This window comes from Myxococcota bacterium (assembly GCA_039030075.1).
Taxonomy (GTDB): Bacteria; Myxococcota_A; UBA9160; order UBA9160; family SMWR01; genus JAHEJV01.
The window spans coordinates 1-115,343 of record JBCCEW010000007.1; the positions used below are offsets into that span (position 1 = coordinate 1).

General features: G+C 66.7%; 85 protein-coding genes, 3 tRNA genes and 1 pseudogene (1 of these 89 running past the window's edge). 31 read left to right on the forward strand and 58 right to left on the reverse strand.

Annotation, left to right across the window (positions count from 1 at the left end; genetic code table 11):
- Nucleotides 1-724 precede the first annotated feature (724 nt).
- Both AAF430_09285 and AAF430_09290 read right to left on the reverse strand, forming a co-directional pair.
- A complete protein-coding gene (locus AAF430_09285; GenBank protein MEM7410413.1) occupies nt 725-1,303 on the reverse strand; it encodes a hypothetical protein in 579 nt (192 codons plus the stop codon).
- A 142-nt stretch (nt 1,304-1,445) separates the two neighbouring features.
- Nucleotides 1,446-2,003: a hypothetical protein gene (locus AAF430_09290; GenBank protein MEM7410414.1), complete on the reverse strand. Its 558-nt coding sequence runs from the start codon at nt 2,001-2,003 to the stop codon at nt 1,446-1,448.
- A 238-nt stretch (nt 2,004-2,241) separates the two neighbouring features.
- Here AAF430_09290 and AAF430_09295 point away from each other — a divergent pair, with 238 nt between their 5' ends.
- Nucleotides 2,242-3,210, forward strand: a complete 969-nt coding sequence (locus tag AAF430_09295; protein ID MEM7410415.1) for an integron integrase — start codon at nt 2,242-2,244, stop codon at nt 3,208-3,210.
- 166 nt (nt 3,211-3,376) lie between these two features.
- On the opposite strand, the gene AAF430_09300 is transcribed toward AAF430_09295, so the two are convergent.
- Nucleotides 3,377-4,918, reverse strand: coding sequence for an amidohydrolase family protein (locus AAF430_09300; protein MEM7410416.1), 1,542 nt, complete (start codon nt 4,916-4,918; stop codon nt 3,377-3,379).
- Between the two features lie 342 nt (nt 4,919-5,260).
- Here AAF430_09300 and AAF430_09305 point away from each other — a divergent pair, with 342 nt between their 5' ends.
- Both AAF430_09305 and AAF430_09310 read left to right on the forward strand, forming a co-directional pair.
- Nucleotides 5,261-5,830 (forward strand): TetR/AcrR family transcriptional regulator, encoded by a 570-nt coding sequence (locus AAF430_09305; protein ID MEM7410417.1) that lies wholly within the window; start codon nt 5,261-5,263, stop codon nt 5,828-5,830.
- A gap of 76 nt (nt 5,831-5,906) precedes the next feature.
- Nucleotides 5,907-6,485, forward strand: a complete 579-nt coding sequence (locus AAF430_09310; protein MEM7410418.1) for a hypothetical protein — start codon at nt 5,907-5,909, stop codon at nt 6,483-6,485.
- Nucleotides 6,486-8,166: 1,681 nt separating this feature from the next.
- Here AAF430_09310 and AAF430_09315 read toward each other — a convergent pair.
- The 6 genes from AAF430_09315 to AAF430_09340 all read right to left on the reverse strand — a co-directional run bounded on the left by AAF430_09315 (nt 8,167) and on the right by AAF430_09340 (nt 17,839).
- Nucleotides 8,167-10,359: a Z1 domain-containing protein gene (locus AAF430_09315; protein MEM7410419.1), complete on the reverse strand. Its 2,193-nt coding sequence runs from the start codon at nt 10,357-10,359 to the stop codon at nt 8,167-8,169.
- A 9-nt stretch (nt 10,360-10,368) separates the two neighbouring features.
- Nucleotides 10,369-11,919 (reverse strand): ATP-binding protein, encoded by a 1,551-nt coding sequence (locus AAF430_09320; protein ID MEM7410420.1) that lies wholly within the window; start codon nt 11,917-11,919, stop codon nt 10,369-10,371.
- Nucleotides 11,920-14,397: 2,478 nt separating this feature from the next.
- Nucleotides 14,398-15,180, reverse strand: a complete 783-nt coding sequence (locus AAF430_09325; GenBank protein ID MEM7410421.1) for a hypothetical protein — start codon at nt 15,178-15,180, stop codon at nt 14,398-14,400.
- A gap of 22 nt (nt 15,181-15,202) precedes the next feature.
- Nucleotides 15,203-15,279: transfer RNA gene (locus AAF430_09330), tRNA-Arg, on the reverse strand.
- A gap of 117 nt (nt 15,280-15,396) precedes the next feature.
- Complete coding sequence (locus AAF430_09335; GenBank protein ID MEM7410422.1) at nt 15,397-17,112, reverse strand: ATP-binding protein; 1,716 nt, start codon at nt 17,110-17,112, stop codon at nt 15,397-15,399.
- Nucleotides 17,113-17,266: 154 nt separating this feature from the next.
- Entirely contained in the window at nt 17,267-17,839 is a 573-nt protein-coding gene (locus AAF430_09340) for a pyridoxamine 5'-phosphate oxidase family protein (GenBank protein ID MEM7410423.1), read from the reverse strand.
- Between the two features lie 94 nt (nt 17,840-17,933).
- Between AAF430_09340 and AAF430_09345 the strand changes: the two genes are divergently transcribed.
- From AAF430_09345 to AAF430_09360, 4 genes are all read left to right on the forward strand, one after another.
- Entirely contained in the window at nt 17,934-18,986 is a 1,053-nt protein-coding gene (locus AAF430_09345) for a DUF3080 family protein (GenBank protein ID MEM7410424.1), read from the forward strand.
- Nucleotides 18,987-18,988: 2 nt separating this feature from the next.
- A complete protein-coding gene (locus AAF430_09350; GenBank protein MEM7410425.1) occupies nt 18,989-19,573 on the forward strand; it encodes a shikimate kinase in 585 nt (194 codons plus the stop codon).
- 697 nt (nt 19,574-20,270) lie between these two features.
- The gene (locus AAF430_09355) at nt 20,271-21,062 is read left to right on the forward strand and encodes a hypothetical protein (GenBank protein ID MEM7410426.1); all 792 of its coding nucleotides are present in this window, start codon (nt 20,271-20,273) and stop codon (nt 21,060-21,062) included.
- Nucleotides 21,063-21,150: 88 nt separating this feature from the next.
- Entirely contained in the window at nt 21,151-22,464 is a 1,314-nt protein-coding gene (locus AAF430_09360) for a C69 family dipeptidase (GenBank protein ID MEM7410427.1), read from the forward strand.
- 7 nt (nt 22,465-22,471) lie between these two features.
- Here AAF430_09360 and AAF430_09365 read toward each other — a convergent pair whose 3' ends face one another.
- The 12 genes from AAF430_09365 to AAF430_09420 all read right to left on the reverse strand — a co-directional run bounded on the left by AAF430_09365 (nt 22,472) and on the right by AAF430_09420 (nt 32,686).
- Nucleotides 22,472-22,711 (reverse strand): helix-turn-helix transcriptional regulator, encoded by a 240-nt coding sequence (locus AAF430_09365; GenBank protein ID MEM7410428.1) that lies wholly within the window; start codon nt 22,709-22,711, stop codon nt 22,472-22,474.
- 297 nt (nt 22,712-23,008) lie between these two features.
- Nucleotides 23,009-25,939, reverse strand: a complete 2,931-nt coding sequence (locus tag AAF430_09370) for an autotransporter domain-containing protein (protein MEM7410429.1) — start codon at nt 25,937-25,939, stop codon at nt 23,009-23,011.
- Between the two features lie 159 nt (nt 25,940-26,098).
- Nucleotides 26,099-26,353 carry a hypothetical protein gene (locus tag AAF430_09375; protein ID MEM7410430.1) on the reverse strand — a complete coding sequence of 85 codons (255 nt, stop codon included), beginning with the start codon at nt 26,351-26,353 and terminating at the stop codon, nt 26,099-26,101.
- Nucleotides 26,353-26,943, reverse strand: a complete 591-nt coding sequence (locus AAF430_09380; protein ID MEM7410431.1) for a cytochrome c oxidase subunit 3 — start codon at nt 26,941-26,943, stop codon at nt 26,353-26,355. Before AAF430_09380 ends, AAF430_09375 begins: the two co-directional genes overlap by 1 nt.
- Before the next feature lie 75 nt (nt 26,944-27,018).
- Nucleotides 27,019-27,354: a cytochrome C oxidase subunit IV family protein gene (locus AAF430_09385; protein ID MEM7410432.1), complete on the reverse strand. Its 336-nt coding sequence runs from the start codon at nt 27,352-27,354 to the stop codon at nt 27,019-27,021.
- A gap of 17 nt (nt 27,355-27,371) precedes the next feature.
- Nucleotides 27,372-27,941: a cytochrome c oxidase subunit 3 gene (locus AAF430_09390; GenBank protein ID MEM7410433.1), complete on the reverse strand. Its 570-nt coding sequence runs from the start codon at nt 27,939-27,941 to the stop codon at nt 27,372-27,374.
- A 15-nt stretch (nt 27,942-27,956) separates the two neighbouring features.
- Nucleotides 27,957-29,666: a cbb3-type cytochrome c oxidase subunit I gene (locus tag AAF430_09395; GenBank protein ID MEM7410434.1), complete on the reverse strand. Its 1,710-nt coding sequence runs from the start codon at nt 29,664-29,666 to the stop codon at nt 27,957-27,959.
- Between the two features lie 28 nt (nt 29,667-29,694).
- Complete coding sequence (locus AAF430_09400; GenBank protein ID MEM7410435.1) at nt 29,695-30,384, reverse strand: cytochrome C oxidase subunit II; 690 nt, start codon at nt 30,382-30,384, stop codon at nt 29,695-29,697.
- Between the two features lie 161 nt (nt 30,385-30,545).
- On the reverse strand, nt 30,546-31,256 hold the full coding sequence (locus AAF430_09405; GenBank protein MEM7410436.1) for a c-type cytochrome: 711 nt from the start codon (nt 31,254-31,256) through the stop codon (nt 30,546-30,548).
- A gap of 381 nt (nt 31,257-31,637) precedes the next feature.
- Nucleotides 31,638-32,069 carry a DUF420 domain-containing protein gene (locus AAF430_09410; protein ID MEM7410437.1) on the reverse strand — a complete coding sequence of 144 codons (432 nt, stop codon included), beginning with the start codon at nt 32,067-32,069 and terminating at the stop codon, nt 31,638-31,640.
- Between the two features lie 18 nt (nt 32,070-32,087).
- Entirely contained in the window at nt 32,088-32,519 is a 432-nt protein-coding gene (locus AAF430_09415) for a DUF1330 domain-containing protein (GenBank protein ID MEM7410438.1), read from the reverse strand.
- Nucleotides 32,520-32,609: 90 nt separating this feature from the next.
- Nucleotides 32,610-32,686, reverse strand: a tRNA-His gene (locus AAF430_09420).
- A 251-nt stretch (nt 32,687-32,937) separates the two neighbouring features.
- On the opposite strand from AAF430_09420, the gene AAF430_09425 reads away from it, so the two are divergent.
- Nucleotides 32,938-33,014, forward strand: a tRNA-Arg gene (locus AAF430_09425).
- 272 nt (nt 33,015-33,286) lie between these two features.
- On the opposite strand, the gene AAF430_09430 is transcribed toward AAF430_09425, so the two are convergent.
- Both AAF430_09430 and AAF430_09435 read right to left on the reverse strand, forming a co-directional pair.
- The gene (locus tag AAF430_09430; protein MEM7410439.1) at nt 33,287-35,341 is read right to left on the reverse strand and encodes a DUF3604 domain-containing protein; all 2,055 of its coding nucleotides are present in this window, start codon (nt 35,339-35,341) and stop codon (nt 33,287-33,289) included.
- Nucleotides 35,342-35,783: 442 nt separating this feature from the next.
- On the reverse strand, nt 35,784-36,686 hold the full coding sequence (locus AAF430_09435; GenBank protein ID MEM7410440.1) for a hypothetical protein: 903 nt from the start codon (nt 36,684-36,686) through the stop codon (nt 35,784-35,786).
- A 1,182-nt stretch (nt 36,687-37,868) separates the two neighbouring features.
- Here AAF430_09435 and AAF430_09440 point away from each other — a divergent pair.
- The 7 genes from AAF430_09440 to AAF430_09470 all read left to right on the forward strand — a co-directional run bounded on the left by AAF430_09440 (nt 37,869) and on the right by AAF430_09470 (nt 46,541).
- Nucleotides 37,869-38,711 (forward strand): AraC family transcriptional regulator, encoded by an 843-nt coding sequence (locus AAF430_09440; protein MEM7410441.1) that lies wholly within the window; start codon nt 37,869-37,871, stop codon nt 38,709-38,711.
- A 371-nt stretch (nt 38,712-39,082) separates the two neighbouring features.
- Complete coding sequence (locus AAF430_09445; GenBank protein MEM7410442.1) at nt 39,083-40,993, forward strand: PKD domain-containing protein; 1,911 nt, start codon at nt 39,083-39,085, stop codon at nt 40,991-40,993.
- Nucleotides 40,994-41,166: 173 nt separating this feature from the next.
- Nucleotides 41,167-41,796, forward strand: a complete 630-nt coding sequence (locus AAF430_09450) for a TetR family transcriptional regulator (GenBank protein ID MEM7410443.1) — start codon at nt 41,167-41,169, stop codon at nt 41,794-41,796.
- 67 nt (nt 41,797-41,863) lie between these two features.
- Nucleotides 41,864-44,077, forward strand: coding sequence for an arylsulfatase (locus AAF430_09455; protein ID MEM7410444.1), 2,214 nt, complete (start codon nt 41,864-41,866; stop codon nt 44,075-44,077).
- A 169-nt stretch (nt 44,078-44,246) separates the two neighbouring features.
- Nucleotides 44,247-45,020, forward strand: a complete 774-nt coding sequence (locus AAF430_09460; GenBank protein ID MEM7410445.1) for an enoyl-CoA hydratase/isomerase family protein — start codon at nt 44,247-44,249, stop codon at nt 45,018-45,020.
- Nucleotides 45,017-45,769, forward strand: a complete 753-nt coding sequence (locus AAF430_09465) for an SDR family oxidoreductase (GenBank protein ID MEM7410446.1) — start codon at nt 45,017-45,019, stop codon at nt 45,767-45,769. The genes AAF430_09460 and AAF430_09465 overlap by 4 nt, the downstream gene beginning before the upstream one ends.
- Before the next feature lie 16 nt (nt 45,770-45,785).
- Complete coding sequence (locus AAF430_09470; protein ID MEM7410447.1) at nt 45,786-46,541, forward strand: glucose 1-dehydrogenase; 756 nt, start codon at nt 45,786-45,788, stop codon at nt 46,539-46,541.
- 138 nt (nt 46,542-46,679) lie between these two features.
- Here AAF430_09470 and AAF430_09475 read toward each other — a convergent pair whose 3' ends face one another.
- Nucleotides 46,680-47,927 (reverse strand): hypothetical protein, encoded by a 1,248-nt coding sequence (locus AAF430_09475; GenBank protein ID MEM7410448.1) that lies wholly within the window; start codon nt 47,925-47,927, stop codon nt 46,680-46,682.
- Between the two features lie 156 nt (nt 47,928-48,083).
- Here AAF430_09475 and AAF430_09480 point away from each other — a divergent pair, with 156 nt between their 5' ends.
- The 3 genes from AAF430_09480 (at nt 48,084) to AAF430_09490 (ending at nt 52,057) form a co-directional block, all read left to right on the forward strand.
- A complete protein-coding gene (locus tag AAF430_09480; protein ID MEM7410449.1) occupies nt 48,084-48,713 on the forward strand; it encodes a TetR/AcrR family transcriptional regulator in 630 nt (209 codons plus the stop codon).
- Nucleotides 48,714-48,970: 257 nt separating this feature from the next.
- Nucleotides 48,971-49,630 carry a hypothetical protein gene (locus AAF430_09485; GenBank protein ID MEM7410450.1) on the forward strand — a complete coding sequence of 220 codons (660 nt, stop codon included), beginning with the start codon at nt 48,971-48,973 and terminating at the stop codon, nt 49,628-49,630.
- A 66-nt stretch (nt 49,631-49,696) separates the two neighbouring features.
- Nucleotides 49,697-52,057 (forward strand): arylsulfatase, encoded by a 2,361-nt coding sequence (locus AAF430_09490; GenBank protein ID MEM7410451.1) that lies wholly within the window; start codon nt 49,697-49,699, stop codon nt 52,055-52,057.
- A 99-nt stretch (nt 52,058-52,156) separates the two neighbouring features.
- Here AAF430_09490 and AAF430_09495 read toward each other — a convergent pair whose 3' ends face one another.
- The 4 genes from AAF430_09495 to AAF430_09510 form a co-directional block, all read right to left on the reverse strand.
- Entirely contained in the window at nt 52,157-52,636 is a 480-nt protein-coding gene (locus AAF430_09495) for a YHS domain-containing (seleno)protein (protein MEM7410452.1), read from the reverse strand.
- 288 nt (nt 52,637-52,924) lie between these two features.
- Nucleotides 52,925-53,167 (reverse strand): hypothetical protein, encoded by a 243-nt coding sequence (locus AAF430_09500; protein ID MEM7410453.1) that lies wholly within the window; start codon nt 53,165-53,167, stop codon nt 52,925-52,927.
- Nucleotides 53,168-53,321: 154 nt separating this feature from the next.
- Nucleotides 53,322-54,260, reverse strand: coding sequence for a hypothetical protein (locus tag AAF430_09505; protein MEM7410454.1), 939 nt, complete (start codon nt 54,258-54,260; stop codon nt 53,322-53,324).
- The gene (locus tag AAF430_09510; protein MEM7410455.1) at nt 54,244-57,657 is read right to left on the reverse strand and encodes a hypothetical protein; all 3,414 of its coding nucleotides are present in this window, start codon (nt 57,655-57,657) and stop codon (nt 54,244-54,246) included. Before AAF430_09510 ends, AAF430_09505 begins: the two co-directional genes overlap by 17 nt.
- Nucleotides 57,658-58,427: 770 nt before the next feature.
- Between AAF430_09510 and AAF430_09515 the strand changes: the two genes are divergently transcribed.
- On the forward strand, nt 58,428-59,246 hold the full coding sequence (locus tag AAF430_09515) for a hypothetical protein (protein MEM7410456.1): 819 nt from the start codon (nt 58,428-58,430) through the stop codon (nt 59,244-59,246).
- A gap of 25 nt (nt 59,247-59,271) precedes the next feature.
- On the opposite strand, the gene AAF430_09520 is transcribed toward AAF430_09515, so the two are convergent.
- Nucleotides 59,272-59,445 carry a hypothetical protein gene (locus tag AAF430_09520; protein MEM7410457.1) on the reverse strand — a complete coding sequence of 58 codons (174 nt, stop codon included), beginning with the start codon at nt 59,443-59,445 and terminating at the stop codon, nt 59,272-59,274.
- A 79-nt stretch (nt 59,446-59,524) separates the two neighbouring features.
- A complete protein-coding gene (locus AAF430_09525; protein MEM7410458.1) occupies nt 59,525-60,850 on the reverse strand; it encodes a right-handed parallel beta-helix repeat-containing protein in 1,326 nt (441 codons plus the stop codon).
- Nucleotides 60,851-61,451: 601 nt separating this feature from the next.
- Between AAF430_09525 and AAF430_09530 the strand changes: the two genes are divergently transcribed.
- From AAF430_09530 to AAF430_09540, 3 genes are all read left to right on the forward strand, one after another.
- Nucleotides 61,452-62,240 carry a helix-turn-helix transcriptional regulator gene (locus tag AAF430_09530; protein ID MEM7410459.1) on the forward strand — a complete coding sequence of 263 codons (789 nt, stop codon included), beginning with the start codon at nt 61,452-61,454 and terminating at the stop codon, nt 62,238-62,240.
- 93 nt (nt 62,241-62,333) lie between these two features.
- Nucleotides 62,334-63,116 carry an enoyl-CoA hydratase/isomerase family protein gene (locus tag AAF430_09535; GenBank protein ID MEM7410460.1) on the forward strand — a complete coding sequence of 261 codons (783 nt, stop codon included), beginning with the start codon at nt 62,334-62,336 and terminating at the stop codon, nt 63,114-63,116.
- Nucleotides 63,117-63,318: 202 nt separating this feature from the next.
- Nucleotides 63,319-65,604, forward strand: coding sequence for an acyl-CoA dehydrogenase family protein (locus tag AAF430_09540; protein MEM7410461.1), 2,286 nt, complete (start codon nt 63,319-63,321; stop codon nt 65,602-65,604).
- Between the two features lie 10 nt (nt 65,605-65,614).
- On the opposite strand, the gene AAF430_09545 is transcribed toward AAF430_09540, so the two are convergent.
- The 3 genes from AAF430_09545 to AAF430_09555 are packed head-to-tail and all read right to left on the reverse strand — an operon-like array spanning nt 65,615 to nt 68,361.
- Nucleotides 65,615-66,868, reverse strand: coding sequence for an MFS transporter (locus AAF430_09545; GenBank protein ID MEM7410462.1), 1,254 nt, complete (start codon nt 66,866-66,868; stop codon nt 65,615-65,617).
- 46 nt (nt 66,869-66,914) lie between these two features.
- Nucleotides 66,915-67,769 carry an amidohydrolase family protein gene (locus AAF430_09550; protein ID MEM7410463.1) on the reverse strand — a complete coding sequence of 285 codons (855 nt, stop codon included), beginning with the start codon at nt 67,767-67,769 and terminating at the stop codon, nt 66,915-66,917.
- A 25-nt stretch (nt 67,770-67,794) separates the two neighbouring features.
- Nucleotides 67,795-68,361: a MarR family transcriptional regulator gene (locus AAF430_09555; GenBank protein MEM7410464.1), complete on the reverse strand. Its 567-nt coding sequence runs from the start codon at nt 68,359-68,361 to the stop codon at nt 67,795-67,797.
- Between the two features lie 126 nt (nt 68,362-68,487).
- Between AAF430_09555 and AAF430_09560 the strand changes: the two genes are divergently transcribed.
- A complete protein-coding gene (locus AAF430_09560; GenBank protein MEM7410465.1) occupies nt 68,488-69,840 on the forward strand; it encodes an MFS transporter in 1,353 nt (450 codons plus the stop codon).
- 114 nt (nt 69,841-69,954) lie between these two features.
- Complete coding sequence (locus AAF430_09565) at nt 69,955-71,598, forward strand: hypothetical protein (protein MEM7410466.1); 1,644 nt, start codon at nt 69,955-69,957, stop codon at nt 71,596-71,598.
- A gap of 301 nt (nt 71,599-71,899) precedes the next feature.
- Here the strand turns inward: AAF430_09565 and AAF430_09570 are convergent, their stop codons facing one another.
- A complete protein-coding gene (locus AAF430_09570) occupies nt 71,900-72,334 on the reverse strand; it encodes a plastocyanin/azurin family copper-binding protein (protein ID MEM7410467.1) in 435 nt (144 codons plus the stop codon).
- A 319-nt stretch (nt 72,335-72,653) separates the two neighbouring features.
- On the opposite strand from AAF430_09570, the gene AAF430_09575 reads away from it, so the two are divergent.
- Nucleotides 72,654-75,050 carry an insulinase family protein gene (locus AAF430_09575; protein MEM7410468.1) on the forward strand — a complete coding sequence of 799 codons (2,397 nt, stop codon included), beginning with the start codon at nt 72,654-72,656 and terminating at the stop codon, nt 75,048-75,050.
- A gap of 58 nt (nt 75,051-75,108) precedes the next feature.
- On the opposite strand, the gene AAF430_09580 is transcribed toward AAF430_09575, so the two are convergent.
- Both AAF430_09580 and AAF430_09585 read right to left on the reverse strand, forming a co-directional pair.
- A complete protein-coding gene (locus AAF430_09580; protein ID MEM7410469.1) occupies nt 75,109-76,635 on the reverse strand; it encodes a BCCT family transporter in 1,527 nt (508 codons plus the stop codon).
- A gap of 167 nt (nt 76,636-76,802) precedes the next feature.
- On the reverse strand, nt 76,803-77,228 hold the full coding sequence (locus AAF430_09585; GenBank protein ID MEM7410470.1) for a hypothetical protein: 426 nt from the start codon (nt 77,226-77,228) through the stop codon (nt 76,803-76,805).
- Nucleotides 77,229-77,269: 41 nt separating this feature from the next.
- Between AAF430_09585 and AAF430_09590 the strand changes: the two genes are divergently transcribed.
- Nucleotides 77,270-78,493 (forward strand): alpha/beta fold hydrolase, encoded by a 1,224-nt coding sequence (locus AAF430_09590; GenBank protein MEM7410471.1) that lies wholly within the window; start codon nt 77,270-77,272, stop codon nt 78,491-78,493.
- 4 nt (nt 78,494-78,497) lie between these two features.
- Here the strand turns inward: AAF430_09590 and AAF430_09595 are convergent, their stop codons facing one another.
- From AAF430_09595 to AAF430_09620, 6 genes are all read right to left on the reverse strand, one after another.
- Nucleotides 78,498-80,432, reverse strand: a complete 1,935-nt coding sequence (locus AAF430_09595; protein MEM7410472.1) for a prolyl oligopeptidase family serine peptidase — start codon at nt 80,430-80,432, stop codon at nt 78,498-78,500.
- The gene (locus AAF430_09600) at nt 80,429-80,923 is read right to left on the reverse strand and encodes a hypothetical protein (protein MEM7410473.1); all 495 of its coding nucleotides are present in this window, start codon (nt 80,921-80,923) and stop codon (nt 80,429-80,431) included. Before AAF430_09600 ends, AAF430_09595 begins: the two co-directional genes overlap by 4 nt.
- A gap of 179 nt (nt 80,924-81,102) precedes the next feature.
- The gene (locus AAF430_09605; protein ID MEM7410474.1) at nt 81,103-83,097 is read right to left on the reverse strand and encodes an ATP-binding protein; all 1,995 of its coding nucleotides are present in this window, start codon (nt 83,095-83,097) and stop codon (nt 81,103-81,105) included.
- Nucleotides 83,098-83,477: 380 nt separating this feature from the next.
- A complete protein-coding gene (locus tag AAF430_09610) occupies nt 83,478-84,191 on the reverse strand; it encodes a TlpA disulfide reductase family protein (protein MEM7410475.1) in 714 nt (237 codons plus the stop codon).
- Nucleotides 84,192-84,223: 32 nt separating this feature from the next.
- Complete coding sequence (locus AAF430_09615) at nt 84,224-84,778, reverse strand: metal-dependent hydrolase (protein MEM7410476.1); 555 nt, start codon at nt 84,776-84,778, stop codon at nt 84,224-84,226.
- The gene (locus AAF430_09620) at nt 84,775-85,350 is read right to left on the reverse strand and encodes a hypothetical protein (protein MEM7410477.1); all 576 of its coding nucleotides are present in this window, start codon (nt 85,348-85,350) and stop codon (nt 84,775-84,777) included. Before AAF430_09620 ends, AAF430_09615 begins: the two co-directional genes overlap by 4 nt.
- 177 nt (nt 85,351-85,527) lie before the next feature.
- Here AAF430_09620 and AAF430_09625 point away from each other — a divergent pair, with 177 nt between their 5' ends.
- On the forward strand, nt 85,528-85,806 hold the full coding sequence (locus tag AAF430_09625) for a hypothetical protein (GenBank protein ID MEM7410478.1): 279 nt from the start codon (nt 85,528-85,530) through the stop codon (nt 85,804-85,806).
- Nucleotides 85,807-85,824: 18 nt separating this feature from the next.
- Here the strand turns inward: AAF430_09625 and AAF430_09630 are convergent, their stop codons facing one another.
- The 12 genes and pseudogenes from AAF430_09630 to AAF430_09685 form a co-directional block, all read right to left on the reverse strand.
- Complete coding sequence (locus AAF430_09630; protein MEM7410479.1) at nt 85,825-88,041, reverse strand: nitrate reductase; 2,217 nt, start codon at nt 88,039-88,041, stop codon at nt 85,825-85,827.
- Nucleotides 88,042-88,060: 19 nt separating this feature from the next.
- On the reverse strand, nt 88,061-89,698 hold the full coding sequence (locus tag AAF430_09635; GenBank protein MEM7410480.1) for a DmsC/YnfH family molybdoenzyme membrane anchor subunit: 1,638 nt from the start codon (nt 89,696-89,698) through the stop codon (nt 88,061-88,063).
- 21 nt (nt 89,699-89,719) lie between these two features.
- Nucleotides 89,720-91,117 (reverse strand): alginate export family protein, encoded by a 1,398-nt coding sequence (locus tag AAF430_09640; protein ID MEM7410481.1) that lies wholly within the window; start codon nt 91,115-91,117, stop codon nt 89,720-89,722.
- A gap of 18 nt (nt 91,118-91,135) precedes the next feature.
- A complete protein-coding gene (nirB, locus tag AAF430_09645) occupies nt 91,136-94,045 on the reverse strand; it encodes a nitrite reductase large subunit NirB (GenBank protein ID MEM7410482.1) in 2,910 nt (969 codons plus the stop codon).
- 3 nt (nt 94,046-94,048) lie between these two features.
- Nucleotides 94,049-95,714: pseudogene (locus AAF430_09650) on the reverse strand (ABC transporter ATP-binding protein).
- Nucleotides 95,714-96,733, reverse strand: a complete 1,020-nt coding sequence (locus AAF430_09655) for an ABC transporter permease (GenBank protein MEM7410483.1) — start codon at nt 96,731-96,733, stop codon at nt 95,714-95,716. The pseudogene AAF430_09650 and the gene AAF430_09655 overlap by 1 nt, the downstream one beginning before the upstream one ends.
- Nucleotides 96,734-96,790: 57 nt before the next feature.
- Nucleotides 96,791-98,161: a CmpA/NrtA family ABC transporter substrate-binding protein gene (locus tag AAF430_09660; protein ID MEM7410484.1), complete on the reverse strand. Its 1,371-nt coding sequence runs from the start codon at nt 98,159-98,161 to the stop codon at nt 96,791-96,793.
- Nucleotides 98,162-98,468: 307 nt separating this feature from the next.
- Nucleotides 98,469-99,764 (reverse strand): CmpA/NrtA family ABC transporter substrate-binding protein, encoded by a 1,296-nt coding sequence (locus tag AAF430_09665; GenBank protein ID MEM7410485.1) that lies wholly within the window; start codon nt 99,762-99,764, stop codon nt 98,469-98,471.
- Nucleotides 99,761-100,387 carry an ANTAR domain-containing protein gene (locus tag AAF430_09670; GenBank protein ID MEM7410486.1) on the reverse strand — a complete coding sequence of 209 codons (627 nt, stop codon included), beginning with the start codon at nt 100,385-100,387 and terminating at the stop codon, nt 99,761-99,763. The genes AAF430_09665 and AAF430_09670 overlap by 4 nt, the downstream gene beginning before the upstream one ends.
- Nucleotides 100,388-100,535: 148 nt before the next feature.
- Entirely contained in the window at nt 100,536-101,411 is an 876-nt protein-coding gene (locus tag AAF430_09675) for a transglutaminase family protein (GenBank protein MEM7410487.1), read from the reverse strand.
- On the reverse strand, nt 101,408-102,394 hold the full coding sequence (locus AAF430_09680; protein ID MEM7410488.1) for an alpha-E domain-containing protein: 987 nt from the start codon (nt 102,392-102,394) through the stop codon (nt 101,408-101,410). The genes AAF430_09675 and AAF430_09680 overlap by 4 nt, the downstream gene beginning before the upstream one ends.
- A complete protein-coding gene (locus AAF430_09685) occupies nt 102,391-103,893 on the reverse strand; it encodes a circularly permuted type 2 ATP-grasp protein (GenBank protein ID MEM7410489.1) in 1,503 nt (500 codons plus the stop codon). Before AAF430_09685 ends, AAF430_09680 begins: the two co-directional genes overlap by 4 nt.
- A gap of 353 nt (nt 103,894-104,246) precedes the next feature.
- Here AAF430_09685 and AAF430_09690 point away from each other — a divergent pair, with 353 nt between their 5' ends.
- Nucleotides 104,247-105,842, forward strand: coding sequence for a wax ester/triacylglycerol synthase family O-acyltransferase (locus AAF430_09690; GenBank protein MEM7410490.1), 1,596 nt, complete (start codon nt 104,247-104,249; stop codon nt 105,840-105,842).
- A 10-nt stretch (nt 105,843-105,852) separates the two neighbouring features.
- Here the strand turns inward: AAF430_09690 and AAF430_09695 are convergent, their stop codons facing one another.
- The 4 genes from AAF430_09695 to AAF430_09710 form a co-directional block, all read right to left on the reverse strand.
- On the reverse strand, nt 105,853-108,144 hold the full coding sequence (locus AAF430_09695; GenBank protein ID MEM7410491.1) for an MMPL family transporter: 2,292 nt from the start codon (nt 108,142-108,144) through the stop codon (nt 105,853-105,855).
- Between the two features lie 225 nt (nt 108,145-108,369).
- Nucleotides 108,370-109,602: a sulfotransferase gene (locus AAF430_09700; GenBank protein ID MEM7410492.1), complete on the reverse strand. Its 1,233-nt coding sequence runs from the start codon at nt 109,600-109,602 to the stop codon at nt 108,370-108,372.
- Nucleotides 109,603-109,624: 22 nt separating this feature from the next.
- Complete coding sequence (locus AAF430_09705) at nt 109,625-110,335, reverse strand: HAD-IA family hydrolase (protein MEM7410493.1); 711 nt, start codon at nt 110,333-110,335, stop codon at nt 109,625-109,627.
- Between the two features lie 10 nt (nt 110,336-110,345).
- The gene (locus AAF430_09710; GenBank protein MEM7410494.1) at nt 110,346-111,380 is read right to left on the reverse strand and encodes a TIGR03857 family LLM class F420-dependent oxidoreductase; all 1,035 of its coding nucleotides are present in this window, start codon (nt 111,378-111,380) and stop codon (nt 110,346-110,348) included.
- A gap of 130 nt (nt 111,381-111,510) precedes the next feature.
- Between AAF430_09710 and AAF430_09715 the strand changes: the two genes are divergently transcribed.
- From AAF430_09715 to AAF430_09725, 3 genes are all read left to right on the forward strand, one after another.
- Complete coding sequence (locus AAF430_09715) at nt 111,511-112,593, forward strand: alkene reductase (protein MEM7410495.1); 1,083 nt, start codon at nt 111,511-111,513, stop codon at nt 112,591-112,593.
- A gap of 129 nt (nt 112,594-112,722) precedes the next feature.
- On the forward strand, nt 112,723-113,712 hold the full coding sequence (locus AAF430_09720; protein MEM7410496.1) for an SDR family NAD(P)-dependent oxidoreductase: 990 nt from the start codon (nt 112,723-112,725) through the stop codon (nt 113,710-113,712).
- 99 nt (nt 113,713-113,811) lie between these two features.
- Nucleotides 113,812-115,343, forward strand: partial view of a GMC family oxidoreductase gene (locus tag AAF430_09725; protein ID MEM7410497.1) — the 5' portion only. The gene runs 85 nt beyond the window's last position; the window shows 1,532 of its 1,617 coding nt (coding positions 1-1,532); the start codon lies at nt 113,812-113,814; the stop codon falls past the right edge of the window.

Genomic DNA, 115,343 nt, shown 5'->3' on the forward strand with positions numbered 1-115,343 from the left:
CGAACGCATCCGGCCAGAAGATGACCTCGGCCGTCTCTTCGAGGACTAGCACCCCGTCAGGCGATCCGAAGCGGGCGACAGCGGCGAAGAAGCCATCGTGGCTGGGCGGCGCACTCAGCGTCCAGCTCGGCGAATCCATCCGCCTGGTCATCTCCTGGGTTGCGTTCGCCGTCTAACGGATATGGCGTTCAGCTGCTGGGGCACCTTGCCGCCGTGGGCTGAGCGCGCCGGCCCAGTATGCCAGAGCCGGGTTGAACGCGGCGGGCCCCGGTCAGCTGCAACGCCTTGTTAGGCAGCGATGCCCGAGACCAGTATGGCTACCGCCGTTTGGCTGACCACCAACTCCCGACGCGCAAGGCTCCTAGGAGGAGTAGCACCAGGGTCACGGCAGCAACGACGAAGGGCAGGACGACGCCAAGTACCAGCTGACCCAGTACAGTGAGCAGCTGGGCGACGCCCGAAGCGCCTCCGAAGAGCGCGCTAAGCCCGAGCGAAATGGCCAGAAGGATGACCAAGCCCTTTCCCACGATTCGGGCTAGCGAATCCCCGAGCTCCCCACTCTCTTCCCATTCCCCCACGGTCGCTGCCTAACGGCTCAGGTGTTCAGCTGCACCCAGCCGCCGCCGGGGTCGCTGAACCGCCATTGTTTGAAGCCACAGTCTACTCGGGATTGGGGCCTCGCTGCAGGGTGTCAGCTGCAACGCCTTGTTGGGCTGCGTGCGCGCTAGAGGCAACGGACATCGAAAGCCGCCTCGTTGGGGGCATCGGTAGCTGTGAGCCTCACGCGCTCCTGCCCGCTGAGCCTGAGCTGAATCTCGGTCGTGCTGCCTGGAATCGCATGCCGCACCGGCAGGGCTTCGTAGTGCGCCAGCACGGCGTTTGCTCTAGCCGATCCATCGAAAGAGAAGGTGGCGACGAAGTCACAATGATCACCGTTGCCTGTGAGGACTCCTACATCGGACCGCAGCAACAGTACGGATGTGCCGGGCGGTGGAGAGGCCAGGAACTGCCCAGCGAAGGTCGAGAGGCGCCAGGTGTTGATCGCGAAAGAGCTCAGGCCCGCAGCGACCCAGAGGAAGGGAAGGAACGACACCGTCAGACCCAGCGCCGCAGCGATGAGAGTCGCCGGGCTCTGCAGCCGGGAAGCGAGTGGCGCCGCCAGCCATCCCGCAACGAGGAACAGGGCACCTGTCGTGAGTGAGATTGCCGGGACGGAAAGGCGCAGGCGAACCGCGGCGAATGCCAGGAGGAAAACAAGCCCAGCTAGGCCAAGCGCTACGAATACGCGACGCCAAGCGGTCATTCACGCAGCCCAACGGATCAGGCGTTCAGCTGGCGGGGCACCTTGCCGCCGCGGGCTGAGCGCACCCGCTGAGTATGCCAGAAGCCGAGATTGGCGCGCGCGGACCCCGGTCAGCTGCAACGCCTTGTTAGACGGCGACAGGCTACCAGAACCGCCACCAAGGCTTGCGTAGGTCGTGGAACGCTCTAGGACAGAATGATTCGGGTGGCTCCTCGTCGTGCTTGAATGCAGTGACGGCCTTGGCCATCTCTAGCGGTACTTCGAAGATGAAGTCCACCTCGGCCGCATGTGATTGTTCGTGATCCTGTTCTCGAATGTGCGATCGCTCGATTTCCTGATAGAAGGCGGGGAGCTCCCCAAGCGCTTCGAGGTGGTAGAGATCTAGTTCGCTCTGGTGCTTGACGGACCAGGTCAACTTTCCTTCGTTCCAGTAGTAAGCCTCGGTCGCCATGACGTGCTCTTCGATCGAACAAGCTACCACCGGATACGAGGCCGACAGCGACCGGAGGATCTGCGGCTCAACGAGGCGGCTGCACGAGCGGCCGGCGATGACCAGATACCAACCGTCTCGCCAGATGCCGCCGCAGAGCGGGCTCTCCCAACGCGGGTCAGCGACCTCTGTGGGCTCCATGGGGACGGCCGCGCACAGCTCGTCTAGGTCCAGGGTCTTGGCGGCAAACCACGACAAGGAGTAGCCCACGATCGTCGCGCAACTCCCGAACGGTCTGGCGCCGTCTAACAGGTAATCAACGCAGTCGCGGCGTCGGTCAGGCCATCACCCGGAACTCAGGCGAAGCGTCTGCAAGCCACCGCGGCTGCTACCGAAACCTACCATCACGCCGTCATATTGCGATACGGGGGCTTCGGCGTGTCCTGGATATGGGTGATATGGCAGCGTGGGTTACGCTGAGGTCCTCCCGGTCCCGGGGAGTCTCGCCTTGGCGAATCCGCCTCCTCGGCTTCTCGACCAGGTGCGTCGCGAGCTTCGGGTCAGACACTACTCGCCGCGGACCGAGTCCGCCTACGTCCATTGGATCGTTCGGTACATCCGCTTCCACGGTGTTCGGCATCCGAACGAGATGGGCGTGGCCGAGGTGTCCGCGTTCCTGAGCCACCTGGCCGTGGAGGCGAACGTGGCGCCGTCGACGCAGAACCAGGCGCTGAACGGGCTCGTCTTCCTGTACGGGCCCGTCCTCGGCCGACCGCTCGGGGAGCTCGCCGGTGTGGTCCGCGCACGCAAGGCCCGAAAGCTCCCCGTGGTGCTCAGTCGCGAGGAGGTGGAACGCCTGCTGATGCGTTTGGAGGGAAGCCCGCGCCTGGTGGCTTCCCTTCTCTATGGATCCGGTCTGCGACTCCGCGAGGCGCTTCAACTGCGCGTGAAGGATCTCGACTTTGCACGCGGCGAGCTGACGATTCGCGAAGCCAAGGGCGGCCGCGACCGCGTGAGCGTCCTCCCGGAGACGCTACACGAGCCGCTGAAGGCACAGATTCGCAGGGTGCGCGAACAGCATGCGCTGGACCTGTCGGCCAACCGGGGCTGGGTCCCGATGCCGGGTGCCCTGGTGCGGAAGTACCCGAACGCGCCTCTCCAACTGCGATGGCAGTTCTTGTTCCCCTCCGCCCGCACCGCCCTCGATCGGCGCACGGGCCGCATCGGCCGCTGGCATTTGGCGGAGAGTTCGGTGCAGAGGCGGGTGAAGACGGGGGGGGAGGAGGCCGGGATCGCCAAGCGGGCGACCTGTCACTCGCTGCGCCACAGCTTTGCGACGCACTTGCTCGAGCGGGGTCAGGACATCCGAACCGTCCAGGAGCTTTTGGGCCACCGCAGCGTGACCACGACGATGATCTATACGCACGTACTCAATCGCGGTGGCCTCGGCGTGCGTAGCCCACTCGACGCGCAATAGCGCACGTCGCGAGGGGCTCACTTCGAGCACGGGAGGCGCAGCCGACCGCGCGACCTACGGAGCACTCCCGGTGGTCGAGCCCACGCGGAGCGTGGGCGATGGCACGCCGGGAGGGATTCGAACCCCCGACCCTCAGGTTCGAAGAATCACCGGAGGATGAGGAAGATCAATGAGTTACGCCGTCGGGCCGGCACAGAGCGGCACACGGCGGCACGGAGCGGCAGGAATCGCGGCCCCACGGCCCTATGCGGCCCCTTTTTCCCCGAGACGTCTGATGAACCGGCTCCCTTCGCACAGGCGTTCCATCGACGATCACTTCGACGATGTCCTGAAGCCGCCGGATATCGTCAGTGGGGTCGCCTCGAACGAGCAGCAGGTCGGCTTGGAGACCGACCCGGACGGCACCGAAATCGATTGGCGCCCCGTCGGCGATCCACCGCGCGCTGTCGAGGGTGGCCGATCGAATCGCTTCGGCTGGGGTCATCCCGGCGTCGACGAAATGCGCCAGCTCACGATGGAGCGCCGCGCCCGGAAACACGCCGGCACCTTGAGGGTCGGTGCCGGCGAGGATGGTCACCCCGGCCCGATGAAGCTTCATCATGTTGCGCTGGCCGATTCCGAGCACGTCGAGATCCCCTTCCCGGGGACCGCCGATCGATCGGAACTCCCGGAGGGCATCGACGAACTCTGCCGGCGGCGGATAGAACGACTCGATGACGGCGCGCGGAACCGTTTCGATCTCCATCGGGATCGGATCGATCGGTCGGCTCACCACGCTGACGACCCTATGCATCACTTCGATCGTGACGACCATCGGGATTTCGAACGCGGCCAGGCGCTGGACGTCAGCGTCCGATAGCGGCTCCCGGGAAACGCCATGAACCCAGAGGTCGGTCCCGGCCTCGCCAGCATCGAGCGCGTCCTGCAGGCTGCCGATATGGGACACCCAACGAAGGCCGAGCTCGTTCGTCCGCTCGTCGATCGCCGCCATCGTCTCGAGCGAGATTCGGGGCGCGCGCGGCGGAATTCGATCGACGGCGACCTTGATCGCGTCGACGCCAGCGGAATGGAGATCATCGATCGCGGATCTCGCTTCGGACCGCGTCTGGACCTCGTGCGCGATGCCTGAAGTCAGCAGCCACGAGATCCACCAGGGTGCGAACAGCTCGCGGACCGCGACCGGATGGCCACCGGGGCAGGTCACCATCTGTCCGGTCGTCAAGATGGCGGGGCCGACGAGTTCGCCGCGCCGGACGGCCTCGCGGCGTGCGACCGCCGCCTTGGTGTCGACGTCGGCGGGATCGAACACGGTCGTGACGCCCGCGTAGAGATAGCTCTGCATGTTGGCGAGCGGATCCGCGCCCTCGAGTTCCCAGAACGGCGACCGCGAGAGACTCACGTGGCCGTGCATGTCGATGAGGCCGGGTAGAAGGGTCGCCCCGCTTCCGTCGATCACGAGGAGACCGTCCGAAGGTATCGTGCCCCCCTTCTCGATGGCCGCGATTCGGCCCCGCCGGACGACCACGTCGAGCGAGGTTTCGACAACGCCGCGCTCGACCTCGAGGACATCGACGTCTCGAATCAGGAGCTCGTTCACGGGCCGCGCGGGGTAGCTCACGGACGCTGTCTCCACGTTCGTGGCGCAGGAGAGCAGCGAAGCGGCCAGGGCGAGAATCTGGAACGCAAGGACCGGTGAAATCGGTCGCATGTTCTGGTCCTCGGTCGATGGAGAGGGATTTTTGATTGACAGATCGTCATTTTAATATTGTTTTACATTTCGTCAATAAAAATTGCAGTGCGACCCGCCGATTCGTCGCTGACCGCCCGAGAACCCCTCTGGATGGAACCGCTCGGGCGCGATGGATCCGCCCGCCCCTTCGCCTCCCTGGTGGGATCACGCGCCACCGCATATGCCCTTCGCGATCCCGGGCGAACGCCGTTCGTCGACAAGCGTGAGGTTTCGAGACAGCCCCCGCGCAGCCGACTACGCTGCTGTCGATAGTGACCTCGACGGCCACGGCCTCGAGCGGATCAACGGAGATTGCGCGGCATGGGACGCCCGAGCCTCGCCGAACAGCGGCAAGCGGAAATACTCGAGGGATTCGAACGGTGCGTACTTCGCGACGGAATCGCGCACACGACGATGACCGCCATCGCGAAGGAGATCGGCTGCCAGCGGACGCTCATCAACCACTACTTCGGTGGCACGGACGAGCTGGTTCGTGCCCTCGTCGAGAAACTCACGGAGGACCAGCGGAGGGAGTTTCGTGAGTTCTCGTCCGCTTCGAAGAAGACCGGCGCTGCGCTGATGGTCGACTACCTGTTCCGACGACTGCCGAAGGGAGGCAACGCGCTCGTTCGTGCGCTGCGTGCGGACGGAGGAAGTTCGGCGAACGAGAGCCTCGCGAAGATGTACCAGGATTCTGCGAGGCTGCTCGGCACGTTCCTGCAGAGAGAGATCCCAGGAGCGACTCCGGCGCGATGCCGAGCGACCGCGACGTCGATCGTCTGTCTGGCGATGAGTCGATTCCAGCTCTCGGCCCTCGGCGTACGCGACCGCGAGCTCGCGGGCCTCCGAGCGTCGGCAGAGACGCTGATCGACGCGCTCGAAAGCGGGTGAGCCAGGTTCCTCGCCGCGCGAGCGGTGCCCCGAGCCAGGCCCGGGCAAGACCGAATGTGACCAGATTCAATAAGGTGTGCTTCAGCGAGGTCGGCTCGCAAATACTTCGAACTGGCATTTCGCGCTCACCGCCGGGTTGATGCCCGTCCTCGCGCCCAGTGCGCGCGTCGTGGCGTTGAGCTCCGCGGCGCACCTGCGCGGCTCGGTCGACCTCGACGACCTCAACTGGAAGACGCGCGACTACGATCCCAACCTCGCCTACGCACAGTCGAAGACCGCAAATATTTGGTTCGCATCTGAGCTGCAGCGCCGACACCCGAAGCGCCTGCTATCGCTGTCGGTGCATCCCGGCGTGATCCAGACCGACCTCGCGCGGCATCTACCCGCCGCCATCGCCGAAGGGATGCGCGAGGGATTCGAGAGCGCGGGCGTGCAGATCAAGAATGTCCCTCAGGGCGCCGCCACCTCCGTCTGGGCGGCCACGGCCGCCGAGTTCGCCGATCACGGCGGCGCCTATCCACTCGACTGTCAGATCGCGACCCCCACCAGCGAAGAGAACCCGAGGGTCGGCTACGCGCCCTGGGCGTACGATCGCGAAGGCGCGGAGCGTCTCTGGGCCGAATCCGAGGCGCTCACCGGCGTGCGCTTCGACTAGCGCGATTGGCGGTGCCGCGTCCCTGGGGGAGCAGGACGCCGCGGTAGAGCGGGTTGGCGAGCTCGCGCTCGCGGCGGGACGACGCTGTTCACCGAGGCGGGCGAGCTCATCGCCCTCGCGAGTCTCTGAGCAGTTCGACCGCGCAACTCCCGAACAGCCTAGCAGGCCTCGAGCCACGATCCGGTCAACGCGGAACCAGCGTCAAGTGGCCGAGGTGGTCGACTTCAAACAGTGGGGCCGCTCTACGTCGGCGCCCGGCCGTCGCGATCGATCGCGGCCGTGCGGGGCCGTCGATACACGGCCCCGACGACACCGCAAGCTGTCGTCTTTCTTCAGACGTTGAGCCCGCCAACTCGCTGCATCGGTTAGCGAATCGCGATGGAGAGAGCTTTACGAGCCGGAGGCGAGCCTCAGGTTCCCACTTTCAGGCTCAGCTCCGGGAATCGCGCAAGTACTGGCACGCCGGGAGGGATTCGAACCCCCGACCCTCAGGTTCGAAGAATCACGCGACCTCAAGAAGAAACGGTGACTTGCGCTCTCGGGCCGGCACAGCGCGGCACACGGCGGCACCGAGCGGCAGGAATCACGGCCCCACGGCCCTGGGCGGCCCCTGCCCAGGACCCGTGTTGGCCCGGTGGTAGCTTGGGGCCTGCGGACGATCTCCACCAGCGCCGGCACCTCAGCCGCCGGCTAGAGGCAACCGAAGAGCCCGCCTCGCTCACGGACTTCTTGCAGAGAGAGGGGCTTCGCCAGCGAGAAGTCCGAGGAAAACTTGACGCTTGTCACGCCTTTGGGCGGCACACCCGTGATGCGCGGTACCGAAGACGCATCGAAGAATTCCAGTGACTGGCGAGCGAACTCGATACTGAAGGCAGTCGACTGCAACGAGCGATAGTCGCGCCCGAGCGATGCAAGGAACACCGAATCGAGGCGCGTAGTCAGTTCCGGATCTCCAGAGGCGTGGGCCGCAAGCGACCCCCACAAATCGCGAAGACTGAGCCCTCCGACAGCTCGCCTCAGCCGAATCGAAGCGAAAACTACGCTCTCGCCCTGTACAGGGCTCGTCTGCTCGTGGCTTACAACGTGACGTCGGCCCGAGCCTTGGGTGCTCTTCACCTCAATGCACGACCACCCTCGCGAGAAGTCGTACCTCTCATCAGTGTCAGAGTGCCACGCGCGAAGCAACTCGCGTGGATCCGCCGACTCGGCGATGAGGAACATCTCAGCCCAAAGCCCAGAAGCGGACCGGCTTCCACCCGCTGTCGCAGTGCGAAACAGTTCGACCAACCGCGAGAAGCTCTCGGCAAGTTCGCCTCCAGTGGGCCGGGCAGGGAGCGGCGAGAGCGTCGACGCAATCACCCGGAAGAAGACGTCGACGACGGGAGAGCTTGGCTCCAAGCAGGTAACGAGAGAAAACCGTCCAGTCCTCGACGACTCGCTCGAGGAATTGATCGAGCACCGCCTTGAGTGAACGATCGATAGATTCGGAAGAGAGACCGATAGCTGCGGATGAGACGAACTCGAGGATGGGACCAGGAGAACAGCGTTCCCGCAAGCGTCTCTAGCGACGTGCCAGTCTTCGCGGTCAGCCAGCTCGTTGCCAACCATGTCGCCGTCGCCCGCATCTGGCGGGAGAGCAGTGAAACAGTCGACCAGCGAACCCGGTTGACCAAGCGACGGGTTACTGGTCTTGGACGAGGACATCCGCGACCACTTCGTCCGAAAGCCAGAAAACGGGAGCCAGCACGTCCTCGCAAACTATGGTGGATGCATCATCTCTCACCGGTCCATCTGTCAGAGTCAAGAGATGAAGCTGCAACGTAACGTTCGTGTCCCGCATGCTCCGGTCGCCACCGTAGACTGCGCTATCCCTATGGGCGCCCTGGAGTAGGCGAACGATCTTGTCATTCCGAACCTGCCGTCGAGCCCGAAAATTCGGCCTCATCCGATAGATTGCGCACATCTCTCCTTCATGCTCGCTGAGCCATCGGTCCAGCATGACCAACGCGGCTGTGTACTTCCTGCTGTCTTCCGCATCGGACACACGAATGTCAACGAGAAGATCGCTATAGACCTCGGCAAGTCGCATATAGGCGACGTCGTGAAGGTGATCATCCCTACGACCCGGGTGCCCTTCGACCTGCTCGAACCTATCGGCGTTCGACAGCATGAAGCTACGAGCCGATTCTCTATTCGCGTCGACCTCTCCCCGATGCGGGCTATTCAAAATGCACCACCCGTCTCGGAACAAGGGCCGCGCATAGTCAACGTCGATAACGTTCGCGCGGGTCGGCTGTAGCCGCCTGTCCAGCAGAAACGCTCGGCGCAAATCCCTTAGCGACTGACCACTTTCGACATGCGCCGCAAGCCGGCCACGCACGTCGTCCTCGTGCACGACATACCGCTGGTACGCCCGAATGACATCAGTGTCCAGGAATACGCGACAGAATCCCAAGTACGGGCGCTTGTAGCCGAAGAACCGTGCTCTCTGTTGGATCGTATCAGCGTTCCAGACTCCGGGCCCGCGCGGCATGTAGGTGACGGTAAGACCCTCGATCGTAAAACCCCGGTCGAGCACTTGGCCCCCGACCAGAATCCACGAGTACTCACGATTCCATTTGATCTCGCGATTGGCCTGGCGGAGGGAGTTGACCAGTCTGAGTTCAGTGTTCGAAATCGCAGAAAGCAAGTGAACTTGAAGCTCTTCGAACGTCTCGAGGTCTTCGACGGTCCGCGACAACTCTGCGTGCGCCCGGCGAAACTCCTCCTCGAGTTCCGCACGAGCCGAGTCACCAGGTGGCAGATCGAGGATATCGGCCCAGAGACGCGTGATCGCCTGCACCCATCCATAGAACTGCGTGTGGTCGCCAGTGTCCTTGGACGGGTGGATCATCATGGAGCGGTTCTTCGGCTTTTCGTCTCGGCGGAGCCGGCCGGAAGCGACCCCCAGAAAAAACACCTGCATGGCTCGTTCAAGCGAATCCGGCGGGTCGACAAGGGGGTTGGCTGCGCTGGGGATGTCGGCGGGGGGGATTCCTGCGACTAGTGGAGAACCGTCCGCAAAGAACTCTGGACCGCCCACGTAATCTGAGCCGGGTTCCAACAGGTGCGCGAATTCCGGAGAAAGCACGTCAATCAGGTTGATCAGAAGCACCGCTTGTGGCGTCGCCGTGTATTGAAGGAACGTGTGTCGAGGAAGGAGGGCTCGAACTAGGTTGATGTTCAGATACGTTGTGCTGAGTTCGCCGCGTCTCACCAGTGTGTTAAGGCTAGCTTGGTCGGCCTCGTCGTCGATGATCAACGACGGCACTTGACCGATCGCGGCTTCAAGCCGCTCAAGTACCAAGAAGAGATTCTCGAGCCGCCTGTGGTTCTTGAGTACCGTGACCAAAACGGTCCGGCGGTCCTGCTTTGGCACCGATTCCATTTTCCACTGAGCGAGAACATCCCGTATCCGGGTTGCATCTTCCGGCTCGGGATTGTGTATGTGGTACCAGCTCGGAAAAGTCGATTCCTCGATTCCGAGATCTTGCGTGAGACGCTCCTGCGATTGGTCCGCGAGCTTCGTCGTCGTTCCTGCAATGACGATGACCAGCTGAAAGTCATTGTCGGCGGCCATCGCGGCGACGGTCGTGAACGACAGCGTTTTCCCGCTTTGGACGTAACCCACGACCAGGCCAGTAGCACCCTCGGAGTCCGCACTTGGGGAGTTGCACTGGCTGAGAATCTCTTGCGCTGCGACCAGGGTGGCGTTCTGGGCGCCGGGATCATCTCCGAGCTTTCGCCTGACGACGCCGTGGGACAGCGGTCCAGCGCTTGGCTCCCATGAACGCTCACCGGCCGCAACAACGCGAATGACCTCGTCTTGAGACATCCTGCCCCCTCAGCTCTTGGATAGTGCGAGTTCGAGAATCCGACTTAGCTTGATGCGTACAGCCGGGGCGCGTTTCGCTCCACCGTCCCGAGCAACCTTTTCTGCAAGTCCCAACCCTGCGGCGATCCTCACGAGGGGCTCGAGCTTTACGGCATCGGAGGCTCCGAAGCGCTCTGTAAATGGGTGCGTCAATGCCATTCGCAGGTGCAACGCCTCGCGCCCGTCTGATGATTCTGCATCGCTCACTTCGAGCCAGCTTCCAACAGCGGGATCATCAACGAGTTCGAGCGTCACCTTCCATCGGCGCTCTTCGAAGTCGATATCGAAATCCCTTGATGTCGAGAACTCGGCCGGCTGCAAAGCCTCAGGAGGTGACGCCTCGTCGGGTGCTTCCTCCGATGCAGCAAGCAGAGCTTCTTCTCCGTGCTGCTTGAGCGCCTCCTCGGTCTTCGAGACTGACGTGGCGGCCGCTCTCTGACGGTCTTTGCGGGTGGGGCGGACTCGATAGTTTCGTGCCTGGGAGAGTAGGTCAAGCGCGTCGGTCGAGATTGCCTCGCGCAGAAGCTCAAGAAACGGCTCTTCGTTGTCGTCCCATTGAAAGCCATCCTTCGTGTGAGAGACGTCAAACCCTTCTAGGTGCAGCTCGCCGAAGATTCGCTGGTACTCAAAGTCGTTGGCGTTCCCGAAGATCTGCTTCGGTCGATACTTTTCGTCCCCGCTCCCGACAATCAATCTATTCCGGCGAAACAGTGAGAACCCGGCGTATCTCGTGCTTCCTGTCTTTCGGAGGGCTACGAAACCTCGGGCGCTAAGACCATCGCCGAAATCAAACTCCTCAAGGTTGTAGCGCCATTCCAGCGCTTCTCCGGATGCTTCATGCGCTGGCGAGAACTTTGGTGCCACCAAGACTTCCGGCTCCTCGTACTGGATGTCTTCGCCTCGAACGACCAGCTTAAGAGTTCCTGCTCTGAGAAAAACACGGTAGATGTCCGCTAGGTGCTCCTTGATTTTCGAAACTGTCTTGCCGACCGGTGTGTAATTGAGGTCGAGGAGCTCGATCTCAGTGAAGTGGGAATCCGGATCGCATGGTGTGGCTTCGACTTCGAGCTCTTCCAGCCGGTCATTCACGATCTTGTCGATCTCGAACTCGACGCGACGAGCGAACGGCTCACCGAGCGCGCTGGTTCGCACCGACCATCGCGCCGCGAACCAGCACGCGGCGCTCTTCATTCCCATCCCGAACTCAGACAAACCCTCTCTATCGAGAGGAACCTCTGCCGGGCGAAACGCCCTCGGGAAATCTGCCAGTGGTATTCCCGCTGCGTTGTCACGAATCACGATACGTCCTGGCTCGCTCGCCTCTATGTCGATCTCAACTCGGGTCTTGTACAACGGACCCTCGAGGGCCTGGAGCTTCTTGTCGGAGGCGATTGCGCTCTGGAGGGAGTTGTCGACGAACTCGGCCAGCGCGAACCAAGGCTTGTAGTTGAGGTGCTGGAGCACCGAGAGCACCGCGACTCCCGGTCGAATGTTCACGCTGCTTGATTCAGAGACGTCCATGATCGCTTTCGAGGTCCTAGCGGACCGCTGTAGAACAATTTTCACCTTGGCGTATCTGCGTCGCTCACCGATCCCAGTCAACGGGCCAGGGATCGGTTCTGCTACCCTGCTCCTGGGTGAGCTAGTTACGATCATAATTCATGGTGGCGCAGAATTGGGTAAGCGGTCGACACCGCGGGTCGAACCCCAGCTAGGTGTCTTGTCGGTCTTTTCTGGGATAGGCGGCCTGGACCTCGGATTGGAAAAAGCCGGGTTCAGAACGCTCGCGTGTATCGAGAACGGGGAGTTCGCGCGGCGGTCGATTCTCCAAAGCCCGCTAAAGCTCCCGTTGCTCGACCAGGGCGACGTCACGAAGGTGGTGGAATCCATTTCTCCACATCATTTTGGGCTTCGGGAAAGGGAACTCGCTGTGTTGGCTGGCGGCCCGCCTTGCCAGCCCTTCTCCAAGGCCGCTCAGTGGACGTCGACGGGTCGACAAGGCGCGGATGACCAGCGCGCCGCTTGCTTCGAGAGCTTTCTTGACCTGGCAGAGACATTCTTGCCACGCGCGGTTCTCATCGAGAACGTGCAAGGATTCGTTCAGGGCCGAGAGTCCGCGCTTCCCCAGCTTGCATCTCGTTTGAGACGCATCAACGAGGCGCACGGAACGCGCTATGAGCCTCACTGCCGAATTGTCAATGCGGCCGACTTCGGTGTTCCTCAACGAAGGTATCGAGCAATCGTCGTGGCATTCAGAGATGGAGAGGCCTGGAAGTGGCCGAAGCCCACCCACGCGACCAATCCTGTTCGTGCGTGGGATGCGATTGGGCACCTGCGGCTGAAGGACGACGAGTACCTTCCACTACGGGGCAAGTACAAAACCTTGCTGCCATCAATTCCAGAGGGTGCCAACTACTTGCACTTCACCGAACGGGGACGGGGCAGGTACAACCTATTTGGCTACCGAACCAGGTACTGGTCCTTCTTGCTAAAGCTTGCGAAGAACCAACCAGCCTGGACCATTGCCGCAAGCCCGGGCCCCGCAACGGGCCCCTTCCACTGGGACAATCGACCCCTATCGTTGCCGGAGCTGCTGAGGCTGCAGAGCTTTCCGGCGGAGTGGCCTGTTGAGGGGCCGAGGCGTGAGAGGATCAGGCAGATCGGAAACGCGACGCCGCCTTTGCTTGCTGAAGTTCTTGGACGTTCCATTGCGCAACAAGCCTTTGGGTTGAGCTGCGCACGGGGTCCGGCGCTGCGAATCTCGCGCAGGAGAAACATTCCCGCTGCACGCCGAGCTCGGCCACTTCCGACCGAGTGGGTGGCTCGACACGGGAAATACAAGGCGCATGCGGGCGAAGGGGCTGGGCCGATGCCGCGGACCAGCTAGTTCACACCGGATGCACCTTACGGTGCAAGGCGTAACCCCGCTCCACTGATAGGAAACGTGCGTAGTGCGGGCAAGTTACGTTCGAGCCTCCCAACACGCCAAGTGATCGATATCTCTCCGCTATCGGCGTCTTACATGGAGACGGCGAGACACATATCGGCGTATGAGTTGTCGCGGAACAGCTTGACGCCACACTTTTCGTCGATACGTTGATGACATGCGCAAGAGCAACCAGCTCCGAGAAGACGGCATCCGGGGCCCACCGGAGTTCGCCCGTCCCAACCCCCTCGACTCGCGGGAATCGAGTCGATCGAGACGCCAGAGCTGCGAGAGGCGTCTTGGGGGGAGGGGCGAATCTCACGGACAACAGAATTGGGGCCGGACCGGCACCCCGGTCGAGTTTCAAGAACGAAGCTCGTTTTCCTAACTCTAGCCATGGGCGTCCTGAACCCCAGACGACCTCTCGCTCCTAAAAATCCGATTCGCGATATCGCGAGACGACAGACATCAACCTTTCGCCCGGAGGAGTGCCGGCGAGAAGTGGAACCAGAAGGTCGACCACTCCCCGCTCGGCACTCCCGGATAGCGAACTCGCCGACGCAGCGACTGCAGACCGCGTCTTGTCGGAGCGAACGCCCCGAACAACTCGCCGCACCCGCGAATCGCCGGCCCCCTCGGACTCGGTTGGCTTGGCATGCCAACTCTGCGCACAAGGCCCCTTGCCTCGACAGCGTGAACTAGTCGTCGCTGCCGAAGTAAGAACGACACCGCCCGTGTTGGGCTGCGCCAAGGTGCTCTTCGCGCGCAGTCCCGAATGGGCGGTGGAGTTCGCGACCCTACGACTTGTCAGCGCGTTGACCTACGTCAACGCGCTGCAAAACCCTCGCTGTCGTCTCTCTTCTCGACTACCACGAAGATTCATACCGATCAACGGATTCCCCGCCGGACGCTAGGCGCTCCGCCACTTGCGTCTTATTGGCAAGGTGCGCAACTGTACAGGCGCCGGTCCGCGAGATTCTACGTCTGTGGGAGCCTCGAGCGCTTCACGTCGTGAACACAAGATTCCCGCTCGACTACCCGCTCAGACCCCACCCCAGATGATTGCGTTGCTCTCACTCTCGGCGGGTATCGCGGCGGGAGGCGACCGCTACTACGCCGACCTTGCTCGCGAGGACTACTACTTCGAAGGCGGCGAGCCACTTGGCGAGTGGCACGGGAAGGGCGCTCAGAAACTCGGCCTCTTCGGAACCGTCCAGAAGGGCGAACTCCGCGACGCTTTCCTCGGCTTCGCCTACGGCACCCCCCTGAATCAGAAGGCCGGCCGAAACGAACCAGACTCTCGCGGGTACAAGCCGATCCGCGCCTGGGACGGGACGTTCAATGCGCCGAAATCGGTATCTATCGTTCGCTTCGTAGCGGACGAGGATATCGGGACAAAGGTCCAGCAGGCTCACAAGGAAGCTGTTCGAGCCACGCCGATGACCGAAGGCCTCACCGAAGAGCTCTTCGATCTTTTGGCCGAGCGCCGCAAGGAAGGGCTCGCCCGAGGCTGGTCTGAGACTCCCGAGTGGGTCTTCTGCACGGAGACGGGAACCCAACCTCAGCCGAGAAACGTCGAGCGCGTCTGGTACCGCTTGAGGCGGCGCGCCCAGAAGCTCGGCGTTCGGCCTCTGAAGCTCCACTCCACGCGCCACACGTGGGCGTCCATGGCGCTCCAGGCGGGCAAGAGCATCCGGTGGGTTGCCGAAGTTCTCGGTCACTCCGACCCGGCTCTCACGCTCCGCGTCTACGCCCATGCGATGCGCGACGAAGAGCGCGACCTCTCGTTCGCTGACTTCTCGCGAGACCCCGAACGGCCCTATACGGCCCCGGCGCGTTTCGCTGATGACGAGCAACTCGCTAAGTCTGCGGAAAGACTGGCACGCCGGGAGGGATTCGAACCCCCGACCCTCAGGTTCGAAGCCTGATGCTCTATCCAGCTGAGCTACCGGCGCGCACTAGTCCCCAAGGGCGCCGGGAGATTATCGCCTCGGCCATCCGGATGCTCGTGCGAGCCCCCCTGCCCTGCGTGCGGATTCACGGAGGGCCGGTGATCGCTGTCCGACGGCCCCCTACCGCACTGCCCGGAAACCCCGGCGATCGGGGTCGTCGTCGGATCGGCCCGACTTCATCGCTTCGAGCTTGCGGGCCAGGGCCTGGGTGTCGAAGGGCTTCGGAAGGAAGCCGGCGAGCTCGTCGCCCGCAAAGGAGCCGGTGGCTTCGTCCTCGTCGTACCCACTCATCAGCACGACACGCGCCCGGCCGCCGATCGCCCGGATCTCGCGGAATACCTCACGCCCACTCATCCCGGGCATCGTCATGTCGAGGAGTACCAGGTCGAGGTCAGCGCTCCGCGCGCGGTACACCTCGAGCCCGCGCGGCCCGTCTTCCGCCACGGTCACCACGCAACCCAGGTGCTTCAGCATGCGTGCGGTGGCGTCGCGTACGGTGACGTCGTCGTCGATCACCAGCACGCGCAGGCCCTGGCTATCGCGCGGCGGTGCGGGCTTCGGCAGGTCGGCCACCTCACCGCGCCGTCCGGCGGGCAACTGAAACCGGAAGGTCGTGCCGCGGCCGGGTTCGCTCTCCATCGTGAGCACCCCTTCGTGGCCGCTGACGATGCCCTGCACCGCCGCCAGGCCCAGCCCGCGCCCGTGCGGCTTGTCGGTGTAGAAGGGGTCGAAGATCCTCTGCTGCACTTCCGGCCGGATTCCGCGGCCCGAGTCGGAGACGTCGAGGCTCACGTACTCCCCGGCCGGCCGCTCGCGCCCGACCATGGCACCGTCGATCGTGTCGCGATCGAGACGGGCCACCCCGGTCGATACGGTGATCGTCCCGCCCGGCTTGTCGATCGCCTCGGCCGCGTTGAGCACCAGGTTCATCAACAGCTGACGGATCTGGGTGACGTCCACCCGCACCAGCGGCAGGTTCAACGCGAGGTCGAAGCGCACCCGCGCGGTGCGCGCGATCGACACGTCCAGCAGCTGCATCATCTCTTCGACGACCGCATTCAGATCGACCTCGGTCACCAGGAAATGCCCCTTCCCGGAGTACGCGAGCATCTGCTTCGCGAGCTCGGCCGCGCGCGCGGCCGTCGTGTCGATCTCCTCGAGGTAGCGACGCACCGGCGAGCCCAGCGGCGCTTCGAGGAGCGCGAGGCTCGCGTTGCCCGTGATCCCCACGAGCAGGTTGTTGAAGTCGTGGGCGATGCCTCCCGCCAGGAGTCCGAGGCTCTCGAGCCGGTGCCCTTCGAGCATGCGCCGCTCTGCGGCCACCCGCTGGTTCTCGGCGTCGCGCGCCTTCATCTCCGCGCCCACCAGCGCCGCAAACAGGCGAAACAGCGAGCGACGCTCGATGCCTTCTTCGATCGGGCGATCGTGGACGACGCCGAGGTGCCCGATCGTCGCTCCCGCTGCGTTCGCAAAGCAGATTCCGAGGTACGACTCGGCACCCACCTCGACCAACCAAGGGTCTTTCGGATAGGCCGCCTGCACGCCGGACCGCACGATGCAGATCTCGTTCTGGTAGACGTGCTCGCAAGGCGTGCCAGCGAGTTCGTAGGTGAAGTTCGACTGGAACGCGCCGGCCTGCCAGAAGACCAACGTGCGTGCGCGTCCCGGGTCGTCCGGTTCGATTTCGGCGGCGAAAGCGCAGCTCATCCCCAGGGTTTCGGTGAGCCCCTGGATGGCCGCCTGCAAGCTCGGGAGGCCGGGCGGTGCGTCGCTGACATCGAGCAGCCGCTCGAGCACCGTGGGGTGGAGTTCTCGCTCGTTCCGGGAGTGCGGCATGGGTGCGTTCCGCGAAGAAGGAAGTGCGAGTCGGCAGGGGACACTCGAAGACTAACCCGACCACGCGGTCGAACCAGCGCCCCTTTTGGAGGGGAGCAAGTGGGCTTGCCCGTCGGTGTGACGCCGCGTCAGTTCCTGTGACCGGAACGCGCGATCAATCCGTGCGGCGTCGTGCGAGCTCGCGCGTGAGCCGCTCCTCGTCGGCGGAGAGCGCAGGCCCGCGCTCGGACGCGTCGAGCTTTCCCGCCGCGTCCCGCGCCATCTTCACACCGTCGTAGGTGATCCACTTCTCGGGCACCACCTCGAGCACGACGCGCAGCGGTGAATCGAGACGCTCCTCGAAAGCGCTCGCGCGGCGCTCGTTGTCCTCGAGGTGGCGCGAGAACCGCGGGTAGAACCACGCTTTCGTCTCCGCGTCCTCGTGGAGGATGCAGCGACCCTTGACCGTGATGCTCTTGCCGGGGCCGAGGGAGGTGCCGGTGCTCGTCACGGTGATGCACACGCGCGGGTCGCGCCGCACGGCCGAGATGCGGTGGCGGTGCCCTCCCGCCGTCAACCAGAAGCGCTCTTCGTGCCAGACGTAGGACATGATCACCGCGACGGGCCAGCCGTCACGCGTGGTCCAGGCGAAGGAGCACTCCTTGTGCTCGGTGAGCAGTGCCTCGCGCGTCGTCGGGTCCAACGGATAGATGGATACGCGCTCGTAGTTGTCGATCGCTTCCGCCATGCGCAGGCCTCCCGCGGAAAGCGAAGCGAACCCACCCGATGGGGGCAAGGTGCACACCGACGGCCCCTGCCCGGCCCGCGGCTATGCTCGGCGCTTGTCGCCCCGCCCTACCCTTCTAGGCCCTGGCCTCGCACGCCCGGCCCGGCTCGCCCTGGTGGCGCTCGGCGTCGGGCTCGCGGCCGCGTGTAGCCCCGGCCTCGACGAACACCTGCGCAGCTACCACGCCGAGGTCTGCCGTTGGACCGACGGTCCGTGCGATCCCGGCGACCCGGTCCTCACGACAGCGCTGCCCGGGCGCCGAAATCGTGTGGTCGAGGTGCCCGCGTCCGAGGTGCGCTTCTTCGACTTTCTGTCGCTCCAGGGTTGCCGGCTGGGCGAACTGGCGGGCTACCGCAACAGCCCGCTGGGACGCGTGATGCCGGCGACGCGCCGCTACCGCTACGAAGCAGAGGTGCACGCTGCGGGTCGCACGTGCCTCGACTCCCTGGAAGACGGCACCCGCGACCGGCTGGCGTCCCTGATCGCGGACAAGGAAGCCGCCCTGCCCCTGCACCGCTGGAACGCAGTGTGGACCAGCGAGGAGTTCGAAGCCTACTGGTCGCTCGCGTCGCCGGTCGGAAGAAGGGCCCCCGCCGACCGCGCCGCGCCACTCCTCGCGCGCGTGACCGTGTTGGCGACCCAACCGCACCACCCGCCCGAGGCGGCCGTGGAGCTCGAAGACCTTGTGGCGCAGCTCGCCCGCACGGCCCCGGTCGGCCCGCGACTGCGGGCGCTCGACGAGGCGCGACACCACTTGTCGCGCGTGGCCCAGCGGCTGGAGGGCTTCCCCGGCGAGGGCTGCCCGGTGCCGGCCGTGCGCCTCGTGCGCACGTTCCAGGGTGCGTACCTCCAGGGCGTGCAGCCCGCGCTCTCGCGCGTCGATCGCGAGGTCGCCGGGTTGGCCGAGCCGCTCGCCGCCCTCGCCGTGGCCCTACCGCCCCCGACTTCGCTTCCCGATGCCATGACGGACTACCTTCGCGAGACGCTGGGTCCGGGCGAGAGCAGTCTGTGGCATCGCTACCGCGAAGCGCTTCGTGTACATGCACGAGCCTGGCAACCCCTGCTGCAGGAATGCGGCGTGCTGCCGGACGCGACGGATCGAGGCTGAACATGGACGACTACTACGCACCGCACCCGCGCCTGCTGCTGGGAGAACCGCTCGTGCTGGCGGGCCACGTCGGGGCGGGCACGGCCGCCACCGCGCGGGCGATGGCGGCGCGCACCGGCTTGCCCTTCTGTGAGGTCGATCGCATGGCGGAGAACGCCGCCGGGCGCTCGCTCGGCCAGGTGCTTTCCGGCGAAGGGCTGGCCGCACTCGCGCGCTATGGATCGCAGGCACTCGACCGCGCGCTCGATCGGCGACCGTGTGCGGTGATCGCGCTCGGGCATACGGCCCTCTCCGACGAAGGACGGGTGCGGCTGCGCGACGAAGCACGGCTCGTCTACCTGCGGCGCCCGACCTCCGTGCTGCTCACGCGCATCCAGGAGCGACTGCGAGTGTCTCCGGGCAGCCTCTTCCAGTTCAGTCTCGGAACGCCCACGTCGGTCGAAGAGCTGGTGCCCTTCTTCGAACCGCGTGAGGAGGTGTTGCGCGAGGCGGACACCGTGGTCGAAGCGGGCGATCGCCATCCCCACGAGATCGCGAGCCAGCTTCTCGACGCCCTCGATCGGATCAGCGCCGTCGACCGGCTCTGAGCGAATCGCGCTCCTGGCAGGGGCAAGGGCGGGCCGCACCGATGCGGAGGTGCGACCCGCGGAGACGACACGTCAGTGGCGTGGGCCAGCGACGCGCCGGGATCCGGGCCAGGACCGACGGAACGAAGGTCCGTACCCCTGCCGTGCCGCCCCCGAACGCCCCTTCATGAGAAGGGACGCTCCACATCGAGCGGCACGTCCGTGGCCGCCAGGCCACGAAGCCGAATCCTCGAACGAACCGAAGGTCGCGCGGAAGCAAGGACACCAGCCAGGTGCGGCAAAGCCTTCCCCCGGGTCGGCTCGGGAGCTTCCTGCACGATGGGATGACAGAGCATCGGTGCGTCCACCCTGCGCACGGCGCGTCTCGCCTTCATCGACTTCGAGGGCGGCGATTCTGCGCCTTCTTCCCGACTTGAAGTCGCGGGGGCGCGGGATCTCGAGAGCGGGAACGCGGAATGCGGGCCCGAAGGTCTCGGGAGTCCCGCACCCCCGCGGCCGCAGCCGCGAGATCTACACAGGAAGTAGTCACACCGGACGGTGGGTGTCAGAGAAATGCAGGGTGCAATCCAACTTGCCCCCTGGATCCCGGGGGCTTCCCGAATTTCTTGCGCGATTTCTGCAGGTGACTTGCCACTCCCCTGCCAGTCCCCTGCCAGGCGACCCCGCCCCGGCTCGACTTCGACAAAGGAGAAGTCCCGTGAATCGTATGCTCGTCTCTGTCCTCACTGTTGCCGCCGTTCTTTGCGCGATCCCGCTCCATGCTGCCTCTCTGGTCGTCTCGACCACGAGGAGCTTTTCCAGCTCGGCCCCCGCGACGCCCGACCTCTACAACCTCGGAACCGATGGGGATTTCCAGAGCCGGTTCTTCTCTCCGTTCGCCGTAGGCGACCTCGCCTGGAGCGACGGCAACCTGCTGATCGGCCACTCGTCGAGCGGAACCATCGCCAAGGTGGACGAACGCGGCGGCCTCGTAGACATCATTCTCACACCGGCGCGTGGAATCGCCGGGCTCGCCGCCGCGAGCAACGGTGATCTGTTCGTCGCCGACACGAGTGGAAACCAGCTCTACCGGCTTTCGAGCACGGGCAGCCTGCTCGACCTGGTCTTCCTGAACCAGAGCGTCTCGGCCCTCGGAATCGACGATCAAGACCGACTCCTCTTCGCCGAGGCCCCGTCGTTCTCGACGCGGCGGATCGTCACCTACGACTTCGATCTCGGCGAGATCTCGTCCTTCGACGCCAACCTCCGGTCACTCTTCGGCCTCGCCTTCATCGACGGCGAGATCTTCGCGACCGGATCGACGGGCTCGAGCTCTTCCTCGAACTCGATGATCAACCGCTTCGACCCGGTCAGCGGCACGCTGCTGGGCTCGGTCGTCGGCCCTTCGGGTGTCACCTCGATCACGGCCCACACGCCCGAACCCGGTACGGCGCTGCTCGTGATCGGTGGTCTCATCGCTCTGGCGCGACGCGGACGGACCCACGCCTAGCCCGAGTTCGAGCGAACCACAGCCGACCCGCCGTCGGGGATGGCGTTCTCCTTCCCCGACGGCGTCGGCAGGGTGATACCCTGGCGCGATGTGCGACTCGGTGGTGGCGCTGGGGGTCGAGACGCGTCGGGGGCACACCCTGTTCGCGAAGAACAGTGATCGGGAGGGCGAGGAGTGTCAGCCCTTCGTCCAGCATCCGGCGGCCCACCACGCCCCGGGATCGACGCTGCTGTGCACCCACATCGAGATCCCCCAGGTGGCCGAGACCTACGCCGTCATGGGTCACTCGCCGTGGTGGGTGTGGGGCCTCGAACACGGCGTCAATGAACATGGCGTCGCGATCGGAAACCACACGGTCTTCTCACGAGAGCCGGTCGAGGAAACGTCCGGTCTGATCGGGATGGACCTCGTCCGCCTTGGTCTAGAGCGCGGTCGCACCGCGCGTGAAGCCCTCGAGGTGATCGCGACGCTGCTCGAGACCCACGGACAGGGGGGCGCGGCACGCGGTCCCGACGGCACCGGCTACCACAACAGCTTCCTGCTCGCCGACCCGGGAAACGCCTGGCAGCTCGAAACCTCGAACCGCCGCTGGGTCGCCCGGCAGCTGCGGCTCGGCGCCGTTTCCAATCACTACGGACTGGGCAACGGGTGGGACATCGCCTCGCGCGACTTCGAGGCCTGGGTGCGCCAGGAAGGCTATTGGCGCGAGCCGTCCCGGGTCGATGTCGCGAACGCACTGCGCAACCCGCACGTCCCTGGGCGTCTTTCCTCCGGTCGCCATCGCCGCTCGCTCGAACAGCTCGAGACCGGACGCGGCAGCCACGATGTCGCCTCGTTCTCTCGCCTGCTGCGCGACCACGACGAGGGCGGACCGGTGTGGAGGGGCCGCGACGCCAACCCGGAGGAAGAGCGCTTCTTCACGCTCTGCGCGCACAGTGATCCGGTCTTTCACACCACGGCCAGTCTCGTGGCCGAGCTGCCTACGCAGCGCCCCTTCGCCTGGCCTGTGTGGATCGGGTTCGGCAGCCCCTGCACGAGTGTGCTGGTGCCGGTCTACCTCGATGCAACGCTGCCCGGCTGTTTCGCGCGCAGCATCGACATGCCCGATGCCCCTGCCCTCTGGCCCCGTTTCAAACGGCTCGAGCTGCTGGCAGCGCGCGATCCAGAACGATCCACGCCGCTGGCACGGGCGGCTTGGCAGCGCTTCGAAGCGTCGGTCGACGAGCCGCGTGAAGACATGGAGCGCGAAGCCCGAGCCGCCCATCTGGCGGGTCAGACCGATCGGGGGCGGGCCATCCTCGACGACTTCGTGGACCGCATGACCGCGGATCTACTCGGCGAGCTCGTGTCCGTGACCGACGCGCTCGGAACCGAGGCCCCGGAGATGGTGGCCTCGCCCTAGGCGGGAGTCAGGCCGTCCGCGCTTCTTCGAGCGCGACCGGGCGACGAACTTTGCGCGCCATCGGGAAATACTCTTCGCGCTGTTCCCACGGAACGCCCAGGGTGCGGAGGATCTTCCGCTTCGTCGCCTGCCGACAGGCGCGCCCCTTTTCGATCGCGTGAATCGTGCGCGCGGAAACCCCGGCCTTCTCGGCGAGGTCGTTCTGGGTCCAGCCCATGGCTTGGCGTGCGGCGCGAATACGATTCATCAGGGGTTCTCGGAGGGCCCTCGGCCCGACGGGGGGAGAGTAGCGCTGGTCGACCCAAGAGACCCGCCTCGGGGTGAATTCAACGCACCCGTGTCGCACTGACGAGAGAAGAATCTTGATGTTTTTCAAATAGTTGAAGGACAGCTGCGCGCCGAATCCCCAAAGGGAGTGACCGAACCTCTTCCCCGCCGGAGAGAATCCCCGAGGCACATAAACCGCGTTCTACACGGTGCTCTACACCGGGTCTGGCCGTTCCTTCGCGACGCGAACCCGGCGCGATTGCCGAGGCGAAGCGGTCTAGAGCGGCACCTCGAGCTGCAGCAATCCGCTGTGGACCTGGCGCCCGTTGGCCAGGTAACCGCGGTAACGCAGCCCCACCAGCACACCGGATCGATAGGGCTGAAAGGTCGTCCCCAGCTGAACGAGGACACCCTGGTCCCCGTCTTCGGCCTCGACTTCGAAGGGAGCCGCGCCAGGCGCGGCGGCGAGCTGCGCCTCGATGTCGCGATCCGCGTCCTGCCACGTCGAGTGCCAGCGGGCGTCGAGCTCCGCCCGCCAGACGCCGACACTCCACTCGAGGTAACGCCCCAGGTACGCGAAGCGCGTCAGCTGGGTACTCAGCCGGACGCCTGCCGTGGTTGCGAGCACGCCGTGGCTACGCGCGTCGACGCGCAGGGCGGCCGCACCGCCCCCACTCTCGGTCACCCGATCTTCGCGCAGCCAGGTGTACTCCACGGACCCGATCGGCTCGATGTCGAGACCGGCCATGAGCGGGAACGCGGCGCCCCCCTCGAGGCGCGCCAACACCCGGTCACTGTCGAAGTCGCCGCTCGCCGTGCTCACCAGGTTGCCGACGCGGATGTCGCGGTCCTGATCGTGGAATCCGTGGCCGTAGCCGACGACGCCCCGGACGTGGCCGTTCGCGATGGCCAGTCGCGCCGCCACGCCCAGCTCGAGGCTCGAGAACTCGCCGTCGCCGACGTCGTCCACTTCGAGCGTGCCGAAGGTCCCGCCGAGGTATCCCGAGACCACCCAGGGCCCGAGGCGCCGGTCGACGCCCAGCGCGATCCCTCCGCCTGCGTGGTCGTAGTCGATGTGACCGCGGTCGCCGTCGCGGTTGCCGAGGCTGCCGACGGCGGCGACCCAAGGCTCCCAAGCCGATTCGGCGCAGGGAGACGACGCGATCTCAGGAGGCGACGCCTGCAGCGTGACGGGTTCACAGCGGGGTTCGCGTCCGGACACCACGTCGGCGACGGCGCGCGCCATCCACAAGTTGGCGCTCGTGTGCGCGTCGTAGGCTTCGGGGCTGAAGCTCGCGAGCGCATCGCCGAAGGCTGCGATGCCCAGCATGTCCAGCTGGGCGAGGAGATTACCGAGCGAGCCCGTGGGCGCCGAAGCGAGCGCGGCATCGAGGGCCTGGGCGACGGCGCTCGCATTCGGCGTGGTGGCCGCGCTGGCGTAAGGGTTGCGGGTGACCTGAAGTGACAGCTCGTTCGGCATCAGCGAGACGAGGTCGAAGTCGAGCACCGCGGTGTTGGCGGGCAGGCCGTCGACGCCGAAGCTGCCGATCAGGGTCCCCGCACGCACCAGGGGGAACACCGAGCCCGACGCGAGCGGGTTGGCCGGACTGAGGCGGAGCCGCGCGCCGCTGCCGATGTTGAGCGTGCCCGAGGTGTCGAAGACACCGCTCGTTCCGAGCGGATCCAGCGCGATGTCGAGGGTCGACCCGTCGTCGAGGGTGACGTCGCCGTTGACGGTCACCGGGCCACGCACCGCAACCACCGATCCCGTCTCGAAGGTGCTTCCGCCCGAGAAGGTGCCCGTGTTCGAGAGCGCCCAGGTTCCGGAAGAGACGGTGAGCGTTTCGAAGCCCGTCGCAGTCGACAGGTCGAAGCTGCCTTCGCCGATGCCCGCACCGAGTTCGAGGGCATCGGTTCCTGCGCCCCCATCGATCATGCCGGTGGTGGTGGCGCCGGTCTGGAGCATGAACTGGTCGTTCCCACCGAGGAGCAACACGTTGCCCGTGATGGTGCCGCCGTGGGTGACGGTCTCGATGCCGGCGCTTCCCAGCACGGCCGGGCCCGAGACTCCTTCGATCGTTCCGGCGGCGTTGTTCGTGAGTACGTTGTCGGTCGCCCCGGCGTCCGCGCCAGAGAACGCGACCCCGACTGCGTCGCCGCGGATCGTGCCCGAGTTGATGATCGTGTTGCCGGTCCCCCCGGCACTCCCCGCGATCACGCCGACGCCTCCGGTGCCCGTCGCCTCGAGGGGCCCCGAATTGGTGAAGGTGTTGGAATCGAGCATGCGGACGCCGATGCCGCCGTTCCCCGAGACGAAGATGCCATCGGGGGGCGTGCTGGGAGCGGGGCTGTTCACGAACGTGTTGCCGTCTCCGGCATCGATGCCGACCCCGGTGCCGCCGGTGATGGAGATCTCACCGAAGTTGCCGCCGTTGACGTTGTCGTCGCCCATACGGACGCCCACGCCGCCCGGCGCCGAGATGGTGATGGTGCCGGAGCGGTCGTTGCCCACCGCAGCGTTTGCGTTGCCGGCGAGCACGCCGATGCTGTTGGCACCGTCGAGGGTGAGGTCGCCGTTGTTCACCACGAGCGCGTTGTCGTTGCCCCCCACGATGCCGCGACTGTCGTCGCCCGACAGCTGGATGCTCCCCGAGCCGGTCGCGTCGGTATCGTTCGCGACCACGTTGTCGGTATCGCCCACGCGCAGCCCGATCGCTCCTGCTTGGGTCGAGGTGATCATCCCGAGATTGCGGAGGGTGCTCTCCTGCATCATCGCGGCGTCGCCGTTGCCCGCGTCGACGCCCACCGTGTTCGCGGCGTTCAGGTTCAGCGTGGCGCCGTTCTCGATCCTGACCGTGTTGTCGTTCGCGCCGTCGCCCACGACGATCGCGCGACCGCCCGCGGCGTCGATCGTGACCTCACCACCGCTCTGCACGGTCACCGTGCTGCCGTTGTTCAGCACGATCGTGTCCGGGTTGGCGCCGTTCGTGACCGTCGCGCCGTTCAGCACGTTGAGCGTGAGATCGTCGGTCGCGCCGGCGTTGTAGCCGTCGGGATCGGCGCCGTCGCAGTCGATGGTGGTGGCCATCATCATGTTGGGCGCACACTGGGCCTCTACCGGCTCGCTCGAAGCCAGGAGGGAAACCACTGTCAGCGCCAGGAGCCAGGCAAACCGGTCGATCGAGGGGCGCAGCGTGTCTCTCCCCACCCCCCGGTGGCTCGCGACGGGGTGCGGCGTGGCCGCACCCGACCCTGGCGAGAGCCAAGGCCGAACACCGTTCTAACATGCCGGCGGCATTGGAGGAAGTCCCTGATTTCGCAGGGCTCCTGGGCTCTGGGGAGGGCGCCGAAGGCGCTGCTGGGAGCGTCAGGAGACGCGCGTCGCCGTTTCGGGAGCCGCTTCGTCGGCCCTTGGCTCGAGCTCGAAATCGCGGATTCGGCGCCAGACGACCCACACGATGCCGCCCACGAGCGCCACCGGCAGGACGCTCAGGAACAGCGTCGTCACGATGAAGGCCGTCCTGCTCTCTTCGCCGCCGCCGTAGCAGACGGCGCATGCCGAGGCGGCGTCGGGCGCGAGCGCCCAGATGGCGAGCAGGAAGAGCGCGAGGAGCGAGCGCATCAGGTGTAGACCAACACGTAGAGGACGGGCCAGAGCCCCACCACGAAGAGCCAGAAGATCTGCGCCGCCGAGAAGCGGCTGGCCGACAGGAAGCCGCTCTGGAGGCGCCAGAAGGCATGGCCCAGAAGCGCCAGACCGATCACGGCGTGCAGCGCGTGCATGCCCACGATCAGGTAGAAGAAGCTGCCGTGATTGCTGGAGGTGATCGTGAGGCCCTGGGTCAGCATCAGCGCCCACTCGTAGCCCTGGAAGAGCACGAAGAAGGTGCCGAGGCCCATGGCGATCGCCAGGGGTCGCAGCGCGCTCGCGGGCGTCTCTTCGAAGGCGCGCTTCGCGCGCCACAGGAACACGCCGCTCACGAGCAGCGCGACCGTGTTGAAGGCGGTCTCTTCGACGGGCAGCCGCGGCTGGCCCGGCGGCGGCCAGGCGCCGGTCGAGCTCGCCTTCACGATCAGGAAGGCGCTGATCAGGCCCGCGAACATCATCGCCTCGGTGACGACGAAGATGCTCATTCCGAGCACGGCGCTGGGCAGCGCCGGCGGCGGGCGGGGATCACTGATGACGCGGAGGTCGGCGGAGGAACGGGCCATGGGGAATGGCTTCCAGAATCCGCTGGCTCTCCGGGAGACCCGGAGCGGACCGAAGGCTTGGCGCCGAGGCGCCGCCTAGTGGGGTTGGACGCTGCTCTCCTGGGCGACGAAGGGCTTCACCCAGTTGTCACCCTCCCACTTCATCACGTCGGGAGCCACCGCCGTGAAGAAGAGGAACATGAAGACGAGCATAGTGGCCAGCAGGTAGATCACCCATCGCGCCTCGATGTTGAGGTGCATGAAGTGCTTGCAGACCAGGAAGGCCTTCACGATCGCCACGCCGAAGGCGGTGATCAGGGTGAGCCACCAGATCTCGGCGAACGGGCCCACGACGCTGACGACCAGCAGAACCAGCAGCGTGTAGTAGATCTTCCAGTAGTGAGAGTCGTCGTGATGTGCGGCTTCGGACATGGCTTGCCTCGTCTCAGCTACTTGGCGATGTAGAGAAGGGGAAAGAGGAAGATCCAGACGACGTCGACGAAGTGCCAGTAGATCCCGATCAGCTCCACCCGGTGGAGCTCGAGGTTCTTCGCCGCGTCCTTGGCCACGATGAGCATGATGATCGCGCCCGCGATGACGTGCAGGGCGTGGATGCCGGCTGCCGTGTAGTAGAACGACCAGAAGGTGTTCGACTGCAGCGTGTAGCCGTGGCTGATCTCCGTGTACCACTCGAAGGCCTTCACGCAGATGAACATCACCGCACCGAGGCAGGTCACGTAGAGCAGCTTCGCTGCCCGCTTCCCATCGCCCCGCTCGGCTGCCTGGTGGGCGAGCACGGCCGAGAGGCTCGAGGAGAGCAGCACCAGCGTGTTGAAACCGCCGATGCGCCAGTCGGTCACGGCCGCCTGGTCCGCCCACTCGGGGTGCGCGAATCGCTGCATGATGTAGGAGGCCAAGAGGCCTCCGAAGATCACGATTTCCGAGGCCACCACCCACCAGACGGCGAGCCGTCCAGTGGGGATCCCGGTAGCACTGCGGGTGTTGGCAATGGGTCGCATGATCGTATGGGCTTCCTAGTTGGGTTCGTTCTGCGGCCAGAAGTCCTTGTCGCGGCCGGGCACCTGATACTCGTAGGGGCCGCGATAGACCGTCGGCAGCTCCTTCCAGTTGCCGTGACCCGGGGGCGACTCGGTCGTCCACTCGAGCGTCGTCGAGTTCCACGGGTTCGGCCCCGCGTCCTTCCCCTTCCGCAGGCTCATGAAGAAGTTGTAGATGAACACGAACTGGAAGAGCAGCATGATCACCAGCGACACGGTCGCGAACACGCGGACGTCCTGGTACTGCGCCAACTCGGGGTACTGGGTGAAGTCATGGATGCGGCGGTGCTGGCCGGCCGCGCCCAGTACGAAGAGTGGGATGAAGATGCAATTGAAGGGGATGATCGTTCCCCAGAAGTGAATCTTCCCCAGCGTGTCGTTCATCATCTTCCCGAACATCTTCGGGTACCAGAACGTCACGCCCGCGTAGACCCCGATGATCGCGATCGGGAAGAACGTGTAGTGGAAGTGGGCCAGCACGAAGTAGGTGTCGTGGAAGTAGATGTCCGCGCCACTCGCGCCCAGGAAGATGCCCGTGACACCGCCGATCAGGAACTCGGCGATGAACGCCAGGGCCCAGAGCATGGGTGTCTTCAGGCGGATGTCACCGCCGTAGAGTGTCGCGATGTAGACGAACATCATCTCGGCGATGGGAATCGAGATGAGCAGCGTCGTGATCGTGAAGACGTGGGCCATGCGGGGATCGATGCCCGCGATGAACTGGTGGTGCGCCCACACCGTGAAGCTGAGGACGCCGGTGCCGAAGGTGGTGTAGAGCACCGTGCGGTAGGCGAAGAGCTTCTTGCGCGCGAACACGCACATCACCTCGGCGGTGATGCCCGTGGCCGGCAGCAGCACGACGTAGACCTCGGGGTGCCCGAAGAACCAGAAGAGGTGCTGCCAGAGGATCGGATCGCCACCCGCGTTCGGATCGAAGAAGTGGGTGCCGAGGTTCTGGTCCATGAAGAGCATGATCGCGCCGGCGATCAGGGGCCCGACCGAAGCCATGAACAGGATGCTCGCGACCACGATCATCCAGACCACCATCGGAATGTCGTACAGCTTCATCCCCGGGGCCCGCGAGTTCATCGCGGTGGTGACGAAGTTGATGCCGCCGATCAGGAACGCCACGAACTCGAGTGCGACGGCTGTGATCCATAACGACGACCCGAGTGGTGTCAGGCTGTATTCGTGTTTCGCCGAGAGCGGCGGGTAGGACGTCCAGGCGCCTCCGAAGCCCCCGTTCTCTACGACGAAGGACGCCAGCAAGACGACCGCCGAAAGCAGGAAGATCTGATAGCTGAGCCGATTCAGCTTCGGGAAGACCATGTCGTCGCAGCCGATCATCAGCGGGATCAGGAAGTTCCCGAAGGCCGCGATCAACACGGGCATGGCCACCCAGAAGATCATGATCGCGCCGTGGTTGGTGATCAGCGCGTTGTATTCCGCCGGCGTGACGATTCCCCAGAAGGGCACGTCCATGCCGGGGAAGGCCAGCTGCATGCGGAAGGCGTAGGCGAAGAAACCGCCGATGAGCGCCATGAACATGCCCGTGAACATGTATTGCATGCCGATCATCTTGTGGTCGGTGGAGAAGACGTACTTGCTCCAGAACGTCTCTTCGTGGTGGTGGTCGTGGCCGTGGTCGTCGCCCGCGTGGGTCCCGACGTCGATGGTCTCCGCCATAGCTTCCCTCTCCGGTCCTTCGCTCGCGCTAGTTGGCCGACGCGATCGACGCGACCGGTGAATTCTCGTGCATCCAGGAGGCGTGCTCGGCCGCCGACTGGACCTTGATCCGGGCCCTCATCACTCCGTGGCCGATTCCACAGATCTCGGCGCACTGGATGTCCCACTCGCCCGTCTTCGTCGCCTTCCACCAGCCGCTGATGATGCGGCCGGGGATGGCGTCCTGCTTCAGGCGGAACACCGGCACGGAGAAGTCGTGCAGCACGTCGCGCGACTCGAGCTGGAAGTGATAGACCTTCCCGACCTCGGTATTCAGCGACTCGACGGTCTTGATGTCGTCGGCGGTGTCGAGCTCCCCGTCCGGGCCGGGGTGAACGAAGCTCCAGGCCCACTGCTGACCGATGATGCGCACGGTGGCGTCGGCCGGCGGCAGCGTCTGCTTCACGTCCACCCACACCCGGACGGCGCCGATGATGATGAATATGTCGCAGACCAGGACGAGGAAGTGCGGGATCGTGATGAAGCGCTTCTGATGCTTCTCCTCGCCCGTGATGTACTCGCCCTTGTGACCTTCGCGGTGGCGGAACTTGAAGATCAGGTAGAAGAAGACGAACTCCGCTACGAGGAACCAGACACCCACGAACCAGGCGATCAGATTGATCAGCCCGTCGATGTCGCCCGCGTAGGTGGAGACCTGCTCGAGATAGCGCTCGATCACCGCGTGCTCCTACAGAATGAAGATGAACACCACGGCGCAGAACGCCGCGATGCCAGCAATGCTGACGACGAAGGTGCGTGTGGCGAGCTCGTCGGGCTCGTAGGCCTTGCCCATGCTTCGGGCTCCTTGGGGGTCGGGAATTCGTTTGGGTGGAAGGGGCGCTACTCGCCGGAGAGCGTCCCGATGTAGGCGATCACGTCGAGCATCTGCTGCTCGTCGGCCAGGGTCATCGACATCGGCCGCATCAGCGCGCCAGTCGTGTCGAGCGGGTTGGTGCCGCGGATGCCGGCCTTGAAGGCCTTCAACGCCCACAGCTGGTACCAGTCGCTCATGCCCGCGAGCGGCGGGGCGTTGAGGGCCTGGTTCCCCTGGCCGTTCTGGCCGTGGCAGGCGGTGCAGGGCAGGTACTTCGCCTTGCCAGCCTCGGGGTCTCCCCCTTCGAGGATGGCTACGGGCTCCGCCTTTTCCATGTTGGCCACGAACTCAGCGACGGCGACGACGTCGCTGTCCTGCTTCAGCCACAACGACATCGGGCGCATGCGCATGCCCGGAATGTCGTCGAAATGGGTGCCGCGGGCGCCGTTCTTGAACTTCTTGAGCTGACCCTCGACGAACCACTGGGGCAGACCGGCGATCGACGGTGCCAGGGCCATCGGATTGCCGGCGCCGTTCTCGCCGTGGCACTGGGCGCAGAGCGCGTAGAGCTTCTCACCGCGCTCGGGGTCGACGGCCACCGCCGCGGCGGTCTCGTCCTGGGCATTCGCGTCGACGGGGGCACTCAGCTGGGTGGCCGCCAGGGCCAGGCCGAGGAGAGCCGCGACTCCGAGAGCACGGGAGGCGTGGCGCACCAAGGTCGCGTTCGTTCGGTTCATCCGCTCCAACCGATCTAGCGCCACGCTCGGACCGAGCGCCGCGCCCCTCTCCCGTTTCGGGTGGGGCCGCACTCGAGCGTCGAGACCGTGACGTGTTGGCGTGACGTATTGGGTTCGATGGCCCGGGCGGGCTCGCCCGGAGCTATCGGCAAGGGCCGTCCGACGCACGAGGTCTGCGGTCGGGGGCGTTTGCGCAGGGACGGGTAGCCCACCGGCCGGACGCGTTCAAGGCCGTTTCAGCACTGATCCGGTGCGGTTTTCCCTAGACAAACCCAGGGTTTGCGCCGGAATCGAGGGACCGTCGCGGGCGCCTGGGCCGGCCTGCGGAGCGGGTCCGAAAAGTGACTCGGGTTCGCGTGTCCCAGGCCCCGGAAAGCGCGCTCAGGGGCCCGGATTGAAGGGGTAGAGCAGCAGATAGATCGCCACGCCGGTGACCGAGACGTACATCCAGATCGGCCAGGCGATCCGGGCCAGGCGGCGGTGACGGTCGATCTCGCCGCGCAGGCCGTAGCGGATCAGCATCAAGGCAAATACGGGGACGGTCATCGCGAGGAGGACGTGGCTCGCCAGGAAAACCAGGTAGGCGGCCTTGGCGAGCCCCTCGGCGTGGAAGGTCGTGTTCTCGAAGTTCCGCCCGATCTTGTGGGCCAGGTAGCAGGCCAGGAACACGGCCGAGACGCCGAATGCGCTGATCATCGTGCGCTTGTGGGCTTCGATCTGACCAGCCCGGATGAGCGCGCGCCCGCGCAGCAGCAGCACGGTGGCCACCGCGTTCAGACACGCGTTCAGCGTGGGCAGGAAGGGGACGTCCATCTCGCTCGGTGCCCGCGTCTACCCGGATCCGGCGAGCGCAGCCGCCTGCTCGGGCGATACGCACTGGATCACGACCGTATCCGCGAGGCCAGCTTCGCGGTGGACGTGGAGATCGCGGTAGGCCTCGCTCGAGACCATCCCGATGAAGGCGTCGATGCTCGGGTATTCGATGATCGCGGCGACTTCCCAGCGGAGTTCGCCGTCTCCGGCGGCCAGCGTGTTGCACCTTCCATAATAGATAGGGCGCCCGCCGAGCCCGAGGATCAGCTTCGTGACGCCGGCGCCGTAGAGCCCGTAGGCCTCCTCGCCCGCGAGGTCGCTCTCGCGCCCGTCGGCGTAGGCCGCTTTCTCGTGGAAGCGCAGCAGGTTGAGCATCACGACGGGTCCTTCCTTCGGACTCCGGCCGCGCAGCGACGCGAGATCGGTCTCGCTGGGGGCGTCGGGGGGCATCGGTGGACCTCGGCAGAGGGCGCGGGGGCGCTGCGGCGCCCGGGGGAGCCGCGAGTCGCCCGGGGCGCGCGTCGGGCGCGGGGCGAAATCTGGGGTGGACGAGGGGATTCGAACCCCCGGCCTCCGGAACCACAATCCGGCGCTCTAACCAACTGAGCTACGCCCACCGCAGGAGGGGCAAATTATCACCCTGCTTGTGGCTCCGCATCCGCTCCGCGGATGCTGCGCGCCGAGTGGGCGCCGGCGGTGACACGGGGAAACCCGAGGTCTGCAGGGATGGGAGCGGCTTGCTCGGTTTGGTGCCGTGCTCGATGCGGGCACTCCCAGCTCGCGGGCGTTGGGGTGGCGCCGCCGAGGACGGCGCCGCGTTCGCTACGCAAACGGGGGGTGGGGGCGGACTGCTACCCTGGGCTTGCGCGCCCCGGTAGCTCAGTTGGATAGAGCAGCTGCCTTCTAAGCAGCGGGTCGGGGGTTCGATTCCTCCCCGGGGCGCCAGCAAGACCAACCGCTTACCGCACCCAGCCTTGCGCGAACGAGCAAACTGACGGCCTAGTGACCGCCTAGGCCCCTTCGCCGAGATGGTCGAGTGCCTGCATCGCCGGTGCCGCGGCCGACATGGCCGCACCGACCGCGAGCCCTGTTTCGGCTCGCCCCCTCCCCCCCCCGTTTCATCGAAGAAAGCCGGAGGGCGCTCTCCCCCTCGCACCTCGGATCGAGGGATCAAGTGCCTGCGTCTTCGGCGCGAGGTGGAGGCTCACGAGCCAGGTCTACTTGGCGTCGTGCCATATCGGCGAGGTCCACGCCATCTCCTGGATGGTCTGAGGATACGAGCCATCGCTGCATACCTCGGGGCGCTCTTCTGCGGGAACTCGAGCGCAGTCGTAGGCGCTCCAACGAGCCGATGGATTCTCCACAACGCGGAGGTAGTAGTACGCTGACTGTAAGGGGTTGAAGCCCTCATCGCGGTAGACCGCACACAGACTGTCGTGCCCCACGCCTTTCCGAGCCTGCGTCGCGGGGTCGACCGTCGCCCCGTTCGAGCCACCGGCGATCACGGTCACGCTGGTTCGGCGCCCGCCTGCTTCATCGATCCAACCCTTGACAAGCTGCAACTGCTGGAGCGGGACGCCCATGGCGGAAGGGTCCCTATTGGCGACCGCGACAAAGACCGGCTTTCGATCAGCCGCGGACTCCGTCGGGAGGTCGCCACCCATTGGCACACCTCGTTCATACCCCACCTCAACGAGATCACCGCGTTCGCACAGATCTGCCGGGTAGTCCCATCCACCAAAGAAGCGTGGCGTGATGCGTGGGCCAGACGTACCAAAGGTCTCCCGACGCAGCATCGCTTCGAAGATCGCGTCCCTCGAGTTCTCAACGGCCCAGACGCCAGCAAGACCACCAGGATTGCCATCGATGCCGCTGGTGAGGAGGCCAGGCTGCAGGCGTTCTTCCGGCGTTGACTCAACGGACACGTGCCCGCGCCAGTCTGACTCAGACACCGCCCCAGGTGTCGCAACATGCGTATCGGTCGACGCGACGACACCGAGTTTGACCGAGTTGAGACCGATCTCCCTGGCCTGCTCCAACCCGACGAGAAGCCCCGAGCGCAAGTAGTCCGTGGGGCCAACGCATCCCGCACCGACCATTCCGTTGGCACCGACCTCGCCAAGGCAATCTCTGGTCACCTCACGTGTTTCCGTAACCAACACGGTCCCATCTTCTCCTACCTCTGTGATCCCGTAGGTCTCTTCGCGCCCCAGAAAGCGAACGGCTTCGACATCGCAAAGCTCATCGGGCTCCCCGAAAACGCTTGGCAGGCCGTTGATGCACTCTGAAGATCCCTTGTGCTGAAAGATCTCCATCAGAGGCTCTCGGCGAAGGCGCGTTTCAGCGTAGGCTTGGCGATTCTCGATCGTGGGCCGCAGCCGCAGGTAGGGTGCCATTCGCCCATTGGCGAGGTTGGAGTTGTGGGGGATCGTGAGGTATTCGCAGCCGTCCTCGACCCGACAAGCCTCATCGAGTTTCTCCCAAAGCGCGCTGTCGTAGGGCGCCTCGATGTAGGAGACCGGGAGCAACGGCACGCGACCACTCCGAAAGATCACGTTGCGGTGGTAGTTCGATAGACTCGGCGTGCCTGTGTACTCGTAGGCCTTGAACGTGGTGAATTCGCACGCGGGAGTCCGATCGTACGCGGCCTCGGCCGCTGCCCCTATCCGGTGCCATGGATCTCGAGCCCAGTCACGGCACAGCTGCCCGCTGTCGCCACAGACCTGAGGAACGCGAACGGGCTCCTCGCTGGCCACCACGGTCCCGAAGAGCGTCATGCTCGTGCGCTCGCTCTCTCGTGTCTTTTTGCAGAACGGAGTGTCGTAGCGCGGCGAACCCGGCTCACGACATAGGCGCCGCTCTCCGAGGAACTCTGCGTGATCGGTCACCGCCAGGAAGTCGAGTGGACGATCGATTGCATAGGAACCGGCGGGCTTCCCATCTACGATCGGCCAGAAATCAATCGGGACGCCGCGTGCAAACCCATAGGCATCCTCGGGCGTCGCTGAAATCGTGTTGGCAGCCGCATCGAATGAGAACATCGTGTGGACGTGGAGATCGCCAAAGAGCGGAATCCGATTTCGCGTCCTATGCGCACACGGTTCGCGTTCCTCCGTGTACCGCACGAGCTCGTCGGCACTGCGCAAAGATCCCGAGTCCTCCTGATTCGGTGGGTCATCTGCGAGTGAGAAACACGAGATCCAGGCCAGGCAAAGCACGCCGCAACCGGATCGCCTCGCGAGGTGAGCGAGATCGCGGGAAGGGAATCGCATGGGTTCAGCAAGCCTCTCGAGGCGTCAGTCGTCGACTCATCCAACACGGTGGAGCGACGAGCCTTGTTGATGGAAACTCGTGAGTCTCGGTCCCAGATCCGCGTGCCGCGCAACAGCTCGTGCCACGAACAACGGCATTTTTCCGAATCCGAGGTCGACCGCTCGCTCATTACGCCTTTCGAGGGCCACAGTTCCCCGCTCCAATAGCCCAGAGGTCCGCCTGCGCAGCCTCAGTGGCCAAACTGCCCGCTTGAGCGCTCGAAACGGCCACATGCCGGCGAGAAATGGCCCCGCGTAGCGCAAGGAAACGTCGCACTCGGCGCTGGGCCTCAGGCGACGAGATGTGACCTGATTCGATTGCTGGGATCGGAAAGGCCTGGGCAGCATCGCCACCCAGGCCTTTCGATCGATCTTCGCGATAGAAAGCGTCGGTGCTCTTTGACTAGCCGCGACGTCGCGCCGCCACGTGGAGCGCGAGCACGCCGAGTACGCCCATCGCGAACAGGGCCGTGCGCCCCGGCTCGGGCAGGAAGTCGAAGCGCACCGTCCCCGTCCCACCGAAGTAGAGGTTGGCTGCGCCGCCCAGGAACGGGATCAGGTTCGCCGTCCAAGGCGAAACCAACAGCAGCGTTCCCATGCTCGAGGACGCGCCCGTGCGGTTGTCGCCGCCCGTCTGCGAGCGGATGGTGATGAACTGACCGCCGTTGTCCTCGGCCTTTACCATGCCCGTCGTGAATCGGGCGTTCCAGATGCGGAGGGTGACCGGCGCCACGCCCATCGTCGCGAGGTTCGTGAATAGGCCCGACTGGGTCACGAGCTGGGTGTTCACCGCTTCATTGTGTCCGATCTTTCGGGGTCCCGAGAGCCAGTAACCGGAGATCACGACGCCGGGCGCGGCGTTCACGGCCAGGTTGACACGGCCGCCACCCGAAGCGCGCCAGCCGCCACCGAAAGTGTTCAGACCGGCGGTGCCCATGATCGTCTGCATCGGCGAGAACACCGTGGGGACCATGAACGTGAAGTTGCCAGGTCCACCGCCCGCGCGGAGATGATGCGACTCGAGACCCATGGTCGTGACCATGAAATTCATCTTGCCCATCGCCGTGGTGGTGGTGGTGATCGCGTTGTCGGCCGGGCCCGTCAGGCGGGCGAAACCCGTGCGGCCCGCGAGGATCGCAGGTAGGAACGCCGTCGGAAACGCGAGGATGCAGGTGCTCGACGCGTACTGGGGGAAGCCGTTGTCCCCCGCCATCCCGGGGCGCGCCATGATCGTCGTGTTCCCCGTTGTGGGACCCGGATCCCCGTACTTGAACGGACGAACCGCCATCAGCGACCGCGGTGCCACGGTACCGATCTCCGCAAAGCCATTCGCGGGTAGCGAAGCGTTCAGGTGGGGCTGCAATCCCATGTTGCAACCGGGAATTCCATTCGGCGAGACATCGACTGTCGCCGGATTCCCGCCATCTCCGAGTCCAGCGGTGGCGGTGGCATCGAACTCTACGACTGCCGCAGTCGCAGGGGAGCCAATTCCTGCGGCGGCCAGGCTCAAGACAACAAGTGCCGCGGTCCTCGTCAGTAACCTCTGGGTCCTCATTCGCGTTCTCCTTCTCGGAAATACGAAATGAACTGTCGACCTTGGACCGAACTTCGGCCCGCTGGTCGGTTCATTTCGAGAACTCGTTGAACCGTCTCCCGTTCCTAGGGACCCAGGGACGGCCTGATTGCGGATCCGGGAGGCGCGCGAAACCGGCCGGCTACGCGCGATGACCGGCTCCCCCCGGTTCCATCGGCTGATGTGGCGGGCAGACGCGCATTGGAGCGGCGCGCCCATCTCCATCCCTCCCTCCCTGGAAGTAGTTGCGATTCAGCGGAAGCAGGCCGCAGCGATCGCCGTTCGCCGATCGGATCGTCGTAGTGAAATCCAATCGTTGGAGCGTTCGCCGGAACCGACTCGAGCGACGAGACCGCCGCATCGTCTTCGAAAGCGCGGATCCTCGTCTTTCGGATTCGCAAGATTCCGAGATCATGCGGCTGGGCTCGCCTCTTCCTACTGGAGGCATTTCAGGTACGGAGTTCGGGAGTTTGCGTCCGCAGTTGCCAATGATCCGTCCGTCCGGCGTAGACCCGAGGCTGCCCGATCGGTTGCAGGTGGGCTCTCCAATTCCGAAATCGCGCCGATCAGGAGGCCGCTCCAGGTCGCTTCGATCTGCAGACCGTCCGTCACGGTTCTCTCCGCGGGTCTCGTGACTTCTGACAACGCGCGGTGGACCCTTTTCGGATGAGGGGGTCTTGCGGATGCGATCGGTGAGCGGCGCAATCAGCTCTCCTCACCTAACGCGCCTTGTCGTGCTTCGGCGCAGCCCTTGGGGCTCTCCATCGAGGAGTCGCGGAGCCGAGGCGATCCAGTAACGTGAGCCTAGCGGCGCCGGGCCTTGCCGGATCACGAGGCAAGGCTTGGCCCGGCAGACGTAGACTATCGATTCGAGGTCATGCCGTGGAAGCAGGTAGCCAGGTTGAGGCATTACACGTGAGAGAGACGGTCGAGGGATGCGGCCGGCTGCTGCCTCGGAAGTCGTTCGACAAGGTTACGCTCCAGCTGCTTTCGCCGGGTCCGTACGAATCCGAATTCTCGCTCGAACGCGACTGTGTGATGATCACGCTGGGAGTGTCCACCTGCGTGATGTCCATCAACGGAAATCGGTCACGCAAGAGCCGCGTCTCCACTGGGACGATCGATTTCTATCCCGCGGGAACCACCATCTGGGCACGATCCATCCAGCACGTTGGAGACACGATCTGCTTGCATGTACACCCCACGATGCGAGACGAGTTCGAGCAAGCGGGCTCGATCCGCGCGCTGGAAGAACCGCACCGAATGTCTAGTGCCGACGCCGCCACGTTGGCTCACATCGCGCGCCGCATCTCCTATTCTGATGACTCTCTCGACCACCTCGCTACTGAATCCGTGGCGATACTCGCGCTGAGCACGATTCTTCGTGGGGGCCGATTCGAAGCTCCCTTCTCATGCGACACGACGCACAAGAGGGGCATCTCGGAAGTGCTCGACTACATCGCCGCTCACTTCAGCGAGCCTCTGAGCCTCGACGATCTCGCGCAGGTTGCTGAGTTGAGCCGCTTCCAGTTCTCGCGCACGTTTCACGAAGAGATCGGCATGTCACCCTATCAATACGTGCTCGAACGCCGTCTCTCGAATGCACGTGAACTCTTGGCCAACGGCGATGATCCGTTGGCCGATGTAGCCCTTGCGTCAGGATTCTCTTCGCAGTCCCACATGACGGACCATTTCTCTAGGAAGTTGGGGGTAACTCCGGCTCGCTTTCGCCGTGCGACGCGCTCTTCGGAGCACTAGGTCCCGGAGTCGCCAATCGAGTTCGCGAACCCGCTGCTCTCCGTTGGAGGAAAGTGGTCAAGAGGGGTTCAGGAGGATCTTGCGCTGGCCCTGAGTGATCTGTAGCGGGCGCTCTCCCGTTGATTGCCTGGTCCAGCCGCCGGTCGCGCCCCTGGACAGAGCGCGAGTTCGTCCTCGAGGCTGAGTCGAATCCCGAATATTGCTCGGCGCCTGCGGCCTCGGGTAGGCGAGACTCAGAGAGAAATCGGCGGTTGATAGGCGATAGGCGCAGGAGCGACAATGCCCGAGCACTCACCGGCCGCCGCCCGTGGCCGCGTCCCGTGAGGATATCGATCGAGTTGTCACTCATGCATAGGTAAGCGGGAGGAACGATGAAGATCCTGTCTCGGTTCTGGATGGTCACGCTCGCGTTCTTGGTGTCCGCGCCCGGCTGGACGCCCGCTCACGCCAACGGCCCGCTCGTCTTGAGTGAGACGGAACCCAATGGCTCCCAGGCCACGGCGAATGCGGTGGTGGGCTTCGGAAGCGCAGCCAACCCCGAGGCCGATGTCGCGGGCTCGATCGGCGGCGGAGACGAGGACTATTTCACCGTCGATCTCGCCGTGAGCGACGTGTTCGTCGCCCGGGTCTCAGGCGACGCCAGTGAAGTGACTCTGTTTGATGTCGCAGGCGCGGAGGTGATGGGTTCGCGCTTCGACAGGACCCCTCTGCTGCCTCCGGGCTCCCCGTTGGACGAGGACGGAAACGCGTCGGTCTTCTTCGTCGTGCGCCACCCGGGCACCTACGCGGTTCGCGTGAGCGACGGCGCCGGCGGGGCCTACGAACTCGGGTTGCGCGCGTTCCGCGCTCCGCTCGAGTCCGCCGCCCCCGCCTCGGTCCAGACGATATGGGTCGACTTCAACGGAGCCACCGTAGATCCCGACGCCTTCCTCGTGGGGGACGAGGGCATCGTCGAGCCATTGGTCAATCTCTTGCCTCGCTGGGGTCTCACGAGCGCAGACGAGGATGCCGTCATCGACGCGATCCTCGCGAAGATCACCGAGCTGCTGCGTCACGACATCAACCTCTTGGGGGGCAACCCGAACTCGGACATCCGCATCTTGAACAGCCGCGACCACGACGACCCGTTTCCCGGCCCGCACGTGAGCCGGATCGTCATCGGCGGGAACGACGATATGAGACGCGCCGGCGCCAACGGCGCCGCCCTGTACTACGACGTGGGCAATTTCCTGACCGCCGAGACTGCGGTCGTCGCCGTAGATTTGCTGAGCGAGCCAGCGGGCCTATCCACCACCCTGAACAGCATCCCGTTGGATCCCAGCAAGACCATGATCGATCTCATCGGCCACGCGGTCGGCATCATCGCGAGCCACGAGGCCGGTCACATGTTGGGCAACTTTCACACCAAGCCCGGCAACGGAACTGGCAACGTGATGGACGGAAACGGCAGTCTCAACAACACGCTCGGACTCGGGGCCGACGGCAAGTTCGGCACCCCGGACGACGTGGTCATCGACTTTGGTGTAGACACCTACCAGGAACTGTACACCGGCGACGTCGACACAGGCGCCACCATCGCGGGCGGCCTGCATTGCCCCGACGGCAGCGGCGGCGATGCCTGCGCCCCGCCCGTCAACCTGCTCGCCAATCTCCAGCCCCTCGACTCTCCACTGCTCGCGATCGCGGGGTCGACGGTCTTGCTCGGATTCAACGCGCCGGATCCCGACGGCCTCGGCTTCCCGATCTTCGAGTCCATGGGCTTCCCGGCTCCCATCACGGTCGTCTGGAACTTCGGCGGCGGGACGACCGCGAACCCCCTCGACATCTTCAACCCCGCGCCGTCCGTGACCTTCGATCTCGCCGCACCGGGTGGCCCCAGCGAGACCTTGGACCTCTCGGCCCAGGTCTACGACGGTTCGGCGAACTCGACGATCGCGCCGTTCCAGGTGGTCGTCACCGAAGCGCCCGACGCCAGTGTCTGGGCGGACGGCCATCCAGTGACCGGCCCGCTCACGATCTGGAGCGGCGAGTCGATCTCATTCCAGGTGATCGCCTCGGACGAGGATGACCTCGGCTACCCGATCTTCGCCCCCGCAAACCCGAGCCCGGTCTCGTGGCAATGGGACTTCGACGGCGGGACGGGCTCGGTCCCGCTCTCGATCTTCGCTCCGAACCCGGTCGTGACCTTCACCGGCTTGGGCACCTACAACGTCCAGGTCACGGTATGGGACACGTTGGGAGCCAGCACAACGGTACCGGTCACGGTGAACGTCGTGGACTGATTTCCGCAGCGTCTGGGTCGGTCTCCTCAGGACCCCATCGATCCTCGAAGCGGCGCTGGGAAGCGGTTCGCTCGGTGAGATGCTCGTAGCCAGCGAGGTCAGCCCTCGAGCGCGGAGTCCGGCTCGACCATTGAGTTTCAATGTTTCATTGCGCTGCTATTTTCTAGGTCGAGATGGCCGCCAAGAAACCGAAGAAGACCTCTCCGACTTCGGCAGAGCGCGGGGAGACCCCGCGACGCGCGAAGACCCGGGAACTCATCCTGGAAACGGCGCTCGAGTGCCTCCGAGAGGACGGGTTGGCCGGCACCAGTGCGACGAAGATCGCGAGTCGATGCGAACTCTCCTGGGGAGTGATCCAGTATCACTTCGGGGATCGAGCGGGACTGCTGCTCGCACTGCTCGGGCGCACCTTCGAATGGCTCCACGATTCGGTTTCCGAGGCCGCTCCCGTTCCGTCGGAGCCCTCGGACCGGCTGCGACTCCTAGTCGAGGCGATGTGGACCCCCATGTCGCACCCGGACTACCACATCCTCCTCGACATCCAGTCGGAGTTGGGACGCGACCGATCGCATCGATCCGAGGTGCGAAAGCTCGCGCGAGAGATTCGTGGACGCATCCGCGAGATGTGGCGCAAGGCGTTCTCGGGAATCCCCACGGCCGAAGTCGATCGGGCCGAGCGGCTCGCCACGCTGGGACTTCAGGGGATCGCGTTGGAGCGAAGGATCGTGGGGCCTCGCGCGGAGCATCGCGAGGACGTCGAGAGCCTGATCTCTGCCGTCGCCTCGGCACTGCGCATCGACTAGCGCTCCGGGGCTTGCCTCGGTTCCCCTTGGCGTGCACGAACCAGAGCCCCATGGAGGTCGCCCAGTCATGCTTCGGTTCACCGCGAACCTGCTGGTCACGGCTGCCCTTTCGATCCTCGGCGCTCCTGCGCTTGCCGGGGAACGCCCGCCGAACATCGTCATCGTCCTGATGGACGATGTGGGTTTCGCGGACCTCGGCGCCTATGGGTCCGAAATCGAAACCCCCCACATCGACCAGCTCGCAGCGCACGGCCTTCGCTACACGAACTTCACCGTCACCGCTGTTTGCTCCCCGAGCCGCGCGGCCCTGCTCACCGGCCTGAATCACCACTCTGCGGGGGTCGGGCACGTCCCCGACATCCCGCGAGACTTTCCCGGCTACCGCGGCGTGATCCACCGGAACGTGGCCACGCTCCCCGAGATCCTTCGCGATCAGGGCTACGCGACCCGCATGGTCGGCAAGTGGCATCTCGTACACGCCGGGGATCAGCGCGCGGAGGGTCCCTTCGATCAATGGCCCACCGGCCGCGGATTCGAGCACTTCTTCGGGATTCTCTCGTCCCACACGAACCAGTGGGTGCCCCACGAACTGTGGCAGGACACGACACGGATCCACGTCCCTCCGGATGGAAGTTTCTACCTTCCGGACGCTCTGACCGATCGCGCGATCGAGATGCTCGAAACGCTACGCGACGCGAACACGGAGCGGCCCTTCTTCCTCTTCTATGCCACGGCGGCGGCGGCGCACGCACCGCATCACACCCGTCCTGAGGACCGCGCGAAATACAGCGGCCGCTACGACCGCGGATACGACGTCGTTCGCGCCGAGCGGCTGCGGCGCCAGGAACGAGCAGGCCTGGTTCCTTCGGGTACACCGCTCGCGCCCTACTACCCCGGCGTCGTTCCATTCGACGAACTGTCCGATGCGGATCAGCTCGTTTCGACGCGCCTCCAGGAGAACTACGCGGCGTTCATCGACAACATCGACCAGAATGTTGGGCGCCTGGTCGATTGGCTGGAACAAAGTGGCGAGCTCGAAAATACGATCCTGCTCGTCCTCTCCGACAACGGCGCGAGCCGCGAAGCCTTCCCGAACGGGACCACCAACCAAGGGCGATTCTTCAGCCGGATCGGCGAGACGGACGAGCAGCGGATGCGCGAGCTACCGGGCGTCGGCGGCCCTACGTCGTACCCGAACTACCCGCTCGGCTGGATGCAAGCCAGCAACACCCCTTTCAAGCTGAGCAAGGCGAGCGTGCACGGCGGCGGCATCCGGTCGCCGCTCATCGTTCACTGGCCAGCAGGCATCGAGGATGGCGGCGCGCTCCGCGATCAGTTCCACCACATCAACGACATCACGCCGACGCTACTCGAGCTTCTCGGCATCGAGCATCCGGCGGAGGCCGAAGCCAGCACGCAGAAGCCGATGGAGGGAACCAGCTTCGCGTACACGCTGGCCGACGCATCTGCGCCCACGCGGAAGCTCGAACAGTACTACGAGATGGAGGGAAATCGCGGGTACGTCCGGCGCGGGTGGAAGCTCGTCTCCTGGCGCCCGGATGGGGAGCCCCAGGAGGACTACCCCTGGGAGCTCTACGATCTCACTCGGGACCCGGCCGAGTCGAACGACCTCGCGGACCAGATGCCCGAGAAGGTCGAGGCGCTCGAAGCGGCGTTCGACGCGGCCGCGCGCCGCTACGATGTGTACCCCATCGACTCACGCGCCACGATGGATCGCGCGGACTTCACGAGCCGACCGGATCGGATCGAGTTCGAGGCGGGCGATGGCCCGCTCTCGATGCAGCTGGCTCCACGCATCGTCCTGCGTTCGTGGTCGATCAGCGCGCAACTCGAACACGCGGCAGACAATGACGGCGTGCTCGTCGCGATGGGCGACCCCCACTCGGGCTATTCGTTGTACGTGAAGGACGGCAGGCTTCACTTCGACGTGAACTGCTTTGGGGACCTCACTCTCCTGGAGTCGCCGTCGCCACTCCCCCAGGGCCCGGTCGAGGCCAGGGTCGATTTCGAACGCGATAGCGTACTCGGAGCGATCTTCCGCGGCGGGTTGTGGAACCGCTACCGATTCCTGGGCGGCAAGCTCACACTTCGTGTCAACGGCGTCGCCGTCGCGCGAGATCGCCTGCCGACCGGGCCCCCACTCCTGCTCTGGGAAGGGCTCGACATCGGCCTCGATCGCGGAGCCGCGGCGTCGCAAAGCTACGCGCCGCCTTTCGCCTACCGGGGGGTCCTGGGCAAGGTCGTGTTCGAGCTCCACTGAGCCGGCACGACGACTCGCTGGAGCCCAGCGCCTCCCTCCCCGGTCGCACCGGCTCTCGAATGACTTCGGCAGCGAGAGCCAGCCGGCTCCCGTGGCCTCGAGATTGATGCCCTATGTTTTATAGTGTATCAATAATTCGAGATCCAGTCCCCACTCCTCGAGGCACACGATGACCCCCGGCTACTTCGACGCCTACCCCACGATCCAGTTCGAGCGAGACGAATCGGGCGTGCTCGTGATGCGACTCCACTCCGACGGCGGTTCCGTCGTCTACTCACACCAGCACCACAGCGACTGGTCCCGCGCCTTCCGCGATGTGGCGATGGACCAGGACAACCGGGTCGTCGTGTTCACCGGTAGCGGTGACGCGTTCTGCGAGCGGTTCGGAGCACAGCGCTCGATCAAGCGCCCCTCCGACTGGCATCACATCTATTGCGAAGGCAAGCAGATGCTGCGGGACCTCCTCGAGATCCCGGTTCCGGTGATCGGCGCCGTGAACGGTCCCGCCACGATCCACGCCGAGCTACCCCTCCTGTCGGACATCACGCTCGCGAGCGAGACCGCCGTTTTTCAGGACGAGCCCCACATCGGCTACGCCACGGTCCCCGGCGACGGCGTTCACGTGTTCTGGCTGGACTGGCTCGGAACGAACCGCGGCCGCTACTTCCTCATGACCGGGCAACGAATCTCGGCAGCGGAAGCGCAGACGCTCGGCGTCGTGAACGAAGTGCTGCCGCCCGAGCAGCTCATGCCGCGGGCGCTCGAGCTCGCCCAGGAGCTCGCCTGGCTTCCGGACCTGACGCTCCGGTACTCCCGCACCCTCCTCACCCAGCGCCTCAAGCGCCTGCTCGAAGAGGGCATCGGCCATGGTCTCGCGCTCGAAGGCCTCGGGGCTCTGGAGATGATCATCCCGCGGGCCCAGCCGGCGGCGGACGCAGAGTGAGCCGTTTCGACGGAAAGGCCGTCGTCGTAACCGGCGCCGCGTCTGGCCTCGGCCGCGCGACCGCGATGGCCTATGCCAGAGAAGGCGCCGCGCTGATGCTCGTCGACATCGACGCCGGGGGGCTCGAGTCAGCGGCTTCCGAAGCGCGGGCCCTCGGCGCCGAAACCAAGACGGCGCGCTGTGACATCTCGGACCCGCAGGCCTCCCGAGATGCCATTGCGACATGCACGTCCGCCCACGGCGGAGTCGATGTCCTGGCCAACGTCGCGGGCATCGTCGGTTTCTTCCATTCGCGCGACGTCACACCGGAAGAATGGAATCGGTTCCTCGGAATCAACCTGAATGGGCCTTTCTTCCTCTATCAGGCCGCGATCGGATCCCTGATCGAGCGCGGCGGCAACATCCTGAACGTCGCGTCGTCGGCTGCCTTCGTGGGGGAGGCCTATCTCGTTCCGTACGCGACGAGCAAGGCGGCGCTGGTCCACATGACGAAGTCGCTCGCCATGGAGCACATGCACGACGGCGTTCGCATCAACGCGATCGCCCCTGGCGGCATGGCGACGCCCATGGGCACGACCGTGTCGATCCCAGAAGGCGTCCGGGGCGATTTGATCGGGCGGTACACAGGGATTCGCCCGCCGTCGAGCCCGGAAGAAGTCGCCGACCTGATCTTGTTCGTGACCTCGGACCGAGGCGCGTCGATTCACGGCGCCTGCCTCTCGATCGATGGCGGCATAACGGCCGGATGACCGGAAGGAAGATGAAATGACCGACTCCCTCGAAAGCAAGGTGGCCATCGTGACCGGATCCGGCCGCGGCATTGGCGAGGTCTACGCCAGCGCCCTCGCCGAAGCCGGCGCGTCGATCGTGGTGGCCGACATCGATCACGACAATGCCAAGGCGGTAGCCGAGCGGCTCTCTTCCGAGGGCGGGAATGCGATCGGCGTGCGGGTCGACGTCGCCGATCCGAGCATGACCGATGCGATGGTCTCCGAAGCGAGCGACCGGTTCGGCGGCGTCGACATCCTCGTCAACAATGCCGCCTACATGCCCGCGATCATGTCGGGCCTGCTCGACTACCCGCGCGAGGAGTGGCAGCGGACGCTCGACATCAATCTGTCGGGAGGGTTGAACTGCATTCGCTCCGCGGTGCCCGCGATGCGCAGGCGGGGCGGCGGTGCCATCGTCAACATCTCGTCGATCGGCGCATTCGAGGGCGGTCACGCCTACGGCATCAGCAAGCTAGGCGTCCAGGGCATGACGACGTGGCTGAGCCAGGAACTCGGACCGCAGGGCATCCGGATCAACTGCATCGCACCGGGTCCCATCAGCACCGCGCAAGGAGACGCCGCGCGGCCGCCCGGGTACCTCGAGGCGATGAATCCCGCGACGCCGCTGAAGGTGATGGGAGATCCGGAGGATCTCTGCGGCACGCTTCTCTATCTCGTATCGGACGCGTCAGCGTGGGTGACGGGCCAGATCATTCGCGTCGACGGCGGCTACGTGAAGCGACCGCTGTAAGCGGCGGCGCCGAGGAACAGACCCGGGGGCGCTGGGGGCCTGGGCACCGAAAACGTACCGGGCCGCCCCCCCGACCTGGAAGCAGGGGGACGGCCCGGCTAAGGACGTTTCACGCCGCCGAGGACGGCGTGCTCGCACTCATCGGTTCGCGCGAGAACGCCACACTGCGATACCGGCCAGGATCAGCGCGCCGGCCAACAGACCGGGAGTCTGAGTGGGCTCGGGCAGCCGAATCGCCGAGAAGTTCGCGGTGGCGTTGTTGCCGGCGAACGTCGCCTTCGAGAGATGCCCCGCGACCAGCTGAATGTTGCGCGCGCCCATCCCGGTCACGGAGTCGGAGCCCACGGCGGTGTGAGTGACCACGTTCGGGTTGCCCTGTGCCGTCCCCGTGTTCCGCACGACGACCGTACCCGTGGTCCAGGGGAAGCCGAAGTTTCGGTTCACGCCCGCGGGCAGCATGTTCGGGATCGGCGTCGACACCATGCCTACCAGACCGAACGGGCCCGTCATGGTCAGGGTGTACATCAGGAAGATCGGCCCGGAGGGCAGAACGTCCGTGTCGTAGGCCGCGTAGCCGCGACCCGCAGCACGCGAACCCATCCCGACGATCAGGTTGAGCCCGACACCTCCCGGGATACCGGGGATGCCGAGGATCGCGAGCGACGAGGTGTTCGCTCCTGTCGTAAGGACCAGACCCATCGTGCCACCGAACGCGTTTGGACCCGCCGTGTTCTTGATGATGCCCGGCGAAGCGGCGCCCGCACCCGTGATGTTCGTGCAGAGCGGGTTCGGCGGCGCGCCCATGCACCAAGTGAAGTTCGCTCCGGCCCGACCCGTCTGGGCCGTCCATGCGCCCGCGCGCATCTGGCGCCAGACGGCGGTGTTGTTGCCGGTCGCCATCGTCTGGTTCTGGGCTTCGAACGGCACGCTCATGGGACCGTTGAAGCTGAAGCTGGTCGCGAGCTGCTGGATTGCCGGGTTGATCGGCGCCGGCACGACCTGCACCGCCCCAGCCGCCGGAGCGCTGATGACGCTCGTGGGCATCGTGAACTGGGCGCCGGCCATCGTGCCGGTGGCCATCACGGTCTGCGTCGCGGGGTTGCCGCGCATACAGCCGTTCGGGAAGGCGATCGCCATCGACGAGTTCGCGGGCGTCATGCCCGTGCCACCGATGGTCATGGTCTGCGGGACCATTGTGCCAATGCGGAAGCCTTGAGTGATCGACGGGCAGGGAGAGGCGCCGACCGCGGGCAGGTCGACGAAGGCACCCGTCGCCGAACCCGCCTTGGCGGTGATGACATAGGTCTGCGCCGCTGCGGGCGCAGCAAGGAGGAAAGCGACGGCTAACAGCACCATCACCTTCACGGTCTGTTGAAGTCGGGACATGGATGCTCCTCCGGTGAGTGATCGAGGGCGCCATGGTGTCCGCTCGGGGGTCTCGGTGTCAATGGAATCTATTAACGACTCGATTAGGCCGACTCCCCCGGGGGAATAGCGGGATCCGTTCGTCTTCATTCTCGTTTTCGTTTAGGTTGACCCACCGTGGACGCCGCACGGCAAACGGATGCGACACGACAGAAGCTGATGGCCGCAGCCCTCGAGCTCTTCGCGGAGCATGGCCTGGACGGAGTTCGCATTGGCGCCATCACCCACGCCGCCGGTGCCGCGAACGCCTCGGCCATCCACTACCACTTCGGTGGGAAAGACGGCCTCGTATCGGCGATCCTCGACAAGTACGACGCCGAGACGAGTGCGAAGCACCGGGCTTACGCCGCCGAACTCGCACAGGTCGACGGCGTCGAACTCCGCGACGAGGTCCGTGTCCTCGTGATGCCCTACGTCGATCTCCTGAATCGCACCGATGGCGTCGCGTACCTGAGACTGATCGGGCAGCTGTTGGGGCACCCGAGGTTCGCGGTCCTCGAGAGACACCGGAAATTCGACGCCATCCCCGGCGGCCCTCTGGCGGTCATGAGTCGCGCGAACGAAGCGAACCCGCAGTATTGGCAATCAAGGCGGCTCTTGGTCGGCAGCTTGCTCTATCACGGCCTCGCCGACTACGCGACGCTGCAGTTCGCTCAGAAGCGCGACCACCGACCCGCCGAGCGGGACGCCTTCGTCGACGAGCTGGTCAACGCCATCACTGCCGTGTTCCAGGGTCCGCGAGCCTGATCCCCGGCCGGGTTGCGAAAGCGCAGTCGCGCTCCGCACGTACACGGGGCCACGCGCCTACAAGCCGGTAGATCGCCTGCGAGAAACCTCGTAGACCGGCTCTTTGCGAGTCCGATGCCGCGATCGGGGGCGCACGGAACTCGCACCCGCGGTTGCGCAGGCTTGTACCCAAGCGGTGCGCCGGTGTACATCATGGCTCGCCACGAGTGCCGGCTCGAACCCGCGACGCGAGCGCGTGCGGGAGCAGAGGTCCATCCATGCGCGTTCCGTACATCGCCCTCTATGTAGTCTGGGTTCTCGGTTGCACCGTCGGGTTCGGGGTTTGGCACGCAAACTCCCACGGCAACGTGAACGTCTGGCAGGTCGCGCTCGCGTTCTTTCTCGCCGTCAACATCGTCACGTGCGTCCAGGAGATCTGCCTCGGTCTCCGCATCGGCACGATCGAGCGCTGGTTCCACGATCCAGACGCGCGCGCTGAACGGCCCCGAGGATCGTTCTGGCTGACGCCTGTGCCCATCCGTCAGCTCTTCTCCGCGACGTTCTGGGCGCGTATGTGGTACGAGTACGCACGTTTCGATCCGTCGTATGCGGATCGAAAGTCGTTCGGCTTCGCCGTCGATGTGGGAAACGGCTGGTCGACCTTGATCCCCAGCATCCTCTTCCTCTTCGGAATGACGCTCTGGGATTCTCCGTTGGTCCTCGGCCTTCTCGGGGCGCTGATCTTCTACCAAAAGCTCTACAACACGAGCCTCTACTTCTTCTCGTACCTGTTCAACCGGCGCTATGCGCTCCAACCGATCGCGCGGGTCATCCCCGTCGTCGGCGGCACGAATGGCGTCTGGATCCTCTTCCCTGCGGTCGGGCTCTTCGTCTGCGCGCAGATGGTCCTGCAGAACAGTCTCTCCATCATTCGCTAACCGACACCACGGATGGAACGCCAGCGACGCGATGCTCGTCGGCTTCACGATCTCGAGGAGGGAACCATGAAGATCGATGCGACCCCGATCGATTCGCGCCGCGTGGGCGGCGCGAGAGGCCGCGGCCACCCACGACGATACGGGGCGGCAGCAGCGCTCCTCCTGCTCGTATCGCTCACGGCAGCCTCTGGCAGCGAAGTCGCCCGCGACACCCGCGACGTGATGCCGAATTTCCTCGAACCCATCGCTGCTCCCGAAGGTGCGCCGAACGTCGTCATCGTGCTCGTCGACGACCTGGGCTTCGGCGACCTTGGGCCGTATGGCTCGGAAATCTCGACGCCGAGCATCGACCGCCTCGCCCGGAACGGGCTGCGCTACACGAACTTCACGGTCACCGCTCTCTGCTCGCCAACCCGCGCCGCGCTCCTCACCGGCGTCAACCATCACCGGGCCGGCGTCGGTTTCCTCTCCAACTTCGACCTGGGCCACCCGGGCTACCGCGGAGAGATCGCTCCGGACGTCATGACGCTCGCCGAAATCCTCGGTGCCCGCGGCTACAGCACCCTGATGACCGGCAAATGGCACCTGGTGAACATGAGCCACGAGACCCAGGTGGGGCCCTTCGACAACTGGCCAACCGGCCGCGGTTTCGAGCGTTTCTGGGGCTTCCTCGATGGCGAGGTGAACCAGTTCCACCCGAATTTCCTCGTCGCGGGCAATGAGTTCGTCGAGCGCGTTCCTGACGACTTCTACTTTCCAGATGCCATGACCGATCGCGCAATCTCGATGCTCAAGACCCAGCACGCCATCGCGCCGGAGAAGCCGTTCTTCCTCTACTACGCGGCCGGCGCCGTGCACGCGCCTCACCAGGCGAAACCTGCGGACATCGCGAAGTACCGCGGACGCTACGACCGCGGATGGGATGCGGTCCGAGCGGAACGACTCGCCCGCCAGAAGCAGCTCGGCGTTGTGCCACGACAAACAAAACTCGCGGGGTACGACAAGCAGGTTCGGCCCTGGGACCAGCTCGACGATGCGGAGCGCTCGATGGCAGCGCGGTTTCAGGAGCTCTTTGCGGCGTTCTTGGACAATCTGGACCAGAACGTCGGTCGTCTGGTCGCCCATCTCGAGGAGACGGGACAGCTCGAGAACACCCTCTTCGTGATCCTCGCCGACAACGGCGGAAGTCGCGGCGGCGGGGAAGAAGGGCGCGCCAACTCGGTCCGACGCCAGGCCGGTGCGGAAGACGGGAACTTCGCATACAACCAGCGCGTTCTCGCGGAGCTCGGCTCGGTCACCACTCGACCGAACTATCCCATGGGGTGGATGCAGGTCAGCAACACGCCCCTTTCGCGTGGGAAGGCAACACAACATGGGGGCGGCAACCGAAGCCCGCTCATCGTCCATTGGCCGAATGGCATCGAAGCTCGCGGTGAGACCCGAAGGCAGTTCCATCACGTGACCGATATCGTCCCGACGGTTCTCGAGGCCGCCGGCGTGGCCCCGCCGGCCACCTGGCGCGGCCTCGAGGTCCGGAACCTGGACGGCGTCAGCATGCGCTACTCGTTCGGCGCACCGGACGCGCCGAGCCGTCGCACCGAGCAGTACTACGAGATCGGCGGCCACCGTGCTTTCGCAACCGCCGACGGCTGGAAGATCGTTGCCTTCGCCGACAACAAGGACGCGTACACGACTCCATGGGACGAAGCACCCTGGAAGCTCTACCAGACCGATCGCGACATCGCCGAGACCGATGACCTGGCGGCCGAGTTTCCAGAACGCGTCGCCGAACTGGAAGCTCGTTTCTGGGAAGCCGCCGAGGCGAACCAGGTCCTTCCGATCGACGACCGCGTCTACCGCAACCGGGTCGACCGGAGTCGTATGCTCGAGAAGAAGCGCATCGTCCTGCGGCGCGGTACGGAGACGATTCCGCTCTTCGGTGCACCCATGACGCTAGGCCGTGACTTCACGATCACGGCCTCGATCCGGCGCGAGGCGAAGGACTCGGAAGGCGTCCTGGTCGCTCACGGCGACCTCGCCTCCGGCTACTCGCTCTTCGTGAAGGACAATCGTCTCCACTACGAGCTGAACCGGGCGGGTGACTCCTTCCGCCTCGAGTCGCCCGAGCTTCCGCTCGGCGCAATCGAAGTCGCCTTCGTCTTCGAACAGACGTCCCCACTCCTCAGTCTTGGAAGGAGCTTCTTGCAGTCGGGCCAGATCGACTGGATGGCCGCACTGGCCGGCACCGGACACCTCGAGGTCGACGGCCGTCGCGTCGCCAGCCAGGAGCTACCCGCGGGCGGCGCCCTACCGACCTGGGAGGGGCTCGATGTGGGCCGTGACCTGAGACTGCCCGTGACGACGCGGTACGAGGCACCGTTCGAGTTCCAGGGAGAGCTCGACCAGGTGGTCTTCGATTTGCGTTGAGAACGCGGTGCGAGGAGAAGGCGTGCGTTCTCCGACCCGAGAGATGGGAGTTGGGGATTGGCGCCGGCGAGCCCGCCCGCGGGCCAACCCGCGCGCTGCCTACGGGCGCGATTGGTTCTCGCCGATCAGCTCGGGAAAGAAGCGCTTGGCTGCGTCGATGTAGGAGCTTCGGTCTTCCAGCCACAACTCTTCGATGGACGAGGTGTTGTTGAAGTAGAGCCGGCCATCCTGAATCGTGAAGACTTCGGGGTGCCCCTTGTACAGACGCCCACGACTGGCCGCGTACGAACAGTAGCCGCCAAACTGGGGTGCGTATCGCTCGGGATTCTCGACGAACATGGCCAGATGGTCGGCATTCGCGAAATACCAGGTGGTGTCGCGCCACTCGTATTGGAACTCGGCGCTACCACGAACCGCATGTCCAAGCGTGAAGTAGGCGACGGTGTCATAGCCGTCGATCGCGGGCCCACCGACTTGGGCGCGGTAGACCGGGTGTGCCGCGAAGGACACCTCGGCGAACATCACGGCCGCGGCCAAGGCAGCCATGGTGAGGTACCGGAGATCGTAGAGACGTGACATGGCGACACCGCCCTTCCTTCGATTGACGATCCTGCTTCTCGCAGTCACCGCCGAGGGCGTTTCAGTGGCTATTCGGCCAGGAAGATCGGGTGCTGAAGCGCCGATCTATGCTCTCGTCCGGCCTTGAACCGACCACTGGACCCCTCCAAGGCCAGGCTGCGGTGCCAACCCGGTCCCTCCGCCTCGGTGCCAGATTTCACACCCCCTGGGGCGACCGTGAGACCCCCTCTCAACTCGTCGAGGCCTTCTTGTCGAGCCTATCGGCCTCGAGGCTCTCGCCCGAAGGGGCTATTCCGCGGCCAAGATGGCTCGCAGGGCGGCCTCGGTGGTTTCAGGGGAGCCGTTCTCGACGAGATCGAGCGAGATATTGAACCTGCCGACGACCTCGGCGCGGAAACGGATCTCGCGGCTCGCGAGGAACCATCCAGCGGTGGCGACCACTGCGGAGCCCTGGAGGAGTTTCGACGCGACGAATAGGTTGGCCGCAGACAGGCCAACGGTGAGCGCCACCATCGCGACGAGGATGATCAAGAGGCGCTGCTGCGCGCGAAGGCGGGATTCGACCAGGTCCGCCGCTAGAGCTCGGCAGGCTTCCTCGTCTAGGTTCGCTCCACCCATACGTGGGCGGAGGTCGAGGTGTCGCGCCAAGACGTCGCGGAGCGGGGAGGATACGCGGTCTTTCTTCTCAATCGTCGCGGAGCTCATCGAGTACCTCACTGAGGAGCGCGGCGTAGTCGCCCCCGCGCGCCTTTTGCAGTCGGAGAACGGTGGCGGAGAGAGCGAGACGCGGCCCCACCTCGATTGACTGTACGGTTTGAACGCAGCGAGCGTCTGGGGCACAGCTCTTGATCGCCATAGCGAGCAGCTCGGACTGGCAGACCGTGAGATCGACCGTGCCGCCCGGGTCGAGTGGAATCGCTCCCGCAATCGCTTCGGCTCGGTGCATGCCGTCGCGCAGCTCGACACGGTTGCCCGGCACGATCTTACGGTCCAGCACGCGGTCGAGCAGGTCTCGGTTGGCGGCCCTACAGACATTCGGAGCACGCCCGACCGCAGTTTCGCCCCATAGGTCCCCGTAGCCTGGGTTGTGGACCGCGTTGTTCAAGCTTCTCACAAGCGTGTCGATCGATGGGGCGCCTTGACCGCGCTGCTCACTCAAATCGCGGCGCAGGGTGTCCAGGAACGTTCTGGCGCGTTCCTCGTCTTCATCCTTCCCGCCGAAGATGGTCTCCAAGATCTCTTCGGCGGTGCTTCCAGCGTCGCTCACGTCTCGCGTCGAGACGCCGTGTGCCTTCCAGTGAGCGACGAGCACTACGGAGTCGTATGCGCCGACGGATCCAGTGAGCGATTCCAGGGTTCCGTCTCGAACGCAGTCCACTTTCACCCAATCGCCTGTGGAGGATCGCTCCATCTCGTCGAGCAGTGAGGCACTCCACTCAAGGTCCCTGCCGATTCCAGCTCGCCACGCTCGGTCCAAGCGGAGCCCGCGTGCGCTCCAGCGGGCGAAGTCGTGCGTAGGAGACTCTGCGTGGTCCCGTTCGAAGGCCTGTCTCGAGATTGGGAGGCCATTGATGACAAGGCAGCGTCGAACTCGCTCCGTTGTGCTCCTAGCCTCTATGGTCATCCGCGACAGCCTCTCTCTCAACGATGACTATTCCGGCCAACTCGCCGCTCTGGAGCTTAAGCTCGACATCGTCGACGCCGAGCCTGTCAATAAGGTCCCGCTTCAACTGCTCCGCCGCCTGCGGGACCGTGTGTCTCCGCTTCCCGGACTCCTCCAGGCTGCGACGCGTCAGTTCTTCGAACGCGGACCTCCCGGACTCCGTGAAGGGACGGGGCGACCTCGCGAGGATCTCCGCCTCGATGGGCCCCTCGGCGATTGCGCGCGCAGGCACCTCGATCTCGATGATCGCCTCGCGGCCGCCCTGCCGAAGTGTGACGACGCTTCCATCGGCGCTTTGCTTGAGAGTTGCCTCCGACCAGTCCGGTCGTTTCTGTGAGAGCCGTGCGATCGTCCCGCCGTCGAGGTGTCCATCGTTGCCGCGTCGCACTTTCGCACCGCCCCCGGATCCAGTCGAGCGGTTCGTTCCGCTGTTGCCGCGGCTCTTGCCGCGCTTGAACCAGGAGAAGCCGAACCAGCCTGGCTCGCCGGATGATGCAAGAACCGGCGGCCGGGGCGGGATCCGTCCGCCCCCTCCTCCCGCACCGCTGAGCGTTCGAAGCACCGACTCGGCAGAGCTGGGCGTGATTCCTTCGAAGCGGACCTGCAACGGTGCATCGCTCTTGGGCGCCACTTCTCTCAGGCGCGAGATGAGCTGGGGGCCAGTCAAAACGGGTTCCGCGATCCCACGCGTTCGGTCCACGAGTACGAGATCGCCCTGAGGCGACCGTGTCACGAGGACGTCGAGTTTCTGCGCGGCAGCCCGTTCGACGAGCACCTTTCGCGTCACGCCATCGATCTCGCGCGCGGCCGCGGTCGTGAACACCTCCAGGTCGGCGCCGAACTGCGATTTACCGATGCCATGCGTACGAAAGCCCGCTTGCTGGACATCTAGTGCTTTGGAGGCGGCTCGCACCGGACGCTCGACCGCGAGTTCCCTTCGGACGAGCCCGGAGATCTCTGCGTCACCCTTCGACGCGTTCCGCTCGACAACCCGGCTGACGCGATGTGCGCTTCCGGTGCTCTTCGGGTTGACAGTAACGCGGATTTCATCGCCGACCCGGGCGATCCGCGTCTGACCAACCGGTACTGAGGTGTCGGACAGGATCCGGGTGACTTTGCTACCGAGGTTGTGACCGCCGACGCTAGTCGCATCACTGCGATTCCACGACAATACAAGCGACGCCGTCCTCACCGAGCCACGCGGCTCGTGCTTCGCATCCTTGGCGAACGCGTCTCGCACCTCCGAAACGCCGGGGAGCTTCGCGAAAACCGACGCAACGGGTCTACTGAACTGCAGCAACGCGAGTTCCATCAAACGGTCGCGGGAGCTGGGCGGGCGCTTCTCGAGCGCCTCGAAGAGACTGGTGACCACCAGCTCGCGAGGATCGGCCCCGCCCACCAGCATCTCCACGGCCTTCTCTGCTGCCGAACGGGAAGCCGCTTCGGCTAGCGCCCGGAACTCTAGGAAGGTTGCCTTCTCCACGTCGAGCGACCGCGGGTCCGCGAGCACCTTCGCGAGCCGGTCGAGCCCTGTCGCGCCGAAGTGCCTTGAGACCAGCGACACGAATGATCGAGCCTCATCTAGCTCGAATCGCGCGATGAATCTCGCGATCTGGAGATCAGTGACGCTCGCGGAAGGGATATCGAGATCGCCAGCGACCACCTCGGCCATGATGACCCGCTGTTCACGCCATTCCGCGGCCGAGTCGGCTTGGCTCGGTAGGTTGGCGAGAACGAACTCACCGTACTCCGGTGCAACCTCTGCGCTCCCGTCGGCGATTCGCCCCAACGCGCTGCGCACTTCCGACTGCAGGCCGGCGCGAGCCCGACGAGCCGCAGTGGAGTCGAACGCACCGGGATCGGCAGAGACTCCGAACTCGTGAAACATCTGGTACAGAGCGGTGTACTGAACAACGCGCGCGAGGTACGGATTGCCGAGGCCCACGAAATAGCCGTAGGCCTCGTCCTCGTACGCTTGCAGCTCGCCGATTTCCACGCGACCGCTTCCAGCGTTTCCTGCGTCCGATCCGTAGGTAACGGGAAGCGCACCCGTACTCAGGACGGAGTAGACGCCGTAGTCTGGATACTCATACACCGCTCCCACACCTGCGGTGTTCCAATTGAAGAGCACCTCAACTGCGCCCGACTCCTCGAACAACTCGACACTAAGGGGGCGATCGAACGGGAAGTCGTTCGGCTTCGGATACGGGAAGTCGACGTACTCGATCTGGCCGGCCTGCGACCATGACTTCAGCATCTGGTCCGTGATGTTCAACAGGCTCCCGAACTCGGTGTCGAGCAGACTGTCGCTCAGCAGAATCGGGGCCCAATCCCGCCCTTCCTCGCCGAGGATCTTGCCCGCGAACGGAAGGTTGCGCTCATAGCTCTGAGCGAGCTCGTCCGAGGACGCCGCTTGGGCGAGCCGGAAGACGTCCTCGAACCGGAGCGGGGGCACGACGCTGAGCATGGACTGGCGGGAACGGCCGACGACGGCGAGAGAGCGATCTCCCCGGGTGACGCCGCCTACGATCGCGTCGGACTCGAGCGCGAACGCGCGGAAGTCGGCGCGAGCATCGGCGAGATCCGACTTGCGGTCGACGAGCCACGCGACGAGGAGGCCGTCCTCGCTACGCCACACGCCCGTCTCCACCGCTCCCATGACGTCGTCGAAGGCTCGCCTCTCGCCCAAGCTCGAAACGAAGATGGCCGGCTCGTCGAAGAGCCACTTCCGGAGCTCCGAGGCGCCAACGTCGAGTCTCGGGGCGCCTCGGTCCATCGGCCCGGGCAGATGCGTCGGCAGTGCGATCGCGTGCGCCTTGTACAGAGTGCCGAACATCGAGAGGTACAAGGTCTCGATTCCCGCCTGAAGTGCGAGCGAATCATCGGCAGCCAAGTCGGCGACATCAAGCTCGACCACGACGTCCTCGACCCATCCGTCGAACCCGACCTTGTGTCGTTTGCGCGCGAGGCCTCGCACCCCGTCGAAGGCTCGACAGATCGCGGCATCCCACTCGCGACGCGACAGGTTCGGCGGCGGCTCGGAGACGATGAGGACGCGCGTTCCGTCGTCGCGCGCCTTGGTCAAGGCGAGCGTCTGAACGTGAAACGGGTAGGCCTGACGAAACGCGAGCCACTCCTGATCCGCGGCCTGCGACACGGCAGGCGCTCCGCAGGTCTCCGGCTCGCTAGCACCGGCGAGCTCGGCGCGGGCGAGGTCGACCGTGCTGTCGATGCTCGTCCGAGAGGACGACGCAGGAGGCCGGTGCGGAGGCTCTGCACCATCGAGTTCAGATGCGTCACAGGCGACAAGAACGAACAGCGCAGCGATCGCGCAGCCGATCGAGTGGTGGAAATTCATGGGACCTCCGTGGCCGCTTGTCGTAGTCAACCGAGCACGAGGCTCGATGGCCTCAGCGGGCGTTTAGGTCGTTGCTATCGCTGCAGTCGCCCGACCGTGGTCACCGGGACCCTTGGTCGTGCCGTCGGAACGCTCCCCCGATCAGAGGCAGTCGCTGCTCTCGATAGGTGGACGGCAGGATAAATGGGATTCGCTAGCGGACGCTGTAGCTCCCTTTACACCTCTCGTGTTCCGGTCCCGATCCCGGCTGGAATCGCGCAACGACTCGCATTCCGCCGCCTACGTTCAGTCTTCGAGGTTGGGAGGGGGGGGCGTTCGAAACCCTCCAAGCGGGCTGGCGGAACTTCTGAACAACGAGCGCGTCCGATCCGTCGTCGAGACGGACGGTCGGAGATCGATTTCTCCTCGGGATGCCACGGACCGCGGCTACGCACCCGCTCCGCTGCGGGCCGGGAGAGGAGAGGGGTGGGGGCAGCACGGGGAGTCCGAGGTCCACGGGGTTGGAAGCAGCATGCTCTGTTCGGCGGTTGCTCGTGACGGGCGCTCCCAGCTCTCGGGCGTTTGAGGGGGAGGCGCCGACGAGTACGGGGGCGCGTGCGCTTCCCGGACGCACGCGACGTGTAAATGGCTTTACGGATGGCTCCACGGCGTCTCCGTACCCTGTCGAGCGAACACGGTTGCTCGAGCGAGCCCTTCACAGCTCGAGCCATCTCTGCGATGCGAACGCCACGCGGGAGATCGGGCCCGCCCACCAAATAGGGAAGGACGACATGCCGTTTACATTGATCCGTGGAACCTTCGACCCCAAGGCCGGCCGCCCGGATGGCGACTCGGTCCGTTTTCGCCCCGACGACCCCTCTCTGGTCTTCCGTCTGCGCCAGCGTGGCCGCCCTCCGAAGATCAATCAGAACAACGGAACAGTGCAGCTTCGCTTCGAGGGCATCGACACCATGGAGAGTCGCGCGAATCCGCCGATCTCGGGCGCAGCGACGACATCGAACCTCGAATTGCTCGGTACGCCGAATGGCGACGAAGAAGCACCTGGCTATATCCTTTCGAACCAGCTCGGCCCGCACGGTCGCCCGATCGCCTTCGTGTTCACGGGAGATCCGCCCAGCGGCGAGAACGACGGTGACAGCATCTTCCTGGATGCGGACCGCGTGAAGCAGAGCGTGAACTTCCTACAGGTCGAGCGCGGTCACGCGTATCCCCTGTTCTACGACACCCTCTACTCCGATTTGCGTTCGACTTTCTACGACGGCGTGGTGGAAGCCCGCTCCCACGGGCTGGGCGTGTGGGCAGACGACGCGAGCCAGGTTGGGGCTGAATGGAACGGAGAAGCATCGCTGGCGACAATGCCTCCGCTGTGGCCAAAGCTCTGGCGTCGCCTCGACACCTACGAGCGCGACCCCGACATCGTCGATCCGCAGCGGCTCGACGAGTTCGAAGACTACCTCCGCTTCCAACGGCCCGAACGCGTCTTCATCCTGTCGCAGGGGCGCTCGACGGATCTGGTGAACGTCGTCACGGTGAACGGAAACCGCGCCGGCCTCGACCGGCAGCCCGAGGACATTGTCGTTATGTCGTAGCGGTGCCGGGCCGGGTGAAACCGACCTAGCGGCCCTGGACCATGCCGAGCCGACGGGTCAAGAGCCTCTGTCGCGGGCGGCGGTGGAGGCCGACGGAGAGGAGCCCGCCGGAGTACATCCCGCGACCGTAGTACGGTGCCTCGTACCACTCTTCCAGACTCGGCAGGACGATCCAGAGCCGTTTCACGAGTGTGAGCACAGCAGGCCTCCCCTCGAGGGATCCGGCTCGGCCTGACAGGAGAGGGCCCGCGAGAAGCAAACCGGGGTCTCGATCCAGGTCACAGACCCCGCGCGCTTCGGAACGATGCGGCCCGCCGAGGCGACCGAAGCATCTGGCGACGCAGCGTTCCTGGGGAGGCCCACGCGCTACCCCAGCGCTTCTCGACGCGGCGGCGGGAGACAAGGGCCAGGGCGGCGAGGCCGGCGGCGAGTTGCAGGAGCTGGTCGGGCTCGGGCAGGTATTCGACGGCGCCCAGTTCGGAAGCCGCGCCCTGGGGACGCGGGGTGCCGCGAATGTCGGCCAGCGGAGCCACCGTGTCGTCGCCCGCGTCGACCACGGGGCTCGAGGCGGCGGGAACGAAGTCCTCGACCTCGATCGTGAGTTCGGGGCCGGCGCCCTGCCGATAAAGCGAGGCGGGGCCGAAGCCATCGATCGCGGGGATGCCGTCGAACTCGGGATCGGGGTCCACGAAGTTGCCGTCCACGCCGATCACCGGCGGCGTCCCCTGCCCGGCCGTGACCGCGATCTGGTTGTAGCGATAGCGGTGCTCGGCGGGATCGTAGGGGATATTGCCGTGGGCGTAGTTGATCGAGTGCAGGACGTTGTTCGTCACGTCGAGCCCGGTGACGTTGTTGCCCAGCGTGAGCCCGCCGTAGATCCCTCGCCAGAAGACATTGTTGACGAACTCGACGTCGACGGCGTCGATCACGTACCCGACGAACCCGCTCTCGGGCGTCAGGAACACGTTGTTCGCGAAGCGAAGGTTGCGGCAGTACTGACTCGGCGACGTCGCCCAGTTGCCGAAGAAGAAGGCCGCCGTGCTCCGCACGTCGAAGATCAGGTTGTCCTCGAAGACGCTGTCGCTCACCGCGAAGAGTTCGATCCCGTCGCTGTGACCGTTGAAGCACGGGCCGGACGGATTCGTCGTGGTGCCGATCCCCAGCAGTTCGTAGATCGAGTTGCCGACGATCGAGAGCCCGCTCGCGCCGTGGATCTCCATGCCGTCGTCCGCGATGTCATGGATCTGGTTCCGATGCAGATCGACGTTCGTGCTGCCGCCGAAGATCCGGACGCCCGTGCAGGCCTGGCCGAGGCCCCGAATGTCGCTGTCCTCGATCGTGACGTTGCTCGAGCCATCGATGACGACCACGGCACCCGTCGTCGTCGCGAAGCTGGCGTTGCGCACCGTGATCCCGGACGAGTTCCGGATCACCAGGTGCTCGTAGGAGCCCCCGTCCACGGTCTGGTTCGAGACGTTCTCGAAGACCAGGTCGGCGGCCGTCGCGCCCGACGCCACCAAGAGGGCGAACAGCATCAGGGCGAACACCAGGACGAGCGGGGCGCGGTGAAGATTTCCAGCGAAACGCGGAGTCGAAGAGGACACGGCTCTCTACTTCGGGGGCGAGTCGGCGCAGACCGTATCGGAGCCCTGCCCTCTGGCCCTGTGACCGCCGTCACCGGGCATGCCCACGCCGGCAAATGGCCCGCCCACGCCCGATCCAGGAGGAGCGCCGGGGTCTTCGTCCTACCCAAAGCAGAGCTCTTCGGAGGGCCTCCGGCGGCGCGAGCCTGGGAGTCGCTTGGCGGGTCGCTGAGTCGAAGGCAGGAAGGAGACCTGCCCCCCAAACCCATCGAGGTCGTGGAACTCGTGATCGGGCCTGGGAGACTCGAGTCCCGCTTCGCGTCGCATCCCTTCTTCTGGGCCTGTGCCGACTTCGGCGTGCGGGAGATGAGCTTGCGACGCACCTCCTGGAACTTCTTGCCCTCGAGAATCTTCTGGAGAGCCTCTTCCTTCATCACGTCGCACTGCTCCGCCACGCCGGAATCGTTCGCGGTTCGGCAGGGTTTGCGGTGCTCCAGGGGGAAGGGGCCACGTATGCCCTCGCGGGGGTTAGCCCGCGGGGATTGACGGCTAGCGGGCGTCCTTGGAAGAATGCTTCGCGGGCGCCTTTTCCTGACCTGGCCGCCGTGAAGATGATGCCATCGTGAAGAAGACCATCCAGCATCTCTCGGCCTGGAGCCCCGACGTAGCAGGGCTATTCGCGAGCTACGACAAGCTCGAGGAGCTGCCGCGGCTTCTCGCGCATGCGGTCACGACGCTGATCCCGACCAACATCGCGTATGTCGGCGTTCACGAGGTGAAGCGCCTTCCGCGGGAACTCTACGCGTACCCGAAGAACTTCCAGCAGCCGCGCGACTACACCGCGGAGCTCTTCGTGCTCGATCCTTTCTACCAGGCCTACAAGGAGGGACGCACGGGCAGCCTTGGCTTGTTCGAAGAAGCCCCCCCCGACTTCGAGCAAAGTCCGTACTTCAAGAAATTCTACGAGGAGGTAGGCATCGTCGACGAGATGCTGCACCTCTCTCTCGTACCCGGCGGTGGCGTGGTCGGGGTCGGCATCGCGCGTACGCGCAAAGACGGTGCGTTCAACAAGGAGGAGCGCGAGCTCCACGAGGCCATCTTCCCCGTAGTCGAGCAGGTCTCGGGGCGGCTCGTCCACTTGCTCCTCGAGGCCGGCCAACCGCTGGCCGGCAGCGACAACGACGTCGAGGACGCCCTCGAGCGCTTCGGAAAGGAGATGCTCACTCCCCGTGAGCAAGAGGTCGTCCACCTGGTTTTGCGAGGCCACAACACGCAGTCAGTGGCGCAGTCGCTCGAGATCGCACCCGACACCGTCAAGCTCCATCGCAAGCACGCCTACGCGAAGCTGCGGGTGAGCTCCCAAGGGGAGCTCTTTCACAAGTTCCTTTCCACGCTGGGGCTTCGGACCTGACTGGATCTCGCCGGCGCTCGCTGCCGGTCCACGACTGAAGAGGATCGCGGGCGCGACACTGAGCGCCGCGTCGGAAACGACAAGGAGAACTCCATGGGCGAACCCATTTCAATCGAGCGCGAGGGCCGGATCGCGATCATCACCAACGAAGACGCGCCGCGGAATCGCATGACGATCGAGTTCATGGACGCGCTCGAGAAGGCGCAGCACGAGCTCGAGAAGGACACTTCGGTGGGCGCCGTCGTGATCCGAGGCGCCGGAGAAGAGCACTTCTCGGTCGGCATGAATCTGAAGCAGTTCGGTCAGGGCGTGAAGGAGAAGGGCAGTTTCGATGGGATCCTCGACCAGCGGCTGCGCGTGATCCGCAAGATCGAACGGGGCTCGAAGCCCTGGATCGCCACCATGTACGGCTACTGCCTGGGCGGTGGCCTGGAGCTGCCCCTGGGTTGTCACTTCCGCCTCGCCGCGGAAGAAGGCGCCAAGATCGGTTTGCCCGAGATGGACCTCGGTGGGGTCCCCGCCTGGGGCGGAACGGCGCGGCTCACCCGCGTGGTTGGCCAGGCGGCGGCCCTCGACCTGATCCTGCGCGGCAAGATGATCTCCGGTCCCGAGGCCTACCGGATCGGACTCGTGCAAGAGGTGTGGCCCAATTCGGAGCTCCAGAAACGCGCGCGCGACCTGGCCCACGCGCTCGCGAAGCAACCCTCCACGGCCGTGGCTGGGGTCATCGACTGCGTCAACCGCGCGGGTGAGCTGTCCCTGGAAGAGGCACTGGCGGTCGAGCGCGAGTGGGTCGACAAGACCTCCGGCTCGAAGGATCAGCAGGAAGGCATGCGTGCCTTCCTCGAGAAACGAGAGCCGCGCTTCCACGACTAGCGGACCGGACCGAGGTCTCGACCACGCTCCGCCGCAGGCTGGCGCCGTCGGCAGACCCGCCAGGCTTCGAGGGGCGATCGCTCTCGCGAAGCTCGACGACGGGGCGAGACGCGTGAACTCTTGACGGCGGTGCCGGTCGAAGAGACCTTCCTCACGCTTCTCCCGAGCCCCGAGATCCCCCGGGAGGAAGCGGGAGGGCGCGATGGGACCGGAACAGACGCTCGAGGCGTTCGAAGCCGAGCTGGTGGCGTGGCTCGACGCGAGCGACGCGCCGCCGGTGGAGGATTCGGTGGCCTGGTCCGAGCGGCTCGGCCAGGCTGGCTTGCTAGCGCCCGACTGGGTGCCCGAGCACGGGGGCCTGGGCCTGCCACGCACCCACGTGCGTGCGCTCGAGTCGGCGCTGCGCGAGCGCGGTATCCGCCGCACCGTGAGCGGCGGCCTCGAGATGCTGGCCCCCGCGCTCCTCGAGTACGCCTCGCCCGAGCAGCTGCTCGAGTTCCTGCCGCCCATCGCACGCGCCGAAACCATGTGGGCCCAGGGCTATTCGGAGCCCCAGGCCGGCTCGGACCTCGCCAACGTGCAGATGCGCTGCGAGGACCAGGGCGATCACTACCTCGTCAACGGCCAGAAGATCTGGACCTCGGGCGCCGACCAGTCCGATTGGATCTTCTGTCTCGTGCGCACCGACCCGAGCGCCAAGAAGCACGACGGCATCAGCTTCCTGCTCGTCGACTTGCGGAGCGAGGGCATCTCGATCTCGCCGATCGTGCTGATCTCCGGACGCTCCCCCTTCTGTGAAGTCTTCTTCTCCGACGTGCGGGTGCCGAAGGGCAACCTGATCGGCGGGGAAGGCGGCGGCTGGCCGATCGCGAAGCGCCTGCTCCAGTTCGAGCGCAACATGCTGGGTTCGGGCGGGCTCGCCTCTCTCACCGGCAAGGCCGGACGCAAGAGCCTCGCCGACGTCGCCCGCGAGCGGGTGGGCGTCGACGCCGAGGGTCGACTCCAGGACGCCGGGCTGCGAGAACGCGTGGCGCGCCAATGGGTCGACGAGCAGGCGAACCGGCTCACCGGACGCCGCGGACGCGGCGGCGACGCCGCGCGCGTGTCCTCGATCCTGAAGCTCGCGAGCTCCGAGACCAGCCAGCAGCGCTATGCGCTCCTGATGGACCTGCTGGGTTCTGAGGGTTTCGGCTGGGAGAGCGAAGGCTTCTCGGCCCATGAGCTCTCGATTCCGCGCCAGTGGCTGCGGTCCCGCGCGAACACCATCGAGGGCGGCACCTCCGAGGTGCAGCTCAACATCATCGCGAAACGCGTGCTCGGCATGACGGGCGGCGGCAGCGGGGTTCCCGACCAGTCCCTCGCGCGCAACGAAGACGAAGCCCTGATCCGCGACTCGGCGCTGCAGTTCCTCACCGAACAGGATCCCCTCGGCTCGGTGCGCGACTGGCGCGACGCCGAGAGTGCTGCCCCGTGCTCGGCCGCGTTCTGGTCGGCCGTGCAGGAGTTGGGCTGGCCCGGCCTGCTCGCCCCCGAAGACCAGGGCGGCGCCGGGCTCGGCCTTCGCGAGTGCGCCGTCGTCTTCGAGGCGCTCGGGCGCCACGCCGTCTCGACGCCGCTGTTCGCGAGCGGGGTGCTCGCCACGAGTGCGCTGACACTGCTGGACGCGTGGGGCGTCCTCCCCAAGGCGGAGACGCTCGTCACCGGAGACGGCACCGTGGCCCTGGCCCTCGACGAATCCGCGCGCTTCGACCCCTCCGCGATCGCGACGACGGCCCGGCGCGTCGACGGCGGCTTCGAACTCTCGGGCACCAAACGGCCGGTCCTCGACGGCGCAGCCGCGGAGCGCTGGCTCGTGTGGGCCCGCCTCGAAGCCCCCGAGAACGCCGACACGCCGTTCGCGCTCTTCGTCGTCGACCCGAGCGCCGCGGGGGTCCACTGCGAGACCCTCCGCTGGATCGATGGCCGGCGCGCCGCCGCGATCCGCTTCGACGCCGTGCGACTCGACGCGAGCGCCCTGCTCGGTACGCCGTGTGCCGAAGCGACACTGGTCGAGCCGCTGCTCGACCGGGCGTCGGTGATCCTGGCCGCCGAGTTGTGCGGCATCGCCGCCGCAGCGCTCAAGCGCACCGTCGAGTACCTCGTCACCCGCGAGCAGTTCGACCAACGGCTCGCCGAGTTCCAGGCCCTGCAGCACCGCTGCGCGCGGCTCTTCGCCGACATCGAGCGCACCATCTCGATCACCCAGGCAGCGGCCGCCGCCGTCGACGAAGGCGCGAGCGACGCGTCGGCCCTCGCCAGCGGCGCGAAGGCGCTGGCCTCGGAAGTCGCGCGCACCACCACCGAGGAAGCGCTCCAGCTCCACGGCGGGCTCGGCATGACCGAGGAGCAGGACATCGGCCTGTTCTTCAAGCGCGCCCGCACCACGAGCGCGATCTGGGGCGACGCGCGCTACCACCTGGCCCGCGTCGCGACCCAGAACGGCTACTAGCGCTCGGCCATCACTCGGTTTCGAGCGCGCCAGCCGCACCCAGTCGCGACAGGGGCCGGTAGCCGAAGATCAGCAACAGCGTGAGAGCGACGACCGGGATCGCACCGAAGGTCGCCATCGCGGCGCGATCCCCCACCTGGTCGGCGAGGGAACCGACCACGAAGCCGCCCACCTGGGCGAGCTGGGCGACGGTGAAGAGCAACCCCATCACGCGGCCGCGCATGCGTTCGGGCACCGACATCTGGAGCCCGGAGAAGGCCGAGATCTGCCAGATCTGGGCGGCCAGGCCCGACGCGAACTCGACGCACAAGAGGTACGGGAACGACGTCGCGAAGGCGTAGAGGAACACACAGCTCGAGAACCCGAGCATGCTGAAGGCGATCGCGAGACCCGGCCGGCGGAAGTCGGGCAGCATCGTCGCGACCAGGGAGCCCAGCAGCGTTCCGAAGCCCGCGGCGGCCGCGAGGGCACCCATCCCCTGGCTTCCCACCTCGAGGACATGCCGCGCGAACACCGGACGCATCGCGAAGATCGCCCCGTTGAAGAACGCCATCGCGCAGGCGAGCAGTGCCAGCGCGAGGGGTGGCGTGCGCACCACGTAGGCGAGTCCTTCCTTGAGCTCGCGCCAGGGCTCGCGGGTGGCGCGCGCCGAGCGCCCGGGAATCGGGATGCGCAGCAGGAGCAGGGCTGCGACGGCGAAACTCGCGGCGCCGACCGACCAAGACCCCACCAGACCCACGGCGGCGATCAGGAAGCCGGCGAGCGCCGGCCCTCCCATCTGGCCGAGCCCGATCGCGGACGAGTTGAGTGCGATTGCGGGCTGGGTGTGGCGCGCGCCGACCACGTCGAAGACGTAGGCCTGACTCGCGGGTTGCCCCAACGCGTTCAGGAGCCCGCCCAACAGCGCCGCGACCAGCACGTGCCAGAGTGCGATCCACTCCGAGTGGACCAGCGCCGCCAGCGTCAGCGCCAGGCCCGCCGTGCCCAGCCGCGTCGCCGCCACCAGGTTGCGTTTCGCAAAAAGATCGGCGGCGACGCCGCCGAGGGGCGAACCGATCGCCACCACGACGCCCTGCACGGCGATCGCGAGCCCGAGGATCGTCCGCGAATCGGTCAGATCCGTGACGAGCCACTGGAGCGACAGCAGGTGCACCTGGATCGCGAAGAAGTGGAGCAGGTTCGAGCTCCACACGAACCCGAAGTGGGGCAGGCGGAACGGGGCGAACGGCGACCCGCCTCGGCGATCGTTCGAAGGGTCGTTCACGACAGGCGGCGCACGAGTATCGGCCTGGAGCGGTGCGAGAGGGTGGTCACGCGGGCGGCTCCAGACCGAAGAGCCGACGCGCCGTGTCGCCGAGCACGGCGCGCTTCTCGTCGTCGCTGAGCTCCGACTCCAGGATCTGCGGCAGCAGGTGGCTGATGCGTCGCCCGACCGGGTACGAGTAGAGGTCGGTCCCGAATGCCACGCGCTCGGCGCCGAACTGGCGCACGAAGTCTTCGATGAAGTCGAAGTTGTAGCTGAGGCTCGTGTCCATCACGATGCTCGGCGCGAGTTCGGCGACGAAGAAACACTGGCGCGTCGCCTCGTACGAGCTGAACGGATCGAGGGCGAGCATCGGCACGTCGGGCAGGGCGCGCCCCAACGCGGCCAGCTTCCAGAGCGCCTCCTCGGGCGTGTCGTCCATCGCGTGAATCACGGGAACGAGCCCGTGGCTCGCCATGCGCTCGCAGTACTGCAGGATCCAACGGCTATCGAGGGACACCCCCTGAAAGCGCGTGTGGAAGCTGATGCCCACCAGACCGAGGGACGCGATGCGATCGATCTCCTCGAAGCTCGCCGCGCCGTCGCGCGGCTCCACGACACCGACGGCGGCGGGAAAGCGGTCGGGGCGGGCATCGCGGTAGGCGGCGATCGCGTCGTTCTCGGCGCGCGTGTCGACGATCCCTCGGCTGCGCTCGTAGCCGTGGCCGGGAATCACGAGGGCCTGGGCGACACCGCCGCTATCCATGATCTCGAGTCGTGAGGTGAGCTCGCGCTCGGCGTACTGCCCCGCGGTCAAGCCCTCCGCGTTCTCGAGCGCACCGCCCAACGCGCGGAAGGCGTTCCCCACGTGGTGGTGCACATCGAGGACGGGGAGCGTTTCGTCCGGTTGCGTCGTCGCCATCGCGGGTCCCCTCGAAACGAGTGCGTCAGTCGAAGACGGCCCAGGTGAGCCGCTCCACCACCGTACGGAGCAGGTCGACCTCGGCCTTGCGCTGCCGCTTCGAGACCTTCCCGAGCACCTTGTCGTACTCGGCCGCCAGATCGCGGGTCAAGGCATCGGCGAAGGCCCAGCCCTCGCGCGTGAGGCCGACCAGGATCGACCGGCGGTCGTCCGGGTTCGGTGTGCGCTCGATGGTCCCGGCCTGCTCGAGGCGATCCAACGCGCGGGTGAGTCCCGCCGAGGTGATCTGTACGAATTCGTTCAGCTCGAGGGGCGTCGTGCGATAGCCCTTGCCGCGCAGGCGCAGGCCGCCGACCACGCGAAACTCGGCGTCGCTGATGCGGTGGGCTTTCAAGGCGCGTCGATAGAAGGCCTCGGTGAGCTGTCGCGCCGCGCTCAGATGCGCGAAGTAGGCGAAGGCGTCGCCGTCGACATCCGGGTGGGCCGCCTCGTGCCGCGCGCGGGAGCCGTCGAGCAGGTCGAGGACCCGGCGGCGATCCGCTTCGGGCGAAGCGGGGTCCGGCTCCTTCGTGACACGTTTCGCAGGGCTCACGTCCGACCGACTCCCCTCGACACCCGTACCCGTCGTTCGTAGAATACTAGTTGCGCAGTTAGTCAAATGCCACGGTACCGCGCGTTCGCGCCACGGCGAACGATGTCGAACGAGGGGGCTCGGAACGTGCCCCAGACACCGAGCGGCGAGCTCACCTCGCGCGACCTCGCAGCCTACGGTCTGGCCTCGGTGCCGGCGCAGTTCAGCTACGTGCTCATGCTGATCATGTACCTGAAGTTCGCCGTCGACGACCTGGGCGCCTCGGCCACCGCGGTCGGCACGATCTTTCTGGTCGCGAAACTCTGGGACGCAGTCTCCGACCCGCTCGTCGGCAACTTGTCCGATCGCACCCGCAGCCGCCTGGGACGTCGCAAGGGCTGGCTCTACGCGTCGGGCCCGCTACTCGCGCTCTTCGGTGCGATGGCCTGGGCGCCGCCGGCGACCCTCGAGGGGACGGGTCTCATCGCCTGGATCGCCGTCGCGATCTTCGGCTTCTACACCGCCTACACCGTCTTCGAGGTGCCCCACATGGCCCTCGGCGCCGAGCTCACCTTCGAGCGGCAGCAGCGCAACGTGGTGTTCGGCGTCCGTCAGGTGCTGCGCACCCTCGGCATGTTCGCGGCGGGCACGCTCGGCGTGCACTGGGTCGGTCAGGGGCGCGGACCGGCGGCCATGCTCGGGTTCGTCGCCGCGGGCATCGCTTTCGCCCTCGTCGTGGGGTGCGTCGCCGCCCTCCCCCGCGAGCGAGCCGAATTCGCCGGGCGCGGCGGCCACAACCCGCTGCACGCCGTACGCGACGTCTTCGCGAACCGCCACGCGCGCCTGCTCCTCTTCGTCTTCTTCATCGAGAACCTCGGCTCGGGCGCCATCGGCGTGCTCACCCCCTTCGTCATCGAATACGTCGTGAAGCGCCCCGACCTGCTTCCGGCCCTGCTCGGCGGCTACATGGTGTCGGCCCTGGTCGCCGTCCCGCTCTGGGTGTGGCTCGGCCGCCACTTCGAGAAGCGCCGTCTCTGGCTCTTCGCGCTCGTCCAGGGCGGTGTGGGCTACAGCCTCGTGTTCTGGTCGGGAGAAGGCGATTGGCATTGGATCGCCGCGTGCGCCGTGTTGGCCGGCGTAGCGAACGCCTGTGGCAACACGCTCGGCCAGGCCCTGAAGGCCGAGGTCATCGACTATGACGAGCTCCTCACGGGCGAACGCAAGGAAGGCGCGTATTTCGCCGGCTGGAGCTTCATGTCGAAGCTCGCCGGCGGCATCATGATCGGTGTGGTCGGCGTGGGGCTCGACTGGTCGGGCTATGTGGAGAACGCCGCCGAGCAGACCGAACTCGCGAAGGACACGATGCTCTGGCTGATGGGCGGAGTCCCGATGGTCGCGTTCGCGATCGCGGTTGCGCTCTTCTCTCGCTTCGAGCTCTCCGAGCGAGAACATGCCCGCATCCGTCGAGAGCTCGACGCCCGCGGCGACGCAGAAAGGTGATCGAGCGTCGCACCACCCCAAGGTCGAGTCCCGCATGTGCCCGCGATGGCACATGCCCACGGCCACTCCGGCTTGAACTAGAATGAGGTGGCCTCGCCCTCACGAGACAAGACCATGGACCTCCCCCGGTTCTCGTTCGCTTCGATCGTGACGCGAGCACTGGCCGCGTGTACGTCGACCCTGTTCCTCGGCACGAGCGTGACGGCGCTTTCCCTCGAGAGTCGGATCTATCGAGAGGACTACGAGGCGGAGACCGTCTTTCCGACGACTCCCGAGGAGGACGTGCTGGGCATCGCCGGGATGTCTGGCTTCGACACGCTCCTCACAGGGGAACCTGCGCTCCAGTCGGGGGCGGCGCAGGTCTTCGCCTCGGGCCCCATCAATCTCGAGGGAACCGCTATCGACACCGCCGCCACGCTCGGAGCCAATGACTTCGGTCTGCGTGGCCAGTACGCCAACGTGACGATGGTGGGCGACGGGACCGCGTTCGCCGGCCTTTCGTCTGCCGTCGAGATCACACGAGATGCCATCTCCGTCGGAGTGCGCATGCAACGGCAAGCCGGCAACGAGTCGGCCGAGCTACGCGTCTCGCTGGTCTCGGGTGCCGACGGTGTGACGGTCATCGCCGAGGCGTTCCTCGCGTTGAGCGGACGAGAGGCCGCTGCACTTCTGGGAGGTGCCGCGTTCACCTTGGACCTCTTCGTGGACCGCGGATCGAACCGAGCGCTGGGATCGATTCGGGTCGATGGATATCCGGAAACCCCTCCCGTCGACATCGACCTGTTCGGCGTGGGGACATCGGCGATCGCCAGCGCATCACAACTCGGCGGCTTCGACCGATTCGCCACCCAGCCCAGCAGCGTCGAACTCGACCTTACCGCGTTCGAGGTGCACTCCGAGCTACTGCGATCGTTCAACATCGATGTGGGCACCGGGCTAGGGACGCCTTCCAACTCCTTCGGTGCGGCGGGGCCCGCGGGCCCGTGGACAGAGATCGGTGTAGGCACGACGCTTCTGACCGACACCCTCGGAATCCCGAGCGGCGCGAGCGCGTTGCTGATCACGAGCTCCGCCGCAGGATCGATCGGCCCCGGCGCCACCGACGCGGAGCAATTGCTCGGCGACTATGGCTTCGACTGTGCGTTCCCGAGCGTCTGGTCTCTACAGGTGACGGGCCTGGCAGAAACCGCGCACGACGTGATCGTCTACGCCCCGGCCGACACCCAGACGATCAGCGGGGCGATCCGAGTCAACGGGAACCTCGTCGGCGACCTGGATGGCGATCCGACGTTCGCGCTGGTGGAGGGGGTCTCCTGGAAGCGGGTGGTCACCTCGGCGCCAGGAGGCGCCATCACCGTGTCGGGAAGCGAGGGCTCGCCGCTCTGCGCGGGCGTCTCCGGACTACAGATCGTCGCGAGGGCCTTCCCCGCCGTGCCCGGCCTCAGCGACCCCTTCGCGCTCGCCGCGGTCGCGCTGCTCCTGTGCGGGCTGGCCGGCCACGCGCTGCGCGGCTGCCCGACGACCGCGACCCATCCTGGACGGTCCGGCGGCACGGGGCGAGGGGGTGAGCACGGCTGGACGCGCTCGCCGGGAGCGCCGCTCCGTGATCGCGCGCGGCCGGCGGCGGGCGCCCACCCGGCGCTCAGCCCGCCGCCTCCTGCGGCACCAGGCGCTTGCGGCTGCAGAGGAAGCGAACCGGCCGTTGCACGATCGCGCGTGACCAGCCCGCGATCCGATCGTCGAAGCGGCCTTCGCTGAGGAGCGTCAGGAACTTCGCCCAGACGCGTCGCTGGTCCGCTTCATCCTGGCAGGGTCCGAACTCTCCTCGTCGGATGGCGGCGCCGAGGCGCACCCAGAAGCGCAGTTCGTCCCATCCTTGCCCGGAATAGAGCGCGGCTCCCTCGAGCCCGCGTCCCAGCGCGATCGCGTTCGCGACGATGCTCGAACGCAGGGCCTCGAAACCGGGCTCGTCCGCACCAGCACCCGCCTGCTCCTGCAGGAGCGTTGGATTTCGCCGGGACGTTCGCGGTGACGGTGAGACGGACGGTTCGCGCAACTGCTACTCGACCGTCATCACGCCGCGCATCGTGACGTTGTGCCCGGGAAAGGTGCAGAGATACGGGTAGGTGCCCGGCGCCGGCGCCGTGAACTCGATCGTGTCCGATTCACCGCCGCCGACCAGCTTCGTTCGAGCAACCACCTTGTCCGCCTGGTCTTCCGGGAAGTACTCGGTGTCCTGCTTCATCACGGCAGCTGCCGCAAAGGCGTCGACGTCGGTTCCTGCTGTCAAGATGACGAGGTTGTGCCCCATCGCGACCTTCGGCATCTGGCCGACGTGTTTCAGTGTCAGCTTGACCGACTCACCGGCTTTGACCGTGAACTCGGTCACGTCGAACTTCAACATGTCGTCGCCTTCGATCACGACTTCGGCGGCGTGAGCCGCGCCAGCCCAGGCGAGGATGGTGACCATCACGAGCGCGCGCAGAACCTTCATCTTTCCTCCCGTTGTCTCAGTGAAATTCCCCGCAGAGGCAGGGCGAAACGCATCGTAGCTCCCGGACCGGCCTTGACCGGACTTCGGAAACGACGCATCGTGGACGTTAATGAAAACGATTTTCATTTTCAAACGAGGCCTGGCAAGCCTCCTGTTCCTCCTGATGCCGCTGTGGCTCGGCTCGGCGTGCAGCGTCCGGGACGGTGGCCGTGCCCCAGAGAGCGCGGCCCCGCCGCGAGCCTTCGCCCCGCCGCCGCTCGACGTGTTCGGACATCGATTCGAACGCCGAACGCTCCCCAATGGGCTCCAGGCGCTGGCGGTGCAGGAGTCCGAAACGGACTCGGTGTCCGTCTACGTGGTCTATGCGGTCGGATCGAGGATGGAAACCCCGGAAACCTCGGGACTCGCCCACCTCACGGAACACGCGATGTTTGCAGGAACCCACGAAGTCGGGCCAGGAGAGCTCGAGCGAACGGTCCGCGAACTCGGAGGCGATGCGAACGCCTATACCCGAGACGACTACACCCTCTACTACGACGACGGGATCCCACCGGCGGCGCTCGCGCGTGTGCTCGACCTCGAAGCCGACCGCATGCGCAACCTGTCGTTTCCCGAGAAGGCCGTCTCCGCGGAACGCTCCCGCTTGGAGGTGGAAGAACGCGAGACCGCGAGCGATACGCGTCGGCGCCGATTGCTGATCGATCGGTTCGTGTTCGGGCCGGCCGGCTACGGCGCCTCGGTTCCCGACGAGAACGGTCACACCCAGGCGCGACAGATCGAGATAGAGACGATCAGAGCTTTCTACGACCGGTGGTACCAACCCGGCCGGGCGGCGGTCGTCGTTGCCGGCGACCTTCCAGCAGGCCAAGCGCTCGATGCCATCGAGCGAGCGTTCGGCGCCATCCCGGCAACGAACCCTGTGAACCGTGCGTTCGCTCGTGCGACCCCAAGTGCCGGAAGCATCGAGCGAACCGCCAAGCTCTCCATGCCGCGAGTCGTTCGTGCCTGGTTGGGGCCCGCCCGCCGTACCGACGAGGGCTCGCTCCTCGACCGCGTCGCCCTCGAGACCCTGGCCCTCGTTCTCGATCAGCGTCACACCGGGCTCTCGGTCTCGGCCGGCCAACGTCAGGGTCGCGATCGGTTCACGCTCTCCGCAGCCGGCGCTGACGCCGACGCCCTCGTGGAGAAGGCGCTCCGGGAAGCGACGATCGCGCCCATGGCCGCCTCGGACCTCGCGGCTGCCCAGAATCTCCTGGAGCGACGCCTGTCGAGCGCTCCGCTTCGCGGGCGACCCTATTTCTCGCTGGCCGCCCAGCTCGGCATCCACAGCGCTCTCGGCGACCCGACCTACCTCTCGGACTACCCGGCGGTGTTGCGCGACCTGACACCGGCATCGGTACACGAGGCCGCCCAGCGATGGCTCGTGCCCGCGTCGGGGGTCGCGATGCGCTTCGTGCCCGACGAGGGATCTCAGATCGCCGATCCCACGCAGCTTCCCGATGATTCGAAAGCGCTCTGGGCCTTCGCCGAGCGCGCGCTCGATTCGGGGGACCACGCGACCGCCGCGGAAGCGTTCACGCGCTTCGCAGCGCAATCGGAGAGCCGCAAGCAGCGCGTAATCGCCTTGTTCTACGTCGGTCGGCTCGAGCGAGAACTCGGACGGATGGAACGAGCGCGAGCCGCGCTCGAAGAGGCCCTCTCCATCGTCGACTATCCCGCTGTGCGCGCCGAGCTCGAGGCCTTGGATTCGGCAAGTGGCGCCGGTGATGCGACGTCCAGCGTCGCTGCAGCCCCGCCTCCGGAGCCCGAGGTGCGGCGGAAGGGCCGCGGCGTCGCGAACCCGGAGACGCTCGACCCCGAAATCGTGCGTCTCGCCGAGACGTGGATGACGCGGGTCGAGCGCTGGCGGGGTCTCCCGTTCCGCGAAGACCTGCGCATCGAGTACGGCGCTCCGAACACCCGGGACGAGAAGATCGCCGGCTACTACTCACCGCGGGAAAAGCGCCTCGTCGTGATGGCGGGACGGAGCGAGACCTTCGCAAGCGGGACCCTCCTCCACGAGATCGTCCACGCGCTGCAGGACCAGCATTTCGATCTCACGCAGCTGCACGAAGCAGCCGCGTCGACCGATGCCGCGCGCGCGCTTTCCGCACTCGTCGAGGGCGAGGCCATGCTCGCCGTCTCTGAACTCATGAACTACGACTTCCTCTCGCACGCCACGCTCCTCCCGACGAGCCCGGTGGACCGAGACCGGTTCGGCAAGGTCTTCCGCTACGGCGAAGGGATGCGCATGGTGAAGGCACTGCGCGCCGAGGGGGGCTGGCCGCTCGTGAACGCGGCCTGGAACTCACCGCCGAACCGCACCCTCGAGGTGCTTCGTCCCGACCTGTGGTTGGCACGACAACACGGGAACGCGTCGCTCGCTGCGGCGGCGGACGGGTCCGAATCCCTGGGCGCGTACGGCGTCTGCCTGTTCCTGGGAGATGCCGAGGCGTCCCGCCCCGAGGCGCGCGAGTTCGCACGGCACCTGGTACAAGACCACTACCAGGCCTCGGAGCCCGGCAGCGGCCCGGGCCGCTGGACCCTCGAGTTTCGCGACCCGAGCTGGGCGACCCGCTTCGCCTCCCTGGCCCGAGAGCGCGAAGGAGTCTCGCTGCTGGACAGTGCGTCGACGGACGCGCGGGTCGTGCTCGAACTCGAAGCCTGGCGCCCCTGACCCGGCGTTCGGCGGGTTGGTCTGCCACTGGAGAATGCGTTCGGCTTCGCGGCGGCTTCTAGGAACGACGCGATGACGCGTGCAGCCCGCGCACGAGCGAAACGGCCAGCACCACGCCCACCCCGAGCAGCGGGACCGACCCGACGAGCGAGGCGAGCTGGAGCGAGCGCAGCCCTCCGATCGCCATCAGGCCGATCGGCAGCCCCGCGATCGCGATGGCCCAGAACATCCGGTGCCAGCGCTCGGGGTGCGCGCCCGCCTCGAGTTCCCTCGTCGCGCCGGCGGCCAGCGTATAGGCGGCAGAGTCGAAGGTGGTCGCGAGATAAATGAGCGCGATCACGCAGAAAGCGACCAGCGAAGCCGCACCGAAGGGCAAGGACGCGATCACGGCGACGATCGCCGCAGGCGTCCCCTGGGCTTCGAGGATCGAAAGCACAGGAACGACGCCCGTGAGCTCCGCCCAGAGCGCGTAGTTCCCAAGCACGATCATGTAGATCCAGGCGCCTCCACTTCCCAGGAAGAGCATGCCGACGATCACCTCCCGCACCGAGCGCCCGCGCGAGATGCGCGCCACGAACATCCCGACGAAGGGCGCGTAGGAGATCCACCAGGCCCAGTAGAAGACGGTCCAGTCCTCGACGAAGCGGGTGTTCTGCACGGGGTCGGTCCAGAAGCTCATCTGCACGAAGTGCTGCAGCATGTGACCGATCGAAGCGGTGCCCATCTTCAGGATGAACAGGGTGGGCCCCACCACCAGCACGAAGAGCACGAGCGCGAGACTCGTCGCCATGTTCCAGTCGCTGAGCCGGCGGATCCCACGATCCAACCCGACGTACACGCTGGCCGCGAAGATCGCGGCGCACGCGAGGATCACGCCGACGCTCCATGCGAAGGTCGGCTCGCCGGAGGTGAGGTGGGCCAGGCCCGCGGCGATCATCGGCGGGGCGAGGCCGAGAGACGTACTGGCCCCGCCGAGCAGCCCGACGATGAAGAGCACATCGATGGCGCGCCCGAGGGCGCCATCGGCGTGCCGGCCGATCACCGGCCGACACGCGCGTCCGATCCGAAACGACTTCTCGCCCCGCACGTAGACGGCATGGCCCACCGCGAGGGTGGTCAGCGCGTAGAAGCCCCAGCCGGGGAAGCCCCAGTGGAAGAGCGGGTAGCTCGTCGCCCAGGCGATCGCGGCGTCCGAACGGGGCTCGGCCCCGAACGGGGGCGCCGTGAAATAGGACGCCCACTCGATGGTGCCCCAGTAGAGCAGGCCGCTCGCGATGCCCGCGCAGAACAGCATCGAGAACCAGCTGAAGTTCGAGAACTCACGTTCGCTCGGGTCGCCCAGGGTGACGTCGCCGTGGGACCCGAACGCGAGAGCGCCGAGCAGGCCGAGCGTCAGGACCGCCGACCACAGATACGCCGGCGCGAGGTGCGTCGCGATGGCTTCGTAGCTGGCCTCGATGAACGAAGCGCTGTGTTCCGGCGCCAGGGCCAGCATGATCGCAGCCAGCAGCAGCGCCACCAGCGAAGTCGCGAAGACGGGCCTGTCCAGGGTTCCCGGTTGATTCGGGTCGGCGTCGGGATCCACGAAGTTTTCTCGCGTGCATGCTACCCCGAACGCCTCAGCGCGTGAGGAGGAATCCGCGCGACACCGGCGAGCGGCGCGGGTCGGCAAACCAAGCCGCGCAGTGACGCCGTGTGCGGACGATCACCGGCGCAGGCCTTCGCCGCGGCCGAGCCCCGAGAGCGCGCGGCCTATTCAGAGGGCCGGCAGGCTCGTGTTCCCGGACGAGATCGGGAGGCTCGGAGGCGCGCAAAGCCGGCGCCGATGGCCAGGATCACCCCGATCCCGCCCAGCGGGGTGAGCCCGGGAACGGTCTGCAGCAACGGGGTCGACGCGGGATCGACGGGGTTCGTTCCCGAGGTCGCCTCTCGCAGGTCGTCTGCGCCGTCACCATCCGTGTCGGACTGCAGCGGATCCGTTCCCGTATCCCCGAGGTCGACGAAGACACCCGTGTTCGTCTCGACGGTGTCGGGCAGGCCGTCGCCGGCATCGAAGGAGCGATCGAAGCGGCCGGCGCATGGGGGCCGATTCTCGGCCTCGCCCCGGGCCCAGGTCAAGGCGACCCGGGCTGGGTTCGACACACCGCCGCCGTCGCCCGAGGGCAGGTACGCTCGCAACCTGCCGCAAGGGCGCTCGAAGCCTGCCGAGAGGAATCGCCATGATCCGTACGTCTCGTCTCACCTTTCCCGGTGCCGGCGGCACCGAGCTGGCCGCCCGCTATGACGCCCCGGTGGGACCGGTCCGCGCGACGGCGCTCTTCGCTCACTGTTTCACCTGCTCGAAGGACTTCGTCGCCGCATCGCGCGTCTCGCGGGCGCTCGCCGAGCGAGGCTTCGGGGTCCTGCGCTTCGACTTCACGGGGCTCGGTCACTCGGCCGGCGAGTTCGAGAACACGAGCTTCTCCTCGAACGTCGACGACCTCGTCGCCGCCGCGGATCACCTGCGGAACACCGTCGGCGCCCCCGCCCTGCTCGTCGGACACAGCCTCGGCGGCACCGCGGTGCTCGCGGGCGCGGCGCGGATCCCCGAGGCCGCGGCCGTGGTCACGATCGGCTCGCCGGCCGACCCCGCCCACGTCCGCCGGCTGTTGGTGGACGCCCTGCCCGGCGTCGAGAGCGAGGGAGTCGGCGAAGTCGAACTGGCGGGGCGGCGCTTCCGGATCCGACGCGAGATGATCGAAGATCTCGAGCGTCATCCGCTCGCGGAACGCATCGCCTCACTCCGCAAAGCGCTCCTGGTGATGCACGCCCCACTCGACGCCCAGGTCGGCATCGACAACGCCAGCGAGATCTTCCTCGCCGCGAAGCACCCGAAGAGCTTCGTCTCCCTCGACGGTGCGGACCACCTGCTCACGCGCGCGCAGGATGCAGATTACGCCGCCGGCGTGATCGCGAGCTGGGCGGCGCGCTACCTCCCGGCCGAGGCGGCCGATTCAGCCGGCGAAGCCGAACCCGGTGAGGTCACCGTGACCGAGACCGACTACGGCCGCTATGCGAACGACATCCAGATCGGACCGCACCGGCTCCGGGCCGACGAGCCGCCGTCGGTGGGCGGCGACGACTCGGGTCCGACCCCGTACGGACTGCTGTCGGCCGCGCTCGGCGCGTGCACCACCATGACGATGCGGATGTACGCCGATCGCAAGAAATGGCCGCTCGAACGCGTCTCGGTGTCGGTGCGACACGCGAAGATCCACGCGAAGGACTGCGAGAGCTGCGAAACCGAGACCGGGAAGGTCGACCGCTTCGAGCGCGCGCTTCGGATCGAAGGCCCGAGCCTTTCCGACGACCAACGCGCACGCCTCGTCGAGATCGCCGACCGCTGCCCGGTCCACCGCACGCTCCACAGTGAGGTGGAGATCCGGACGCGCGTGCTCGACTGAGCGCCTAGGGCGCGGCGAGGTGCTCGGCGAGAAATCGCAACACCCGATCCAGGATCTGCGCGGTCTGTTCCGGTGTGGTGGCATGCTCAGCGTCGTCAATCCAGAGCCACTCCACCGGTTTCCCGCGGGCGAGCAGCATGTCGCGCATACGGACACTGTGCTCCCGGTCGACGCGTCGGTCGAGATCGCCGTGGACCAGGAGTACGGGGATATCGATGGCGTCCGCCTGGTACGCCGGCGATGTCGCGATGAGGCGTTCCCGGTCGGCCACGGGGTCGCCAACGATCTCGGCGTAGGCCTGGCGCCCGTGTTCGGTAACCGCGAAGTCGCTCGAAGCGAACAGGAGAAGGAGATCGCTGGCGCCTGCTGCCGAAGCCGCGCAACGGTAAGGATGTCCGGGGCGGGTCGCGCTGATCAGCGCCGAGTAGCCGCCGTAGCTGTACCCGAAGATGCAGACCCGCTTGGGATCGACCTCGCCCTCCGAGAGCACGCGCTGGAGCGCTGTCTCGATGTCGTCTTCGATCCCGCGTCCCCAGGCATGTCGGCCGGCATCGAGGAACCCCCTGCCCTTGCCGGACGAACCGCGATAATTCACCTGGAGCACCGCGAACCCCGCGCCGGCGAGCGACTGCACCCAGGGGTTGAAGTCGCGCGTGTCGCGCATCCCGAGAGGCCCGCCGTGTGGCATGACGACGAGAGGGGGGCGTGCTCCCTCGAACCGTTTCGGCAGCGCCAGGAAGGCCTCGATCGAAAGACCGTCCGCGGAATCCACCTCGAAGACACGCACTGGAGACAACCGATCGGAATCGACCCAGGGCATCCGCTTCCCGACCTCCTCCAGTTGCTGGGAGAACTCATCAACCAGGAAGTAGCTGCCGGGATCGGACGAATCGCTGACGAGAACGATCGACCGACCTCGGTCGGCAGACGTGCTCACGATCTGGGTGATCTGCTCCGGAAAGCGGCTCTGGAGCAAGGCGCGCTTCTCGGAGAGGATCTCGTCGAAATAGTGGTGCCGCGCCACTCCGGCCTCCTCGTAGGAGACCCCGATGACCTCTCTACCCTGGTAGTCGGTGATGACGTTCAAGATGTCGAGCACCGGATGCGCGAAGATCACCTCTCCGAGGCGCCCGCTTTCGATGTCGTAGCGGCGGAGCGCAGCGGTCGGACGGTCCTCACTACTGAGGACGAGCAGGTCGCGACCGCCGTTCGCGAAGCCCACCGGAATCGCCGGCTCGTCGTCGATAGCATCCCAATGGCCGATCTTCTGCCAGCGGGAGTTCACATCCGCGCGGTATCGAAGTGTCCGCTCGGTCGGCGAGTCCGGGTCATAGGTCAGCGCCGCTCTCAGTAGCCCTTCGGCGTCCGCAATCCAGCGCAAGGCAGGCTCCGGCAACGCCGAGACCTTGAAGCGATCGTGCAGGGTCCGACAGGGAGGGTCGCCGGAACGCTGACGCCGGCACCCGCTGGGCGAGACGAGCTCGGAGATCGGAAGGCGATACGCATCGCTCCCGACGGACCACAGAAGCTCGCCTTTGACGAGCGGCAGCGTATCGATCACACGGCCGCGCGATCGGATCGGAGAGAGGCGCTTCGCCACCGAGCGCTCCATCGTCTCGAGCGTCGCGATGGCGTTCCGATAGCCCCCCCTGTGTCGATGGCTGACGATCAAGGTGTCGTCATCGATCCAAGCGCTCCAGATCGGATCCTTCTGCAGCAGCAGGGTCGTCGACTCCCCCGACTCCACCATGCGCACCCGCAGGCAATGCGACTCGTAGTCGAAACAGGTCTCCACGAGTAGCCGACCCGAGGGGTTCAGGACGGGCCGGCTCACAGCGACCGGGCGGAACAGGTCCTCGGTCGTCTGACCCGTCGCTTCCGTGCTGACCGCCAGGAGGTGAGCGACGACGAGACAGGCGAGGCTCCACCGGTGCTTCACGGAGAGGACCCAGAAGCGTTCGCTCCCCGTGTGGCTGCGCGGTGGCGCTCGAGGAAGACGTGGTGCGCAGGTCCGTTGTACGCGAAAGGGTAAGCCTGAGAGAGATCGGGATAGGCCTCGCCCACCATCTCGCGCGCGATCGCCGTCCGGTCGATGGTAGTCATGTACACCTCGTACTCGCCCATTTGCTGGACGTCGAGCATCCCGACGTAGTTGATGCTCCCGGGCTCGACGCGGAAGTACAGGCGTTCCTCCGGACGGAACTCGAAGGCCGTGTCTTGCTGCCGATAGAAGCGGCGTCGCTCCCCGCCGCGGGCCGTCAGCAGGATCTCCGACCATCGGTAGCTGCCCGAGCGGATCCCGATGAGCTGAAGGTGCTCTCCCACCGGCACGTCCTCGGCGACCAGGGTCCGCCCCGCATGCACGGCGCCGAGGGGGGCGTTGGTGCGCACATGCACGACCAGGAGTCCGTCGAGAGGCCCCAATGCCACCGCGTCCCCTGGAAAGACGGGCCACGAATTGGCGCAGCCCACGAGGGCCGCGACGCTCCCGGCGAGGAACACCCCGCGAAGTGCCCTTCCCAGGCGGCGGGCTCGGGCCGTCCTCCTCTCGAGGCGGCGGTCGGTTCGGGCCTTCTCCTCGGCGAACGTCAGCGTCGACGACCCTCGCATCAGCCCTCGAGCTGCTCGATGCGCGCGCGGAGCTCCGACATCAGGAAGGGCTTCTCGAGGAACGCCACTCCCTCGTCCCGTTCCTCGGCCGTGCGAATCATCTCCTCGGTGTAGCCCGAGACGAACAGCACCTTGAGATCCGGATGCCGCTGCCGAAACTGGCGCGCCACCTCGGACCCGGAAGCGCCGGGCATGACGATGTCGGTGACCAGGAGATCACAAGGCCCGAGTCCTTCGGCCGCCGCCGTCGCCTCGTCACCGTTCGGGTACGCGGTCACCTCGTACCCCGCGAACTCCAGCGTCGAGACGATCAGCTGGCGTATCGAGCGGTTGTCCTCGACCACGCACGCCCAGCGCGCCTCGCCCGAAGGGGCTTCGCGTCGAGCGTCGGACGCGCGAGACGGGTGCTCGCGCCAGCGCGGCAGGCGCAAGGTGGCCCGGCTCCCTTCGCCGGGCGCGCTCTTCAGCTCGAACTCCCCGCCCATCTGGACGGCGAGCCCGTACACCGTCGAGAGCCCGAGCCCCGCACCCGGGCTGCGCGTCTTCGTGGAGAAGAACGGATCGATCGCGCGGTCGAGGGTTTCGGCGTCCATGCCACGGCCGTCGTCCTCGACCGAGAGCACGACCGCATCGCGGCCGGTTTCGGACAGCGTGCCAGAACGAACGCAGACGCGGACCGTTCCCGACCCATCGCTGGCTTCTCGCGCATTCAAGAGGAGGTGGGTCAGGACCTCTTCCAGCGCGTGCGCACCCGCTCGAATCCAGTGCTCGCCGGGGTCGACGTCGAAGGAGAGGTCGACGGCGTTGCCGACCACTTCGCGGAGCCGGAGACGCAGGGCGTCGAGCTCGGCACCGAACTCCACCGCCCGCTGCCCGAGCGGTTGTCCCTTCGAGAGGCCCATCAACTGGGACGTCAGGCGCGACGCGTTGGCCGTGGCCCGGACGATCTCGTCCCGGCTCGCGCTGGGCTCCAGCAGCCCGGCGTGGCCGCCGATCACGGTCAGCAGATTGTTGAAGTCGTGGGCCACACCGGCGGCCAGGCGCGACACACCCTGCAGTCGATCCGCGGTTTGCTCGCGGGTGCGCCGCCGCCGCTCGCGTTCGATCGGGCGAGTGGCAAACGTCCAACGCGCGGCGTCGCGGTGGACGATCGCGAAGGCTTCGCACCAGTGCCAAAGGCCCGCCTTGTCGATCGCCCGATGCTCTAGACGCGTGGTCACGGCGGTTTCGGTGGCCAGCCGCGAACGCCAGGCCGTGAGCTTCGGCCAATCGTCCGGATGAATGAACTCCGAGAGATCGCGCCCGACGATCTCTTCCGGGTAGAAGTCCGCGATCTTCTTGATGCTGGGGCTGGCGTAGACGATGCGGTCCCCTTCGGTCTCGATGATCCAGTCGAAGGCCGCCTCGCCGAGGCTGCGGAGTCGATCGCGCTCCTCCTGCGCGGTTTCCAGCGCACTGCGACGCTGGTGCTCGATGGCGACACCCGAGAAGCCGAAGGAGGCCGTCAAGAACGTGGCGGTCCAGCCCACCGACGCAAGCTGGGGATCCGTGGCCCGCGCCGCGATGATGGCGATCACCGCCATGCTGGCGAAGGTCCAGAACACACCGGAACGCGGGCCTAGCAGGTAGGCCGCGGTGAAGCCGACCACGCAGATCGAGAATGGGACCGACTCCTCGTTCCCCGCGAAGAGCGGACTGATCGCCACCCCCAGCAGGATCACCGCGAGAAAGAAGTGGGCCGCACTCGCCAGGGAACGGGTGGTGTGGAGGAGCCCCAGGGACAACGAGACAGGCGCCGCCCACGCGAGCACGAACCACGCGCGCATCCCTTCGCCGAGCAGGGTGTGCTGGGTGTAGCTCCAAAGGGCCGATGCCAGTGAAATGAGGACACCGATGGCGAGCAGCTGCGCGCGCCGACGCACCTCGGGTGTCTCGGGACGAAGCGTCGACGGGAGCAACACGTCGATGCTGGACCAGAAACGCGGGGTTCCCATGCTCGCTCGCCCTGTCCCGAGGTTGCCTCAGCGATCGGACAGGGGCGCGTTGCGGGTTGGCCCTGCTTGCCCCTCACCGGTCCGCGGGCTCGATCGTACACCAAGAAGGTCCCCGCCCTGGGTAGAACTACGGCGGGATTGCAGCTCCCCCACGCGACTTCAAGTGGACTGGACCCAGCGGGGGCGAAACAGCCAGGGCAAAACCCGCTGCAACCAAGGGATGGGCAGGAAGGTCGTGAGGCCCCTTGGTGCCGTCGAAGACGGCGAGTCCGGGCAGCACCACGATCTCGGCGAGCAGGACACGTGAGACGCGAGGCCCAGCACGGGCACCTTTCAGAAGGGCCACGCACCGCCGGCCAGCAACACGACGTAGACGACGATCACCCCTCGCGCGAGAACCCGTCGCCACGGCACCGCCGCCACCTTCGATCCTCCTTCCGACCCGCGTCTTCGCGCTCGAGCGACCGCACGGCTGGATTCTCGGGGCGGAAGACCGGCGAGGTCGAGTAAGGGGCGTTCAGCGGGGTCGTCGGTGGGGCGCCGGAGCGGCGCAGCCCCAGCAGAAAACGCCTCGCCTCGGGGCTGTTCCAATCCGCCGGCCCCACGACCGACGCGAGGATGTACCCATCCGGACCAATCACGAAGCTGGTCGGGATGCCGTAGACGCCGAGCGTGGCCGACAAGACATCGTCGACGTCCTCGAAGGCACGCAGATGGGACAGACCCCGCTTGCGAAGGACCCCTTCGACTTCGTCCGCACCGATGTCCTGGACCAAGGCGACCACGCGAATGCCCTGCTTCCCGAGTGACTCTTGCAAGCGGTCGAGTTTCGGCAGCTCGGTTCGGCACACCCCGCACCAGGTCGCCCAGAACGACGCGACGACGACCTGGTCGCGGAACTCCACGAAACCCCACTCGCGCCCGCCGGCCTCGCGGAAGATGTACTCGGGTACCGGAACGGGTTCGGGGAGCACGTGGAGCTGCTGGCCGAACGCGCCCTCCGGTTCGGGGGCAGGTTCGCGGGCGCTCGCCGGGGCGACCGTGAGCAGCGCGAGCACGAGACCGAGCAGCGCGGTTCGGATCCGGAAGTGCATGGGCGGAGGCTAGCGCGAAGCGCAGCGACGCTTCACGCGCCGAAACGGCGGCGCAGTGCCGCCACCAGCGCGGCGTCTGCTCGCTGCGACACCCACTCGAGAGGCGTGCGACCGCGTCGCACCGCGATGAATCCCACCGCCACCAGGAGCAGCGCCGTGATCAGCAGGTTCGGCCACGCGTTGAGTTCCCACTGTCCCTGCCAGACGAAGGGGCGATCCGAGAACGGGAAGAGATAGCTGAGCGTCCACAGCGAGCGTCCCGGTCCCGCCGAGCCGACCAGATCGCCGAGCAGATGGAGATGAAAGGAGACGAACGCGAGCGCCGCGGTGACGGCCCGGCGTTCGGCGACGCAGGCGACGGCCAGACTCAGCGCGACCCCGAAGAAGAGGTTGTGCGCGACGACGTGGTGGTAGGCCGCGTAGAGACCCGCCGACGGGTGCGTCCCGGTCGCGAAGTCGACGAGGATGCCCGCGCCGTCGAGATCGGGGAGCAGGCCGGCGAGCAGGATCCAGCCGCGATCGCGGCGCGGAAGGGGCGTCACTTCGGCGGTGAGCCAACCGACGAGACCGTGGCTGACCGGGTTCACGGGAGATCTCCGGCGCACATCAACCGCTCGCGCACGACGTCCCGAGGATGGAGCTGCCACGGGTAGCGATCGTCCGCGACCTCGACCCAGTGCAGACGTCCGGCGTCGCGCCAGGCATCGAGCACGATCCCGTCGGCAAGCCCGCCGTCCGTGGGAACGACCACCACACTGCTGTGTTCTCGCAACGGGTTCCCGTGGTGGGCGACGGCCCAATGCAGCGAGAGCCCGGAGACACCGAGCGGGGTCAGTGCGTGCAGGAGGTCGCGGGTCCAGTGACAGCACAGGGCACGCTCTCGGAGCCCGAGGTGATAGGCGAGGTTGCCCAGCAGCGGGGAGGCGAGTGGGCGGTAGGCGTCGCGCAGCTCGGCGGTCGCGACGAATGCTCGCTCGGCGAGCGTCGCCGCCTCGAGGCGGTCGACGCCGGGCAGGGATGCCAGCGCTGCGGCGAGCTCGCCCTGCCCTCTCGGGTCGGCCACCTCGGGCGGTCGGAAGCAGGCGAGCACCAGACAGCCCATGCAAAGAACGATGGGAACCCTGCGACCGCCCGCACCCACCCAGCGCCGCTGGCTCATGCGGACACACGCTAGCAGGCGCTGCCATCGCGGATCCGCGACCGCGCCCACCATTCTGCGCCGAACCGATTCCCGCGGGCCCGGCGGGTGACCTTTTCGAGACCCACGGCATTGACCGAGTGGGAGCAGGACCGCTGCGGCGCCCTCGCGCCAGGTGGGTTCCCAAGAGGAGGAAGCATGGATCTCGGAATCATCATTCAGCTCATCAGCGGTGCCGTGGGCGGCAACCTCGCTGGCGCGGCGCTCAAGGAGAACAGCCTCGGAACGCTGGGGAACAGCCTCGCGGGCGTGCTCGGCGGCGGCATCGGCGGCACGGTTCTGGCGGCCCTCGGGATCGGCGGCGGAGGTGCGACCGAGATCGGCGGCATCTTGAGCAGTGTGGCGGGCGGTGGTGTCGGAGGCGCCGCGCTGCTCTCGGTGGTCGGCGTCGTGCGCTCGATGCTGGCGAAGGCCTGAGCGAAAACGTGCGGCGCCCTAGAGGCGCGCCACCGCGACCGCGCAGTGCTTGTAGGAAGGCTGGCGCGAGTAGGGGTCGAAGGCGCGTAGCGTGAGTCGGTTCGTTGCTTCGTGGTGCATCGCCGCGAAGAGCTGACCGGGCTGGACGTTCGGCGTGAGGTAGGCCTCGAACTCGGCCTTGCCCCGGCGCGAGCTCACCTGGACCGGGTCGCCACTCCGGATGCCCAGGTTCTCGGCGTCTTCGGGATGGATCTCGATGCGCGGAACGGCGCTGTGGAGCTTTGCGAGCACGGGCGACCGCTTCGTTCGGGTCTGGGTATGCCACTGGGCCGAGGAGCCCCGCCCGGTGAGCAACACGAACGGGTACCCGGCGTCCGTCGGCTCGGGAACCGCGCGCGGCATCTCGTAGCAGAAGGCCGCGCGCCCTCCTTCTCGCGGGAAGTGTCCGTCGGCGAACAGGCGGCGCTCGGGTGACGAGTCGGGCGACACTTCGGGGAAGGGCCACTGCACACCGCGCGCGGCGTCGAGCGCGCGGTAGCCGTCGATCCCCGAGAAGTTGCAGAAGCGTCCGCGGGAGAGTTCGCGCAGGGCATCGAAGACGTCCTCGGGCGTCTTCCAGCGTTCGAAAAGCTGCGCGCACCCCCAGGCCTCGGCCAGCAGCTGGAAGATGTGGAAGTCCGCCAGCGCCTGCCCCGGCGCGCGCCGCACCTTCTTCACCAGCCCGACCCGGCGCTCCGAGTTGATGAAGGTCCCATCCTTCTCGCCCCACCCGGCAGCGGGGAGCACGAGATCGGCTTGCAGGGCCGTCTCGGTGTCGGCATAGAGGTCCTGGACGACGAGGAAATCCAGGCGCCCGAGCAGCTCGCGGAAATCCTGCTGATCGATCCACGAGTGCGAACCGTTCGTGGCCACGATCCAGAGGCCGCGAATCGTCCCCGAGCGAATCCCTTCGACGATCTGGTCGTAGGCCCAGCCCTTGTGGTCGGGAATCGACGCGGCCGGGATGCCGAGGATCTCGGCGACCTCGCGCCGATGCTCCGGGTCGTGGAACTCGCGTCCACCCAGCAGCGAGGAGGTGTTGCTGAACAGGCGCGACCCCATCGCGTTGCACTGGCCGGTGATCGAGTTCGCGCCGGTGCCCGGCTTTCCGATGTTTCCGGTCAGGAGCGCGAGGTCGATGATCGCCTGGGCCACGCGCACGGCCTCATGGCTCTGATTGACTCCCATCGTCCACCAGAAGCTGACGCGCTTGCCGGCCGCGATCGTGTCGGCGAGGTGCTCGAGACGCTCCGGCGAGAGGCCGGTGCCCTCTGCGACGCTGGCGAGGTCGAACTGGGCGACGAAGCGCTCGAACCCCTCGAAACCCTCGGTGTGCGCGTCGACGAACGCTTCATCGACGGCGCCCCGCTGGATCAGGAGCCGCGCGAGTCCGTAGAAGAGCAGGAGGTCCGACTTCGGTGCCAACGCCAGGTGCTGAGTGGCCGCCATCGCCGTCTCGGTCTTGCGCGGATCGATCACCACGATCTCGGGTGCGTTCGGGTTCCGGCACACCCGCTCCCACAAGATCGGGTGGGCGATGCAGAGGTTCGAGCCGACCAACACGATGACGTCGGACTCCTCGAAGTCCTGGTACGTGTACGGCGGTGCGTCGAAACCGAACGACTCTTTGTAGGCGGTGGCCGCGGTGGCCATGCACTGACGCGTATTGCCGTCGCCGTGGACCATGCCCATGCCGAACTTCGCCAGCGCTCCGAAGTAGGCCAGCTCTTCGGTCGGGATCTGCCCCGTCCCGAGGAACGCCACCGACTCGCGACCGTGTTGCGCCTGGACGTCTCGAACCCGCGCACAGAAGGTGTCGAGCGCCTCCTCCCAGGACACGGGCTGCAGCGTCCCCGTGGCGTCGCGCAAGAGAGGACGGTCCGCACGGTCGGGCGCCGCCATCGGCGTGAGCGCTTCCCAGCCCTTCGGGCATGCCATGCCGAGGTTCACCGGGTATTCGGTGTCGGGCGACAGGTTGATGGCTTCGCCATCGCGTAGATGGACCCGGAGCCCGCAGCCCGTCGAGCAGAAACCGCAGACCGTGGTGGTGGTGCGATCGGGGGCGAGCCGAGACGGCACCTGGCCCAGTCCGAATGCGCCCGGTTCGCGGAGGAGGTCGCGGGTGAGCGGGCCGTCGCGCCGGTGCAGCAGATCCTGCGCTCCCTGAAGAACGCGCTCGGAAACCGATCGGGCCATGGATCCTTCCTCTCGCAGCTCAGGAGCCGGGCATGCGCGGCGCCACCGCGGCCCGGAAGAAGAGATGTCGCTCCAGCCACTCGCCACCCAGGCTGCCGACCAGAGCAAGCGCCGCGATCGCCATCCAAATCGGGTGGGCTCCCGACACGAGCACCCCGCACGCGACGAGGAGCGGCAGGATCACCGTGGCACCCCAGCCCAACCACACGCGCGACGTGGCCTCGCGAGCGAGCGGACCCTCGAGCAAGCGGTTGCGGCGCGCGACCAGCGCGTGCTCCGGGTCGTCGTCGGTGGGTTCGGCCTGGCTGCGCTCGAGGCGCAGCTTCGCCACTCCGAGCGCGGCCCACGCCACCCCGGCCACGACCCCGAGGCTCGGCGCCACCGCCGCGTCGAAGAGGCTGCCCACGCAGAGTCCGGCCACGCCCAGCAGCGCCGTGGTCGCGAAGAAGAGCGGACCGGTGCGACTCCAACGCCAGATGCGACGCGGCGTGTCCGCGTAGATCATCGCGGAGCAGAACACCGCGGCGAGGCCGGTGAGCGCAGCCGCCAGACCCAAACCCGAGACCAGCGCCTCGGGGACCCATGCCTGGAGCTCGGGCCAGAGCCCGGGGAGGACCGCGCTCGCTACGTAGGCCGCCACGATCCCGGCGAACCCGCCGAGCACCAGGATCTCCCGGCTCATCCACGAACGGAACACGCCGAGGATCACCCGGTACGCATACTGCGGGCGCCCGAGATGGAGGTTGGCCACGCCGAGCCCCGCCAAGGTGGCGACGCCCGCGATCGCGAGTCGTGCCAGCGACGGGGCGCTACCAAAGAATCCGAGCAGCGCCTCGATCACGGTCACCCCGACGGCCAGCTGGGTCAGGACCAACATCACCGAGAGCGGATGGTGCGGATCCGCCGGTTCGTCGCGATGGCCGTCCGATGGACGCAGGCCCCCGAGGTCGCGCTCCGTGATGTAGCGGGTGGTCGGCCGCGTCCAGTGCGAGTCCGGGACCGCACCCGGCGTCGCCGGCAGGAGTGCCTCCGGACCGTCCCCCACGGTCACGACGTCGATCGAGATCGCCTCGTTCGGACAGCCCTGGACGCAGGCCGGTGCTTCGCCCACCGACAGCCGATCCGAGCACATGTCGCACTTGCGGACGATACCCATCGTCGCGTCGTACTTCGGAACGTCGTAGGGACACTGCAGGGTGCAGTACTGACAACCGATGCACTGATCGTCCAGGTGGCGGACGATGCCGGTGGTGGCGTCCTTCTCGTAGGCGTTCACTGGACAGCCGTGGAGGCAGGCCGGATCCTCACAGTGGTGGCAGGCGGCGGTCACCGTCTGCAGCTGAGGGCGGACCTCCGTACCGCCGAGCAGCAGCCCGACATCCCGCCAGGTCTCCTCGCTCCCCAACCCGTTCAGGTTGTGGCAGGCGGTGACGCAGGCCTTGCACCCGGTACACGCGTCCAAGTCCACCCGAAAGGCGTACTGCTGTCCGGGTCCGGGCGCGCTCGCCGGGATCAAGTCTTCGTAGTAACGCCTCTGGAGCGGGATCGTGTCCGCGTCGTGCTGCTCACTGAATCGCTCCACCGCCGTCAGGGACTGCTGCTCCTCCAGCAGCAGGTCCACCAGCTTCGGGATCGGGAGTGATTCGGCCGCGGCCATCTGTCGTTCCTCCTCGAGGCGCTAGAACGCGAAGTTCAGCTCCGCCGTCCATCGGACCCGGTTCGCCAACCCCGGCGCGCGCCGGTGCTGGTGGAAGTACCCGTACTTCCCGAGCAGGGTGATGTACTTCCCGATCTTCCGGGTCACGACCGCGTTCACTTCGTGACCGAGGTCGCGCGTCCGGTGGTGGCTGTAGAACTGGTGGAAGATCACCTTTCCCTTGAAGCCCCAGGGCAGATTCGGAGCGATGAAGGCGTAGACATCCTGCAAGCCGTTGACGCCGCCGTTGTTCAGGAAGACGTCGGCGAAGCCGTTGAACTTGTGGGCCGTCGAGAGAGGCGTAGTGAGCCGGGCGGTGCCGTTGTCACTGCCCAACAGCTCGTAGCCGATGCCGATCGCACCGAGGGGTCCGAAGCGCGGGGCGATCTCGCCGTACACGTAGTGCACGCCGAAGTTCACCGGGTTCGTTCCGCCGCTCGTACCGCCGTCGGTCTGGAAGGCGTAGCTGCCCTGGTAGGCGACGCTCCAGTCCTCGTTGATCGGGACGTTTCCGGTGATGCGGCCGCCGAAGGTGTTGGTGGAGAACACCGGGGCAGTGCGGATGTCGAGGATGTAGGTGAAACCGACGACCTTCAGCCAGGACGCCACGGTGAACTCGGCGCGCGCCAGGTGGGAGTTCGACTCGAAGTCACGGGTTCCGGCCCCGGGCAGGCCTTCGTCGCCGAAGATCCGCCGCACGTCGTCGAGGTACGCGTACTCGAGGAGCAACCCTTCGAGACCGAGCGTCGTCTGGATGCGACCCGCGTCGTAGGTCTGCTCGTTCTGCCGCCAGCCGACGTTGCCGATCCAGCGGTCGTCATCGAGCTTGATGCGCTGGCGACCCACGATCGCGTTGAGCCCGAGCCAGTCCTTCCGCTGGAACTTGACGTAGGCCTGGTTCACCTCGGTGTCCTCGACGTCGGCGATCACCGATCGGCCTCGCGTGTTGGGCGCGATCGCATCGAAGTAGGCACCGTTGTCGATGGCGACGATGTTCTCCATCTCGACGAAACCCGAGAGCCCGAACAAGGGCTTCGACCCGTAGCCGAGTCGCGTCCGCACGGTGCCGACGTTCGACCGCTTCAGCCCCGCGAAGTCGGCGTGCGAGTAGCGGGCGCGGAGGTTGAACTTCACGCCTCCCTCGGCCAGCGGGCCCACCCAGCTGTCGATGTCGGTCCAATCGGGCTCGGGCTTCGGAGGCGGCGTCTCCGCTTCGGGCGCCGCGGGCGGATCCGCAGCCACGTCGGGTTTTGCCGCCGGCGGGGACGCCTGGGGCTCCCCCTGCGCGCTGCTGTTGAAACCGATCGCGAAGGCGAGACAGAAAGCGATGCCGTAGGCGAGGAATCGCCGGCTGGACCCGATTCGATCCTGGACAGACATGGTGAGGGACACCCCTATTTAGTGCGACGACGTGGCATCGCGGTGGGACGGACGTAGGGGCGCGCCGCTCGTGAAGTCATCCGGAAGCAGGGCGAACACTTCGCCCTCCCGGATCTCGACTTCGTAGGTCTCGAGCGCGAACTCGGGATCGCTGAGACCGCAACCGTTCTTCAAGGAGAACGTCTTCTTGTGGAGGGGACAGGCGACCTTCGGTTCGCCGGCCTGACTGCCCAACAGGCCCCGACCGATCACCATGTCCTTTCGATGCGGACACATCGCTTGCGTGGCGTACCACTCGCCGCGGCTCTCGAACCGGAACACCGCGATCTGGCGATTGCCCACCTTCACCGTCGAACCGCTGTCCTTCGGGAAGTCTTCGACCCGCGCAAGGTGCACCCAGCTGCGCGATTCCTCCTCGGAATCGGCTGCCGGGGGCTGGGCGTCGGGCCAATCCGACGGCCGACGCTGGCCCCGCTCCTCGACGAACGAGAGCGTGGGGTCGGCCTCGGTATCCGTGGCGAAGTGCCGGAAGAGCGCGCGGCGCTCCGGGTTCTCGACGACTTCTCGCCACTCGCACTGGTAGCTGTCGACCAGTGCCTGCATGTCCCTCTCGAGCTGCTCGCAGATCCCGAGGGCGTCGTCACAGATGACGCGCTTCAGGTACTCGATGCCGCCATCCATCCGCTCGACCCAGCGCGCGGTGCGCTCCAGCGGGTTCGCAGTGTGGATGTAGTACATGAGGAAGCGGTCGATCAGCTGGATCACGCGCTCTTCGTCGACGTCGCTCGCCACCAGATCCGCGTGGCGCGGGTTGGAGCCGCCGTTCCCGCAGAGGTAGAGGTTCCAGCCGTTCTCGGTGGCAATGATCCCGAAGTCCTTGCCCTGGGCTTCGGCGCATTCGCGGATGCACCCCGAGACCGCGCTCTTGAGCTTGTGCGGCGCGCGGAGCCCGCGGTACCGCTCTTCGACGCGAACCGCGAAGCCGACGCTGTCCTGGACGCCGTAGCGACACCAGGTCGACCCGACGCAGCTCTTTACCGTCCGCAACGCCTTGCCGTAGGCGTGACCGCTCTCGAAGCCCGCGTTCACCAGCTCTTCCCAGATCGACGGAAGCTGGTCGACACGAGCGCCCAGCAGATCCACGCGCTGGCCGCCGGTGATCTTGCAGTAGAGGCCGTAGCGCTGGGCCACCTCGCCGAGGAGGATCAGCTTGTCGGGGGTGATCTCGCCGCCCGGGATCCGGGGAATGACCGAGTAGGTCCCGCCCCGCTGGATGTTCGCGAGGAAGCGATCGTTCGTGTCCTGGAGGTTCTGGTGGTTCAGGATCGGATCGTTCCAGGTCGTGGCGAGGATCGAAGCGACCACCGGTCGACAGATCTCGCAGCCCTGCCCCGCCCCGTGGGACGCGAGCAAAGCGCCGTAGCTCTCGATCCGATTGACCTTGATGATCTCGAAGAGCTCCTGACGCGTGAACGCGAAGTGCTCGCAGACGTTCGTGGTGACCTCGCGGCCCGCCTTCTCCAACTCGCGTGCGAGGATCTTCGTCACCTGGGGCAGACAGCCGCCGCAGCCGGTCCCGGCCCGCGTGCAGGCCTTGATCCCGCCGACGGTCGAGAGTTCCTCTTCCGCGATCGCGGCGCGGATCGCTCCGACACTCACGTCGTTGCAGGAACAGATCTGGACGCTGTCGTCGAGTTCCTCGTCGCCCGCTTCGCCGCGCGGCCCGAACAAGAGCTCTTCGCTCGAATCCGGAAGCGGCGCCTCGCTCTTGCACTGCTGCAGGAGCGGCATGAAGCGGTCGGCGTCGCCGACCAGGATGCCGCCCACGAGTCGCTCGCCGTCGCTGCTGTAGAGCAGCTTCTGGTAGACGCCCCGGCGCGGGTCCTCGAAGACTGCGCAGTTTGCCTCGCCGGCTTCGTCGGCGAAGGGATCGCCGAAGCTCGCTACGTCGACCCCCATCAGCTTGAGCTTCGTGGACAAGTCGCCGCCCGCGAAGGCGCGCTCGCCGCCGATCAGCCGATCGACGAGCGCCTCGGCCATCTCGTAGCCCGGCGCGACCAGGCCGTAGATCATCCCGCGATGGACGGCACACTCGCCGATTGCATAGACGCCGGGCTGACTGGTCGCCAGGCCATCGTCGACCACGATCCCGCCGCGCTGGGCCACCTCGAGGCCAGCGGTACGTGCGAGGTCGTCTCGCGGCCGGATGCCCGCGGACACCACGACCATCTCGACCGGGAGATCGTCGCCTTCCTTGAAGCGCAGGCCCGTCACCTGGTCGGCCTCGCCGAGAATGCACTCGGTTCGGACGTCTACGTGGACCTGGACGCCGAGGGCCTCGATCTCACGGGTCAGGAGCGCCGCGCCCCGCGCATCGACCTGACGAGGCATGAGACGCGGCGCGGCCTCGAGCACGTGGGTCTCGAGGCCCATATCGCGGACCGCCTTCGCGGCCTCCAAACCCAGGAGTCCGCCTCCGATGACCGCCGCGCGCCGAGCCTGCTCGCCCCAGGCGGAGATGGCTTCGAGGTCTTCGATGGTGCGGTAGACGAAGACGCCATCCTGGGTCGCCCCGGGAATCGGCGGCACGAAGGGAACCGACCCGGTGGCGAAGCAGAGCACGTCGTAGCCGACGTAGCGTCCCTGGCTCGTATAGAGTTCGCGCTTCTCGAGATCGATCTGCTCGACCCGCTCGCCGAGCCGCAGGTCGATGCCCATCTCCGCGTATGCTTCGGCGGTGGTCAGGGCCAGGTCACCCGCGGACTTTCCCGAGAAGAACTCGGAGAGGTGCACGCGGTCATAGGCCGGCCGCGGCTCCTCGCCGAAGACCTGGATCTCGTAGCGGCCTTCGGCGTCGCGTTCGCGCAGGCGCTCGCAGAAGCGGTGCCCCACCATGCCGTTGCCGATGACGACCACCCGTTCGGGCATGGGTCAGGCCGCCTCTTTCTCGCGATCCTGATCGGCGAGGAAGCCGATCAGGTGCTCTCGATACTTGTAGTAGTCGGGGTGCTCGAGGATCTTCGCGCGATCGCGCGGCCGCGGCAGATCGATCGACAGGATGTCGCCGACCTTCGCCGCGGGCCCGTTGGTCATCATCACCACCCGATCCGACAGGAAGATCGCCTCGTCGACGTCGTGGGTGACCATCAGCGCGGTCTTGCGGTCGCGACTCCACAGCTCGAGGAGCACGTCCTGGAGCTCCATCCGCGTCAGCGAATCGAGCATCCCGAAGGGCTCATCGAGCAGCAATATCTTCGGCGAGAGGGCGAACGCTCGGGCGATGCCAACCCGCTGACACATGCCGCCCGAGAGCTCCTGCGGCGTGCGGTGCATTGCGTCGCGCAGCCCGACTCGCGCGAGGTAGTACTCGGCGATCTCGCGCTGCTGCACTTTCGTGCCGTGCGGGTACACCTGCCGAACGCCGAGCATCACGTTCTCGAATGCCGACATCCAAGGGAGGAGACATGGGGCCTGGAACACGACACCCCGATCCGGTCCAGGCCCCATGATCTCGCGGCCGTCGAGAGCGACGTTTCCGTCGGTGATCTCGTTCAGACCAGCGACCATCGACAGCACCGTCGATTTGCCGCAGCCCGAATGGCCGATCAGTGTGATGAACTCTCCCTGGCGCACCCGGAGGTCGAAGCCATCGACGATGACCGCGGGTCCTGCGGGTGTGGGATACACCTTGCGAAGCTTGACGATCTCGAGAAAGCGTTCCATCGCTTCGCTCCTCTCAGCGCACCATCGGCGCACGCGGCGGCATCAGATCGGCCGGCGCGAGGTCGGGGAGAACGAGTTCTTCGGCCCGGGCGGCGGGCTGGGCGCGACGGCCTTCGGCCACCAGATAGGCCGTGATCTCGTTGCGCAGTTCCTTGAACTCGGGGTTGTGGTTGACCGCCCGCCGATCGCGCGGCCGGGCCAGCGTCACCGGGAAGCTGTCGCCAAGGGTGGCGCGCGGACCGGGACGCAACGGGATGATCCGGTCCGCCAGCAGGATCGCTTCGTCGACGTCGTTGGTGATGAGCACGACGGTCTTGCGATCGCTCTCCCAGATCCGCTCGAGCTCGTCCTGGAGCTCGGCACGGGTCAACGCGTCGAGGGCCGAGAGCGGCTCGTCGAGGAGCAGCATCTTCGGGTCCATCGCGAGGGCCCGTGCGACGGACACGCGCTGCCGCATGCCGCCCGAGAGCTCGGACGGATACTTCCCCTTCGCCGGTAGCAGGTGGACCATGTCGACGTAGCGCTCGACGTGCTCGGCCCTTTCCGCCTTCGACCAGTCGGGACGCACCTGCTTGACGGCGAGCTCGACGTTCTCGAAGACCGTGAGCCACGGCAGCAGCGAGTAGTTCTGGAACACGACGCCGCGGTCCGGCCCCGGCCCGTCGATCGGCTTCCCCTGCAGCGCCACCTCGCCCTGGTCCGGCTCGAGGAGCCCGGACATCATCGAGATCAGCGTGGTCTTCCCGCTGCCCGAGAATCCGACGATGGCCAGGAACTCCCCCTCGTCCATCCGCAGATTGACGTCGTGGAGGACTTCGGTGGCGCCGAAGGACTTGCCGACGCCGGTCATCTCGAAGAAGGGTTCCGCCGCCATCAGGCCGTCGCTCCGCCGTCGAAGCTCACGAGCTTCTGGAGGGTGATCATCAGGCGGTCCAGGGCGAAACCGATCAGGCCGATCGTGAAGACGGCGACCATGATCTGGGCGAGCGTCGAGCTGCTGCCGTTCTGGAACATGTCCCAGACGAACTTCCCGAGGCCCGGGTTCTGAGCCAGCATCTCGGCGGCGATCAACACCATCCAGCCGACTCCCAGCGAGAGCCGCAGGCCGGTGAAGATCAGCGGCAGCGCCGACGGAATCACGATCTTGAACACCTGCGCGGGCCAGGAGAGCCGGAGCACCCGCGCCACGTTCAGGTGATCGCGATCGACCGACGCGACGCCCAGCGCCGTGTTCACCAGCGTCGGCCACAGGGAGCAGAGCGCGACCGTGATGGCCGAGCTCACGAAGGACTTCTCGAAGAGCGGGTCGTCACTCGTGTAGAGCGCACTCACGAGGATCATCACGATCGGAAGCCAGGCCAGCGGCGACACCGGCTTGAAGATCTGGATCAGTGGGTTGAAGGCCGCGTAGAACAGCGTCGACAGCCCGCACAGGATCCCGATCGGCACCGCGATCAGCGATGCGATCAGAAAACCGGCGAAGACCGTCTGCAGGCTCGTGACGATCTGGTCGAAGTAGGTGGGCTTCCCCGAGTAGCTGCGATCCTTCCACTCGCGGCCCTCGGCGAGGTACTTCTCCTTCAGGCCCTCCATGCGCTCGTAGAAGGCGACTTCCTTCGCCCGCTCTGCACGGTGTTCGTCGACGAGCACGCCCGCCTCGTGCCAGACCTCGGCGGGCCCGGGAACCGCGCCAATGCTCGTCTCGATGTTCGACGCCACGAAGGACCAGCCGAGACCGAAGACTGCCAACGCCACGATCGGGATCCCGACCGTGCGCAGGATCTCGCGGAACTGGGCGGCCGGGTCGTCCCCCGTCGCCAACCGCAGGATCGGGACGAAGAAGTCGAGTCCCAGTGACTCGAACCCGTTGATGACGCGCGCTTTCGTAGTCATTTCGATTCCTCGGGGTGTGAATGGGACGCAGGGCGCCCCGTCGCAAGCGGAGTGGTGCTACTCCGAAGCGACCGATTTCGCGGCCTGGTTGCCGACCTTGAACTTCGAGAGGTACGCGTTCGGCTTCTTGCCGTCGTAGACGACGCCATCGATGAAGTCGCCCGTCGGCGCCTTGTAGCCGTCGGTCTGGGGAATCTCGCTGGCGTCGATCTTCCCCTCGGCCACCAACAGCTCGGCCGCCTTTCGGTAGAGGTCGGGTCGGTAGACCTTCTTCGCGACCTCGTCGTACCAGCCGTCGGGCTTCTCTTCGGAGATCTGCCCCCAGCGCCGCATCTGGGTCAGGAACCAGACCGCGTCGCTGTAGAACGGGTACGTCGCGTAGTAGCGATAGAAGACATTGAAGTCGGGCATGCTGCGCTTGTCGCCCTTCTCGAACTCGAAGGTTCCCGTCATGCTGTTCGCGATGACTTCCTCGTCCGCGCCGACGTACTCACTGCGCGAGAGGATCTTCACGGCTTCCTTGCGGTTCGCGGGGGTGGCGTCCAGCCACTTGCCGGCGCGGATCAGCGCCTTGACGATCGCGGTGGTCGTGTTCGGGTTCTTCTCGGTGAACTCCCGCGTCAGCCCGAAGACCTTCTCCGGATTGTTCTTCCAGATCTCGTAGTTGGTGACGACGGGGACGCCGATGCCCTTGAAGACGGCCTGCTGGTTCCAGGGCTCGCCGACGCAGTAGCCCTGGATCGTCCCCTGCTCGAGGGTGGCGGGCATCTGGGGCGGCGGCGTCACCGAGAGCAGCACGTCGGCATTCGTCGTGCCCGTGGTGTCGGTGGGCGTGTAGTAACCGGGGCTGATTCCGGACGCGGCCAGCCAGTAGCGGATCTCGTAGTTGTGGGTGGAGACCGGGAACACCATGCCCATGCGCAGGGGAGTTCCGAGTTCCTTGTACTCCTCGACGACGGGCTTCAGCGCGTCGGCGGTGACCGGGCGCTCGATCTTCGACGCCGCCAGGGCCGGGTCGTGGCTCTTCATCTGGGACCAGATCTCGTTCGAGACCGTGATGCCGTTCCCGTTCAGGTCCATGCTGAAGGGTGTGATGACGTCGGCCTTGGTGCCGATCCCGATCGTCGCGCCGATCGGCTGGCCAGCGAGCATGTGCGCACCGTCGAGCTCGCCGCCGATCACCCGGTCGAGGAGGATCTTCCAGTTCGCCTGCGCTTCGAGGGTCACGAAGAGCCCCTCTTCCTCGAAGTAGCCCTTCTCCTTGGCGATCACGAGCGGCGCGCAGTCGGTGAGCTTGATGAAGCCGAATTTGAGCTCGTCCTTCTCGAGGTCGAGCATCTCTGCGAACGCGGTGTTCGACAGGCACAGCGCGAGCAGGGTGAAGCCGATCGAAAAGGCGCGAGTGAGGGAGGTGCGCAGTCGGTTCATGGTGTTGGGTGCCTCGATCTCGATGGTTTGCGGGAAAACGAAAACGGCGTCCGAGACGGTCGACCTTCGACCGCTTCGGACGCCGTTGTCCGAGAAGCTGCATTCTTGCGGTGTCCGGTTCTTCACCCCCCGTTGGGCTTCAGCGAACCGTTCACCGAACTCGAGGGCTTCAAGAGCAATCCGCGTGCCAACCCCAGGCGCCTCTCGACGCGCTTCGACGCACTGCGTTGCCCAAGCCGGTGGCGCTGCTGCTCAAGAGCCGCGCAGTGCGTGCGCGAAGCGGCACTCTTGTGCCCGAGGCGGCGCGTCAGTTCCGATCGGCGAGTTCGTCGAGCCGAACGCGCAGCGCGGACGTGGGCAATGCCTCGAGGTAGGCGAGCCAGTCGTTCGGATCGAAGCGAAGACCGTCGAAGAACAGATCCGGACCCATCGCGATGGCCTCGGTGCTGGCTTCCAGAGCCCAGGGCGCGGGGTGGCCGCCCTCGGTCTTGTCGTCCTCCAACGGCGCAGGCAGCCCGAGATCCGAGGCCGCGCGGCGGTGCCATTCGGGGCGGTAGACGGACTCGGCGACGTCCCGTACGCAGAAGGGCTTCTCGATGTAGCCCCAGCGCAGCATCTGTCCGAGTAGCCAGACCCCGTGCGAGACCCAGGGATGGGTGGCGGCGTTGCGATAGAAGACGGGCAGGTTGGGCTCGGCGGCACCGGAACGGTCGCCGCACAGCGAGCGCTGGACGGCGTCGCCGGGGGCGTCGACGAAGCTCTCGCCACACAGGACGTAAGAGACTTCCTGGCGATGCTCGGTGGCATCCGCCCAGCACGCGGCCTCCAACAGCGCGCGTAAGAGTGCGAGATGCGTGTTGGGGTGACGCTCGAGCCAGGGTTCGGAGACGCCGAGCAGCTTCTCTGGCGAGTGGTTCCAGATCTGGTGCTTGGTCACGAGGGTGTGCCCGCTGCCGCGCTGGGCCGCGACCGCGTTCCAGGGCTCGCCCACGCAATAGCCATCGATCTCGTCCCGCTCGAGGTGGTCGACCATGAAGGGCGGCGGCACGACCCGCAGCCGCACGTCGTGGGTCGGGTCGATCCCGGCGGCCGCGAGCCAGTACCGAAGCTCCAGATCGTGGCTCGAATACGGAAAGACGACGCCGAAACGCAGCGGCGGCCGCCCCCGTTCTCGGTCCGCGGCAATCAATCGAGCGAGGGTCGCGCCCGCGAGCGCGGGATCCTGGGGAGCGGTGCCCAGCTCGGCCCGGAGGCGCGCGTGCAGATCGGCGGATACGGTGATCGCGTTGCCATTCAGGCTCAAGGAGAGGCCCGTGCACAGCGTGACGCTCGGACTCCCGAGGCCGAGCGCGGCGGCCAATGGCATGGGAGCGAGCATCGGCGCCGCATCCAACGCGCCGGCCACGACCTTGTCGCGCAGGCTGGCCCAGGACGACTCGCGGGAGAGGGTCACGTCGAGGCCGTGCTTGCGAAAGAAGCCACGCTCCTTCGCGATCACCAGGGGAGCGCAATCAGCGAGGGGGATGAAGCCGATCTGGAGGCGCGGCTTTTCGATCCCTTCGGAACCGGCCGCATGGATCCTCGTCTGGACGGGGTCACTCACGTGCGGCCTCCGCGCGGAGGCCGGCCCGAGCTCGCTTCGGGAGCCAACAGCTCGGCCGCCGAAAGCACCGCACGGGCTACGTCGACGATCCGTTTGCCCTGATCCATGGCCAGCTTTCGCATGCTACTGAAGGCCTCCTGCTCGGATTGACCCCGGGTCTCCATCAAGACTCCCTTCGCTTTCTCGATCAGCTTCCTCTCCGCCAGGCTCGACTGGGCCCGCTCGAGCTCGTCGCGGAGCGACTGGAACGTCTCGAAGCGCGCGCAGGCGAGCTCGAGCAGCGGCCGAATCCGCTCGGGCGTGGCGCCCTTCACCACGTACGCAGCCACCCCGGCGCGCACGGCGGTACGCATGCTCTCGGTGTCGCCGTCGTCCACGAACATCACGATCGGACGCGGCTGCTCGCGGTGAATCCGGTGCATGTCCTCGAGCGTGTCGCGCGAGGGCGAATCCATGTCGATCACGACGACGTCGGGCTGCACGCCGCGCAGCGTGGCGTGGAGATCGACGGGGCCGGTGAGCTGTGCCACCACGAGACACCCCGCCTGTTCCAGGTCGCGCGCGAGGTCACGGGCGCGATCGGGCCGATCGTCGACGAGGAGAACACGGAGCTTTTCGGTCACGGATGGTTCCTGGCGGGAGGGATCGCAAGTCACGTGCCGACGCGAACGCGCGCTCCGCGCCTACCACGACTCAGATTGCTCAATCGCTGGGCAGGCACTGCGGTGTGCGCGAGGAATGGCGCGGGCGCGCCGTTCTCAGCCCACTGCATCAGCCGATGCGACGCACGCTCACGTCGACCTCGAGGGCCTGTTCGTCGGGGCCCACGAAGACCCCGCGCAGCGGCTGGACGTCGGTGTAGTCGCGCCCCGCGGCGATGCGCACGTACTGCCAGTCGACGAGCTTGTCGTTGGTGGGGTCGATCCCGACCCATCCCAACCCGGGATGCCACGCCTGGACCCAGGCGTGGCTGGCGGCAGCGCCCTGCACCGCATCGCCTTCGTCGGTGCCGACCGGATCGTAGACGTAGCCGCTGATGTAGCGGCTCGGCACGCCGGCGAGCCGCAGGACGCCCAGCATGGCGTGGGCGAGGTCCTGACAGACGCCGCCCCCCTTCTCGAACAACACCTCGGGGCTCGAGTGCACGTCGGTCGCATCCGGGTCGTAACGAAAGCGCTCGCGGAAGACGCGACCCAGGCCACGCAGCGCATCGAGAAAGGCGTCGCCGTCGAGATCGTTCACCACATCGTGGTCGATCTCGCCGTATGCCTCGAGATAGGGAACCGACGGCGACCAGTGGGTGTACTCGGAGAGGCGTTCCATCCAGTTTCGCGGGTCGTCGCTGGCCTGGGGCCCGCAGCAGACGGCGTCGGTGGTCTCCACCACCGACTCGGAACTGATCGTCAGCTCCGAATGGGGTTCGAGCAAGTTGAAGTGATGGACGTGGCTGCCGAAGTAGTCGAAGTAGCTGCCCAGCGGTGCGGAAGGCGTCACCTCGAGCTTCTGGGTCACGACCCGCTGGAGGCCCGTATCGACCGGGGTCTTGCGCACCTCGCTGTGCGCCTCGACCACCGGCTCGGCGTAGCGCAGCCGGGTGGTGTGCGACACGAGCAAGAGGGCCTTCCCCTTCGGATCCCAAGGCTTCATTGGGGCACCAGGGCCGCGCCAGGTGCGGCGGCGATGGGTGTCGACGCCGGGCGCAGGCTCGTGAAGTACCCGAGCTCCATGCACTCCTCCATCGTGTGGCAGCGCCGGCGCAAGTGCAGCAGCTCGCTCTCGAAGCTACCGCCGGCGATCAACTCGGCGGTGTCGAGATGGTGCAGGTCTTCGAGGGTGCGCCGGAGCTCCTGTGCGAGCCGAATCTGCGCGGGGTTGCTGCCGGCCACCACGTCGAGTGCCCGCTCGAGGTCGCGCAGGGTGCAGGTGAGGGACCGTGGGAAGTCGTCCCGCCGCAGCACGAAGGCCAACACGCGTTCGGGCACGATGCGGGCGTCATAGGCGCGGCGATAGGGCTCGTAGCCGGAGAGCGAGCGCAGCAGCGCCTGCCACTGGTGGATGTCGATGGGCGCGCCCTCGGTATCCGGCGCGAGCGACAGCGCCTTCCGTTTGATCTCGAGGATGCGCCCGATCATCGAGGCGCGTTCGAGGAACTTGCCGATCCGAAGGAACGCCCAGGACTCGCCACGGATCATCGTGTCGTCGGCCAGCCCATGGAAGCCGTCCGCGAACACCTCGATCCGTTGATTGAACTGGGAGCGCCCGATGCGCAGGATCGAGGCGAAACTGAGATCTGCGAGGTCGAGGAAGGTGCGGTTCAGGTGCAGCCACATCTCTTCGCTGATGTGCTCGCGCATCGCACGACCTTCGTCCCGTGCGTCCTGGATGCAACGCCGGACCGAGTGCGGGTGGGTCTCCGAGAGCACCAGACTGTCGTAGAGCGAGCGTTCATCGGGCCGATCCAGCTCACACGCGAAGGATTCCGAGATCGCGAGCCACGCGTTCGATTCGTCGATCGCCGCCCGCTCGAGGTTCATCTTGTGGTTCACCTCAAGAATGCGGACGACGTTCTGAGAGCGCTCGATCGAGCGGCCCAGCTCATAGAGACCGCGCGCGATACGGCTGAGCATCATGGCGTCGGACCGTCGTCGTAGAGCACCCAGGTGTCCTTGCTGCCGCCGCCCTGGGAGGAGTTGACCACCAGACTGCCCTCGCGGAGCGCGACGCGCGTGAGCCCGCCGGGCAGGACGTCGATGCGCTCGCTGGAGCGGCACACGGCGAACGGGCGCAGGTCGACGTGGCGCGGCGCCACTTCGAGTTCCTTGCCGCGCACGAGTGTCGGCAGGGTGGAGAGTTTCTGGATGGGCTGAGCGATGAATCGGTCCGGAGCCTCGCGGACTCGGACGCGGCCCTCTTCGAGCTCGGCCTGTGAGGCCGCGGAACCCACCAGCAACCCGTAGCCGCCGGAGCCGTCGGTGGGCTTGAGCACCAGCTCGTCCAGATGATCGAGGACGTAGGACCGGTCTTCGGGCTCGCGGCAGAGGTAGGTGGGGACCTGGGCGAGGATGGGTTCCTCGCTCAGGTAGTAGCGGATTGCCTGGGGCACATAGGCGTACATCGCCTTGTCGTCGACCACGCCGGCTCCGGGCGCGTTCGCGAGCACGAGTTGCCCACTGCGGTAGGCGCTCATCAGCCCGGGAACGCCGAGGACCGAGTCTGACCGGAACGCGATGGGATCGAGGAAGGCATCGTCGACGCGCCGGTAGAGCACGTCGACGGGACGCAGACCGCCGGTCGTCTTCATGTAGAGACGTTCCCCGTCGACCACCAGGTCGCGCCCCTCGACGAGCTGCACGCCCATCTGGGCGGCCAGAAAGGAGTGCTCGAAGTAGGCCGAGTTGTAGATGCCCGGCGTGAGTACGGCGATGGTCGGGTTGGGGGTCTCGGCGACGGCGCGGAGCCCATCCAGCAGCGTTTGGGGATAGTGATCGACGGGCCGCACTCGGTAGCGCTGCAGGAGGTCGGGCAGCACGCGGGAGCTGACGATGCGGTTCTCGAGCACGTAGGAAACGCCCGATGGTACGCGCAGGTTGTCCTCGAGCACGCGCGGGACGCCGTCCTCGTCTTCGATGAGATCGGTTCCCGAAACGTGGATGAAGACGTCGCCCGGCACCTTCGTCCCGACCATCGCCCGACAGAAGTGCGGAGACCGTACGACCAGCTCGGTCGGGATCACGCCATCCTTCAGGATCTTCTGGTCGCCATAGAGATCGTGAAGGAAGAGGTTCAGCGCGCGAATGCGCTGCTGGAGCCCGGCTTCGATGTGTGCCCAGCGCTCGGCGGTCACGATCCGCGGAATCACGTCGAGGGGAAAGATCTTCTCCGTGCCCCGGTCGTCGGAGTAGACCGTGAAGGTGATGCCCTGGTTGAGCAGGGAGAGTTCCGCGTCGCGCTGGACCGCTTGGAGACCTCTGGGTCCCATCCGCTCCAGGTGCTCCCAGAGCGCGCGGCACGACGTGTGAGGCGCGCCATCGGCACCGACGACGCCGTCGTGGTGCTCCGACACGACTCGGTACGGCAGCGACGCCGGCGCGCGGGATTCGGGGTCGAGGGGTTGCAAGCCGCCCGGCATGCGCGACCTACTCGCAAAGGGTGTGCCGAAAGCCGATCGGGTGGGTCGAGGCGCGTTCGCGCCGATATCGACCCGATCGGGTCGTATTTTGCGCTCCGGGCCGTCGGAGGCCTGCCCGTTGTTTCGGCAGCCGTGCCCAGTGCCGCCCGCCTGAGAGCGCGCCGAACGAGGCGCCGGGTCCATCGATGGGGTCGCCGCTCCGGTGAGAGGGCGTGAGACGTCTGCACACGCGCAGCGAATCGCGCGTCGGGACGACTGCGTCCGGGCACGGGTGTTGCAATCGCAGTCGAGTCTCAAGAGGTGGGAGGGTCGCGAGCGTCGGACCTGGACCACCACCGACAAGGGGGATCGAGATGGCGCGCTACGCCTACGAGCGACTGTCCGCACAGGACGCCACCTTCTTGTACGCCGAGGGTCCCAACCAGCCCATGCACGTGGGGGCGGTCGCGATCTTCGAAGCCGAACCGCTGTGCACCGATACCGGCAGCATCGACATCGACCTCTACCGCCGGGCCATCGAGGGCGTGCTCCACTGGATCCCCCGCTATCGGCAGAAGCTCGCGTACACGCCGGTCGAGGGCTGGCCGATCTGGGTCGACGATCGGCGCTTCGACCTCGGCTACCACATTCGCCACATCGCCCTCCCGAAGCCGGGGAGCCAGGCCCAGCTGAAGGAGCTCACGGCGCGCATTCATGCGCGGGCCCTGGACCGCCGCCACCCACTCTGGGAGATCTGGGTGATCGAAGGCGTCGAGAACGGGAGCCAGGTCGCGATCCTCAACAAGATCCACCACTGCATGATCGACGGTGCGGCGGGCGCGGACCTTTCGCAGATCTTGATGTCGGCGTCGCCGCGGCTGGAGATCCCGGAGCCCGTGCCCTTCATGCCGCGTCCGGAGCCGACGACCCCCGAGCTGCTGGCCGACGCCGTGCGGGTCGGGCTGAAGCGCCCGTTCTCGGCGATCGCCGGGCTCGCCGGAAGCGAGCCTCCGGTCGCCGAAACCCCGGAAGGTCCCGGCTGGGGGGAACGCCTCCAGTCCCTCGGTCGCATGCTCGAGTACGCGTTGCGTCCGGCTTCGGAAACGCCCCTCAACGGCGACCTCGGCCCCCACCGTCGGCTCGACTGGTTGACGATGCCGATGTCGGATCTCGCCGACGTCAGCCGAGAACTCGGCTGCACGATGAACGACGTCGTGCTGACCACGGTGTGCGGTGCCGTCCGGAGGTACCTGTTCCGACGCCGGGTCGACTACCGCAACCTCGACTTCCGCGTCGCCGCGCCGGTGAGCACGCGCGAGAAGGGACACGACCGGCGCCAGGGGAACCACGTCTCCACCTGGATCGTGCCCCTCCCCCTGCAGATCGACGAACCGCTCCAGCAGCTCGCCGCGATCCAGGAGACGACCCGTGCGCTCAAGAAGGAGCGCGCCGCCCTCGCCGTCGACACCCTGATGCTCGCGGCGGAGTGGCTACCGACGCCCGTTCTCGAGCGCAGCGTCGCGCTCGCCCAGGGGCCCGCGAACATGATCGTCACCAACGTGCCCGGCCCCCAGTTCCCGCTCTACGCGGTGGGGGCGCGCATGTACGGGATGTATCCGCTCGTGCCCCTGCTACCCGGCGGTGGTCTCGGTGTGGCCCTGTTCAGCTACGAGGGGAAGCTCTGCTGGGGCTTCAACGCCGACCACGAGCTGGTCCCCGACGTCGCGCGCTTCGTCGACGACGTACGGGTGTCCTTCGAGGCCTTGCGTTCGGCCGCGGTGACCGAGTTCATGGCTCGCCGCACCGGAACCGAAGCGCCGAGCGAACCCGCGGATTCCGAGGCCGGGACGCGCGCGAAGCCCACCCGCGCGCGCAAGCGTCAGGGTTCGAAACGCAAGCGTCGCACCCGGGAGAGCCCGGCCCCCGCCTACGACGACCTGGCCGCGAGCGAACCCGCCGTCGCCCACTGAGGAGCACCCGCTACCAGCGGGGAGCGATGTCCTCGTAGCGCTCCTTCGTCTCGCGCTTGCGGGGGCCGCGCAGCCGGGAGATGCGATCGCCCTGGGTCCGGACGTAGCCCGCCCAGGTCAGGAGCGACGGCAGCAGCCACAGGTCGGCGGCGAGCGCGAGCAGCATGGACACCAGCACGGCCGCGCCGAGCACGCTCACGAAGGCGAAGTCACTCCACAGGAGAACCGAGAATCCCGTGCACAGGGCGACAGTGGTCAACAGGATCGGGGGCCCGACGACGTCGTAGAGCCGCTCGAGGCTGTCGCGCCGCGACAGGTGACTCGCCACGTGGGTGGTGTCGTCCACCGCAATCCCGAGTGCGATGCAGCCCATCAGGCTGATGCTCATCGAGATGGGGATCCCCCACCAACCGATCACACCCGCACCCACCACGAGCGGCAGGAGGTTGGGCACCATCGCCAGACCCGCGAGCGAGAACGAACCAAGGCCGATCGCCAACACGCCGAAGATCAAGAAGCTCGCCAGGGCGAGGCCGCGGAACATGCCGTGGCTGAGGTCGTCCATCGCCTTCGAGTACAGGTAGGTGGTTCCCAGCGTGTCGACGCGCACGTCGGGCGGAGCGGATCGGGCCCACTCGTCGATCCGGCGTGCAGCTTCGAGATACACGGTCGAGCCACCGTGCACGCTGACGATCAGGCTGAGCGCCGAGCGTTCGAAGTTGAGGTAGCGCTCGTAGTCGTCCGGATCGCCGCTCGACTCGTAGAGCAGCAGATACTGGGCCGCGGTCGCCCGGCTTCCCGGGTTCGCTCGACCCGGTTCGCCGGGCCGCATCGCGGCGTCCATCAGCCCGAAGTAGTCGAGCATCGAGATCGTGCGATCGACGCCCGGCGTGTGCTCGATGCGCGCCCGCAGATCCTCGACGAAGGCCAGGAAGTCGGGATCGAGCGCCCTCCCCTCCTCGGGGCCGCGGATCACGACGTTCAACAGGAAGGCGCTGGCGAGCTCGTCCTGGAAGAACTGGGCGCCTCGCCGGACCCGACTGTCTGCGTCGAAGTATTGGAGCGTGTCGGTGTGGACCTCCAGACGCGCGAGCCCGGGCAGACAGGCCGCCAGCAGGACGAAGGCGGCCCCGATCGCGATCGCCGGACGCCGAGCGAGTCGCACCCCGCCGCGCGCGAAGCGGCGGAAGCGCGGGAGGTCGGGGGCCGCGACCCGCAGGCGGAAGTACTGGATCAGCGCGGGGATCAGGACCAGGACGCCGAGGGCCGCCGCCGCGATTCCCACGGCCAGGGCCAGACCGAGGTCGCCGGCCGACTGCATGCCGATCGTGCGAAGGGACGCGAAGCCGATCCCCGTCGACGCCGCCGACAGGAGTGCGGGCCGCCAGAGCAGCGCCACCAACGCGACGCCGGGCTCCTCGCTGTCCGCGACCCGCGTGGCCAAGCCGATGGCGTAGAGCACATAGGTGCCCGAGGTCGCGACCAGGAAGGTCGGGAGCGCCGACATGATCACGTTGATCGGCGTCCCGCTGAGGCCGAGCCAGGCGAGCGCGATCAGCTCGACCCAGACGATCTGAACGACCAGGAGCACCAGCGAGGACGGTCGGCGCGTGACGGCCAGGAGCACGAGACCGATCGCGAACAGCGAGAGCGGGGTCAGCAGCGCCAGGTCGCGCTTCACGATGCGGTTCACTTCGTAGGCCGTGACCGGGTATCCCGCGAAGTGGGCCTTCCAGGGGGGCGCGCGGCGGTCGACGAGCTCGATCACCGCACCGGTCAGCTGGGCCAGGGCGGCGTCGTTCGAGCGCGCCACGTCGGCGTAGACCAGGATGCCGAGACTCTTCCGGTCTTTGGAGACCAGCAGGTCCTCGTAGAGCGGGTGGCCGGTGGCGCGATCTCGAATGGCGGGGAAATCGCGCTCGAGGGTCTCCAGATCGACCAGCGACGAGGCATCGAGGGTGTCGCCCACCCCGCGGATGTCCTCGGTCGAAGAGAGGTCTCGTACACGACGCACGTGGTCGAGTTCGGCGAGCTCCTCGGAGAGCGCGGCGAGGCGTCGCAGGTCTTCGGCCGTGTAGGGCGCGCCCAGCTCGAGGCCGACCATGATGATCTCGTCGTTGCCGAACTCGACCTTCGCCTGGGCGTCGAGGGCCCGCGCGGGATCCGAGCGCAACAGGAGACGCTCCACGCTCCCATCGATCTGGATCCGGGTGGCGAAGCCCGCCGCGGCGACGGCCAATACGAAGAAGATTCCGAGAACCCGGCCCGAGCGATTCCGGATCCAGGCTTGCAGCGTGCGCATCACATCTCCCGATGGGTGAGGGCCCAGAGTTCGGGAGCCGCTACGCCTGACCGCCTTCCCTCGCGCCCACGCCGCAGCCCCTCGACGAGTTCAAGGTGCGGCGGAACGGGCCCGGAGACGTATGAACCACTTCACGGTCCGAAGCCGTTCGGGCGAAGATTCAGGCCGGGGCCGGGGAGCCGGGACGGAGACTGGCGGAAGCGGGCGGCGCGGGTGCGCGGCGCCCTACTCTTCTTCCAGCGCGACTCCGTAGTGGTCCGTATAGGGACGGGTCTGTTCGCGCAGGGCCACCGGATCGATCCCCCACTGGGCCGCGCTGTAGCGGTGGGCGCCGTGCTTGCCGCGCGGCTTCGCCGCGAGGTAGCTGCGAATGGCATCGGCGTGCTCACCCGCGAAGGATCGACCGAGCGCTCCGTAGGCCGCTTCGATCGCGGCGACCGGGTCCCGCATCAGGTCCTGGAAGTGCAGGTCGGCGAAGCCCTGGGTCAGATCTCCGCTCGCCCGGCGCTGTCCCACCGCGAGCATCATCGCGGCCATCCCGTCGCTCAGCGTGCCCGCGACGTCCACCGCGTCGCTGCGCAGCCAGCGCGACGTGGCGAGCGTACTCAACCCCGACGGCGCGGTCTTCAGCGGGTCGCGGTGGGTGAGGACCACCTGGGCGTCGGGGTAGGTCTCGAACAAGAGGTCGATCATCAAGAGGTACATGGGCGTCTTCAACACCCAGTGACGACGCGGCGTTCCCGCCTGGAGCGTTTGGAGCAGCGCCTCGTGGAAGCGCATCGACGCCGCGAAATCGGGGATCCAGGAGCTGACGTTCGCCACCGTCGGCCAGTGACCGCCCGAGAAGGACGGGAGCGTGAGGGTGATGCACTCGACCGGCAGCTCCGAGCGCAGCTCGTGGATCGCCGCGAACTCGGGCTGCACGTCGGACCAGAGTTCCTGCTCCGCCTCGCCGAAGAGCGAATAGTCGTCGCGCGCGTGGCCGTCGAAGGGAACCGGGTGCATCGCCTCGAAGCCGCGGGGTCCACGCGCCGCCGGATCGAGGGAGAGCAGTTCGAAGAGGATCGAGGTCCCCGATCGCGCCGGCCCCGTCACGATCAGCGGCGCCTCCACCCGTTCTTCCGCCACCGCGGGGTTCGCGGCGCGGTGCGCGGTGAGCAGCAGTCGGGTGCGCAGGCCACGCAGGATCTCCTGGCGCGTCATCAGGCGGCCCACCACGTGGAGCGCAGCGTCGGCTTCGAGCGAGGCCACCAGCCCGTCGAGCCGGGCCCGCCAGTCGCCATCGACCGCACCGAAATCCGAGAGTCCGGTCGACGCCTGGGCCTCGTCCACGAGCGCGTCGACGTCGAGGGGCACGAGTCGCGCAGCACCCCCGACGGCCGGTCCCATCGCATTGATGCGACGGACCCAGTCGGGCCGCGTGTACAGCCCCTCGAGGCCGGTCGGCGTCTCGCTCATACGGTCTCCGGTGTGATCGCACTCATTCGGCGCCCCAGAGCTCCGAGACCCGATGCACGATCCGGTCCGGCGCCACGTCGGCGGCCGGCGCGAGCCCCTCGCGCTGGGAATCGCACCAGACCGCATGGATCCCGACGTACTGGGCGCCGGCGACGTCCTTGTCGAGGTTGTCCCCGACCATCCAGGTGTCTTCCGGCGTGCTGGCGTTGGCGTCCAGCGCGGCCTGGAAGATCCGGGGATCGGGCTTCCCGACGCCGACCTCGCCCTCGACGTGAATCGAATCGAAATACGGGGCCAGGGCGAAGCGCCGGATCTTCGAGCGCTGCAGGCCTGCGTTGCCGTTCGTCACCATCCCAATGCAGGTGCCTTCGGCGCGAAAGCGCTCGATCGTCTCGAGGGCGCCGGGAAACAGACAGGTCGTCGCGTCGCGGACCTCGTCGTAGCGATCCACCAGCTCTCCGGCATGGGCGTCGGAAAGCGACACGCTCTGGAGCGCCCGCGAGGCGCTCTCGTGGATCGCGACCCGCAGGTCGCGCGTGAGCCAGTTCTCCGACGGATCCCCGAAACTCTTGCGAACCTCGCGGCGCAGCGCGCCGAGCAAAGCGCCCGCGTCGTCGAACCCCAGGGCCGTTGCGGTCTCCTCGGTTGCGCGTCGCCAGCAGCCGACGAAGTCGAGCTGGTAGTCGATCAGCGTGTTGTCGAGATCGAGGAGCAGGGTCTTCGGTCGGTCCATCTGCGTGCGCTCAGACCGCTTCCGCGTAGGCGGCGACGATCGGCGCCAACTCGGTGGGCGTCGCGCCGTGGAGGATCACCCCGTCGCAACCGAGTGCGAACTGTCCGCGGACGGCCTCCACGCACGCCCCGGGCGTCCCGGTGGCCGACGGCGCGAGCCAGCTGTCGGGCAGGATCCCCTGGATGTGTTCGAGCTGCTCCGTGGTCGCGAGCTTGTCGATCGCGCCCGGCACGCTCTGCACGACGCTGTCGGCGCGAAACCGCTCGAGCACGGCCGGATCCCAGTCGTTCGTCCGGACGAGCAGGTCGCCGTAGCCCTGGAGATAGGTGGCCAGACGCCCGACGGATTTCATCAGACGCTTCTCGTAGGGCAGATGGTCGCCGAGGGTGGCGAAGCACGACCACACCTTCACGCTCGCCGGGTCGCGCCCCGCTTTCTCGGCAGCTTCCTTGACCGCACGCACGCAGCGTGCGGTGGTCTCGTCGGTGAAGAAGGTGTGGAGGATCACTTCGTCGAAGCAACGTCCGCCGAGTGCGAGCGAGTTCGGCCCGAAGGCGACCAGGGCCAGCGGGACTTCGTCGGCAACGTTCGCTCCGAGCTTCAGGAACGGAAACTGACCGAGCACGCCGTCGTAGCCCACGACCGGTTCGCCGCCGAGCAGCTTGCGCACCAGACCCGCGAACTCCTCCATCTGACGGGTCGTGATCGGGGGGATGCCGTAGGCCTTCTGCATGGCCTCGATCCCGCGGCCGATGCCCAGGACGAAGCGACCGCCCGTGAGCCCGTGCATCGTCAGCGCGAAGCCGGCCGTCACCATCGGGTGACGGGTGTTGTGATTCGTCGCCGCGGTGGCGATCCGGATGCGTTCGGTCGCCGCACCGGCGGCGCCCGAGATCGTCGCGATCTCCTTCGAGTCGTAGCGCTCCGAAAGGAACGCCGTCCCGATTCCCAGGGCCTCGGCGTCGCGCGCTTCCGTGAGCAGGTCGCGCACCGACTTCGGCTGGCCGGCCAGCAGGTAGCACCCGAGTTCGGGAAAGTGGGGCACGTCTACTCCGTAGCGGCCTGGAACCGTCGGTGGCCCGGCCTGGCGGTGGAATGCGCGACGATACCGATTTCGCGGCGCCGGAATCCAGCCCAACCCGGACGCGCTAGCGTCCAGTGCTCGAGATTCGCGCATGCCCGACGCCCCCGACGACCCGCTCTTCGCCCCCACGCGGCTTGGTGCTCTCGCCTTGACCAACCGCGTCGTGATGGCGCCGATGACGCGCTCGCGCGCCGATGTCGACGGTGCCCCGACCGAGGTCATGGCGGACTACTACGCGCAGCGGGCGAGTGCGGGGCTGCTGATCAGCGAGGGCATCTACCCGAGCGAAGACGGCAAGGGCTACTGCCGTACGCCGGGGTTGGCGAGCGGCGCCCACGTCGATGGCTGGCGACGCGTGGTCGATGGGGTCCACGCGGCCGGCGGCCGCATCGTGGCCCAGCTGATGCACGTCGGGCGGGTCGCCCACCGCGACAACAAGGCGGCCGGCGCCGAGACCGTCGCCCCCTCCGCCGTCACCGCGCGCGGGGAGATGTTCACGGACACCGGGGGCATGCAGGCCTTCGAGGCGCCCCGTGCACTCGCCACCAAAGAGATCCCGGGAGTCGTCGACGAGTACGCGCGTGCCACCCGGCGCGCCCTCGACGCGGGCTTCGACGGCGTCGAGTTGCACGGAACCAGCGGCTACCTGCCCGCCCAGTTCCTCTCGACGGGGACGAACCAGCGGACCGACGCCTACGGCGGCAGCCTCGCGAACCGGCTGCGCTTCCCCTTGGAAGTCCTCGGCGCGATGGCCGACGTGGCCGGAGCCGACCGCGTCGGGCTGCGCATCTGTCCGGGCAATCCCTTCAACGATCTCTCCGACGACGACCCGGAGGAGACCTTCCGCGCCCTGCTGGAGGCCGTGAACCCCATGGGCCTCGCCTACCTGCACGTGATCCGGCTCCACGGCGTGCCCCTCGACAACATCGCGCTGGCGCTGGCGGGCTTCTCGGGGCCGCTCATCACGAACGACAGCTACGACGCCGACGAGGCGCGCGCCGTGCTCTCGGGCGGACGGGTCGCAGCCGTCGCCTTCGCCCGATCGTTCATCGCCAACCCGGATCTCGTGGAGCGGTTTCGCCAGGGCGCGTCGCTGGCGCGCTTCGACCCGAAGCGGCTCTACACCCCGGGCGCCGCCGGCTACAGCGACTATCCCGCCCTGGGAGACGCCTAGACGGCGCCACCCGCCACAGGTGCGCGTCACCCCGGAGCGCGCCATGATCGAGCGCCCCATCCCGGACGGAAACTCGCGACCGGACTCGCGAACCCCCATTCCTGATTCCCCCACCGAGGAGGCCCCCCGATGAAGGATTTCCGAGACAAGATCGCCGTGATCACCGGCGGCGGCACCGGCATGGGTCGCGAGCTCGCAGTGCAGCTCGCAGCCGCCGGCTGTCACGTGGCGATCTGTGACGTCTCCGAAGAGGCGATGGCGCAGACGCGGGCGCTGTGCGAGCAGAAGGGAACCGACGGGGTGCGGGTGTCCACCAGCCTCTGCGACGTCGCCGACGAAGGACAGATGATCCAGTTCCGCGACGACGTCATGCGCGAGCACGGCGCGAAGCACGTCAACCTCGTGTTCAACAACGCAGGAATCGGCGCTGCCGTCAGCTTCGTCGCCGACGAGCGCGAAGAGTGGGAACGCACCTTCGACGTCTGCTGGAAGGGCGTGTACTACGGCTCGCGCGTCTTCGTGCCCCTGCTCGTCGCCGCCGACGAGGCCCATCTGGTGAACACCAGCAGCGTGAACGGCTTCTGGGCATCGCTCGGACCGCTCACCTCCCACTCGGCCTACAGCGCGGCGAAGTTCGCGGTGAAGGGTTTCACCGAAGCGCTGGTCAACGACTTCCGCGTCCACGCCCCCCACGTGAAGGTCTCGGTCGTGATGCCGGGACACATCGGCACGTCGATCGTGATCAACTCGGGTCGCATTCTGGGCCGTGACCCGAAGGAGCTCCCCGAGAGCGAGCTCGAATCGATGCGCGAGCGCATGGCCGACGCCGGCGTCGAACTCGGCGAGGTCACCAACGACCAGATCCGCCAGTTCATGCAGCAGCGCGCCGAGTCGTTCCGCGACGACGCGCCCATGAGCGCGGCCGAGGCGGCAGCGATCATCCTCCAGGGCGTCCGCGAGGAGCGCTGGCGCATCCTCGTCGGCGACGACGCCCACGTGCTCGACCGATTGGTCCGTGAAGCGCCCGAAGAGGCCTACGAGCCGGGCTTCATGGAGCGCTTCCAGTCCGAGACGCCTTGGGCGCTCGACCAGTTCGGCGACTCCGATCCCACCAGCTGACAGACGTCTGCGCTCCGCGCGCCCCTGCGGTCGCGCGGAGCGCGGAAACGATGGACGGCGCGGGGCGGGTCGCGCAGACTGGCGCCCTCGGAGGATGCCTTGAGCTCGACGCCCGCCGACGACTCCGTCGACGTCCTGATCATCGGTGCCGGTGCGGCCGGCGCGGCGTTCGCCTGGAGCCTGGCGGAGACGCGCATGCGGATCGTGTGTCTCGAGCAGGGCGACTGGATGAAGCCCACCGACTACCCCACCAACCGAAGGGCGTGGGAACTCGAGCGCTTCGGAACCTTCGGCTTCAGCCCCAACGGCCGCGGCCGTCGCGAGGACTACCCGGTCAACGACGACGCCTCGCCGATCAAGATCTCGAACTTCAACGCGGTCGGGGGCAGCACGATCCTCTACGCGGCCCACTTCCCGCGTCTCCACCCCTCCGACTTTCGCGTGCGCAGTCTCGACGGCGTCGCCGACGACTGGCCGATCGACTACGCCACCCTCGAGCCCTGGTACGACCTGAACGCCGAGATGATGGGCGTCGCCGGGCTGGCCGGTGACCCGGCCTACCCGCCGAAGAAGCCCACCCTGCCTCCGGTACCGCTCGGGAAACTCGGCGAGACCCTGGCCGCGGGCTTCGACCGCCTCGGCTGGCACTGGTGGCCGTCGGACAGCGCCATCGCGACGCGCGAACACGCGGGGCGCGCCCCGTGCATCAATCTCGGGCCGTGCCTGTTGGGCTGCGCCCAGGGCGCGAAGGGCAGCACCGACGTCACCTACTGGCCCGCCGCCGTGCGCGCCGGCGTCGAGGTCCGGACCCACGCGCGGGTTCGCGAGATCACGGTCGACGCCGAAGGGCTCGCGAGCGGCGCGATCTATCTAGACGCCGACGGCAACGAGCACCAGATCCGCGCCGAGATCGTGGTGATGGCGTGCAACGGCGTGGGCACGCCTCGCCTGCTGCTGAACTCGAAGTCGAGCGCCTTCCCCGACGGTCTCGCGAACCGCAGCGGTCTCGTCGGCAAGAACCTGATGTTCCACCCCTACGGGTTGGTCAACGGGATCTTCGAAGAACGACTCGAAGGCTGGAAGGGACCCACCGGCTGCTCCCTCATCTGTCAGGAGTTCTACGAGACCGACGCGGCCCGCGACTTCGTGCGCGGCTATTCGTTCGAGATGCTGCGGGGGATGGGTCCGATCTCGACGGCCCACATGGGAATGGCGACGGGTCGCGTGCCCTGGGGCGAAGGCCATCATGCCGGCTTTGACACGCTCTGGGACAAGACCGCGGGCATGGTCGTGATCTGCGAAGACCTGCCCGAAGCACACAACCAGGTGACGCTCGATCCCGAGCGGGTCGACGCCGACGGCATCCCCGCCCCGAAGATCGACTACACGCTGAGCGAGAACAGCCGCCGCATGCTCGAGCACGGCGTCGCGCGCGGAGACGAAGTGCTGCGCGCCGCGGGCGCCGTCGAGACCCTGACCGAAGCACCGCTGGGCGTCGCGGGCTGGCACCTGATGGGCACGACACGCATGGGCGAAGACCCGGAACGCTCGGTGGTGAACGCCTGGGGCCGCAGCCACGACGTCCCCAACCTCTTCGTCATCGACGGCAGCGTGTTCGTCACCTCGGGCGG

What these genes read in the sequence shown, in the direction of transcription:
- AAF430_09305 (MEM7410417.1), top strand. Translation starts at nt 5,261, where the DNA reads ATGGGACGCCCGAGCCTCGCCGAACAGCGGCAAGCGGAAATACTCGAG.
- AAF430_09335 (MEM7410422.1), bottom strand. Translation starts at nt 17,112, where the DNA reads ATGCCGCACTCCCGGAACGAGCGAGAACTCCACCCCACGGTGCTCGAG.
- AAF430_09405 (MEM7410436.1), bottom strand. Translation starts at nt 31,256, where the DNA reads ATGAACCGAACGAACGCGACCTTGGTGCGCCACGCCTCCCGTGCTCTC.
- AAF430_09715 (MEM7410495.1), top strand. Translation starts at nt 111,511, where the DNA reads ATGCCCGACGCCCCCGACGACCCGCTCTTCGCCCCCACGCGGCTTGGT.
- AAF430_09375 (MEM7410430.1), bottom strand. Translation starts at nt 26,353, where the DNA reads ATGCGCTCGCTCCTCGCGCTCTTCCTGCTCGCCATCTGGGCGCTCGCG.
- AAF430_09360 (MEM7410427.1), top strand. Translation starts at nt 21,151, where the DNA reads ATGTGCGACTCGGTGGTGGCGCTGGGGGTCGAGACGCGTCGGGGGCAC.
- AAF430_09410 (MEM7410437.1), bottom strand. Translation starts at nt 32,069, where the DNA reads ATGGACGTCCCCTTCCTGCCCACGCTGAACGCGTGTCTGAACGCGGTG.
- AAF430_09450 (MEM7410443.1), top strand. Translation starts at nt 41,167, where the DNA reads ATGGCCGCCAAGAAACCGAAGAAGACCTCTCCGACTTCGGCAGAGCGC.
- AAF430_09655 (MEM7410483.1), bottom strand. Translation starts at nt 96,733, where the DNA reads ATGACTACGAAAGCGCGCGTCATCAACGGGTTCGAGTCACTGGGACTC.
- AAF430_09460 (MEM7410445.1), top strand. Translation starts at nt 44,247, where the DNA reads ATGACCCCCGGCTACTTCGACGCCTACCCCACGATCCAGTTCGAGCGA.
- AAF430_09385 (MEM7410432.1), bottom strand. Translation starts at nt 27,354, where the DNA reads ATGTCCGAAGCCGCACATCACGACGACTCTCACTACTGGAAGATCTAC.
- AAF430_09350 (MEM7410425.1), top strand. Translation starts at nt 18,989, where the DNA reads ATGGACGACTACTACGCACCGCACCCGCGCCTGCTGCTGGGAGAACCG.
- AAF430_09605 (MEM7410474.1), bottom strand. Translation starts at nt 83,097, where the DNA reads ATGGGAACCCCGCGTTTCTGGTCCAGCATCGACGTGTTGCTCCCGTCG.
- AAF430_09610 (MEM7410475.1), bottom strand. Translation starts at nt 84,191, where the DNA reads ATGCACTTCCGGATCCGAACCGCGCTGCTCGGTCTCGTGCTCGCGCTG.
- AAF430_09505 (MEM7410454.1), bottom strand. Translation starts at nt 54,260, where the DNA reads ATGACCATAGAGGCTAGGAGCACAACGGAGCGAGTTCGACGCTGCCTT.
- AAF430_09455 (MEM7410444.1), top strand. Translation starts at nt 41,864, where the DNA reads ATGCTTCGGTTCACCGCGAACCTGCTGGTCACGGCTGCCCTTTCGATC.
- AAF430_09660 (MEM7410484.1), bottom strand. Translation starts at nt 98,161, where the DNA reads ATGAACCGACTGCGCACCTCCCTCACTCGCGCCTTTTCGATCGGCTTC.
- AAF430_09625 (MEM7410478.1), top strand. Translation starts at nt 85,528, where the DNA reads ATGGATCTCGGAATCATCATTCAGCTCATCAGCGGTGCCGTGGGCGGC.
- AAF430_09705 (MEM7410493.1), bottom strand. Translation starts at nt 110,335, where the DNA reads ATGGACCGACCGAAGACCCTGCTCCTCGATCTCGACAACACGCTGATC.
- AAF430_09570 (MEM7410467.1), bottom strand. Translation starts at nt 72,334, where the DNA reads ATGAAGGTTCTGCGCGCGCTCGTGATGGTCACCATCCTCGCCTGGGCT.
- AAF430_09635 (MEM7410480.1), bottom strand. Translation starts at nt 89,698, where the DNA reads ATGGCCGCGGCCGAATCACTCCCGATCCCGAAGCTGGTGGACCTGCTG.
- nirB (MEM7410482.1), bottom strand. Translation starts at nt 94,045, where the DNA reads ATGCCCGAACGGGTGGTCGTCATCGGCAACGGCATGGTGGGGCACCGC.
- AAF430_09300 (MEM7410416.1), bottom strand. Translation starts at nt 4,918, where the DNA reads ATGCGACCGATTTCACCGGTCCTTGCGTTCCAGATTCTCGCCCTGGCC.
- AAF430_09445 (MEM7410442.1), top strand. Translation starts at nt 39,083, where the DNA reads ATGAAGATCCTGTCTCGGTTCTGGATGGTCACGCTCGCGTTCTTGGTG.
- AAF430_09640 (MEM7410481.1), bottom strand. Translation starts at nt 91,117, where the DNA reads ATGTCTGTCCAGGATCGAATCGGGTCCAGCCGGCGATTCCTCGCCTAC.
- AAF430_09475 (MEM7410448.1), bottom strand. Translation starts at nt 47,927, where the DNA reads ATGTCCCGACTTCAACAGACCGTGAAGGTGATGGTGCTGTTAGCCGTC.
- AAF430_09285 (MEM7410413.1), bottom strand. Translation starts at nt 1,303, where the DNA reads ATGACCGCTTGGCGTCGCGTATTCGTAGCGCTTGGCCTAGCTGGGCTT.
- AAF430_09535 (MEM7410460.1), top strand. Translation starts at nt 62,334, where the DNA reads ATGGGCGAACCCATTTCAATCGAGCGCGAGGGCCGGATCGCGATCATC.
- AAF430_09395 (MEM7410434.1), bottom strand. Translation starts at nt 29,666, where the DNA reads ATGGCGGAGACCATCGACGTCGGGACCCACGCGGGCGACGACCACGGC.
- AAF430_09490 (MEM7410451.1), top strand. Translation starts at nt 49,697, where the DNA reads ATGAAGATCGATGCGACCCCGATCGATTCGCGCCGCGTGGGCGGCGCG.
- AAF430_09430 (MEM7410439.1), bottom strand. Translation starts at nt 35,341, where the DNA reads ATGCGATTCCCTTCCCGCGATCTCGCTCACCTCGCGAGGCGATCCGGT.
- AAF430_09685 (MEM7410489.1), bottom strand. Translation starts at nt 103,893, where the DNA reads ATGCCGGGCGGCTTGCAACCCCTCGACCCCGAATCCCGCGCGCCGGCG.
- AAF430_09340 (MEM7410423.1), bottom strand. Translation starts at nt 17,839, where the DNA reads ATGGCGGAAGCGATCGACAACTACGAGCGCGTATCCATCTATCCGTTG.
- AAF430_09470 (MEM7410447.1), top strand. Translation starts at nt 45,786, where the DNA reads ATGACCGACTCCCTCGAAAGCAAGGTGGCCATCGTGACCGGATCCGGC.
- AAF430_09415 (MEM7410438.1), bottom strand. Translation starts at nt 32,519, where the DNA reads ATGCCCCCCGACGCCCCCAGCGAGACCGATCTCGCGTCGCTGCGCGGC.
- AAF430_09700 (MEM7410492.1), bottom strand. Translation starts at nt 109,602, where the DNA reads ATGAGCGAGACGCCGACCGGCCTCGAGGGGCTGTACACGCGGCCCGAC.
- AAF430_09695 (MEM7410491.1), bottom strand. Translation starts at nt 108,144, where the DNA reads ATGCGCACGCTGCAAGCCTGGATCCGGAATCGCTCGGGCCGGGTTCTC.
- AAF430_09550 (MEM7410463.1), bottom strand. Translation starts at nt 67,769, where the DNA reads ATGGCGACGACGCAACCGGACGAAACGCTCCCCGTCCTCGATGTGCAC.
- AAF430_09675 (MEM7410487.1), bottom strand. Translation starts at nt 101,411, where the DNA reads ATGAAGCCTTGGGATCCGAAGGGGAAGGCCCTCTTGCTCGTGTCGCAC.
- AAF430_09690 (MEM7410490.1), top strand. Translation starts at nt 104,247, where the DNA reads ATGGCGCGCTACGCCTACGAGCGACTGTCCGCACAGGACGCCACCTTC.
- AAF430_09315 (MEM7410419.1), bottom strand. Translation starts at nt 10,359, where the DNA reads ATGTCTCAAGACGAGGTCATTCGCGTTGTTGCGGCCGGTGAGCGTTCA.
- AAF430_09510 (MEM7410455.1), bottom strand. Translation starts at nt 57,657, where the DNA reads ATGAATTTCCACCACTCGATCGGCTGCGCGATCGCTGCGCTGTTCGTT.
- AAF430_09515 (MEM7410456.1), top strand. Translation starts at nt 58,428, where the DNA reads ATGCCGTTTACATTGATCCGTGGAACCTTCGACCCCAAGGCCGGCCGC.
- AAF430_09540 (MEM7410461.1), top strand. Translation starts at nt 63,319, where the DNA reads ATGGGACCGGAACAGACGCTCGAGGCGTTCGAAGCCGAGCTGGTGGCG.
- AAF430_09630 (MEM7410479.1), bottom strand. Translation starts at nt 88,041, where the DNA reads ATGGCCCGATCGGTTTCCGAGCGCGTTCTTCAGGGAGCGCAGGATCTG.
- AAF430_09720 (MEM7410496.1), top strand. Translation starts at nt 112,723, where the DNA reads ATGAAGGATTTCCGAGACAAGATCGCCGTGATCACCGGCGGCGGCACC.
- AAF430_09320 (MEM7410420.1), bottom strand. Translation starts at nt 11,919, where the DNA reads ATGGACGTCTCTGAATCAAGCAGCGTGAACATTCGACCGGGAGTCGCG.
- AAF430_09590 (MEM7410471.1), top strand. Translation starts at nt 77,270, where the DNA reads ATGATCCGTACGTCTCGTCTCACCTTTCCCGGTGCCGGCGGCACCGAG.
- AAF430_09620 (MEM7410477.1), bottom strand. Translation starts at nt 85,350, where the DNA reads ATGAGCCAGCGGCGCTGGGTGGGTGCGGGCGGTCGCAGGGTTCCCATC.
- AAF430_09380 (MEM7410431.1), bottom strand. Translation starts at nt 26,943, where the DNA reads ATGGCCCGTTCCTCCGCCGACCTCCGCGTCATCAGTGATCCCCGCCCG.
- AAF430_09390 (MEM7410433.1), bottom strand. Translation starts at nt 27,941, where the DNA reads ATGCGACCCATTGCCAACACCCGCAGTGCTACCGGGATCCCCACTGGA.
- AAF430_09495 (MEM7410452.1), bottom strand. Translation starts at nt 52,636, where the DNA reads ATGTCACGTCTCTACGATCTCCGGTACCTCACCATGGCTGCCTTGGCC.
- AAF430_09485 (MEM7410450.1), top strand. Translation starts at nt 48,971, where the DNA reads ATGCGCGTTCCGTACATCGCCCTCTATGTAGTCTGGGTTCTCGGTTGC.
- AAF430_09680 (MEM7410488.1), bottom strand. Translation starts at nt 102,394, where the DNA reads ATGATGCTCAGCCGTATCGCGCGCGGTCTCTATGAGCTGGGCCGCTCG.
- AAF430_09365 (MEM7410428.1), bottom strand. Translation starts at nt 22,711, where the DNA reads ATGAATCGTATTCGCGCCGCACGCCAAGCCATGGGCTGGACCCAGAAC.
- AAF430_09565 (MEM7410466.1), top strand. Translation starts at nt 69,955, where the DNA reads ATGGACCTCCCCCGGTTCTCGTTCGCTTCGATCGTGACGCGAGCACTG.